The organism is Streptomyces sp. NPDC088733, assembly GCF_044751185.1.
In the GTDB taxonomy this organism is placed as follows: Bacteria; Actinomycetota; Actinomycetes; order Streptomycetales; family Streptomycetaceae; genus Actinacidiphila.
Map to the genome: position 1 here is coordinate 57,672 of NZ_JBIVLH010000004.1, position 113,888 is coordinate 171,559.

General features: G+C 72.7%; 93 protein-coding genes and 1 pseudogene (1 of these 94 only partly in view). 38 read left to right on the top strand and 56 right to left on the bottom strand.

The genetic code is table 11. From position 1 onward, the window contains the following. Window positions 1-181 precede the first annotated feature (181 nt). Both ACIP64_RS09175 and ACIP64_RS09180 read left to right on the top strand, forming a co-directional pair. Window positions 182-1,063 (top strand): hypothetical protein, encoded by an 882-nt coding sequence (locus ACIP64_RS09175; RefSeq protein ID WP_401583300.1) that lies wholly within the window; start codon window positions 182-184, stop codon window positions 1,061-1,063. Between the two features lie 240 nt (window positions 1,064-1,303). Then, complete coding sequence (locus ACIP64_RS09180) at window positions 1,304-1,924, top strand: hypothetical protein (protein WP_401583302.1); 621 nt, start codon at window positions 1,304-1,306, stop codon at window positions 1,922-1,924. A 33-nt stretch (window positions 1,925-1,957) separates the two neighbouring features. Here the strand turns inward: ACIP64_RS09180 and ACIP64_RS09185 are convergent, their stop codons facing one another. Together ACIP64_RS09185 and ACIP64_RS09190 are read right to left on the bottom strand one after the other, a co-directional pair. After that, complete coding sequence (locus ACIP64_RS09185; protein WP_401583303.1) at window positions 1,958-2,395, bottom strand: hypothetical protein; 438 nt, start codon at window positions 2,393-2,395, stop codon at window positions 1,958-1,960. 259 nt (window positions 2,396-2,654) lie between these two features. Next, on the bottom strand, window positions 2,655-3,107 hold the full coding sequence (locus tag ACIP64_RS09190) for a MarR family winged helix-turn-helix transcriptional regulator (RefSeq protein ID WP_401583304.1): 453 nt from the start codon (window positions 3,105-3,107) through the stop codon (window positions 2,655-2,657). Window positions 3,108-3,452: 345 nt separating this feature from the next. Here ACIP64_RS09190 and ACIP64_RS09195 point away from each other — a divergent pair, with 345 nt between their 5' ends. Continuing rightward, window positions 3,453-4,418: a TrmB family transcriptional regulator gene (locus tag ACIP64_RS09195; RefSeq protein WP_401583305.1), complete on the top strand. Its 966-nt coding sequence runs from the start codon at window positions 3,453-3,455 to the stop codon at window positions 4,416-4,418. Window positions 4,419-4,425: 7 nt separating this feature from the next. On the opposite strand, the gene ACIP64_RS09200 is transcribed toward ACIP64_RS09195, so the two are convergent. The 4 genes from ACIP64_RS09200 to ACIP64_RS09215 all read right to left on the bottom strand — a co-directional run bounded on the left by ACIP64_RS09200 (window position 4,426) and on the right by ACIP64_RS09215 (window position 8,731). Then, the gene (locus tag ACIP64_RS09200; protein ID WP_401583307.1) at window positions 4,426-5,415 is read right to left on the bottom strand and encodes an NAD(P)H-dependent flavin oxidoreductase; all 990 of its coding nucleotides are present in this window, start codon (window positions 5,413-5,415) and stop codon (window positions 4,426-4,428) included. A gap of 35 nt (window positions 5,416-5,450) precedes the next feature. Continuing rightward, window positions 5,451-6,362, bottom strand: coding sequence for an RNA polymerase sigma-70 factor (locus tag ACIP64_RS09205; protein WP_401583309.1), 912 nt, complete (start codon window positions 6,360-6,362; stop codon window positions 5,451-5,453). 5 nt (window positions 6,363-6,367) lie between these two features. Further along, window positions 6,368-7,573, bottom strand: coding sequence for an NAD(P)/FAD-dependent oxidoreductase (locus tag ACIP64_RS09210; RefSeq protein WP_401583310.1), 1,206 nt, complete (start codon window positions 7,571-7,573; stop codon window positions 6,368-6,370). 150 nt (window positions 7,574-7,723) lie between these two features. After that, window positions 7,724-8,731, bottom strand: a complete 1,008-nt coding sequence (locus ACIP64_RS09215; RefSeq protein WP_401583312.1) for a TDT family transporter — start codon at window positions 8,729-8,731, stop codon at window positions 7,724-7,726. A gap of 609 nt (window positions 8,732-9,340) precedes the next feature. On the opposite strand from ACIP64_RS09215, the gene ACIP64_RS09220 reads away from it, so the two are divergent. Further along, window positions 9,341-12,073, top strand: coding sequence for a multifunctional oxoglutarate decarboxylase/oxoglutarate dehydrogenase thiamine pyrophosphate-binding subunit/dihydrolipoyllysine-residue succinyltransferase subunit (locus ACIP64_RS09220; protein ID WP_401583314.1), 2,733 nt, complete (start codon window positions 9,341-9,343; stop codon window positions 12,071-12,073). Between the two features lie 730 nt (window positions 12,074-12,803). Here ACIP64_RS09220 and ACIP64_RS09225 read toward each other — a convergent pair. The 5 genes from ACIP64_RS09225 to ACIP64_RS09245 form a co-directional block, all read right to left on the bottom strand. Next, entirely contained in the window at window positions 12,804-13,322 is a 519-nt protein-coding gene (locus ACIP64_RS09225) for a hypothetical protein (protein ID WP_401583316.1), read from the bottom strand. Between the two features lie 41 nt (window positions 13,323-13,363). After that, the gene (locus tag ACIP64_RS09230; RefSeq protein WP_401583318.1) at window positions 13,364-14,827 is read right to left on the bottom strand and encodes an MFS transporter; all 1,464 of its coding nucleotides are present in this window, start codon (window positions 14,825-14,827) and stop codon (window positions 13,364-13,366) included. A gap of 294 nt (window positions 14,828-15,121) precedes the next feature. Beyond that, window positions 15,122-16,126: a GlxA family transcriptional regulator gene (locus ACIP64_RS09235; protein ID WP_401583320.1), complete on the bottom strand. Its 1,005-nt coding sequence runs from the start codon at window positions 16,124-16,126 to the stop codon at window positions 15,122-15,124. Between the two features lie 531 nt (window positions 16,127-16,657). Further along, the gene (locus ACIP64_RS09240) at window positions 16,658-18,628 is read right to left on the bottom strand and encodes a discoidin domain-containing protein (RefSeq protein WP_401583322.1); all 1,971 of its coding nucleotides are present in this window, start codon (window positions 18,626-18,628) and stop codon (window positions 16,658-16,660) included. A gap of 239 nt (window positions 18,629-18,867) precedes the next feature. After that, window positions 18,868-20,139 carry a hypothetical protein gene (locus ACIP64_RS09245; RefSeq protein WP_401583324.1) on the bottom strand — a complete coding sequence of 424 codons (1,272 nt, stop codon included), beginning with the start codon at window positions 20,137-20,139 and terminating at the stop codon, window positions 18,868-18,870. 235 nt (window positions 20,140-20,374) lie between these two features. Between ACIP64_RS09245 and ACIP64_RS09250 the strand changes: the two genes are divergently transcribed. Beyond that, window positions 20,375-20,881, top strand: coding sequence for a hypothetical protein (locus tag ACIP64_RS09250; RefSeq protein WP_401583325.1), 507 nt, complete (start codon window positions 20,375-20,377; stop codon window positions 20,879-20,881). 21 nt (window positions 20,882-20,902) lie between these two features. On the opposite strand, the gene ACIP64_RS09255 is transcribed toward ACIP64_RS09250, so the two are convergent. Then, window positions 20,903-21,076: a hypothetical protein gene (locus ACIP64_RS09255; RefSeq protein ID WP_401583327.1), complete on the bottom strand. Its 174-nt coding sequence runs from the start codon at window positions 21,074-21,076 to the stop codon at window positions 20,903-20,905. 1,020 nt (window positions 21,077-22,096) lie between these two features. Here ACIP64_RS09255 and ACIP64_RS09260 point away from each other — a divergent pair. After that, complete coding sequence (locus ACIP64_RS09260; RefSeq protein ID WP_401583328.1) at window positions 22,097-22,507, top strand: hypothetical protein; 411 nt, start codon at window positions 22,097-22,099, stop codon at window positions 22,505-22,507. A gap of 66 nt (window positions 22,508-22,573) precedes the next feature. On the opposite strand, the gene ACIP64_RS09265 is transcribed toward ACIP64_RS09260, so the two are convergent. Further along, window positions 22,574-24,025: an MFS transporter gene (locus ACIP64_RS09265; RefSeq protein WP_401583330.1), complete on the bottom strand. Its 1,452-nt coding sequence runs from the start codon at window positions 24,023-24,025 to the stop codon at window positions 22,574-22,576. 160 nt (window positions 24,026-24,185) lie between these two features. Here ACIP64_RS09265 and ACIP64_RS09270 point away from each other — a divergent pair, with 160 nt between their 5' ends. Next, window positions 24,186-24,626 (top strand): MarR family winged helix-turn-helix transcriptional regulator, encoded by a 441-nt coding sequence (locus ACIP64_RS09270; protein ID WP_360905533.1) that lies wholly within the window; start codon window positions 24,186-24,188, stop codon window positions 24,624-24,626. Window positions 24,627-24,819: 193 nt separating this feature from the next. On the opposite strand, the gene ACIP64_RS09275 is transcribed toward ACIP64_RS09270, so the two are convergent. Next, window positions 24,820-25,284 carry a nitroreductase family deazaflavin-dependent oxidoreductase gene (locus ACIP64_RS09275; RefSeq protein WP_401583332.1) on the bottom strand — a complete coding sequence of 155 codons (465 nt, stop codon included), beginning with the start codon at window positions 25,282-25,284 and terminating at the stop codon, window positions 24,820-24,822. A gap of 95 nt (window positions 25,285-25,379) precedes the next feature. Then, entirely contained in the window at window positions 25,380-26,318 is a 939-nt protein-coding gene (locus ACIP64_RS09280) for an SDR family NAD(P)-dependent oxidoreductase (protein WP_401583334.1), read from the bottom strand. Window positions 26,319-26,500: 182 nt separating this feature from the next. Between ACIP64_RS09280 and ACIP64_RS09285 the strand changes: the two genes are divergently transcribed. Next, window positions 26,501-27,100, top strand: coding sequence for a TetR/AcrR family transcriptional regulator (locus ACIP64_RS09285; RefSeq protein ID WP_401583335.1), 600 nt, complete (start codon window positions 26,501-26,503; stop codon window positions 27,098-27,100). A gap of 6 nt (window positions 27,101-27,106) precedes the next feature. On the opposite strand, the gene ACIP64_RS09290 is transcribed toward ACIP64_RS09285, so the two are convergent. From ACIP64_RS09290 to ACIP64_RS09320, 7 genes are all read right to left on the bottom strand, one after another. Continuing rightward, window positions 27,107-28,474, bottom strand: a complete 1,368-nt coding sequence (locus ACIP64_RS09290; protein WP_401583336.1) for a cytochrome P450 — start codon at window positions 28,472-28,474, stop codon at window positions 27,107-27,109. Beyond that, window positions 28,471-29,679: a glutamate dehydrogenase gene (locus tag ACIP64_RS09295; protein WP_401583338.1), complete on the bottom strand. Its 1,209-nt coding sequence runs from the start codon at window positions 29,677-29,679 to the stop codon at window positions 28,471-28,473. Before ACIP64_RS09295 ends, ACIP64_RS09290 begins: the two co-directional genes overlap by 4 nt. Next, on the bottom strand, window positions 29,676-30,689 hold the full coding sequence (locus ACIP64_RS09300; RefSeq protein ID WP_401583340.1) for a polyprenyl synthetase family protein: 1,014 nt from the start codon (window positions 30,687-30,689) through the stop codon (window positions 29,676-29,678). Before ACIP64_RS09300 ends, ACIP64_RS09295 begins: the two co-directional genes overlap by 4 nt. A 418-nt stretch (window positions 30,690-31,107) precedes the next feature. After that, window positions 31,108-31,488 carry a hypothetical protein gene (locus tag ACIP64_RS09305; RefSeq protein ID WP_401583342.1) on the bottom strand — a complete coding sequence of 127 codons (381 nt, stop codon included), beginning with the start codon at window positions 31,486-31,488 and terminating at the stop codon, window positions 31,108-31,110. Between the two features lie 594 nt (window positions 31,489-32,082). Then, window positions 32,083-33,321 carry an acyltransferase gene (locus ACIP64_RS09310; RefSeq protein ID WP_401583343.1) on the bottom strand — a complete coding sequence of 413 codons (1,239 nt, stop codon included), beginning with the start codon at window positions 33,319-33,321 and terminating at the stop codon, window positions 32,083-32,085. Further along, window positions 33,318-35,486 (bottom strand): bifunctional polysaccharide deacetylase/glycosyltransferase family 2 protein, encoded by a 2,169-nt coding sequence (locus tag ACIP64_RS09315; protein ID WP_401583344.1) that lies wholly within the window; start codon window positions 35,484-35,486, stop codon window positions 33,318-33,320. Before ACIP64_RS09315 ends, ACIP64_RS09310 begins: the two co-directional genes overlap by 4 nt. A 44-nt stretch (window positions 35,487-35,530) precedes the next feature. Continuing rightward, the gene (locus tag ACIP64_RS09320; RefSeq protein WP_401583345.1) at window positions 35,531-35,857 is read right to left on the bottom strand and encodes a hypothetical protein; all 327 of its coding nucleotides are present in this window, start codon (window positions 35,855-35,857) and stop codon (window positions 35,531-35,533) included. A gap of 220 nt (window positions 35,858-36,077) precedes the next feature. On the opposite strand from ACIP64_RS09320, the gene ACIP64_RS09325 reads away from it, so the two are divergent. Together ACIP64_RS09325 and ACIP64_RS09330 are read left to right on the top strand one after the other, a co-directional pair. Continuing rightward, a complete protein-coding gene (locus ACIP64_RS09325; protein WP_401583347.1) occupies window positions 36,078-37,076 on the top strand; it encodes a glycoside hydrolase family 26 protein in 999 nt (332 codons plus the stop codon). A 134-nt stretch (window positions 37,077-37,210) separates the two neighbouring features. After that, window positions 37,211-38,869, top strand: a complete 1,659-nt coding sequence (locus ACIP64_RS09330) for a PQQ-binding-like beta-propeller repeat protein (RefSeq protein WP_401583348.1) — start codon at window positions 37,211-37,213, stop codon at window positions 38,867-38,869. 66 nt (window positions 38,870-38,935) lie between these two features. On the opposite strand, the gene ACIP64_RS09335 is transcribed toward ACIP64_RS09330, so the two are convergent. Next, window positions 38,936-42,277, bottom strand: coding sequence for a S8 family peptidase (locus tag ACIP64_RS09335; RefSeq protein ID WP_401583349.1), 3,342 nt, complete (start codon window positions 42,275-42,277; stop codon window positions 38,936-38,938). Window positions 42,278-42,512: 235 nt separating this feature from the next. On the opposite strand from ACIP64_RS09335, the gene ACIP64_RS09340 reads away from it, so the two are divergent. Together ACIP64_RS09340 and ACIP64_RS09345 are read left to right on the top strand one after the other, a co-directional pair. Next, a complete protein-coding gene (locus ACIP64_RS09340; protein WP_401583351.1) occupies window positions 42,513-43,358 on the top strand; it encodes a class I SAM-dependent methyltransferase in 846 nt (281 codons plus the stop codon). A gap of 197 nt (window positions 43,359-43,555) precedes the next feature. Next, window positions 43,556-43,963, top strand: a complete 408-nt coding sequence (locus ACIP64_RS09345; protein ID WP_401583353.1) for a DUF5958 family protein — start codon at window positions 43,556-43,558, stop codon at window positions 43,961-43,963. A gap of 149 nt (window positions 43,964-44,112) precedes the next feature. On the opposite strand, the gene ACIP64_RS09350 is transcribed toward ACIP64_RS09345, so the two are convergent. Continuing rightward, on the bottom strand, window positions 44,113-46,122 hold the full coding sequence (locus tag ACIP64_RS09350; protein WP_401583807.1) for a DUF1996 domain-containing protein: 2,010 nt from the start codon (window positions 46,120-46,122) through the stop codon (window positions 44,113-44,115). Window positions 46,123-46,365: 243 nt separating this feature from the next. Between ACIP64_RS09350 and ACIP64_RS09355 the strand changes: the two genes are divergently transcribed. Continuing rightward, window positions 46,366-46,704, top strand: coding sequence for a hypothetical protein (locus tag ACIP64_RS09355; protein ID WP_401583355.1), 339 nt, complete (start codon window positions 46,366-46,368; stop codon window positions 46,702-46,704). A gap of 18 nt (window positions 46,705-46,722) precedes the next feature. On the opposite strand, the gene ACIP64_RS09360 is transcribed toward ACIP64_RS09355, so the two are convergent. Then, entirely contained in the window at window positions 46,723-47,736 is a 1,014-nt protein-coding gene (locus ACIP64_RS09360) for an alcohol dehydrogenase (RefSeq protein WP_401583357.1), read from the bottom strand. A gap of 282 nt (window positions 47,737-48,018) precedes the next feature. Then, entirely contained in the window at window positions 48,019-48,438 is a 420-nt protein-coding gene (locus tag ACIP64_RS09365; protein WP_401583359.1) for a hypothetical protein, read from the bottom strand. 219 nt (window positions 48,439-48,657) lie between these two features. Between ACIP64_RS09365 and ACIP64_RS09370 the strand changes: the two genes are divergently transcribed. Together ACIP64_RS09370 and ACIP64_RS09375 are read left to right on the top strand one after the other, a co-directional pair. Further along, on the top strand, window positions 48,658-49,521 hold the full coding sequence (locus ACIP64_RS09370) for an MBL fold metallo-hydrolase (RefSeq protein WP_401583360.1): 864 nt from the start codon (window positions 48,658-48,660) through the stop codon (window positions 49,519-49,521). 37 nt (window positions 49,522-49,558) lie between these two features. After that, window positions 49,559-50,014 carry a hypothetical protein gene (locus ACIP64_RS09375; RefSeq protein ID WP_401583362.1) on the top strand — a complete coding sequence of 152 codons (456 nt, stop codon included), beginning with the start codon at window positions 49,559-49,561 and terminating at the stop codon, window positions 50,012-50,014. A gap of 14 nt (window positions 50,015-50,028) precedes the next feature. On the opposite strand, the gene ACIP64_RS09380 is transcribed toward ACIP64_RS09375, so the two are convergent. The 11 genes from ACIP64_RS09380 to ACIP64_RS09430 all read right to left on the bottom strand — a co-directional run bounded on the left by ACIP64_RS09380 (window position 50,029) and on the right by ACIP64_RS09430 (window position 64,582). Further along, window positions 50,029-50,652, bottom strand: coding sequence for a CGNR zinc finger domain-containing protein (locus tag ACIP64_RS09380; protein WP_401583363.1), 624 nt, complete (start codon window positions 50,650-50,652; stop codon window positions 50,029-50,031). Between the two features lie 104 nt (window positions 50,653-50,756). Beyond that, window positions 50,757-51,545: an enoyl-CoA hydratase/isomerase family protein gene (locus ACIP64_RS09385; protein WP_401583365.1), complete on the bottom strand. Its 789-nt coding sequence runs from the start codon at window positions 51,543-51,545 to the stop codon at window positions 50,757-50,759. Window positions 51,546-51,575: 30 nt separating this feature from the next. Then, complete coding sequence (locus ACIP64_RS09390; protein WP_401583366.1) at window positions 51,576-52,811, bottom strand: alpha/beta fold hydrolase; 1,236 nt, start codon at window positions 52,809-52,811, stop codon at window positions 51,576-51,578. Window positions 52,812-52,928: 117 nt separating this feature from the next. Then, the gene (locus ACIP64_RS09395) at window positions 52,929-53,780 is read right to left on the bottom strand and encodes an MBL fold metallo-hydrolase (RefSeq protein ID WP_401583368.1); all 852 of its coding nucleotides are present in this window, start codon (window positions 53,778-53,780) and stop codon (window positions 52,929-52,931) included. Window positions 53,781-54,169: 389 nt separating this feature from the next. Beyond that, on the bottom strand, window positions 54,170-54,859 hold the full coding sequence (locus ACIP64_RS09400; RefSeq protein WP_401583370.1) for a hypothetical protein: 690 nt from the start codon (window positions 54,857-54,859) through the stop codon (window positions 54,170-54,172). 338 nt (window positions 54,860-55,197) lie between these two features. Beyond that, complete coding sequence (locus tag ACIP64_RS09405) at window positions 55,198-57,687, bottom strand: glycoside hydrolase domain-containing protein (RefSeq protein ID WP_401583371.1); 2,490 nt, start codon at window positions 57,685-57,687, stop codon at window positions 55,198-55,200. 162 nt (window positions 57,688-57,849) lie between these two features. After that, the gene (argJ, locus tag ACIP64_RS09410; RefSeq protein WP_401583373.1) at window positions 57,850-59,025 is read right to left on the bottom strand and encodes a bifunctional glutamate N-acetyltransferase/amino-acid acetyltransferase ArgJ; all 1,176 of its coding nucleotides are present in this window, start codon (window positions 59,023-59,025) and stop codon (window positions 57,850-57,852) included. Between the two features lie 147 nt (window positions 59,026-59,172). After that, window positions 59,173-60,771 carry an ABC transporter substrate-binding protein gene (locus ACIP64_RS09415; protein WP_401583375.1) on the bottom strand — a complete coding sequence of 533 codons (1,599 nt, stop codon included), beginning with the start codon at window positions 60,769-60,771 and terminating at the stop codon, window positions 59,173-59,175. Between the two features lie 102 nt (window positions 60,772-60,873). After that, window positions 60,874-61,875 carry a GNAT family N-acetyltransferase gene (locus ACIP64_RS09420; protein WP_401583377.1) on the bottom strand — a complete coding sequence of 334 codons (1,002 nt, stop codon included), beginning with the start codon at window positions 61,873-61,875 and terminating at the stop codon, window positions 60,874-60,876. Further along, complete coding sequence (locus ACIP64_RS09425; protein WP_401583378.1) at window positions 61,872-63,500, bottom strand: ABC transporter substrate-binding protein; 1,629 nt, start codon at window positions 63,498-63,500, stop codon at window positions 61,872-61,874. Before ACIP64_RS09425 ends, ACIP64_RS09420 begins: the two co-directional genes overlap by 4 nt. Next, the gene (locus ACIP64_RS09430) at window positions 63,500-64,582 is read right to left on the bottom strand and encodes a GNAT family N-acetyltransferase (protein WP_401583380.1); all 1,083 of its coding nucleotides are present in this window, start codon (window positions 64,580-64,582) and stop codon (window positions 63,500-63,502) included. The genes ACIP64_RS09425 and ACIP64_RS09430 overlap by 1 nt, the downstream gene beginning before the upstream one ends. A 149-nt stretch (window positions 64,583-64,731) precedes the next feature. Here ACIP64_RS09430 and ACIP64_RS09435 point away from each other — a divergent pair, with 149 nt between their 5' ends. The 5 genes from ACIP64_RS09435 to cs1 are packed head-to-tail and all read left to right on the top strand — an operon-like array spanning window position 64,732 to window position 71,212. Continuing rightward, window positions 64,732-66,453, top strand: coding sequence for a thiamine pyrophosphate-binding protein (locus tag ACIP64_RS09435; RefSeq protein WP_401583381.1), 1,722 nt, complete (start codon window positions 64,732-64,734; stop codon window positions 66,451-66,453). Window position 66,454: 1 nt separating this feature from the next. Then, the gene (locus tag ACIP64_RS09440) at window positions 66,455-67,981 is read left to right on the top strand and encodes an asparagine synthase-related protein (protein ID WP_401583383.1); all 1,527 of its coding nucleotides are present in this window, start codon (window positions 66,455-66,457) and stop codon (window positions 67,979-67,981) included. Then, the gene (locus tag ACIP64_RS09445; protein ID WP_401583385.1) at window positions 67,978-69,288 is read left to right on the top strand and encodes an ATP-grasp domain-containing protein; all 1,311 of its coding nucleotides are present in this window, start codon (window positions 67,978-67,980) and stop codon (window positions 69,286-69,288) included. The genes ACIP64_RS09440 and ACIP64_RS09445 overlap by 4 nt, the downstream gene beginning before the upstream one ends. A 53-nt stretch (window positions 69,289-69,341) precedes the next feature. Continuing rightward, window positions 69,342-70,235 carry an agmatinase gene (gene speB, locus ACIP64_RS09450; protein WP_401583810.1) on the top strand — a complete coding sequence of 298 codons (894 nt, stop codon included), beginning with the start codon at window positions 69,342-69,344 and terminating at the stop codon, window positions 70,233-70,235. Beyond that, window positions 70,235-71,212, top strand: coding sequence for a clavaminate synthase Cs1 (cs1, locus tag ACIP64_RS09455; RefSeq protein ID WP_401583387.1), 978 nt, complete (start codon window positions 70,235-70,237; stop codon window positions 71,210-71,212). Before speB ends, cs1 begins: the two co-directional genes overlap by 1 nt. 66 nt (window positions 71,213-71,278) lie before the next feature. Here the strand turns inward: cs1 and ACIP64_RS09460 are convergent, their stop codons facing one another. Both ACIP64_RS09460 and ACIP64_RS09465 read right to left on the bottom strand, forming a co-directional pair. Further along, window positions 71,279-72,559, bottom strand: a complete 1,281-nt coding sequence (locus tag ACIP64_RS09460; protein WP_401583388.1) for an MFS transporter — start codon at window positions 72,557-72,559, stop codon at window positions 71,279-71,281. An 80-nt stretch (window positions 72,560-72,639) separates the two neighbouring features. Then, window positions 72,640-73,434 carry an AfsR/SARP family transcriptional regulator gene (locus ACIP64_RS09465; protein WP_360905492.1) on the bottom strand — a complete coding sequence of 265 codons (795 nt, stop codon included), beginning with the start codon at window positions 73,432-73,434 and terminating at the stop codon, window positions 72,640-72,642. 441 nt (window positions 73,435-73,875) lie between these two features. On the opposite strand from ACIP64_RS09465, the gene ACIP64_RS09470 reads away from it, so the two are divergent. From ACIP64_RS09470 to ACIP64_RS09495, 6 genes are all read left to right on the top strand, one after another. Next, window positions 73,876-74,874 carry an MBL fold metallo-hydrolase gene (locus tag ACIP64_RS09470; RefSeq protein ID WP_401583390.1) on the top strand — a complete coding sequence of 333 codons (999 nt, stop codon included), beginning with the start codon at window positions 73,876-73,878 and terminating at the stop codon, window positions 74,872-74,874. Between the two features lie 237 nt (window positions 74,875-75,111). Then, window positions 75,112-76,404, top strand: coding sequence for an MFS transporter (locus ACIP64_RS09475; protein ID WP_401583392.1), 1,293 nt, complete (start codon window positions 75,112-75,114; stop codon window positions 76,402-76,404). A 49-nt stretch (window positions 76,405-76,453) separates the two neighbouring features. Beyond that, on the top strand, window positions 76,454-77,407 hold the full coding sequence (locus ACIP64_RS09480) for a RimK family alpha-L-glutamate ligase (protein ID WP_401583394.1): 954 nt from the start codon (window positions 76,454-76,456) through the stop codon (window positions 77,405-77,407). A 73-nt stretch (window positions 77,408-77,480) separates the two neighbouring features. Then, entirely contained in the window at window positions 77,481-78,428 is a 948-nt protein-coding gene (locus ACIP64_RS09485; protein WP_401583395.1) for an RNA polymerase sigma factor, read from the top strand. Between the two features lie 66 nt (window positions 78,429-78,494). Beyond that, a complete protein-coding gene (locus tag ACIP64_RS09490) occupies window positions 78,495-79,409 on the top strand; it encodes an alpha/beta fold hydrolase (RefSeq protein ID WP_401583397.1) in 915 nt (304 codons plus the stop codon). Further along, a complete protein-coding gene (locus ACIP64_RS09495; protein WP_401583399.1) occupies window positions 79,406-80,242 on the top strand; it encodes a GNAT family N-acetyltransferase in 837 nt (278 codons plus the stop codon). The genes ACIP64_RS09490 and ACIP64_RS09495 overlap by 4 nt, the downstream gene beginning before the upstream one ends. Before the next feature lie 68 nt (window positions 80,243-80,310). On the opposite strand, the gene dxs is transcribed toward ACIP64_RS09495, so the two are convergent. Both dxs and ACIP64_RS09505 read right to left on the bottom strand, forming a co-directional pair. Next, entirely contained in the window at window positions 80,311-82,239 is a 1,929-nt protein-coding gene (gene dxs / locus ACIP64_RS09500) for a 1-deoxy-D-xylulose-5-phosphate synthase (protein WP_401583400.1), read from the bottom strand. A gap of 307 nt (window positions 82,240-82,546) precedes the next feature. Further along, window positions 82,547-83,137: a flavodoxin family protein gene (locus ACIP64_RS09505; protein ID WP_401583402.1), complete on the bottom strand. Its 591-nt coding sequence runs from the start codon at window positions 83,135-83,137 to the stop codon at window positions 82,547-82,549. Window positions 83,138-83,741: 604 nt separating this feature from the next. Here ACIP64_RS09505 and ACIP64_RS09510 point away from each other — a divergent pair. Continuing rightward, window positions 83,742-84,545 carry a hypothetical protein gene (locus ACIP64_RS09510; protein WP_401583403.1) on the top strand — a complete coding sequence of 268 codons (804 nt, stop codon included), beginning with the start codon at window positions 83,742-83,744 and terminating at the stop codon, window positions 84,543-84,545. Between the two features lie 69 nt (window positions 84,546-84,614). Here ACIP64_RS09510 and ACIP64_RS09515 read toward each other — a convergent pair whose 3' ends face one another. Beyond that, a complete protein-coding gene (locus ACIP64_RS09515; RefSeq protein ID WP_401583404.1) occupies window positions 84,615-85,538 on the bottom strand; it encodes an SDR family oxidoreductase in 924 nt (307 codons plus the stop codon). 85 nt (window positions 85,539-85,623) lie between these two features. On the opposite strand from ACIP64_RS09515, the gene ACIP64_RS09520 reads away from it, so the two are divergent. Both ACIP64_RS09520 and ACIP64_RS09525 read left to right on the top strand, forming a co-directional pair. Beyond that, complete coding sequence (locus ACIP64_RS09520) at window positions 85,624-86,196, top strand: TetR/AcrR family transcriptional regulator (protein ID WP_401583406.1); 573 nt, start codon at window positions 85,624-85,626, stop codon at window positions 86,194-86,196. Window positions 86,197-86,313: 117 nt separating this feature from the next. After that, window positions 86,314-88,350 carry an alpha/beta fold hydrolase gene (locus ACIP64_RS09525; protein WP_401583407.1) on the top strand — a complete coding sequence of 679 codons (2,037 nt, stop codon included), beginning with the start codon at window positions 86,314-86,316 and terminating at the stop codon, window positions 88,348-88,350. 52 nt (window positions 88,351-88,402) lie between these two features. On the opposite strand, the gene ACIP64_RS09530 is transcribed toward ACIP64_RS09525, so the two are convergent. Continuing rightward, window positions 88,403-89,119, bottom strand: coding sequence for a tetratricopeptide repeat protein (locus ACIP64_RS09530; RefSeq protein ID WP_401583408.1), 717 nt, complete (start codon window positions 89,117-89,119; stop codon window positions 88,403-88,405). 82 nt (window positions 89,120-89,201) lie between these two features. Between ACIP64_RS09530 and ACIP64_RS09535 the strand changes: the two genes are divergently transcribed. Together ACIP64_RS09535 and ACIP64_RS09540 are read left to right on the top strand one after the other, a co-directional pair. Further along, window positions 89,202-89,819, top strand: coding sequence for a hypothetical protein (locus ACIP64_RS09535; protein WP_401583409.1), 618 nt, complete (start codon window positions 89,202-89,204; stop codon window positions 89,817-89,819). Window positions 89,820-89,899: 80 nt separating this feature from the next. Beyond that, window positions 89,900-90,763, top strand: coding sequence for a hypothetical protein (locus ACIP64_RS09540; protein ID WP_401583410.1), 864 nt, complete (start codon window positions 89,900-89,902; stop codon window positions 90,761-90,763). Window positions 90,764-90,808: 45 nt separating this feature from the next. Here the strand turns inward: ACIP64_RS09540 and ACIP64_RS09545 are convergent, their stop codons facing one another. The 7 genes from ACIP64_RS09545 to ACIP64_RS09575 form a co-directional block, all read right to left on the bottom strand. Further along, on the bottom strand, window positions 90,809-92,161 hold the full coding sequence (locus ACIP64_RS09545; RefSeq protein ID WP_401583412.1) for an aldehyde dehydrogenase family protein: 1,353 nt from the start codon (window positions 92,159-92,161) through the stop codon (window positions 90,809-90,811). A gap of 28 nt (window positions 92,162-92,189) precedes the next feature. Beyond that, window positions 92,190-93,974: an asparagine synthetase B family protein gene (locus tag ACIP64_RS09550; RefSeq protein ID WP_401583414.1), complete on the bottom strand. Its 1,785-nt coding sequence runs from the start codon at window positions 93,972-93,974 to the stop codon at window positions 92,190-92,192. A 63-nt stretch (window positions 93,975-94,037) separates the two neighbouring features. After that, window positions 94,038-94,550, bottom strand: coding sequence for a hypothetical protein (locus ACIP64_RS09555; RefSeq protein ID WP_401583415.1), 513 nt, complete (start codon window positions 94,548-94,550; stop codon window positions 94,038-94,040). Between the two features lie 79 nt (window positions 94,551-94,629). After that, entirely contained in the window at window positions 94,630-95,469 is an 840-nt protein-coding gene (locus ACIP64_RS09560; protein WP_401583416.1) for a hypothetical protein, read from the bottom strand. Window position 95,470: 1 nt separating this feature from the next. Continuing rightward, window positions 95,471-96,595 (bottom strand): hypothetical protein, encoded by a 1,125-nt coding sequence (locus tag ACIP64_RS09565; RefSeq protein WP_401583418.1) that lies wholly within the window; start codon window positions 96,593-96,595, stop codon window positions 95,471-95,473. Beyond that, window positions 96,592-97,644, bottom strand: coding sequence for a hypothetical protein (locus ACIP64_RS09570; RefSeq protein ID WP_401583420.1), 1,053 nt, complete (start codon window positions 97,642-97,644; stop codon window positions 96,592-96,594). Before ACIP64_RS09570 ends, ACIP64_RS09565 begins: the two co-directional genes overlap by 4 nt. Continuing rightward, the gene (locus tag ACIP64_RS09575; RefSeq protein ID WP_401583422.1) at window positions 97,641-98,378 is read right to left on the bottom strand and encodes a cupin domain-containing protein; all 738 of its coding nucleotides are present in this window, start codon (window positions 98,376-98,378) and stop codon (window positions 97,641-97,643) included. The genes ACIP64_RS09570 and ACIP64_RS09575 overlap by 4 nt, the downstream gene beginning before the upstream one ends. Window positions 98,379-98,762: 384 nt before the next feature. On the opposite strand from ACIP64_RS09575, the gene ACIP64_RS09580 reads away from it, so the two are divergent. Continuing rightward, window positions 98,763-100,379, top strand: a complete 1,617-nt coding sequence (locus ACIP64_RS09580) for a hypothetical protein (protein ID WP_401583424.1) — start codon at window positions 98,763-98,765, stop codon at window positions 100,377-100,379. A gap of 12 nt (window positions 100,380-100,391) precedes the next feature. Here the strand turns inward: ACIP64_RS09580 and ACIP64_RS09585 are convergent, their stop codons facing one another. Further along, window positions 100,392-103,418 (bottom strand): helix-turn-helix transcriptional regulator, encoded by a 3,027-nt coding sequence (locus tag ACIP64_RS09585; RefSeq protein ID WP_401583425.1) that lies wholly within the window; start codon window positions 103,416-103,418, stop codon window positions 100,392-100,394. 463 nt (window positions 103,419-103,881) lie between these two features. Here ACIP64_RS09585 and ACIP64_RS09590 point away from each other — a divergent pair, with 463 nt between their 5' ends. Continuing rightward, window positions 103,882-104,802 carry an endonuclease/exonuclease/phosphatase family protein gene (locus ACIP64_RS09590; RefSeq protein ID WP_401583427.1) on the top strand — a complete coding sequence of 307 codons (921 nt, stop codon included), beginning with the start codon at window positions 103,882-103,884 and terminating at the stop codon, window positions 104,800-104,802. 17 nt (window positions 104,803-104,819) lie between these two features. On the opposite strand, the gene ACIP64_RS09595 is transcribed toward ACIP64_RS09590, so the two are convergent. Together ACIP64_RS09595 and ACIP64_RS09600 are read right to left on the bottom strand one after the other, a co-directional pair. After that, window positions 104,820-105,356 carry a winged helix-turn-helix transcriptional regulator gene (locus ACIP64_RS09595; protein WP_401583428.1) on the bottom strand — a complete coding sequence of 179 codons (537 nt, stop codon included), beginning with the start codon at window positions 105,354-105,356 and terminating at the stop codon, window positions 104,820-104,822. A 78-nt stretch (window positions 105,357-105,434) separates the two neighbouring features. Further along, complete coding sequence (locus tag ACIP64_RS09600; protein ID WP_401583430.1) at window positions 105,435-106,340, bottom strand: alpha/beta hydrolase; 906 nt, start codon at window positions 106,338-106,340, stop codon at window positions 105,435-105,437. Window positions 106,341-106,478: 138 nt separating this feature from the next. Here ACIP64_RS09600 and ACIP64_RS09605 point away from each other — a divergent pair, with 138 nt between their 5' ends. Next, window positions 106,479-107,306: an enoyl-CoA hydratase/isomerase family protein gene (locus ACIP64_RS09605; protein WP_401583431.1), complete on the top strand. Its 828-nt coding sequence runs from the start codon at window positions 106,479-106,481 to the stop codon at window positions 107,304-107,306. Window positions 107,307-107,445: 139 nt separating this feature from the next. Here the strand turns inward: ACIP64_RS09605 and ACIP64_RS09610 are convergent, their stop codons facing one another. Then, window positions 107,446-108,048 (bottom strand): TetR family transcriptional regulator, encoded by a 603-nt coding sequence (locus ACIP64_RS09610; RefSeq protein ID WP_401583432.1) that lies wholly within the window; start codon window positions 108,046-108,048, stop codon window positions 107,446-107,448. A gap of 136 nt (window positions 108,049-108,184) precedes the next feature. On the opposite strand from ACIP64_RS09610, the gene ACIP64_RS09615 reads away from it, so the two are divergent. Then, on the top strand, window positions 108,185-109,192 hold the full coding sequence (locus ACIP64_RS09615) for an aldo/keto reductase (RefSeq protein WP_401583434.1): 1,008 nt from the start codon (window positions 108,185-108,187) through the stop codon (window positions 109,190-109,192). A 61-nt stretch (window positions 109,193-109,253) separates the two neighbouring features. Here the strand turns inward: ACIP64_RS09615 and ACIP64_RS09620 are convergent. Next, window positions 109,254-109,798: pseudogene (locus tag ACIP64_RS09620) on the bottom strand (kinase). A gap of 90 nt (window positions 109,799-109,888) precedes the next feature. On the opposite strand from ACIP64_RS09620, the gene ACIP64_RS09625 reads away from it, so the two are divergent. Then, on the top strand, window positions 109,889-110,338 hold the full coding sequence (locus tag ACIP64_RS09625) for a MarR family winged helix-turn-helix transcriptional regulator (protein ID WP_401583436.1): 450 nt from the start codon (window positions 109,889-109,891) through the stop codon (window positions 110,336-110,338). Between the two features lie 57 nt (window positions 110,339-110,395). On the opposite strand, the gene ACIP64_RS09630 is transcribed toward ACIP64_RS09625, so the two are convergent. Continuing rightward, complete coding sequence (locus ACIP64_RS09630) at window positions 110,396-111,673, bottom strand: MFS transporter (RefSeq protein WP_401583438.1); 1,278 nt, start codon at window positions 111,671-111,673, stop codon at window positions 110,396-110,398. A gap of 283 nt (window positions 111,674-111,956) precedes the next feature. Between ACIP64_RS09630 and ACIP64_RS09635 the strand changes: the two genes are divergently transcribed. Together ACIP64_RS09635 and ACIP64_RS09640 are read left to right on the top strand one after the other, a co-directional pair. Further along, window positions 111,957-112,961, top strand: coding sequence for a LacI family DNA-binding transcriptional regulator (locus ACIP64_RS09635; protein WP_401583440.1), 1,005 nt, complete (start codon window positions 111,957-111,959; stop codon window positions 112,959-112,961). Window positions 112,962-113,236: 275 nt separating this feature from the next. Next, window positions 113,237-113,888, top strand: partial view of an ABC transporter substrate-binding protein gene (locus ACIP64_RS09640; protein ID WP_401583442.1) — the beginning only. It continues 698 nt past the right edge of the window; only the first 652 of its 1,350 coding nucleotides appear in the window; the start codon lies at window positions 113,237-113,239; its stop codon lies beyond the right edge, outside the window.

Sequence of the window (113,888 nt, forward strand, 5' to 3'; positions counted from 1 at the left end):
CCGTATCTCCGGGGCACACTGTGTGCTACATGCCGGTCGCACTGCGATGCGCGTGGGTACACGTGACGACAGCCACATCATGCCGCTTGACCTGGATTTTTCAGGGAATTGGCCAGATCGGGGACCAGCGGAACACACTGTCTCCACTGATCGGTCACCGGCACATGTGATCATAAGTAGCATGAGTTGCCACTCCCTCGAGTCCGCCCCCGCCGAAGTGCACGGGGCGGACAGCCCTTTGGCCGTCCTGCCCGGCCCGCGTCCCGGCGATCGAGAAGAGGGGGCGACTCCTCTTCCGCGGCCCGATGCCGCCCTCCGCGAGGTCTTCGACGCCTACGAGGCACTGGGCAGCACCGGACCGGCCGAGGCATGGGCCGCGTTCACGGAGGGTTTCCAGTGGACGGCGCCGCTGCCTGCCGCCGAGCCGGCCGGGGACGACCCGCAGGGCGCCCCCACGGCCCGTCCGGCCGACGGCGGTCATGTGGTCACGGGAACGTGGCGTCCGGTGGCCGCGGCGCGGGAGGCACGCTGGATCGCGCTGCCGGTCCGGGCGAAAGGCGGCACGCCGGTCTTCGCCGTGCGCCGCTCGCAGGGCACGCACGACGTCGCCGGCGACGCGTTCCGGGTCCGTGATCTGTTCGTACCGACCGGCATGACGAGTTCCGCCGAGGGCACGGCTCTGGGCAGCCGGCACACGGCTTACGCGTGGTCCGCCGCCCTGGGGATGGCATTCGGCTTCGGGCGGCTCCTCCTGACGGAGCCCGACGGCGTGCCCGGTCGTCCGGAGGGAACGGCCGCCTCCCACTTCGGGGCGCTGCTGACCCGCGAGCGCGAGGCGGTACGGAGCCACCTGCGGCGCCTGCCCGTCGCGCCGGGCGGCGACGAGCCCCTGGCGGAGCGGGTGCGAGCGGGCGCCGACCTCGTGCGCGACGTGTACGCGGCGGGCGCGGCCGGGGCGGACGGACTGACCGCGCCGGCACCACTGCTCCTCGCGGGCGCGCCGCTGCTCCAGTTCGCGAGGTTCGCCACGGAACTGCTGCCGCCGGGCGCCGCCGGGGCGTGACCCCGCTCTGTGCGCCCCGCGCACGGGCACGCGCCTGCGTCACAACGTTCTCCAGGACGGTGGCACAAGTTGCACCCGCGCCTCACCATATTACTTGCTTGCGAACGCACACATTGGTAGGTTCATTGGGGACAGGATCGCGCCTGCGGGGTCCGCCTCGCCAATCAACCGGGTGCGGGCGAAAACCCTCCGCCGCGCGACGGTACAGTCTCACCCCGACCTCTTGGGCCCACCGTTCGAATGGAGCCGGAGATTCCGTCACACATCCTGGTACCGGAAGACCCCGTCTTCGCGTCCAAGTTCCGTACCGTCGAAGAACCGCTGCTGTATTCCTTGCATTTCTGGTACCGGGGCGAGATTCCCGCCCACCAGAGCGACGTGGTGGACACCGCGTACTCCAGTTACGGGGAAGTGCTGCGCTCGTTCCCGGCACGGCTTCGCCGGCTCGTCTGGGAATGCACTTCCGGGCAGAGCGACCACGACTCCCCCGGCGAATCCGGCGACCCGCCGTTGCCCCGCCTCCATCCCGTCGTGATCCGGCAGTCGGACCTCGATTCCCTCGACCGCTGCTGCCGGATGCTGCGCACGGCGCACCGGGAGAGCCCCACGAACCCGCTCGGCGAGATCCTCGACGAACTGGGTGAGGGGATCGACCTCGCGGACACCTTCTCCCGCGTGCTCCAGGTCCTGAGACTCCCGGCCCCCCAAGGACTGATCGCGCGCTCGTTAGAGGGCCGGACGTCCTGCGGGGAGCACGTCCATTACTGCACCGAGATGATCCGGGCCCTGAGCGACGGCGACGAGTTCCAGCAGCTCGCCCATCGAGCTCTGTACCGGACTTTCGACTCGGCAACGAACTAAGGTCTGTTTCAACAGCTTGCTTCGAGTGAGCGGTCAGTCGGCGGTGAGGATGCCGGAAAGGCTCACGGCGGGGCGGCCGAGCATCGCTGTCAGCACGCGCTGCTGGCGCTCGGTCAAAGAGGCGACGAAGACCACTGCGTCGGCATTGACCTGATCACAGGCCTGGGCCACCTCGCGGACCTTTCCGCAACTCAGCAAAGTCCGCGACGAGTAGGGCAGACCCATCTTCTGGACCCCGCCGGCCGAGACGCCTCGTCGCTGCACAATCCGCACGACGACCCGAGCGCCCCGCGCTGTCAGTTCTGCCGCTGCCGACGCCATGAGCGCTTCGAAGTCCTTCTGCTTCGCCGAGAAGTAGCCGACCAGGACCACATCAGCCCCCGCGGCCGTGAACTGCGAGGACTGACGCCGGGCCCGCTCCGGCGGCACGCGGCGAGCAATGCGGCGGTCGCGCCTTCTGGGCTGATGCATGGACCACAGGCTAGGAGCCAGGCCCCCTGCAGCGATACCGCGTTCCCCCGGGGGCATGCGGAACTGGGGCCGGGCCCGCAGTGCGCGTGTGCGGGCGTGCGGCTGTGCGTCAACTCCACCGTTGACTACAACCGGGTCCTGGGAAACACCGTGCATGTGCACATGCGCCCCGGTGGGACCGAGCGGGCACACGACCCGGCCCACCACGTGGGACAGGCGGCCCTCGGTCCGGCCGGCGACGGCCGACGGCCCTGCCGGTTCAGTCGAGTCCGGCGGCGATGGTTTCGAGTTGCTCGGCGAAGCCGGCGAGCGTGGCCGCTTCCAGGTGGTCGATGACGCGCTTGCGGGCGCTCGCCAGATTCGTGGGGTACGCGGACTGCAGCCGCCGCAGGCCTTCGGGCGTCAGGCGCGCCACGCTCCCCCGGGCGTCGTTGGCATCGCGCTGCTTCACCACCCAGCCGCGGGTCTGCATCGCGTCGGCCACGCGCGAGATCCGGCTGACGGACAGCGCGGTCGCGGCGGCCAGGTCGGTCATGCGCATCTCGCGCTCCGCGGCCTCGGACAGGTGCACCAGCACCGCGTACTCGGACATCGTCAGCCCGGTGACCTTCAGCAGGTCGTCGTCCAACGCCTTCGGCAGTGCCACCATGACGCGCATCAGCGCACGCCAGAAGCGGTCCTCGTCCGGGTTCAGGGGCGCATCCGATGTCACCGGAGCAGAGTACCCTGCCCTCTCTTCCTCACCCGGCCTTTCACTGTTTTGCGTGCGCACGCAAAGCAGTGGTACGTTCCGGTACGGCCAATGCGGACTCGCCACGCGACTTCGCACGGCGGCCGCGGGTCCCCGACATTCCCGGCTGCGGCACCTCCGCGGCGGGAAGGACCCGTGGCGCCTTGCGCGTCCGCTCCCCGCCACACCCTCCCCACGACCGGAGCCGGCGCCGCCGTCCCCGTCAACGTCAGCCCCCGGATGCGGCGTTGCGTCATGTGGTGAGCGATCGGTCCACCGTGCGCGACGACCGAATCGACTCCGCCGGAAATGGATTCGATGCCTGAGATGAACGACATGCTCGAGGTCGAGGAGAGCGCGTACCGCCTGCTGGTGACGGTCGGCACGGTCTCGGTGGACCAGGTCGCAGCGGAAACGGGCGTCTCCGCCGAAGCGTCGGAGGAGGCACTGACGTCGCTGGTCGCGAAAGGGCTGGCCGACCGCACCTGCCGGCCCGACGCCCGGTTCAGCCCCGCGTCGCAGCCCGTCATGGAGGTCCAGTCGCGGCTGCGGCAGCAGGCAGAGGCCCTGGACCGGGCCCGTGCCACCGTCGACGCACTGTTGACGACCTATCACACCGTCGCCGACCGCACGGCGTGCCTGCCTGTCGAGCGGATCACCGGCGCCGCGGCGATCGGCCACCGCGTCGAACTCCTCCAGGAGGGGGCCCGGCACGAGATGGTCTGGCTGGTCAGGTCCCAGGGCTTCCTGACGGACGGCCACCGCTTCGGCCACCACGTCCGCCACCGCGTGCTGTGCGGCGGCAACGTCGTCCGTGGGGACGCCGAAGGCGATGTCGCACGGCATCTGGCACGCTTCGACGGCCTCGCGCGCGTCGTCCCGCACGTACCCGTGGACCTGGCGATCTCCGACCGCGACGCGGGCCTGTGCCTGCTCGCTCCCGAGCCGCCGGGGGACGAGTCGCTGCCGCCGACGGCTGTCGTCGTCCGCGACAGCGGGATCCTCGACGCGCTGAGACTCCTCTTCGAGACCCAGTGGGAGATGTCGCTGCCCTGGCAGGGCGCCGTCCGCGAGGGCGCCTCGTCCGATGCCGCCCCCGCGGCTCCGGACGAGGCGGATCTGCGGATACTCACCCTGCTCATCGAGGGCGCCACGGAGAAGGCGGCCGCCCGGCACCTGGGGGTGAGCCTGCGCACGCTGCAACGCCGGATCGGGCGGCTGATGACCCTCACGGGTGCGTCGAGCCGCATGCAGTTGGCATGGCAGGCGGCCCGCCGGGGGTGGCTCCGGTGAAGCGGGTTCACACCTGCGGACCGCTGTCGGGCAGCAGCCGTCCGGCCCTGCTCAGTGCGGCCTCGGCCTGCGCGGCCAGCGTGGTGACGAGGTCGGACGCGGACGGCAGGTCGGTGACGAGGTCGACGGCCTCGCCCGCCCAGACCGGCAGGGGCGGGATCGCCCCTCGTGCCACGTCGTCCCGGTACTCCTGACGGGCGCGAGGGTCGCCGGCCAGTTCGGCCTCCCGGCCGCGCCAGCGGTCGAGATAGGGGTGGCCGAGGGTCCGGGCGGTGTACTTCGCCGTCGGCCAGCTCGCGCCGCGGGCGAGGTCCAGCACGCTGCTGCGCTCGGTGTCCTGTCCGCGTCCCTCGACGACGGCCTTGTGGACGGAGGGGTCGGCCAGGGCCTCGGTCGTCGCCAGGAAGCGCGTGCCGATGAGGGCCCCCGCCGCACCCAGGGCCAGGGCCGCGGCGACGCCCCGGCCGTCCGCGATCCCGCCGGCCGCCAGGACCGGTACGGGTGCCGCGAGGTCCACCACGAGCGGGACGAACGGCAGGGTGGACCGCCCGCGCCGGGCGCCGTGGCCGCCGCTCTCGGTCCCCTGCGCCACGATGACGTCGGCGCCCACGTCCACCGCCCGCCGGGCCTCGTCCAGATCGGTGACCTGGACCATCAGGACCGCGTCCGAACGGCGGATCCGGTCGGCGAACGGGCCGGGGTCGCCGAACGACAACATCACCGCCGCGGGCCGGAATTCGAGAGCCCGCTCCACCGCTCCCGCGTCCACCGCCCAGGCCAGGAAGCCGACGCCCCACGGCTGGTCGGTGCCCGCCGCGACGATCGGCAGCTCCCGCTCCAGCCATTCCCGGTCCCCGAACGCGCCGCCCAGCAACCCCAGTCCGCCCGCCCGGGAGACGGCCGCGGCCAGCGCGCCCCCCGCCGAACCGCCCATCGGTGCCTGCACAATGGGGTGCCGCAGGCCCAGCAACTCCGTCAGCTCCGTCGACAGCGCCATGCGCACATCATCGTCCTCTCATCGGTGCGCCGGCCTCATCGCGTCCCGATCCCGTGAGCGGTGCCGCCCGCGACGGCGCGGAGCTTGTCCGGGTTGGCCACGTTGTGGATGGCGGTGACGCGGCCTTCGGTGTCGAAGTCGAAGGTGACGGTGGCGATCACGCGGTCCGGTCCGCTGAACAGCATGCCCGGTCCGCCGTTGATCTCGGCGAGCTCGGCCCTCATGTCGGCGGGGTCGATTCCCTGGTAGCTGACGGTGCCCATGGCCGCGAACCACGAGGCGACCGTCCACGCGCCCACGACCGGTTTCAGGGCCTGGCGCACCTTGCCGCCTCCGTCGGTCCACAAGGTGACGTCCGGGGACAGCAGTTCCATCAGCGCGTTGACGTCACCACCGGTCGCGGCGGCGAAGAACCGCTCGGTCACCTCGCGTTGCCGGGACCGGTCGGCGGTGAAGCGCGGCCGCCGGGCCCGCACATGTCCACGAGCGCGGTGCGCGGCCTGCCGCACGGCCGTCTCGGAGCGCTCCAGGGCCTCCGCGATGTCGGCGTGGCTGAAGTCGAAGACCTCCTTCAGCACGAACACCGCGCGTTCGAGCGGGCTCAGGGTCTCCAGTACCACCAGCATCGCCATCGACACCGACTCGGCGTCCACGACGACTTCGGCGGTGTCACGGCTGGTGAGGATGGGCTCCGGAAGCCACGGGCCGACATACGTCTCCCGCTTGTGCCGCGAGGAGCGCAGCCTTTCCAGCGCCAGGTTCGACACGATCCGGGTCAGGTACGCCTTGGGGTCGGCCACTTGCGAGCGGTCGGCGGCCGACCACTTGATCCAGGCGTCCTGGACGGCGTCCTCGGCGTCGGCCGCGGTACCGAGGAAGCGGTAGGCCACGGAGAAGAGCAGGCTGCGATGGCGGTGGAACACCTGCTGATCGAGGTCCGCGGGCATGCGGCTCACCGTACCTTCGGTATGCGGGAGAACCGTCCGCCGCGGGGCCAGAACGCTCCCGAGGCCGGCATCTTCTTCATACGGCCGAAGGTCGGCCAGGGCGAGGCGGTCACCGTCTCCTTGTACCAGGTGGCTGCACGGCCGGTCAGATGAACACGTCGCGGGCTGTCGTCGGGCCGGGTGAACTGCACGACCGCGTCGTGCCGTCCCAGGCTCACCGGTGTGTGGTAGTAGCCGAAGCGGAACGGCCTCGGCCGCTTGCCCCGCAGGGCGCGGACGATCGAGACCGCGGCGTGCACCCCGGTCGGCATGCCGCCCTGGCAGGTGCCGTGCATGACGCCGTAGCCCTGGCGGATCGCGGCCGCGTCGCCCACCGCGTAGACGGTCGGGTGCGACAGCGAGCGCAGCGCGGCGTCGGTGACGACACGGCCGCGTTCGTCGACGGTCAGTCCGGCGGCGGCCGCCAGCGGTGACACGCGGGTACCACTGGCCCAGACGACCGCGTCGGCGGCGACGGACTCACCGCCCGTCAGCCCGACGGCGCCGGGCAGCACTTCCGCCACCTGGACCCCGCTGCGCACTTCGACGCCCAGCCGGTCGAGCGCGGCCCGCAGATACGCCCCGGCCTTCGGGCCCAGGGAGGCACCGGGCTCGGTCCGGCCCAGGAGGACGACCTTGAGCCCGGGGTGCCGCTCGGCGATCTCCGCGGCCGATTCGACGCCGGTCAGCCCGGTCCCGGCGACCACCACCGTGCCGTGGCCGAGCCGCGACAGCCGGCCGGCCAGCGCCTCGGCGTCCATCGAGCTGTTCAGGGTGTACGCGTGGTCCGCGACCCCCGGCACCGACGCCGTGTCGGCCACGCTGCCCAGCGCGTAGACGAGCGTGTCGTAGTGCAGGACCGACGCGTCGTCGACCCGTACCGTCCGCGCGTCCGCGTCCACCGCCGTCACCCAGCCGCGCACGAACCTCGCACCCGTGCCGGCCAGCAGCTCCGGGACGCTCCGCTCGGCGACCGGCTGCCCGGTGGCCGTCATGTGCAGCCGCATGCGCTCGGTGAACCGCTCCTGCGCGTTGACCAGGGTCACCTGCACGTCCGCGTGCCGGCCGGTCCTGGCCGCGAGCTGGACGGCCGCGGCCATGCCCGCGTAACCCGCTCCCAGGACCACAACACGGTGGACGCCCGCCCTTCCGGCTTCCTGCTGTGCGCTCATCGCTTCGCCTGCCTCTTCCTCGGCTTACTCGGCTTACTCGGCTTACTCGGCCCGCTGCCGACCACCACCAGATGGAGGCAGCCGCCCGCTCCGTGACACGAGGGCGATGTGACGCGCGCCACAGCCTGTGCCGCCCGCCGGCACGAGGGCCTACCGCCGGCCTCCCGGCCGGAAGGCATGTCCCGCGGCGTGGTGCAGGGAGCGCCACGCCACCACGGCCCAGGCGGCGACGAGCAGCACATAGAAGCCGACGGCGCTCCACACGAACACCTGGGAGCCGGTGCGGACGGCGAGGGCGCCGGTACCGGTGACGCACGCGCCCAGGGGGAAGATGAAGGACCACCAGGTGGGTGCGAAGGGCAGGCCCGCCCGGACCTCCCGTACGGTCAGCGCCGACGCGAGCACCAGCCACAGCATGGCGAAGCCCCACACGCCGAGGCCGCCGAACAGCGCGAGGACGGCAGCGCCCCGCGCGGAGGGCGCCGGGAGTGCGCTCGGTGCCGCCGTCGCCAGGGCGCCCAGCGCGGTCACCGACTGCCCCAGCGCCCCCACGCCGATCCACACCGTGGGCACCACCGCCCCGGTGGGGGCCTCGTGGTGCACCAGGCGGCTGTACACCATGGCGAGCACGAGCAGTATCGCCACCAGGCTCAGCCCGACCATCGCGTAGCAGGCCAGCAGCAGGGTCAGTCGCGGCTGGCCCGCCGGGGCGTGCGGGACGAGCAGCGCCCCTGTCGCGGCCGACACCATCGGCGGCACGATGGGCATGAGCCAGCCCCCGAACGCGGCGTCCGGGGCGTAGCGGTGCCGCGTGACCATCAGGTACGGCACGGTGCAGGCCGTCACGAGGCCGAGCGCGGTGCCGGCCGACCACAGCACCCAGTCCGCGTCCAGCGCCGCCCGCGGCCCGATGATCCGCCGGCCGAGCAGCAGCGTTCCCGCGCCCACGATCAGCAGGGCCATGGGCGGCGCACCGAAGAACTGCGACAGCGCCGGGTCGGCGGCATGGTGCCGCAGGGCCCGCTGCCGGACGTATCCGGCGGCGAGTACGACGAGCAGCAGCGCGGCCCCCACCCAGACCACCGTCGCGGCGTCCCGCAGCCCGGGGAAGCCGCGCGGCAGGGTGGCCGCCGCGTTGGCGACGATCCCGGTGCCCATGACGGCCGCGAACCAGCCGGGGACGAGCGGTGAGGGCCCGCCTCTGCCCGTTCTGGGCCGGCGGGCACGGGCGTGGACGGGGCGTCTCGGGCCGGCTCCGTCCGTGGTCGGGACGGCTCGGTCGCTGCTCGAATGGGGCGGCACAGCGCAGTACGCCTCTTTCCTCGTCGTGGGGCACCGTCGGTGGTCGGCCGGCGGCGCGGGCCCACGCGGTAGCGGCGCACGGGGCGGAGCCGAGTCGTCGGCCCGTCGGCTCGCCGGCCTTAGGAGGTTATGGCGGTGTCCCGTGCACGGTGCACAACAGCGTGTGCCACGACAGCCTCAGTTCAGGACACGGCGGCGGGTGCCGTACGGCGGGCCGTCGTGGACACCGGCGGTTTCCTTCCCGGCGGGGGCCCGGGCGATGTCCTGATGTGCCGCCGTTGTGGCACGTCCGGCTCTCTCTTCCCGCGCCGTGTCGCCGTACGGTCGATTGCGCGACACGGCGGATGGGTTCGCCTCAACGACGAGCAGCGGAACCGAGGACCTCGGACGCCATGGGGAACGGCCGAGGAGACCGGCCGCGTCCACCATCGCACGCTCCGAGTGAGGAAAGAAGGCGACCACCCAATGGTGTCGCAGTCACACGCCGGGGAGCCGGCGCTCCGCGGGCTGGAATTCGGGCTCAACGAATGGCTCGTGGACGAGCAGTACAAGCGCTACCTGGAGGACCCGGCCTCGGTCGACCGGACGTGGCGGGACTTCTTCTCCGTTCCGGCCGCCGCGATCGGCCGGCAGGAGCGCCACGCGGCGACGACCACCGTGCCGGACAGCGCGGGCGACGCGGCGCTCAAGGCGGTTCGCGTCGCCGCGCTGATCGACGCGTACCGGGTGCGCGGTCACCTGGTGGCCGACACCGACCCGCTCTCGGCCGAGCCCGCGGACGTCCGTCCCGAGCTGGACATCACGGCGTTCGGGCTCGGGAACGAGGACCTGGACAGGGAGTTCGTCGTCGACGGCTTCGCCGGCCGTGACTCGATGACCCTTCGTCATGTGCTGGACGCCCTGCGGGAGTCGTACTGCCGCTCCGTCGGCGCCGAGTACATGCACATCGAGGCCGCGGAGGAGCGCCGCTGGATCCAGCGGCGGGCCGAGTCGCCGCAGCCGGTGCCGGACCGCGCCGAACAGCTCCAGATCCTCTACCGGTTGGGGGCCGCGGAGGCCTTCGAGACGTTCCTGCAGACCAAGTACGTGGGCCAGAAGCGGTACTCGCTGGAGGGCGGCGAGTCGGCGATCGTGCTCCTCGACGCCCTGCTGCACCGCTCGATCGAGCACGGCGTGGGAGAAGCCGTCATCGGCATGGCGCACCGGGGCCGGCTCAACGTCCTCGCCAACATCGTCGGCAAGTCCTACGGGGAGATCTTCCACGAGTTCGAGGACGCGGGGGACATCCGGTCGGTCCAGGGCTCCGGCGACGTGAAGTACCACCTCGGCGCGGAAGGCACCTACCGTGCCTTGGACGGCGGCGCGATCGCCGTGTCCGTCGTGGCCAACCCCTCGCACCTGGAGATCGTGACGCCGGTCGCGCAGGGCGTCGTGCGCGCCAGGCAGGAGCTGGCCGCGGACGCGGGCGAGGGCCTGTCGGTGCTGCCGGTCGTCATCCACGGCGACGCCGCGTTCGCCGGGCAGGGCGTGGTCTCCGAGACGCTCAACATGTCGCAGCTGCCGGGGTACCGCACCGGCGGGACCGTTCACGTCGTCATCAACAACCAGGTCGGCTTCACGACCTCGCCCGCCGGCGGCCGCTCCGGCACCTACGCGACCGATGTCGCCAGGTCGGTCGAGGCCCCGGTCCTGCACGTGAACGGGGACGACCCCGAGGCCGTCGTCCGGGTCGCGCGCCTGGCCTTCGACTACCGCCGGACCTTCCACAAGGACGTCGTCGTCGACCTGGTCTGCTACCGGCGCAACGGGCACAGCGAGGTCGACGACCCCTCCATCACCCTGCCGGGGATGTACGACCGCATCGACGCCAGGCCCTCGGTGCGCCGGCTCTACGCCGAGGCGCTGGTCCGCCGCGGGGACATCGGGGAACGGCAGGCGGAGGGCGCGCTGCGGGACTACCGGGCGCGTCTGGAGCAGGCGTTCACCGAGACCCACGCGGCGGTGCGGCCCGCCGGCCCCCCGGCTGTCACGGAGGCGACCGCCCCAAGGCCGGTCACGGCCATCGCGGAGGCCACGGCCCGCCGGGTCATCGCGTCCCAGACCGGCCTGCCGCAGGGCTTCACCGTGCACCCGCGCGTCCTGCCGCAGCTCCGGCGGCGCGCCGCGACGCTGGACGCGGGAACGGTCGACTGGGCCACGGCCGAGACGCTGGCCCTCGGCTCCCTGCTGCTGGACGGGATTCCGGTGCGGCTGTCGGGACAGGATTCCCGGCGCGGGACCTTCGGCCAGCGCCACGCGGTCCTCACCGACCGGCGCACCGGCGCGGAGCACACCCCGTTGAGCTCGCTCGGCGCGCCGGCGTCCTTCACGCCCTACGACTCCATGCTGTCCGAACTGGCGGCGCTGGCCTTCGAGTACGGCTACTCGGTGGCCCGGCCCGGGACCCTGGTGCTGTGGGAGGCCCAGTTCGGCGACTTCGCCAACGGCGCCCAGACCGTCGTCGACGAGTACATCGCCTCGTCCGAGGAGAAGTGGGGGCAGCGCTCAGGAGTGACGCTGCTGCTGCCGCACGGCCTGGAAGGACAGGGGCCGGACCACTCCTCGGCCAGGATCGAGCGGTTCCTCCAGCTGTGCGCGCGGGGGAACATGACCGTCGCCATGCCCTCACTGCCGGGCAACTACTTCCATCTGCTGCGGCAGCAGGCGCTCGACGGGCGCAAGAGGCCGCTGGTGGTCTTCACCCCCAAGTCGATGCTGCGGCTGAAGGCGGCCACCTCGCCGCTGTCGGAGTTCACGACGGGCGGGTTCCGCGCGGTCGTACCGGACGGAACGGCGGACCCCGCCGGGATCAGGCGCGTGCTGGTGTGCTCGGGCAAGGTCTTCTACGACCTGGACGCCCACCGGCAGGACGCCGGCGTGTCGGACACCGCGATCGTGCGCCTGGAACAGCTCTACCCCTTCCCGGAGGAGGAGCTCGGGGCCGAACTCGCGCGCTTCCCGGCCGGTGCGGAGGTGCGGTGGGTGCAGGAGGAACCGGAGAACCAGGGGGCGTGGTCCTTCGTCGCGCCGCGCCTGGAGCGTGTGACGGGCCGTCAGGCCCGTTGCGTCAGCAGGCCGGAGGCCCCGGCCCCCGCCGTGGGCTCCGCCCGACGCCATGCCGCCGAGCAGAAGGCCCTGATCGAAGCTGCCTTCGCCTGACCGACCCCCTGAAACGGGCACCCCCCGGACCCCCGTCCGGGAGGTGCCCGTCCGCCGTGCCGCGCGACCAGCGCACACGGCACCGGCCAGAGGCGGTGGACACCCGCGCGCATGGCGACCGCCTGCGCGAACAGCCCCGGCCGCGCCTCGGAGTGGATGACGGACCGTCAAGTGCGCTGTGGCAGCAGGCCGGACGCCGGCCGTCCCGGACGACCAGGGGCACACGACATCAGGGGCGGCACGGCGACCTGCGCGAACAGCCTCCGGCCGCGCCCGGAGTGGGAGTGGGTGACGCGCCATCAGGCCCCTGGTGCGTCAGCAGGCCGGACGCCGTGGGCTCCGCCCGACGTCATACCGCCGAGCCGAAGGCCCTGATCGAAGCGGCTCGGCTGGCCGACCCCCTGGCCACGGGCACCCCGGACCCGCGTCCCGGAGGTGCCCGTCCACCGTGCCGGGGCGACCGGCACGCACGGCATCAGGGACCACTTCCACGAGGAGGTGGCGGACGGCCGCAGTGGGGTGACGGCCTGAGCGGACAGCCTCCAGCCGCGCCTGCCACAGCGGATGACGGTGCGTCAGGTGCTCCGCCTCGGCAGTCCGGAGGGCACTGGCCCCCGCCGTGGGCTCCGCCCGACGCCATGCCGCCGAGCCGAAGGCCCTGGTGGAATGGGCCTTCGGCTGGCCGGCCCCCAGCGGCGGGCCCCCCGGAACCGCCCGGGGGGCCCGCCGGTCAGAGGTGGTGGACCGTCGCGCGAGAGACGACGGCCTGGGCGAACAGCCTCCGGTAGAAGGGGCCCAGACCGTCGGGGACCGCGAGGGAGCGGAAGGCCTCCCCGATGGACAGCAGCCTGCGGTGGGCCGTCCCGCAGCACGGGTTCCACGGGGCGAGTCGCACCTCCGCCCGCCACATCGACCGGATCAGCACCAGCCCCTCCTGCGGCCCCCGGACGCACACGCTCCGGCCGAACCCGAGGAGCCGGCTCTCCATCACCGCGGCGCAGGCCTCCTCACGGACCTTCCGGCGCACCGTGGCTCGGCACTTTTCGTGCGGTGCGGCACAGCCGCTGGGCAGGCGCCACCGCTGCCCGTCCTCACTGACCAGCAGGACCCGGTCGCCGACGACGCACACCACTTCCGCGCCGTACGGCGTGCCCGGCGGGGGTTCGGGCGGCGGGCAGTACGCGACGTCCCATTCCTCGCAGTCGACGGGGGTGGTGAAGTCGGCGCCGTTGTCGGGGATGTGGTCCATGATTCCCTTCCAGCAGTCAGGTGGGCGGTGCCGGGGGCCGCTCAGGCCACGCGTTGCCGGGGCTCGCGGGGCACCGCCGGCGCCTCGGCCGCCGTGCGGCGGATGCCGAGGAAGCCCAGTACCGCGCCGAAGGCCGTCAGGCAGGCGGCGACGGCGAAACTGAGGGCGTAGCCGCGTACTGTGGCGGTCGCCGGGTCGAGGCCCGCGTGCCGCAGCGCGGTGGCGTGGCTGGTGCCCACCGAGACCAGGGCGGCCAGCCCGAGGGCGCTGCCGATCTGCATGGACGCGTTGTTCATGCTGGTGGCGATGCCCGCGTCCTCACCCGTGGCGCCGTCCACCCCGGCGACGGTGGACCCGACGAGGACCAGGCCGCCGCCGAGGGGTACGAGGACCATTCCCGGCAGCACATCGGCCACGTAGCTGCCGTGCGCGCCCAGTCCGGCGAGGAGGAGGTAGCCGGCCGTGGAGATCGCGAGTCCTCCCCCGTTGAGGACCCGCAGCCCGTAACGGCGGAGCAGGCGCGGTGCGAGCACCGTCGCGCTGAACAGGATGACCAGCCCGAAGGGGACGAAGGCGAATCCGGTGGCCAGCGGGGTGAAGCGCAGCGTGTGCTGCACGTACAGGCTCAGCGAGAAGAAGAACGTGGCGAAGCCGACGTAGTAGCAGATGCGCACCACGTTGGCGATGCTCCGGTTGCGCGAGCGCAGGAACGCCAGGGGTACCAGCGGCGCGGCCGCCCGGGCCTCCACCAGGAAGAACCCGATCAGGAGCAGCACTCCGACCCCCACGGAGCCGAGGACGGCGGGCGAGAGCCAGGCGTGGCCGGCCTTCTCCAGCAGCCCGAACACCACCAGGAGCAGGCCGAGGGTGACCAGGACGGCGCCGGGGACGTCGGGTCGGCCGCGCCGCGCCGCGGCCCGGCTCTCGGAGACGAGCCGGGGCGTGACGAGATACGCGAAGGCGGCGACGGGAAGGTTGATGAAGAAGATCCACCGCCACGAGGCGATGTCGGTCAGGATGCCCGACAGCACGACACCCAGCGCCACGCCGACTCCGGCCAGGCCGCTCCAGATGGCCATGGCCCGGGCCCGTTCCTGCCGCTCGCTGAACATCAGCGTCACCAGGGACAGGGCCGCCGGGCTCACGAGCGCCGCGCCGATGCCCTGCACGAAGCGGGCGCCGACCAGCACACCGGCCTGCTGGGCCAGTCCGGCGGCCGCCGACGAGAGCGCGAACACCGCCAGGCCGACGAGGAACAGCCGCCTGCGGCCGAGCAGATCGCCCAGGCGGCCGCCGAGCATCAGCAGTCCGCCGTAGGTGACGGTGTAGCCGTTGACCACCCAGGCCAGGCCGCTGGTCGTGAGGCCGAGGTCCCGCTGGATCGGCGGGAGCGCGACGTTGACCACGGTCACGTCGAGCAGCAGCATCACCTGCACCAGGCAGATGACGGCGAGCGCGCGCCATCTGCGCGGATCGGGTACGGGAGTCGGACTGCTCGCCATCATCGCTGATCGCCTTCTGCTCGGCCGGACCGGCGTCGCGCGCCTCGGACACCGCTGTACGGGGCGACGCTTCGGACCGGTCCCGGTCCTCGGGTGTGTTTCCTCCTTGCTTCAACTCAGCGGGGACCGCGAGTGCTGGCCGCAGATAAGGACAGCAGGGGCGCACATCCGGCTCACAGTGCCGCGCCGCCGTAACGTGCCGTCATGCGGGCATACGGGCATACGGGCATGCGTCAGCGGCCCCGGTCACGCGTCACGGCGTGCGGGGCGGTGTGTGCGGCAGTGCTCTGCCCGGCCTCAGCCGGTCACGGGGCCCGGGCCCTCGCCGGTCGTCCGGAAGCGGGCGCGGTACACGCCGGGCGTCACACCCAGGTGCCGGGCGAACGCTCTGCGGAGCGACTCGGGCGAGCCGAAGCCCGTGCGGCGGGCCACGACCGCCATGGAGTCGTCACTGCGTTCCAGCAGCCCCTGGGCGGCTTCCAGCCTGATCTGCTCCACGTAGCGGGCCGGCGTGGTGCCCACCTCTTCGTAGAAGAGCCGGGTCACGTGGCGGACGCTGACCCCTGCCCTGCGGGCCATGGCGGTCAGTGTGTGGTTGCCCCCGGGCTCCTGGGCGACCGCGTCCAGGACACGGCGGAGCGTGTCCTGTTGGGTGTGCGGGGCCTGGCACCGGGCGCTGAACTGGGACTGGCCGCCCGGTCGCTGCATGAAGACGACCATGTCCTTGGCCGTCGCCCGGGCGACGTCCGCGCCGTGGTACTCCTCGACGACGGCCAGGGCCAGGTCGATCCCGGCCGTGACACCCGCCGAGGTCATCACGTGCCCGTCCCGGACGAAGATGGCGTCGGGGACGACCTCCACGGACGGGAAGCGCAGGGCCAGTTGCTGCGAGTAGCGCCAGTGCGTCGCGGCGCGGCGGCCGTCCAGGAGGCCGGCCGCGGCGAGCAGGAACGCCCCCGTGCACACCGACGCCGTGCACCGGCTGTTCTCGTTCAGACGCCGGACGACGTCCAGGAAACCGTCGTCCTTGACCAGCTTCTCCCACTCCGGACCGCCCGGGATCACCAGGACGTCGCTGGGCTCCCCCAGGTCGTCGACCGACAGGTCGGCACCGACGCGGGTGCCGGAGGCGGTGACCACGTCCGCGCCGTCCTCGGAGACGATCCGCACCTTGTAGCGTCCGCCGAAGTCGTTCGCGGTCGTGAAGACCTCGACGGGGCCGGTCACGTCGAGCAGCCGCACGCCCGGGAAGACGAACACGGTCACGGTGAGCGGACCCGCTCCAGGGCGCTTGTGGTTCATCCGATGCCTCCGGGCCGTGCGCGGTGTGGACACCGGGTCCGGCAGAGCCCGTGCACACCGGGGAAGTGCTGTGGGACCCGCCCGCGGGCCGCCGGTCCGGGCCGGGGGTGCCGGCTCCCTGTCGGGTGCCGGCCGCGCCGGCGGGGAGGCCGTGCCGCGGACGTCACCGGTCCAGGAGCGCTGGTCGGCGAGAGCTCCGGGGCAGGTCAGGAAGCGGATCACGGTCGGTGCCGGACCGCCGTTCCCCGGATTTCCCACCGCGAGTCTACGCCTGTAGGCGCCACCCCGACCCGGGGCCCGGCCGTCCCGGCGGACCCGATGGAAGCGTTCGCTTCACCCCGCACGGCCCGCACGGCCCGCACGACGCAGACCGGCGGCGCAGAACCCGTGGCGTCCGGCTCGACGGCGGCTTTGTGCGTGCCGGACGGCATCGCGACCGGCACGCACACGGTCACGGAGCGCCCGGCGCGGTAGCCCGTCACCCGGAGCCGGTCCGGGGACGATGCGCGTCCCCGGGCCGGCCGCGGGCGGTCAGGCGCCGAAGACCTGGAGCGCCGAGCACTGGCCGGCCGGCCAGCCGGTGTTGGCGGTGAAGTTCAGCCGCACGTAGCGCGTGGTGACGGTGGCGGGCAGGGTGAGGGTCACGGCGTTGCCCGTCGCCGGGTCGAAGGTGCAGTTGGCCGACGCCAGCAGGGTGGTGAAAACGCCCCCGTCGGTGCTGCCCAGCACCGACAGGGTCTGGGTGCGCGTGCCCCAGGCGGTGGAGGGCGGCAGGTGCAGGACCAGCCGGCGGACGGCGGTGGCGGCCTGGAGGTCCACCTGGAGCCACTGCGGGAAGGCGTTGTTCGCGCTCTCCCAGTAGGTGCCGAGGTCGCCGTCGGTGGCGTTGCCCGATCCGTACACCTGGGTGTGGCTGCTCTCCGACGTGGGCTTGCCCAGCGCCAGGTCGGTGGTGCCGGAGCCGGCGTCGGTGGTGACGGAGACCTGGTTCGAGGGCTGGGAGACGTTGCCGGCCGCGTCGGCAGCGACCACGTCGAAGGTGCAGGCGGTGGACGGGCTCAGGCCGGTGACGGTGAAGGAGGTCCCGGTCGCGGTGCCGACCTGGGTGCGTGTGGAGCCGCTGACCTGCATGATCCGGTAGCCGGTGACCCCGACGTTGTCGCCGGCGGCGCTCCAGGCCAGCGCGACGGTGGTGTCGCTGTGGCCGGTGACCCGCAGTGACCCCGGCGCCGAGGGCGGGGTGGTGTCGCCGCCGGCCACCGGCGGGGTGGGCCGGACGGAGGTCAGGGCGATCTGGCCCTTGAGCATCCGGCCGCCGTCGCCGGTCAGCCGGAGGTAGTAGTCGGAGGAGCAGAAGGTGCCGTCCTCGTCGAGGGCGAGGAATCCGGACCCGGTGGGCACCGAGGCCTGGGTCTCGGCGGTCTTGGCGATCTGGTTGCCTTCGTTGTACTCGTCGAACATCGAGATGTAGATGCCCTGCACGCCGGCCCGGCACATGTTGTAGAACTGCCGCCACATGAAGTCGCCGTGCGCCCGCTGCCGCCCCGAGACGTCGCCGGGCAGCACGCACGGCTGGTAGTCGATGCCGTGCGCGACGCAGTCCGCCTCGTCGCCGACGGTGTAGGTGGCGTAGGCGTTGTCGGACTCGGCGGCGTTGCCGATGGCGCCGACCATCCACGGCGAGATCATGTGGAAGGCGTGGTAGACGTCCGAGTAGCCGGTCCTGGTGCCCGCGCCGCCCGTCCGCCACTCGCGCGGCACTCCGCCGATGACGTAACAGCCCTGCGCCTTGAACCAGTTGATCACGTCCAGGCAGGCGGCCGCCGGGAACGGGTGGTTGTCGTCGTTGAAGCCGAAGCCCCAGATGCACACCACCGGCTTGCCGTTCTGGCGCGCGTAGGCCGGTGAGGAGGTGTGCGCCGCCATCTTGGTGGTCCAGTCCGTCTTGATCTCGGACTGCATGTTCCACCAGTTGGAGACGTCGTACATGACGTAGAACTTCACCCCGTGCGACTCGGCGGCGCCGCGGACCTTGGCTGCCATCTGGTCGCGGGTGGCGCCCTCGCCACCGTTGGGGTTGAAGCGCTGGAGCGCCGCGGTGTCGATGGCGTTCTGCTGCATCCAGGAGAAGTGCAAGTCCACGGTCTGCTGGTCGTACGAGGAGAACAGCGTCGCCGGCTGCCCGTTGCCCAGGTTCCCGAACGCCGTCGGGTAGGTGCGGGTGTACTCGCGCATGTCGGGCCAGCAGGTGACGGCCTTGTTGGTCGTGGACGGCGGACGGCCCCAGTCCTGGCTCCAGTGCCACCAGCCGTTGATCGGCGCGCTGTCGCCGCCGCAGGCGAACCAGCCCTGGTAGCCCACCGTGATCTTGCCGACCACGTCGCCCGGCGGACTGCCGGCTGCTCCGGCCGGCAGGGCCAGTGCCGTCTGCGCGGCCCCGATCCCGCCCGCGGCGGTGGCCGCGATCGCGGCCTGCAGGAAGACCCTGCGCGTGACACCCATCTGGACTCCTCCGGTCGGCTGTCAACTCCCGTTGCCCGACAGGGCTGTGAGGCCGCACGCCGGACGGGAGGCCTGGCGCCGGGGAGCGTAACGACGCGATGAGCCGTCGGCAATACATCGCTCCACGAACGAAAAATTCGGCTGGAAACACGCAAGAACGCCACGCCGCCGTTTCGGGGAACCACAGGGGGTCAGCCCCTCGCGCACGTGGACGAAGGCAGAGCCGAACCGCGCCGCCGTCAGGTCGACGGGTCGAGAAGCGGGATCCGCTCGTACGGCTTCTCCAGATGCTTGAGTTCGGCCGTCCCCGCCGCCTGATGCCCGTGCAGCAACCGCGAGATCACCCGCACGCCGCGCGGCAGGTCGTCCCGGATCAGGAGGTCCAATTGGTCGGAGTGCAGCACATAGCCACCGTTCGCGCCCTTTACGGAGGTACTGCCGGTCGCTTCGGCCCATCCCAGGCCGGACGTGCGCAGTTCGGCGGAGAGTTCCCCGGCGATCGCCTGCGCGAACCGCGCCGGACGGCCGGCGGCGGGCAGGGTCAGGGACAACCGCCACGAGCGGCTGCCGGCGAGAGGGCTCGTTCCGCACCACGCCGCGACGACCGTGCCCCGCTCCGTCCCCGCCAAGGTCTCCACGGCCCATGCCGCTTCGGCCACCGCGACGGGCTCTGCCAGCGCACGGAGCAGGACGGGGTGGCCGAAACCCGCCCGGGACAAGGCCGTCGCAAGGGCGCCGACATGCCGGTGTCCGTCCGGCCCGGTGCAGCGGCCGAGGGCGTCCACCACTGCGGGGGTGCGCACGGCGGGGTCCGTCCGTACCGCGTTCAGAATTTCCGTCGCCCGCGCGAGCAGCCCGGACCACGCGGCGAAGGGGAACTCGTCCGACGCGGGCTCCCGCAGGGAGTACAGCGGCGTCCCGTCGCGGCCGTGCTGTGTCACCGTCCGGCAGCCGCCGGGCCCGTCGGTCCACTCGATCCTCGTGCCGCGCAGGTCCCGCAGGTCGAACCAGTCCCGTGTCTCCTCCCGCACGCCCGCCCGGGATGCCGCGCCGCTGCCCTCCGCCGCGGGCCGAGCCGCGTCGAAAGCCGCGTCCACCAGCGGCGTGACGGTGTCGAGGTCCTCTCCCCCGGACAGGAAGGCGAAGCGCAGCAGCAGCGCGAGGATCGGGCCCGGGTACCGCGACGCCGGGTCGTGCAGGGCCACCGCGCGGCACAGCAGGTCGAGTTCGGGCCAGGGCATGACGTGCGGGTGGAAGTGCGCGGTGTCGTCCCAGCCCACGGTCCTGGCCTCCGCGGAGTCCGGGGCTAGGACCGCCAGATCGACGTACTCGATCCCCGGTTCGAACTCGACCCTGAGTCCGAGACCCCGATCCAGCAGGAACTCCGCCCGCAGTGTCTCCTCCTCCGGCTCCTCGTCCTCCCAGGCTTCGGTCGCCTGGCTGTCGAAGAGATACAGCGGCCAGAAGCCGGGCTCCGCCGAACGCGCGGTCAGATCGTCGTCTCGGGACACGCGGACACGCTATCGCCCTGATCCGACACCCCCTTCTCCCAGCTGGGCGTCGACGACCTGCCGGGGCACGTCGGTGGGCCGGTCGCTCCCAGGGCCGGCGAGGTTCGAGGCGAACGTGCTGACCGTCGTCCCGTTCCGGAACCAGCCGCGCGGCACCAGTGATGACCGGCGCATTCTCCCGGACCGGCGACGCGTGGCTTCCGGTGCGATGCGGCCTCACCCTAAAGTCCCCCCCATGGACTGGCTGGCCCCCGTGAACACGCTGCTCGGCGCGGCGATCGGCGTCGGCGCCACGCTTCTCGCCGATCGGCTGCGCTGGCGCCGCGACCGTGCGGCGCTCCACCAGGACACGCGCCGGCAGGCGTACGCCGCCTTCATGGGCGCGTTGGCGGAGGCGTACGCGCAACTGTGGGAGATCGCACACGCCGGACGCCCGGCGGACGAGGCAAGGGCGGCGGCCCATCAGGTGTTCGCGTCCAGCACGTTGTACCCGCTGCGCTACGAACTCGCGCTCATCGCCCCCTGGGAGGTGATGGACCCGGTCAATCAGGCCTTCTGGAAGGTCCGTTCCCTCCGCGACCTCGTGGGGGGCGGCGCCGGTACGGAGGACCCGGGCTTCGGCCGGCACGTCCACGACTACCTGGCGGCGGCCGAGGAGGCGCAGGCGGCCATGCGCCGGGACCTCGGCACCTCTTGGCCCCGGCGTGACCCGGACCCGGACACCCCTGGACACGACGCCTGAACGGCCGGCTGCCGGTCCCTGTCAGTGCCCCAAGGTGTCCTTGGTCTTCTCCTTCGCGCTGCGCATCCTGCCCCGTGCCTCCAGGGCCGCGCCCTTGGACGCGAGGGTGTTCTTGTGCATCGCGTGCGCCCCCTTCCGCACGATCCTTCCGACGACCTGCTCGCACTGGGCCTTGACTTTCTCTCCCGTGCTCATCTCGGCACCTCCGCGGACTCTCACTGGGCCGCTGCCCGTGAGGCGGGCGGCAAAACCCGCCACCGGGCGACGGCCCCGCACGTCCCGGTGCGACACTTCGCGCAGGCCAGGCGGCCCAGGGGGGCGCCGGCAGAAGGAGATCCGTTGAGACTCGTCCCGTTGGCGACTGCCGCGACAGCCGTCACGCTGCTGGCGTCCTGCACCACGCAGACGCAGGTGTCACACCGTTCCACAGCGGCACGCAGCCACTCCCCGGCCGCCGCGAACGCCCCCCGTTGTGCGGCCGACGGGTACACGTGGTCGAAGGTCACGTACCGGAAGGTCCTGGCAGGTGTGTCGGACGCGCAGGAAGCCGAGCTTCCCGCCCACGGATCCGCGACGCTGCGGTTCGACACCCGGCCGGTGGGCGGTCTCGTGGCCAGGATGACTGCGGGGGCACTGGCGGCGGGGGCCGATCCCGGCGACGCGGTCGCCTCACTGGAGGCGAAGACCGGTGAGGATTTCGTCCGCGTCGGGAACCGGCTCATCATCGATGATCGGGAGAGGGACTTCGCCGTGACGCTGCTCAACGACACCGCTGTTCCCGACCGGGGCCGCTACCTGCGTGCGCTCCTGGCCGAGCAGGTGACAGCCCCCTTCTCCGCCGTCTGCACGGGAGGAACGGTGCGGGGCACCCTCACGACATGGTGGCGGGTCCCCATTGGGTGCCGGCCTCGAATGCGGGCTCACCGCACATCTGGAAGCGGCGGCCAAAGAGGCCGAGCAGCGGGCCTGCGCCGCGTAGTCCCGCACGCCGTCGGGGAGTTCGCCGGCCCTTCGCGCACGACCACTCCCCTAGGGTGTCGGCATGTCGCTGAGCCGTGTGGTGGCCTGCATCGAAGTCTTCCACTCGACCCGGTGCTGCACCGCTCCGTGCTCACCGTCGCCGGGTTCCAGCGGCTGTCGGTCGTCCCCGCCTGCGGGAACCGCCGGGAACCGCCGGGCCCTGGTGCACGTCGAAGGGCCATGCGAAGAAGGCACTTGGTGCAGGTCGCGGCCGCGCTGCCGCTCATGGCAGTGGCGGGCTGCGGGCAGTTGGGCGCGGACGAACGTCCCTGCACCGCGATGGGGGCACTGTCCGGAGTCTCGGTCCTGCTCGACACGAACCCCGCCCTGCGGTACCGGCTCTGCGTGGGCGCGTCCTGCGTCACCGGCGAACCGGGGGCCCGCGACCTCATGGTGCGGCTGCCCGACTCCGTGGGCGCCCGGAGCGTGACCGTACGGCTCACCGGGGGGCCCGGCGGCGCGTCCGCTCAGTCGTCGCCCACCGTTGACGAGCGCACCCAGGTCACGTTGAAGAGGTACCAGCCCAACGGGCCGCAGTGCCCGCCCACCGTGTACCACGTGGGCCTTCGGTACGAGCCGGGAGAAGGACTGCTCCCGGTCGGATGAACAGGCGGCGCCGCCCGCCGCGGCGTGGACGCGCGGCGGACGGACGGAACCGTGCCGTACTGCGGTTCAGGACTCGAGGGCGGCCTGCGGAGCCGGGGCCGGCGCGGCGTCCGCCCCGGCGGAGGCGCTGCGGGCGGCCGGGATGGCGACGGCGATGAGGGCGGAGACGAGGGCGATGCCGCAGCCGATCACCAGACCGGTGCGGAAGCCGTTCTCGGAGGTGAAGGTGAAGCCGCCCGCGGTCGTGGTCAGCTGGGAGAGGACCACGCCGATCACGGCGGCACCCACCGAGGTGCCCAGCGAGCGCATCAGGGCGTTGAAGCCGTTGGCGGCCGCGGTCTCGGAGATCGGGACCGAGCTCATGATCAGGGCGGGCATCGAGCCGTAGGCCAGGCCCACACCGCTGTTGATGACCATGATGGCGATCATGAGGCCCCACGCGGTGCCCGTCAGCATCAGGGACAGCCCGTAGCCCGCGGCGAGCACCAACGCGCCGCTGATCAGGGTGAACTTGGGCCCGCGGGCATTGGTCAGCTTCCCGCCGAGCGGCGAGACGATCATCATCATGATGCCGCCGGGCAGCAGCCACATACCGGCCGCGAGCATCGACTGGCCGAGACCGTAGCCGGTCGCCTTGGGGAACTGCAGCAGCTGCGGGATGACGAGCATGCCGGCGTACATGCCGAAGCCGACGAAGACCGACGCGACGTTGGTCAGCAGCACGCGCGGGCGGGCCGTGGTCCGCAGATCGACCAGCGGGTCGCGGGTGCGCAGCTCCCACCAGCCCCAGCCGAGCAGCACGACGACGGCGGCGGCGAGCAGGCCGAGGGTGGTGGCCGAGCCCCAGCCCCAGTCGGCGCCCTTGGACACCGACAGCAGCAGGCAGACCAGGCCCACGCCCAGGCCGATGGCGCCGGGGAGGTCGAAGCGCTGGCCCTTGGCACCGGCGGGGACGTCGGGGATGAAGAAGAAGATCAGCACCGCGACGACGGCGGCCAGGCCCGCGGAGCCCCAGAAGAGCACACGCCAGTCCGCGTACTGGGCGATGGCGGCGGCGATCGGCAGGCCGAGGCCACCGCCGATGCCCATGGAGGCGCTGACCAGGGCGATGGACGAGCTGAGCTTCTCCGCGGGGACGACGTCCCGGAGCAGGGCGATGCCGAGCGGCACCATGCCCATGCCCATGCCCTGCAGGCCGCGCCCGACGATCATCGGGACGACGGACGAGGACAGCGCGCACACCACCGAGCCCGCCACCAGCGGCACCGAGCACACCAGCAGCATGCGCCGCTTGCCGACCAGGTCGCCGAGACGGCCGAAGACCGGGACGCAGACGGCCGCCACGAGCAGGGTGGCGGTGATCACCCAGGCGGCGTTCGAGCCCGAGGTGTGCAGGATCTGCGGCAGCTCGGCAAGGAGTGGGGTGACCAGGGTCTGCATGATCGCGGCCGTGATGCCGGCCAGTGCCAGCGTGGCGACCACGCCGCCCGCGCGGGCTGTGGGTTGTGGGGCATTCATGACGGCACTCCTCGCACGACGTTCGAACCCTCTCAGCATGCATCGTACATAGGAAGTGCATCGCGCACATGATGTGGCTGGTGCATGCACTGTGAGATGATGGAAGCGGGCCCCGAACCAGCACACCGGCGGCCCGGCGAACGGCAGGAGGCTGAAGCACATGGGCAGGCCCACCCACGAGGTCGAGTACGAGCAGATGCTGCTCAGCCGGCACGAACTCCTGCGCCACAGGGACAGCTCCCTGGAGCGCAGCGCCTACATCCTGCTCAGCCGCATCCGGGTCCAGGGGCCCATGTCGATCGGCGAGCTGAGCGACGCCTTCGCGCTCGACGCGTCCACCCTCAACCGGCAGACGGCCGCCGCGATGCGCGCGGGCCTCGTGGAGCGCATCCCCGACCCCGAGGGCGGGATGGCCCGGAAGTTCCGCATCACCGACAAGGGCGCCCGGATGCTGGACGAGGAGCGCGACAGCATCATCGGCGGCCTGGGCAAGGTCATGGCCGACTGGCCGGACGAGGACATCGCCGCCTTCGCCTCCTACTTGAGGCGCTTCAACAGCGACATCGAGCGCCTCGACGGACGGCCCTGGCCGCGCCCGTGAGCCGGGTCGCCGTACCGCGCGCCTGAGGACCACCGGGGCTTCCCGCGCGGCCCGCGGCGGCGGGCGATCCCGCGCACGGGGCGCGGAAAGGTCCACCCCGCCGAGTACACCGATGCACGGGCGTCACGCCTCCTCGACCTCACCGTCGACGCCCTGCGCGTTCCGGCGACCGGCAACAATCACTGACGACCCGTCAGCCGGACCGGGGCGTCAGCCGGATGACCGGCAGCTCACGATCGGTCCTGCTCGCGTAGCGGGCGTACTGCGCCTGCGCGGCGACGATCCGCCGCCACGCCGCCTCGCGTTCCTCGCCATCGAGTTGTTCGGCGGTGACCTCGGTCGTGCGGCCGCCCGACTCAATGGTGGCCTCGTCGGGACGGGCGGCCAGGTTGAGGTACCACGCGGGGTGACGCGCCGCGCCGTTGGCGGACGCCACGATCAGCCAGGCGCCGTCCTCCCCGGGGAACCAGGCGACCGGCGACTTGCGGGGTTCACCGCTCTTGCGGCCGACGGTGGTCAGCACAAGGGCGTCGACTTTCCCCAGTCTGCCGCCGCCGTTGCGGACGATGGTGCGCATCGTGAACTTGTTCACCATGCGCACCATCGCGCCGGGCCGGCGAGCGCCGTAGGTGCCGGCGGCGGTGGGCTTGAAGCTCATGGGATCTCGCATCTCCTGGTGGGCGCAACGCTGTTGCGATCGGACGGTGGGACGAGTGCAGGGGCGACCGGGCCGCCCAGAAGTGCCGGGGCCGTTCAGTCTTTGGTGCTGCCGGCGTGCCGGGCGATGTGGGCGGCGCTCACGTCCCAGATGCGCCGTTGCAGGTCGGTGTCGTAGGACGAGTCCGGGGAGGGGGTGTCTGTTTCCAGAAAGAAGTAGCGGCCCGTCGTCCCGGCCAGTTCCGGTGCGGTGGCCGCCCTCAAGGTGGCGGCGGCGCCCTGCTCGGGCGTGAGGAGACTGCGGCGGGTCAGCGGCAGCAGAGGTTTGAGGACCGGGGGCGCGATGTCGTCGATGATGCCGGTGTCGACCAGGCCGGGGTGGACCGCGTTGACCGTGACACCGGATTCGCGCAGCAGTTCCGCGAGGTGGTAGCCGCTCATCAGGGTGAGCATCTTGGCCCGGGCATAGGCTTCGAGCGGCTTCCAGCCCGCCGCCGGATTGAGCTGCCGCAGGTCGTCCAGGTCCGGGTCGATGCGGGGCGGCCGGGGCCGGCCGCCGAGCCTGACCATCCGGGTGTCCTCCAGGGCCATCGACACGACGTTGACCACCCGGGACGGGGTACCGGCCCGCAGCGGTCCGAGCAGCAGCTGCGTCAGCGTGAAGGCGGCGAGATAGTCGACGGCGATGTGCATCTCGATCCCGTCGGCGTTGACCGTCCGCCGCCGGAAGTGGGAGCCGGCGTTGTTGACCAGCAGGTGCAGGGACCCGTACCGGGCCGTGAACTCCTCGGCCAGGCGGTGCAGATCGTCCTGGGAGACGAGGTCCGCGGTCAGCACCTCGACACGGTCGGCACCGACGTCCGCGGCAACGCGCTTGCGCAGCTGCTCACCCCGCTCGCGGTCGCGTACGACGGCGAGCACGGTGCTGCCCAGCCGGGCGAGCCGGGTGGTGACGACCTGGCCCATCCCACCGGCGGCACCGGTGACCAGGCTGACCTTGCCGGTCAGATCGACAGGGGAAGACGGGGGGATCATGAGGCGTTCCTCGAAGTCCGTTGCGGGGGGCTGCGTTTGAGGGTCTGCAGAGGGCCGGTCCGCCGGACGGCGACATCCGTCGGCATCATATGAGACATGTTGTCTCGCACATCTCACACGGTACTACGGCACTCCGTCTACGAGTCAAGCTGTCTCATACTTTGCACTCATAGAATGGGTGCGTGAGCAACCCGACGGACCCCCGCGCCGCACGCAGCAGAGCCGCGATCCTGATCGCGGCCCGCTCGCTGCTGCTGGACGAGGGCCCCGCCGCGATCACCCACCAACGCGTGGCCCAGAAGGCCGGCGTGGGCCGCGCCACCGTGTACCGGCACTGGTCGCAGCCCGGGCATCTGCTCCACGACGCCATGACCGGCATCGACATGCCGTTCTTCCACAACCCGCGGACACCGGTCCGCCCGTGGCTCCGGACCCACCTCCAACGACTCGCCGACTCACTGACCACGCCCCAGATCGCCGGCGTCCTGCTCACCTTGATGCAGGGCGCGCTGCGCGATCCCGAGATCGCCGCACAGCGCGACGCGTGCCACGAGGACATCAACCAGAAGCTCCGGAACGCGCTGGCGCTGGCCGTGGCCGACCACGAGATCGAGATGTCCGCCGACCCGCACGACCTCTCGTCCATGCTCGTCGGCCCCGTCCTCTACCACACCGCCATGCGGGGCAGCACCGTCCCCCCGCACCTGATCGAGCAGCTCATCGACGGCCTGGGCCAATGGCACGAGCCCCCTGCCGCGCCCGGCGGGCCGGGGCAGGCGTAGAGCGGCTCACCCCGCGGAACGCGCGCCCGGAGCCGGAGGCACGGCACGGGGGTGTGCCCGCATGCGGAGGTCGCGCGGCCTCAAGGTCATGGCGAGGGCGGGGCGGGCGCTGTGGCCGGGGACGTGTTCCAGGCGCCAGCGGGCGGTGATGGTCGCGAGGGCGAGGGTGGCCTCGGTTGTGGCGAAGGTGTCGCCGATGCATTTGCGGGCGCCTGCCGCGAAGGGAATGAGGGCGTGGCGGGGCGGCTGAGGGCGCGTGGGATCCCAGCGGTCGGGATCGAAGGCTTCGGGGTTGTCGTACAGGTCGGGCCTGTGGTGGATGAGGTAGGCGCTGTAGGCGACGGTGGTGCCGGCCGGCAGGAGATGCCCGTCCAGTTCGGTGTCGGCCGACACCACACGGGTGATGAACCAGCCCGGCGGGCGCAGCCGCAGCGTTTCGGTGATGACACGTTCGGCCAGGGGCAGATGGGGCAAGTCCGCGTGAGTGGCCGCGGCACCGCCCAGGACCGTGTCGACCTCGGAGTGGACCCGCCGCTCGATCTCGGGATGCTGCGCCAGCAGGTCCAGCGCCCAGCCCACGGTGGCCGCCGTGGTCTCTGTCCCGGCCAGGAAGAAGGCGGTGGTCTGGTCGCCGATCTCCGCGGTGCTCATGCCGCCGCCCTCTTCGGGATCGCGGGCCGCGATCAGGGCCGAGAGCAGGTCGCCCCGGTCGGTGCCCTCGGCGAGGCGCTGGGCGACGACCTGATCGAGGGTGTCGCGCAGGCGGGCACGGGCACGCAGGTAGGAACGGTTGCTCGGGGTGGGGAGCCGGTCCAGCGGGGGGATCATCAGCATCCGGCGGCCCATGCCGTTGATGAGGGTGGCGACATCGTCGAGGATCCGGCCGAGCTCGGCCGGGGGCAACGCGTGGGAGAAGAAGGCGGCGGCCGCGGCCTGGGAGGCGATCGCCATCATCTCGGTGGGTACCTCAAGGACTTGTCCGGCGTGCCAGGCAGCGGTGCGCTCGTCGATGCAGCCCGTCATGGTTTCCGCGTACCTGTGGAGACGGGCAGGGTGGAACGCCGGCTGGATCAGTCGTCGCTGCCGACGGTGCGCGCTGTACGGACAGGTGGGGAGCCCGTTGCCCGCTACTTCCCGCGCGCGATCGTAGACGGGACCGCCTTTGTCGAAAACGCGGTCACTGGTGAGGACGTGACGGGTCAGTTCCGCGTCGCAGAGCACGACGACGGTGAGCGGCCCCAACCGGATGCGGACCAGGTCCCCGTGTGCGGGCAGGGAGGTCAGGAACGCCAGCGGGTCCCGCAGCAACCGCACCAGGTGACCGGCCAGAGGAAGCGCGTGGGGGGCAGCGGGGATCGCACGCAGGTCCTTCACTTCTGCTCCGACGGCGAGGCGTTGACGGGCAGCGCGTGCCACCACCAGCCGATGCAAGGGATGTCCGGGGGCGCTCCGGTCGCGCTGGGTATGTCCGCGACGGGGCTCGTCGCCACACGTACGGCGCCGGGGTGGCGGCCGTCGGGATCGGTGTAGCGGCCTGCCCGTATGCCCCATTCGTAATTGCCGCGGATGAGGCAGGTCAGGTTGGACAGATAGCGGCGCAGGGGCTCGGAGGCGGTCGGCTGGACGATGTCGCGAACCTCGATGAAGCGGGCCAGGACACGGTCGCGCAAGGCGACGGCCTGGCTCTGGGCGTCCTGTTGGGTGCACCCGGGCCGGGCCTCGTAAAGGCCGACCAGATTCAGGACAGGCCCGGTCTCGGCAGGCCGCCGGGCGGCGTACCACAGTTCCTTGCCATAGGAGAACAGGTCGTCGTCGAGAGCGGCGACCATGCTGGCCATCTCGGTGAGCGCGTGCACGGCCGGGGCGTTGATCTCCTGATCGGAGATGTCGTCCACTTCGCTGACCTGGAACCAGGCGAGGGTCGGGAAGCCCGCGACGTACAGGAGGCGGGTGTAGAGGTAGTCGTTGAGGCTGGGCATCAGATGCTGCTCGCGGGCGGCGCGTTCCCACGCCACACCCAGGTACCAGGAGAGGTGTGCGTCCACCAGGCGGCGACGCTGGGTCGCGGAGGCCAGGTGGTGCAGCCGCTCGGCCAGCTCCACCACCGGCCCGGCAAAGGGATTCTTCGGCGGCAGCAGGCCCGCGGTCGGGCTCTCCAGTGTGCGGATGATGCGCACGGCCAGGTCCAGGAAGGAGAAGGCGTCCTCCGGGGATTCCTCGTCGCAGGCGAAGTCGTCGAACACGAACATCGTGTACGTCCAGTCCACGGCCATCTGGAGCCGCGCCGTGTCACCGTCGGGGCAGTTGCCCGCGAAGAACAGCGCGGACTTGGTGCCCGCGACCCGTTCGCGGCGTCCGGGACCGTGGCACAGGCCGTGCCGCTCCATGAAGGCCAGGCCTTGCTCCTCGAGCAGTTCGACCTCCGGATGGCGGCGCCAGGGCATGGGGAAGTACATCGCCGGCAGTCGCATCACGATGTCCGGGTCGGAGGGGGCGGTGCTGTCGGCCACGGTGCTCTCCTCCGCTGACGCGCGTTCCCGCGCGGCCCTGGACGTGTCCATGAGGTGATGCAGGGTCATGCCGTACGCTCCGCGAGGCTGTGCAGCAGCCTCCGGGCCGCGTCGGCCGCGGGTGCCGGGAAGGGCGCGTCGGCCAGCGCTTGGAGTGCCTGCTGACGACGCAGCCGGATCATGTCTTCGACAGCGTCCAGGGCCCCGGTTTCCCGCAGGACACGCCGGACCTGCTCTGCCCCGTGCTCGTCGAGTTCCGGCCGGCCCAGCAGGGTGTCGAGGACAAGCCGCTGCCGGGTGTCCGCCCGCTGGTAGCCCAGGGCCATCAGGACCGTCGGCTTGGCCTGGCGAAGATCGTCCAGCACCGGCTTCCCGGTCTGCTCGGATGCGCCGAAGACGCCCAGCACGTCGTCACGCAGCTGAAAGGACTCCCCGGCCGGGAGCGCGAAGGCGCTCAGTGGCGCACGCAGTCCCTCCCCGGCACCGGCCAGGGCGGCACCAAGGTGCAAGGGCCGTTCGAAGGTGTATTTCGCCGTCTTGTAGCGCGCAACCCGTAGTGCCGACTCGACCCCGTCGCACGCGTCCACGCGCGCGGTCAGATCGAGGTACTGGCCGTAGACGATCTCCGTGCGCATCACGTCGATCACCGGCATCACCGCGGCCAGCTCGGCCGGGGACAAGCCGGCCGTGTGCAGAAGCTCGTCGGACCACACCAGCGCCAGGTTCCCCGCCAGTATGGCCGCCCCTGTCCCCACGTCTTCGCGAGCCGGGTGATCGGGGTAGCGCGCCGCCACGGCCCGGTGCACGGTCGGTGCCCCGCGGCGCAGGTCGCTGCGGTCCATGACGTCGTCGTGGATCAGTGCGAAGGCGTGAAACAGCTCCAGCGATGCCGCCGTTCGCAGCACGACGTCGGGGATCGCCGTCTTCCCGCCGGCGTGCCAGCCCACCACGCACAGCGTGGGACGAAGCCGCTTCCCGCCCCGGGCGACGAAGTCGCGCACGTCCTCGGCGAGGTCGAACGTCCCCTCGGCTTCCGTGCCGGCACAACGAAGACGGGAGCTGAAGAAGTCGTCCAGCACCGCATCGACTCTCGACCGCACAGCTTGAAGATCCAACGCCGGTGCTCTGGAAGGGCTAGCGGTTTCCACCACACCCCCACGATGCCGCCCGGCCTGCGGCCGGGCCAACGGGACTGCACGGGCGTACGGGGGCATTGGGAGCGCGGCGGATGGCAGGCGGCGCGGCCTGCGGCCGCGAAATCGAGCCGCGCGCCGGCTACATCGACTCACAGCCGATCCGCACCGCCTGCACCGTCCCGGCTGTCACCAAGGGCTACAGCGCAAGCAACACATTCGAGGGCCGCAAGCGGTTCGGCGTCACCGAAACCCCCGGCCGTTCCTGGCCGCCCACGTCGTGGCAGCGAAGGTTCAGGATCGCGAAGGGGCGAGACATCCGCCGCTCTGGACCCGCCTCAGCCACGCCAGAGTGCATGAAGCGTCACTTCGTGAAGGTAATCACAAGAGAGTCCGACTCCGGCGCTACGTACTCGTGTGCCGGAAAGTCGACGTGGCAATGACCGCTCGAGTCCACCCCGGATGCGAAGCCCTCGATGTTGTCGGCAAGGAGGTCGAGAGCTGCTCGCCCTCCCTGGATCCTCATTGCCTGGTCTTCCGTGACAAGCGAAGCAGTGTTGCGCTCCGGCTCCTCACGGAACTCGATCTTCGACAGCGACCTCTCATAGGGAAAGGGTTGCCGGTTCTCCAAGAGATCACAGCTTCCGCTCTTCCCCCGTAGCAGTCGCCCGAGTGCCAGGAGCTCTCGACGCGTCCCAGAGATCTCGAGCTCTCTGGTCTCCCCGCTGTACAGAACCTGCACCACCACGCCCCTCCCGGCCGGCCGTCTCACCGGTCTCCTGAACTGATCGTCCTGCCGCCCCCTCGGGTCCACACCGGACCTACGGCTCGACGACAGCTATCAAACGCCGTCTTGACCCAAGATCCACCCCTGCTCAGGGAACCGACCCAACAGTGCGGTCAATGATTCCGCTTGCAGGGTTCCGTCTGCCCAGGACCCGGCCGAGACGTCCACGAGCAGCAACGGCGGGGGCTGCCGCCGGAAGTCGTACACGAGCAACTCACGGCTCCCGTCACCGCCGATGATCACAGCGCCCGGGAGGCGGGTCGCCAACTCGGCCGCCTCGTTGATTCCGGGCAGTTCGTCCAATGGGGGCCAAGGCGATGTAGTCACCGGTGGACGACCATCGGCCAGTCGCAACTGGCTCTTCAGCGACGAAGTCCCTGTAGTCCTGGGGAAAATGGATGCCGAGCTTCTGCTCCACTCCCCTGATCGCCGCCAACGATGAAGCCATGGCTGTCTGCTCCTGTTCCTGATGGCTCCCGGACAGACGGCTGTCTGCAAGCCGCCCGTGTGGCGGGGCGCATTGCGGACGCCCTGCCCGGGGACCAGGAGTGCCTAGCCCCGGCGGCGGCGGCCCCTGGCCTTGCGGGGGTACGGGAAGAGGCGCGGGCTGCGGCGGGCGGCGACGTCCTCCATCCAGCCGAAGAGCACGATCGCCAGAGCGATCAGCGGGACGGCGACGATCAGCGGGAACCACTGGCTCCGCAGCAGCCACTGCATGTGGGCGTAGAAGAAGCCGTTGCTCCACAGCGGGTCGATCAGCGGCTCGCAGAGCACGAGGGCCACGCAGTGCCACAGGTAGACCGTGACGGCCCGCGAGTTGAGCAGGCTGATGACCCCGTTGAACCGCTCCAGCGGCTTCGGCCACTGCTCCCAGGAAGGGCTGAGGTGGAGGAGCAGCAGCACGCACCCGAAGGACCAGATGGCCTGGGCCAGGGGAACGGCTTCGAGGTCGGCGCCGATCCGGGGGTTGTCCACCGGCTGCTGCTGGAGCCACCAGTACCCGGCGACGAGGACGAACGGTGCAATCGAGGGGACGACGTACTGCGGGATGCGGCGCAGCAGGCCTTCGTGGTGGGCGATGCCGAGCAGCCAGCACGCGCCGAAGGTGGTGAAGTCGGTGGCGGTCTCCATGATGCGGCCGGACTGGTCGACCAGGCCGGAGTTGAGGAGTGCCGACAGTGCCAGCGGGGCGAGCAGGGTGACCCAGGGCAGCCGGCGCATCGCCTTGAGCATGAGCGGGGACAGCAGCACGAACCAGAGGTAGGCGCGCAGGTACCAGAGCGGGACGGTGATCTGCTCGGCCCAGGTCGTGGGCAGGTGGCCGCCGAAGCCGTGCAGGGAGTCCGCGAAGGGCGGTGTGCTCAGCGGCAGGATCCAGAAGGCGAGTTCGCCCCACCACCGGTTGGGGTGGCCGGTCGTGTGCGGGCCCCAGCCGTCGATGATCATGGCGGTCACCACGACGGCGCCGAACAGCCACATCGGGGGCAGCAGGCGCCTGACGCGGCTGCGGATGACGCTGAGCGCCGGGCGGCTGAGCGACCGCGCCATCAGCGATCCCGCCAGCGCGAACATCACGCCCATGGAGGGGAAGACCAGGGGCAGCCAGGTCCAGCTGAAGTTGTGGTAGATCACGACGCGGACCAGGGCCAGCGCGCGCAGCAGGTCGAGGTAGCGGTCCCGGCCACCCGGCTTCGGGGGCGATTCCGCGAGTTCGGGAAGGTGGGGGACGCGGAGCGTCAGCGTCTTCGAGGATTCGTCGACGCCGGGTGCGCCGAAGTTGACCGCGCTCATGCCGGTATCTCCGAGGTGGTGACGTCGAGGCCGACCTCGCCGGTGCGCCGCAGCTTCTGCCAGCGCAGCCGGCCGCCGGTCAGGGCGGTGATCCAGGACTGGAGCAGGACCATGTACATCAGCACGCGGTAGACCACCTGCTGCACGGGCAGCGTGATCAGGTGCCAGGGTTTCTCGCGGTCCAGGTGGAAGGACCACCAGGCGCAGAAGCCCTGGAGGGTCAGGACCGCGAGCCAGGCGCCCAGGCTCTTGGCCGGGTCGACGAAGAACACCCCGTACACCATCGCGATGTCGATGGCGGGCGCGAGCAGGGGGGTGAGCACCATGAACAGGGCGACGAAGGGCAGGCCGACGCGCCCGAAGCGGCCGGCGGCGCCGCGTTCCAGGACCGCGTGGCGGTGCTTCCACATCGCCTGCATCGTGCCGTAGCTCCAGCGGTAGCGCTGGGACCACAGCTGGCTCATACTGCCGGGCGCCTCGGTCCAGGCCCGGGCGTTCTCGACGTAGACGATCTTCCACCCGCCGCGGTGCAGCGCCATGGTCACGTCGGTGTCCTCGGCGAGCGTGTCGTCGCTCATGCCGCCCACCGCGTCCAGGGCGCTGCGGCGGAACGCGCCGACCGCTCCGGGGATGGTCGGCATGCAGTCGAGCACGTCGTACATGCGGCGGTCGAGGTTGAAGCCCATGACGTACTCGATGTGCTGCCAGGCACCGATCAGGGTGTCCCGGTTGCCGACCTTGGCGTTGCCGGCCACCGCGCCGATGCGGGGATCGGCGAAGGGCTGCACCAGTTCACGGACGGTGCCGGGTTCGAAGACGGTGTCGCCGTCCATCATCACGACGAGTTCGCTCGACGCGGCGGCCACGCCGGTGTTGAGGGCCGCGGGCTTGCCGCTGTTGGGCTGGCGGATGAGCCGGACGATCGGCAGGTCCATGCTCTCCACGATGGCCGCCGTGTCGTCGGTCGACCCGTCGTCGACGACGATGACCTCGATGGGGTGGTCGCTCCTGGCCAGTGAGAGCAGCGTGTTGGTGATGCACTCCTGCTCGTTGTACGCGGGCACGATCACGCTGACGCGTTCGGTCACCGCGGGCCCCCAGGAGAAGCCGGGCCTGCGGGTCCGCCGTACGTGGATGAGCGAGAGCACGAGCATCAGCGCGAAGCGGGCGAAGACCAGGACCCCGACGACGGCGAGCAGCACGACCAGGAAGGGCATCACCTTCATCGAGAAGGCGGTGCACCACAGGAACGCCTTGCCGGCCCACAAGTCGTAGCCGGTGACCGGGGTGTTCGCGGGGGCTGTGCCGAGCGCCTCGCTGATGGTCTCGAACTGGTAGCCCTCGGCCTTGAGTTTGTCGATGATGATCGGGAGCGCGGCCAGCGTCTGCGACCGGTCGCCGCCGGCGTCGTGCAGCAGGATCATCTCGCCCTGCCCGGCCAGGTCGGGCAGGGCGGCCTTGACGATGGCGTCGACACCGGGACGCTTCCAGTCGTCGGTGTCCTTGTCGATGAAGGCGGTCAGGTAGCCGTGCGCGCCGACGTCCTTGGTCACCGGCCAGGACCAGTCGTCGAGGGCGTCGGCCGTGGACGAGTAGGGCGGCCGGAAGAGGCTGGAGTGGATGCCCGCGACGCCCGCGAGGGCGAGCTGGGTCTCGCCGAGTTCCCAGGTGAGCCGGGTCCCGGAGTGCAGCGCGAGGTCGGGGTGGGTGAAGGTGTGCAGGCCGATCTCGTGGCCGCCGGCCACGATCTTGCGGATCAGCGCCGGGTTGTGGGTGGTCATGGCGCCGGTGACGAAGAAGTCCGCGCGGACGTCGTGCTGCTCGAGCACCTTGAGGATCTTGGGAGTCCACTGGGTGGACGGGCCGTCGTCGAAGCTGAGCACGACGGTCTTGTCGGGGATCGCGTAGCTGACCGGCTTGTCGTTCCTGGCGCCGCGTGCGTCGACCAGCGGACCGCCGACGAGCACGCTGCGGGGCACCGCGTCCTTGTCGACGGAGACCGCGATGCGCTCGTCGTGGAAGACCTCGTTGCCGGCCATGCCGCGGAGCACGAGCAGCGCCAGCAGGGTCGCCAGGACGGTCACCGGCAGGAAGAAGCGCAGCGGTGGTGCGGCGAGTCGGCGCGGCCGCAGAAGGGACTGCCGTTGGCGCTGGTGGCGTGACATGGATTTCCTGGTGTGTCGCGTGCTGCGGTCGGGACGTCGGGCTGTCACGGGGCCGAGGCGGGGGCCCCGGTGGGGGTGGCCGCCTCGCCGCCGTCGGCGCTCGGGGCGCCGGTCGCGGGACGGGCTCCCAGCGGCGCCGACGGGAGCGGTGCGTTGACGTACTGTCCGGGTTCCGCGGTGTCCGCGGTGGACGGGATCGAGAAGGCCGGCGCGTGCGACTGGGTTCCGACGAGACCCGAGATCATGGCCAGGACGAAACCGACGAGGACGAGGCCCAGCAGCCAGCCGAGGCCGCGCAACCGCCGTCCGCGGCGCCCCGTCCGGTCGACGAAGACGGGCGAGGTCTCGGCCTTGGTGAGCGTGCTGGTCACTGGAGGACCTCGGGCTTTCCGTGAACGCGTCGCCGCGCGAGGGGTCGGATGCAGAACTTAGTCCAACGCGGCGGCGAATAGCGGACTATATGTTCGATTTGCCGGATCCCCTGCCCAACTATGTGATCTTACTGAAATGAAAATGTGTAGATCCCCTCGCGGGTCTCCTACACTCCCGGTGGTCAAGCACTTCTCCGCCTGCCGGATCGGAACGCCTCGTATGCCCAGCACCCACCGCTTCGGCCGTCTGGCGGCCGCCGCGGCACTCGCGGCCGGCGTCGCGGTCCTCGCGTGCGCGTGCGGCGGCGAGGCCGCCGACGGAGCCTCCCCCAGCGCCCCGGCAACGCCCTTCGACGTCTCCTCGTTGCGGCACCCCGCCGGCCGGATGCTGGGCGTCGTCGACGACAAGACCCCCTGGCAGTACGGCATCGTCACCACCTTCACCAAGCAGGCGGGACGCGCCCCCGACATCCGCGAGTACTACGGGTCCTGGGGCGAGGACTTCGACCCGGAGGGCAACGCCTTCCTCTGGAAGCACGGGCAGCTCCCGATGCTGGAGCTGACGCCTTCCGACACGGCGCTGTCCGACATCGCCCAGGGCGCGGACGACGCCTGGATCCGCCGTTTCGCACGCCAGGTCGCGGCCTACGACGGGCCGCTCGCGCTGTCCTTCGCCGGTGAGATGAACAGCCCCTGGAACTCCTGGGGGCCGGGCCACGCCACCGCCGCCGACTTCGTCGCGGCCTGGCGGCACGTCCACGACGTCGTCCGGGGCGCCGGCGCGAAGAACGTGATCTGGGTGTGGAGCCCGCATGTGGTGGACTCCGGCTCCCGGGCCCCGCTGCGTCCCTACTACCCGGGCGACGCCTACGTCGACTGGGCCGGTGTCATCGGCTACTACGGGCCGGTCGACGGTGCCGCCTTCGCCAGCCTGTTCGCGCCGACGCTCCGCGAGATCGCGCGCTTCGCCGACCGCCCGGTGCTGATCACCGAGACCGGTGTGGCGGAGAGCGGCCGCAAGGAGCAGCAGATCCGCGACCTGTTCGTGGGGGCCGCGAAGGCGGACGTCATCGGACTGGTCTGGTACGACCAGCGCAAGAACTGGCCGGGCAGTTCGCTGCCGATGGACTGGCGGATCGACACATCGGTGGGCGCGCAGGCCGCCTTCCGCGTGGAGTCCGAGCGGGCCGGCTTCGGCCATCCGGTCAAGGACGACTGAGCCCGGGAGGCGGACCGGCCGGACGCACGCGCGGCCGGTGCGCCTCCGCGACGACGTGTCGGGGCGGCCGAGGCCACGACACGAGAACCGAGACCCAGACCCAGACCCAGACCGAGCAGAGCGGAAGTACGCGGATGACGACGGAAGGGCCGCCGGAACGGGGTGTTCCGCGGGAGTACCCGGGCCGGGGTTCCTGGCCGCCGCCCGGGCACGGCGAACCTGACCCCGCCCAAGCGGCGAGGGAGCCCTGGGAGGCCTGGCCGGCACGCCCTGGCGAACCGCAGCACCGCAACTCCCGCCGGCTGCCGCAGGACCCCTACGACCAGGACGCCCGCAGCGCCGCCCCGCCCGTACCCGAGCACCCCTGGCCCGACCCGGACCCCGCGCCGGGTGCCGGCGAACCGCACGGTGCCTGGACGGACTCCGGGCAGCAGGCGGGCGGCTGGGCACTGCCCCCCGAGTGGGCGGAGCCCTCGTCCGGCGTCGTCGTTCCGCGGCCCGCGGCCGAAGCGGTCCCGGCGGCCGCGCAGTCCGCGCCGCTGCCCGTACCGGTACGCACCGGGCCTGCGCGCGCCCCCCGCAGGGGCAGGCGCGCGGCCGGCATCGCGCTCACCCTCGCCGTGCTCGTGGCCGGTGGGGCCACCGCCGTCGCCCTGGACCGCAAGGACGCCCCGCCGCTCGCGTCCCGGCAGCTCACCCAGGTGTGGCAGGTGCCCGCGCCGGCCGCCGACGACACCCTCGTCGGAAGCTGGGTCACCCGCGAGCTGCTGATCCGGGCGAGCACCCGCGGCGGCATCAGGGCCTACCGCCTGTCCGACGGCAGCGAGGCGTGGAAGGCCTCCCTTCCCCGGTCGGCGGCAGGGGTCCCCTGCGCCATGTCCCCGACGCTGTCCAAGAACGGGACCGGGACGGTCGCGTTCGGCACGGACGCCAACTCCTGCACGTCGCTGGCGGGCGTCGACGCGGCCACCGGCCGGATCCTGTGGACCAGTCCCCTGGTCGACCGCGGGCACCGCACGGCGACGTCCGCCCGCACCTACCTCCAGGGCGAGGTCGCCACGATCGTGAGCGGCAACTTCCTCGGCGGTCTCGACATCCGCACCGGCCGCACCGTGTGGGGCTACCGCGCCCGGGGCGACTACTGCAACGTCCGGGCGTCGGGCAGCGCGGGCGTCGTGCTCGTGGACGACTACTGCGCCGACCACGCCGACCAGTTCACGCTGCGCGCCTTCGACGGCAGGACCGGAAAACTGCTCTGGGCCCACCGGCAGCGCACGCACACCGATGTGCTGCACGCCTTCTCCGGCTCGCCCCTCATCGCCTCCCTGCACACCCCGGACGAGGACAGCACCCGGGTCTTCACCGCCTCGGGCGGCAGCCGCAAGCTGGCGGTGGGCGACTCCCAGACCATGACCGGGAACGACACGGACGCCGACCACTCCGCCCGGCTCGTCGGGGACGTCCTGGTCACCCCGGCACTGGGCGCGGACCACCTGGAGGTCGACGCGTTCGACGTCACCACCGGCGCAAAGCTCTGGACCCTGCACTCGGCCGCGCTGGCCACCGCGGTGGCGGGGGACGACGCGGTGTACGCGGTGTCCTCCGCCGGATCCCCGCAGCTGGTCCGGCTGGAGCCGCGCACCGGCGAGGTCACGCCTGTCGCGGCCCTGCCGCCCGAGGTCGCCGGCTCCGGCGTCGTCGGCACCGGCACCGTGTACGTGCTGCCGGACGACGGCGGAGTGCTGGAACTCGGCGCGCAGGGCAGGAACGGCGGGGCCCGGATGTTCCGGTGAACCCGGAACGTGCGGGCCCCGGGCCGGCGGCCCGGGGCCCGCACGTGAAGTGGGGCGGCTGCGCGCCTACTTGGTGGTGCGGTAGGCGCGGTAGACCGTCTCCTTGGCCGAGTTGCCGTCGGTGTCCGTGAACGTCACGCGCAGCGAGACGGTTCCGGGACGGGCGGGGTGACGCAGTTCGAGCCGCTTGCCGTCGACGGCCCTGGCCGGCCTCCAGGTCCTGCCGTCGTCGTAGGACACCGCGAACCGCAGGGAGCGCACGGTGCGCGCGGTGGCCGCGCCCTCGATCGTGAACGGGACGGTGAAGACCGCGCCCGCCCTGGCGGTACTGGCCGTTGTCAGCCGGGGCGTGAAGCGCACCGCCGACAGCGGCAGCCATTTCCCGGTGTCCCCGCCCACATGGGTGGAGCGGAAGGTCCACTCGGCGGTCACCCGGGTGCTGACCGCGGAGAGGGCGGCGGGGCGGGAGACATCGGTGGTGAGCCGATAGGTGCGACGCCCGGCGGGGAGAGTGGCCGCCGTACCGTCCAGGGGCGCGTCCGAGGTGAACACCGGCCTGCCGTCGGCGTACAGCGCGCTCCTGGCCCTGCTGTACACCGAGTCGCCGGCGTGGCCCGCGCCGTCGGAGAAGAGCGGCACACGGGCGGTGAAAATGTCACCGCGACGGGTCGCGCCCGCCGGGTGGTCTCCCGAACGGATCAGGTGCGGGCCGAAGACGCCGAAGTTGAAGCGCTGCGTGTACGTCTTGCCCGCGCTGTAGGACCTGGCCGCGGTGTCGGTCTGCCCGCCGTCCCACTGCGGCTCCCCCGACGCGTCCGGGGCGCCCGACTGATAGACGGCGAACTGCCACTTCACGCCCGGCAGGACGTACTCGGTGCCGGCGCGCGGCAGGGAGCCCTCCTCCACGGACGCGGCGTACCAGGAGTCGCCCGGCATCCGGGGCGCGGCAACCAGGCTCATGGACTTGCCCGCGGCGGGCTCGCCGACGGTCAGCGCGATCCTGGCGAAGTCCTGCGGCCGAAGGTTCGCGGTGAACCCGGCCAGGTCGCCGGTACGGTTCCAGGCGGGCCGGTAGTCCACCGCGCCGTGGCTCCACGTGCCGTTGTACTGCGCGAACGCCTCGCCGGCCGGCAGCCGGGCGCCGAGCTGCCCGACCCGCAGCTTGGCGAAGTCGCCGATGTCGTACGTGGACATGTAGCCGGATCCGCCGTTCGCGACGCCGAAGTCGAAGACGGCGCCGGTGTGCACGGCGGCGCGGTCGGGCACCGTGATGCGCACCGGCTCGGCCTTGCGGGCATCCATCACCAGGGTCGTGTCGCGGGTCAGCGCGAACTTCGGCTGGACCAGCAGCGACAGCCGGCCGCCGGCGGGGTCGGACTCGGGGTAGATGCGGCCTTCGAGGGCGTAGCGCCCCGCGGGCAGCCGCACCGTGAACTCGCCGTCCGCGTCGTCGGAGTAGTCCTGCCAGAGGTCGCCGTCGAGGGCGTACACACCCGTCGCGGACAGGCCGGTCGGCCTGCCGTGCAGATCGAGGTGCTTGACCGTGAGGTTGTACGACTCGGGCTCGCGGTCGACACCGATGGCGGTCCGGACGGTGGTCTCCCCGGCGGTCGCGGTGACGGCGCCGCCGAACGCGCCGTCGGCCGTGCCCACGCGGGTGTCGGCGGTCACGGAGGCGGTCGCGGTGCCGCCGGCCGGGACGGTGAGCCGCTGCGGCGTCACGGTGAACATGCCGTCGGGGGCGGGCTTTCCGTCGTCCCCGCGCGCGTCCGCCGCCAGGTCGAGGGTGACCGGCCGGTCGCCGTCGTTGCGGTAGGTGAGCTCCTTGGTGACGGGCCGGTCGTCGGCGTGCGGCCACTGCGCGATGCCGAAGCCCAGCGCGGGACCCGAGGTCACCTGCTGGACCACAGCGCGGCCGAGGTCGGTGCGGCCGGTGCCCTGCACGAAGGCGGAGACGCCCGCGGCCGGTTCGGCGGAACCGGTGAGGACGGCCTTGATCCGCTCGCCGTTCCAGTCCGGGTGCTCTTGGGCGATGATCGCGGCGGCACCCGCCACGTGCGGGGTGGCCATCGACGTACCGCTCATCGAGACGTAGCCGTCGGCCGCCGGGTCGCCCTCGACGCCCTCGGCCGCGTGCGCGGCGACGATGTCCACGCCAGGAGCGGTGAGGTCCGGCTTGAGGGTCCCGTCCGCGGCGGGGCCGCGGCTGGAGAAGTCAGCGATGGTGTCGTCACGGTCCACCGCGCCGACGGTGAGCGCGGCCGCGGCACTGCCCGGGGAGCCGATGGTGGAAGCGCCGGGGCCGCTGTTGCCCGCTGCGATCACGAAGAGGGCGCCCGACGAGGCCGACAGCTCGTCCACGGCCTGCTCGACCGGATCGGTCTCCGGGGTGTCCGGGCCGCCGAGGCTGAGGTTGACCACCTTCGCGCCCTGGGCGACGGCCCACTGCATGCCGGCGATGATGCCGGACTCGTCGCCCTCGCCGGTGTCGTCGAGCACCTTGCCGATGATCAGGCGGGCGCCGGGCGCGACACCCTTGTACTTCCCGCCCGACCGGGCCCCGGACCCCGCCACGATCGAGGCCACATGGGTGCCGTGGCCGACATGGTCCACGGTGTCCGGCGTGCCGGAGAAGTTCTTCTGGGCGTCGATACGGTCCTTCAGGTCCGGGTGGGTGGCGTCCACCCCGGTGTCGAGGACCGCGACGGTGACCCCCTTGCCGTCGTAGCCCGCGGCCCATGCCTCGGGGGCGCCGATCTGCGCCGTGCTGCGGTCCAGGCTCGCCTTCACCTTGCCGTCGAGCCAGATCCTCGCGGCCTTGGCCGGGCCGGCGGCGACCGCGCGGCCGGTCGGCGCGGCGGCACCGGTGAGGGTCCGCCACAGGGTCGCGGCCTCGGACTTGCGGGCCCGCAGGGCGTCGCCGTTGACGCTGGGGAGGTCCCTGCTGACCGTCGCGCCGGAGCCGGACAGCGAACGCGCCGCGAGGGACCGCCCCTTGGGGTAGGTGACGATGAGCGGCAGATCGGACCGCGAGGCGTCGTCGTACCCCAGACCCACCAGGCGTGTCACGTCGAACAGCCGCCGGTCGACGGTGCCGTCGGCGACCAGCCGCTCGGCGTCGCCCGGTATGGCGTAGGTGTCCCCGTCGGCGGCCCGGGATATACGGAACCCGGTGCCTTCGCGGCCCTTTGCGGGCCTCATGCCGACGACCTTTCCATCGGCGTCCAGGACCGCCTTGTCACCGGTGACGAGGGTGACCGTCCTGCCGGTGCCCGGCAGCGGCCCGGGTCCCGCGCCCGGTCCCGCGTCGGCGGGGGCGGCCTCGACGACCGTGGGCGTACCGCTCAGCAGGGCGGTGGCCAGGGCGAGGGCGACCGCGGCTCCTGTCGCTCGTCTCTTGCGTTCCAAGACATGCCTCTCTCTTCGGGTTTCTTCGGGTTTCGCCGGGTTTCTCCGGGCGAGCCGCGTGCGGCCCACCCGCTTCACCATTTAGCTATCTGATTAGTGGAATGATGATGATGCTGGTCCGACGCAGACCTGTCAACGAGGACCCCGTCGGCCGGCGCGATTGCGGAGCCGGGCGCAGCGGTGGAATCATCGGCAGCCGAGTGGCCCCGGATCCCGGTCGAGGCGGTGGACGAACATGCCGGCAACCGACTGGGAATGGGACGACACCCTGTTCTCGGGATCCGCCCCGTACTACCGGCGCGGACGGCTCCCCTACGCCCCCGGGCTGGTGGACGCCCTCGCCGAGGAACTCGCGCTCGACGGCCACGGCCGCCTCATCGACATGGGCTGCGGGCCGGGCACCCTCGCCCTGGACTTGGCGCACCTGTTCGGTGAGACCGTCGGCCTCGACCCGGACGGCGGGATGATCGCCGAGGCCGAGCGCGGCGCCGCCGGACTCGGCCTGCGCGACAGGACCCGCTGGGTCCGCGCCCGCGCCGAGGAACTGCCCGCGGGACTGGGTACGTTCACCGTCGCGGCCTTCGGCCAGTCCTTCCACTGGATGGACCAGGAACTGGTGGCGGCCGCCGTCCGGGACATGCTCGTGCCCGGCGGGGCGCTGGCGCACGTGTCCGACGCGAAGAACGAGTCCTGGCCGCTGGACGGCCTCCCGCATCCGCCCGTGCCCTACGCGGCCATCGGGGAACTGGTCGCGCGCCGGCTCGGTCCGGTCCGGCGCGCCGGCCGGGGGACGCTGCCCCAGGGAACACCCGGCGGCGAGGCCGCGGTTCTGGCCCGCGCGGGGTTCCGCGGCCCGCGGCGCCGGATCGTCCCCGGCGGGCAGGCACTTGAACGCACCTGCGACGACGTCGTCGCCTGGGTGTTCTCGATGTCGTACTCGGCGCCGCACTTGTTCGGTGCGCGCCGGGGCGACTTCGAGAGCGAGCTGCGCGCACTGCTGTGGGAGGCCTCCGCCTCGGGCCGCTTCAGCGAACGCCGGCCGAGCACTGAATGCGTCATCTGGCGGACGCCGACCGCCTGACCCTTCCGCACCGCCGCCCCGCGCGGCACCCGTCATCGCGGGCGAGTTGACCGTGCACGGCGGCAGCCTCCTGGCCGCAGGCCGCACGTAGGGCGCCGCGGAATCCGTGCGCGCGGACCGGGAATTCGGTCATGCCGCGGATCTGCTTCGATAGCCGCAGAGGTGGCGAGTCCGAGTCGAATCAACGGGGTGGGCCGATGGACGAGCGCACAGCCGGGCTGAACGAACTCGCGCAGGGACTGCGTCCACTCGCACGCGGGGTCGAATGGTTCAACGGCTTGCCCGCCGACGAGCAGTTCGAGGTACTGCGGGACCTCAGCGGGTTCTGCCTTCAGGCCCGCGCGACGGTGGAGGACGGCGCGGAAAGTGTGCGTCTGGCCGGCATCCGGCCGACGCACACTCCGGCCGTCCTGATCACACGCGGGCGGCTGCCCGAGCAGCTGACGAAGATCATCAATCTGCCGCAGGACGAGCGCGTGAAGGCATTCCGGCTGCTGGTCGCCCTGTTGGGAGTGGCCGACAAGCGCCGCCGGGAGCGATTCTGCTCCACCGGGTGCTCCCACGCGTGGCACCAGGCCCGTCCGGCGCCGGCGTCCGGGGAATGACGTCGGCATCGCTCAGGTGAACGCGGTGCACCACATCGGCACTGCCACGTGCCGCGACGAGGTCGTCGGACGCGGCGGTCCCCCTGGCGGGCCGGCAGCGATGTGCCGACGCGCCAGGGGGACTTGGGTCGCGGACGTTCAGGACTCCGTCAGCGGGAACCGCGCTTCACGCTGCGGAGCAGGACGAATCCCGCGATCGCGAGGACCGCTCCGAGCGCCGCCGGCCACAGGTTGGCCCCCGTGTTGGCGAGGCCGCCGCTGATCTCCTGCCGGCCGGCCTGTCCCGCAGGGCTCGGGGCCGGCACGGCGGCCTGGGTCTGCCCGGCGGAACCTGCGCCCGCCTGGTCGTCGTGGTGCTCGTGCTCCTCCGGGGCCCCGGCCGCCGGGGCCTCCGTCGCGCCCGCGCCCTGGGACGCCGGGGGCGTCGCGTCGGCCTTGGGCGTCACGGTGGCCGGGACGCCGGGTGCGTCGTCCCCGGGCTGCCCGTCCTGCGGGGCGCCCGTCGAAGGCTGCGTGCCGTAGCCATGGTTGCCGTGACCGCCGTGGTTCTGCCCGTTGTCGCCGCCGTCACCGCCGTCACCGCCGGCCACCGTGCCGGACGGCGGCTCGTCCGACGCGGGCGGTTCCTGCGTCGGCTCCTCGGACGCCGGGGGCTCGTCCGTCGGCTGCTCCGACGCCGTCGGCTGGTCCGAGGGCTCCTCGGTCGGCTGCCCGCCGACGCCGCAGGTGCGGCCCTCGTTGATGCAGTCGGCCGCCTCCTGCATCAGCTTCTCGTCGAAGATGTTGATGAAGTCGCCGTGGTCGGTGATCGGCTTGTGCAGGTTCTCCGGGAAGGAGTCGACCGCGAACAGCGGGACGCTGCGCCCGCCGTCCGCCAGGCTCGGCGCGTCGACGTCGTAGACGATGCGCTGGACCAGCTGCGGGATGGCCTCGAACCCCTGCGGGCAGTTGCCCGCGGGGTCGGCGAACGCCACGTGCGTGCGGTGGTTGGCGCTGTCGACGTTCCGTCCGTCCCAGCAGCTCTGGAACCGGAAGGTCCGCACCACGTCACTGCCGCTGGGGCACAGCGGGTACTTGTCCTTCAGCTGCCGGTCCTCATGACCCGTGCAACTCCACGACGCGTTCGCGTTCGCGGGGCCGTTGACGAACGCCTTGGCATCGCCGGTGATGATGCGCAGCAGGCGCGGCATGGGCGTGACCTTGGTCAGCGGGTTGCCGACGAAGGTGAGGGTGACCTCCTTGGGGGTGACGATCTGACCCGCGTTGCCCTCGGTGCCGCCGCCCGGTGCGTCGGCATCCCGCTCCTTGGTGCCGTTCTGCAGCCGCAGCACGGGCCAGTAGTACGACGACCTGTCGCCCTGGTCCTGGCAGCTCGTGTCGGCCTTCGCCAGGTCGTCGATGGTGGCCAGGCCGTTGTTGGCCTGGTTGCCCACGTAGTCGTGGAAGTGGTGGGCGCCGTTGGTCACGCCGGGCGCCACGATGATGTTGTCCGAGTTGAACAGGCCGCCCGCGTTCACTCCGCAGGCGGTGGTGAACGTGCCGGGCGAGGCGTCCGACGGCCGCGGGGTGCGCGGCGCGTCCGAGGGGACGCTCATGATGTCGGCGTAGTCCGCCGCGACCGGGCCGTTCCCGCCCTGGCCCCCCTGGTCGGCCTGGCCCTGGTCTCCCCCGCCCTGGTCGCCCGGAGCCCCCTGGCTGTTCTGGTCCCCGGCCGGTGCGGTCGGCTGCCCGTCGGCGGGCGGGCTCTGGGTCTCGGGCGCGCGCAGACCGCAGGCCGCGAGGTCCTCGACGCCCTGCGGGCGGTCCCCGACGCGGTCGATGGCCTCCAGGATGCGCGCGATCGTCGCGGCGCGCTTCTCCTTCAGCGGGCCCAGGATCGCGTTGTCGGTGAAGGCGGCGTCCTGCTGCTGGGCGGCCGACGTGTCCTTCAGCCGCTGGTAGGCCTCGGCGATCTGCCCGTCCAGAGCGGCGAGTTCCTTGTCGACGTCCTCCCTCGCGCCGTCCGGCACCGAGGTCAGCGCGTTGCCCACGTCCGGGCAGTCGACAGTGAAGGCCTGCGGCGCCGCGGAGACCGTCTGCGCGTCCGGAGTGCCGCTCGCGTCACCCTCGGTCGCGGAGGCGAAGACATTCGCCGTGACCAGTACCCCGCCTCCCAGCATCAGGGCGACGGCCACAAAAGTGCCGCTCCGCGTGCCGGTTGCGCGTCTGCGCGTGTTGCGTCCCAAGGAAATCCTCCTGCGCCCGATGGGTGACGGCCTGACACAGCAAGCCGCCGCTTCATACGCAGGGGGCGCCTGTGGTGTTCAACCGCCCCGGAAATTCACAGGAGTTGTCCTCGGCCACACCGCAAGGCACCCGGGGGCGCGGTCGCATCGCAGCAGGCCGATGGGAGGATCGGCACCATGGCGACCCCGAGTTGCATCGACTGCTGCGCCGAGCCCGCGCTCGTCTGGGTGCGGACGCTCCATGAATCGGCCCACGACCAGGAATCGCTGCTGCGGTGCTCCGGCTGCCGTGCGTTCTGGTTCCACCGCTTCCACGAGTACACCGACTGGGCGGCCGGCAGCGACGACCTGACGTCCTGGTACAGCCGCCTCACGCCCGCGGAGGGCGAACGGCTCCGGGACAGCGCCGACCCGTCGGGCGAGGACGTGTCGTTCCTGCGCACGCGCGCCGCCTGGATGGACGACTCCCGGGGAATCCACCGGGTGGAGGGCGCCCCGGACCGGCCGTTCGGCTGACCCCGGCACCCGCGTGGCTCAGGGGACGACGACCATGCGGAAGCGCGCCGCCCCCGACATCATGCGGGCGAACGCGTCGTTGATGCCGTCCAGCGGCATCGTCTCCGTCATCGGGCGGATCCCGGCCAGCGCGCTGAAGTTCATGGCGTGCTCGACGTCGCGCGAGGTGCCGGAGGGGTGGCCGACGATCGAACGGGACGTCAGGACGATCTGGCTCGGGGTGATCGGCATCGGCTCGGGGGCGATCCCGATGGCGATCAGCTCCCCGCCGGGCCGCAGTCCGTCGACGCCCGCCGCCATGGCCTGCGAGTTGGCTGCGGTGGCCAGGACCACCGTCGCACCGCCGAGGGCCTGCAGGGCCTCGGCGGTGTCGCCGGCGGAGCTGTCGACGTAGTGGTGCGCGCCCAGCTCCACGGCCAGGGCCCGCTTGTCCTCGCCCCGTGCGACGGCCACCGTCTCGTATCCCGACTTCGCCGCGTACTGGACCGCCAGATGGCCGAGGCCGCCGATGCCGATGACGGCGACGAGGTCGCCGGGCCGGGCGATGCTCTTCCTGAAGGCGTTGTACGTCGTGACGCCCGCGCAGCCGAGCGGCGCGGCGTCGACGGCCGACAGTCCGTCGGGGATCCGGGCCAGCGCGTTGACCGGTGCGACCATATGGGTGGCGTACCCGCCCTCGTACGCCCAGCCGGGCACCTGCAGGTTCCGGCAGTCGATGAAGGCGCCCTCGCGGCAGGGCACGCAGTGGCCGCAGTGACCGCCGAACCAGCCGACCTCCACGCGGTCGCCGACCGACCAGTACCGCACGCCCTCACCGAGGGCGTCGATACGGCCGGCGACCTCGTGGCCCGCGACCAGAGGGAAGCTGACGTTCGGGTAGGCGTTGTGGACGAATCCGGCGTCCGAGTGGCACACACCCGAGGCCTCGACGGCGATCCGGACGTGGCCGGGGCCGGGCTCGGGGAGTTCCCGCTCGACGATTTCGAATGGTCCGCCCGGTTCGGAGACCTGGGCCACCCGCATGGAGTTCATCGCCCGTCCGGTGTGTGAGGGGTACGGCACGCAAGGCGTCGGTCCCGCTCATCGTGGCACGGGGCACACACCCTCGCGCGTCGGGCGGCGGTCACCAGGGGGCCCCGCCGAGGGTGTTGGGCGCCGCACGGCGAGCGGGCACGACCGTCGCTACCAGGTGTGCTGTGCGGCCGGGGCCGCCGGGCGCGCGCAGGGTGCCGGCCATCCGGTCGAGCAGGGGACAGGGCGGCTGCGCGCACCGCCCGCGGCGCGGAGGGGGCAGCGCCGCGGGCGGGGCGGGGGTCACCTCGCCTTGAGCGGCTGCCGGTAGGACTTGCGCAGGGACGAGGCGGCCACGGGGAGCAGCCCGGCGAGCACCTTGCCCTTGAGGGTGCTGGGTTCCCGGGTGAGTTCGACGTCGATCCGGGTGCCGTCACCCTCGGGGGTGAGCTGGAAGACCCAGCCGCCGCCGGGCCCGAAGACCTTCGACTCGTGCGTGGTGATGGTGACCCGCCCTCGCTCGGCGTCCCACTCGTAGCGCGCGCGTTCCCAGGCGGACGCGGTCCCCTCGGTCACTTCGGCCCAGGTGTCGCCGATCGCGTGGACGGTGACGGCGTCGATGGTGGGCCAGTTCTCGGCGCGCGAGGGGCCGAAGTCGGTCAGCACCGCCAGCGCGTCCGAGGGGCCGAGCGAGGAGTTCAGGTGGAAACGCACGACTGACATTGCGGATTCTGCCTTTCTTGGCAAACGACTGCGCCGACTCTCCGATGCGGGCGCCCCTGACGCCCGCGGATCGTCACCCTTTCAGGTGGTGACAAGATCATTGCAGTCGTGCGCAACACCTGTCAAACAGGTGACGGCAACGAAGGGAGCGGCAATCCCCCGCGCGCGACATAATCAAAGTACGATTGCTTCTGACATCGCCTGGAGAGGAGCGCACGCATGAAGAGGGCCCTGTCCTACGCGGTGTCGGTGGCACCGCAGATCCCCCAGTCGGGGCGCGGGCCGCTGCCCGACGGCAGCCCGCGCATGTGGTCCCCGATCTCCTCCACGCTGATCAGCGGCGAGCGTGACGCGGTGCTCGTGGACCCGCCCATGACGGCCGATCAGGCCGCGGCGGTCGGGGACTGGATCGCGGCGTCGGGCAGACGGCTGGTCGCGGTCTACGTGACCCACGGGCACGGGGACCACTGGTTCGGCGCCGTACCGCTCCTGGAGCGCTTCCCGGACGCCGAGGTCCGGGCGACGCCCGGCACCATCGGCGTCATGGCCGCGCAGGCGGCCCCGTCCTTCCGTGAGTCGTTCTGGGAGACGGTGTTCCCCGGGCAGATCCCGCAGGGGACGGTGGAGGCGGTGCCGGTCGGCCCGGACGGCTTCGAGATCGAGGGCCACCGCCTGGTGCCGGTCGAGGCCGGCCGCACCGACACGGAAGCGACGACCATGCTGCACGTCCCGGACCTGGGTCTGCTTGTGGCCGGCGACGTCGTCTACAACGGCGTCCACCCGTACCTGACGGAGTCCGGCGGGATCTCCGGCATCGACAGCTGGCTCGCCGCCCTGGACCTCGCGGAACGGCTCGACCCCCGTGCCGTGGTGGCCGGCCACAAGGACCCGAGGTCGCCGGACGCGCCGCGGCAGATCGCGGAGACCCGCTCCTACCTGCGCGATGCCCGCCGGCTGCTCCCGGAGGCCGACGGCGCGCAGCAGTTCTTCGACGCCATGCTGGCGCTGCACCCCGACCGCATCAACCCCGGCGCGCTGTGGGGCGCGGCCGTCACGCTCTTCCCGGCAGGCGCGTCGTCATAGGGTGGCGGCGACTCGGATCGGGACGGACGGGGGACCCATGGCCGCGGTGCACGCGTTGATCCATCTTCACGACTTCGACGACGGGAGCTCCGACTTCAAGCTGATCGGGATCTACTCGTCGCGGGAGAAGGCCGCGCGGGCGCGGGCCACCGCCGGGCGACTCCCAGGCTTCACGGACTTTCCCGAGGGCTTCGGCATCGAGCCGGTGGAAGTCGACCCGGACGGACCGGCAGGACCGGACGGACCCGCCGGACCGGGAGCGGAGCACCGCCTCCCCGCGGAGGTGTTCCTGCTCTTCCTCACGCTGCCCGACTCCGGCCGGGGCGAGGAGGTGCGGATCCTCGGGGCCTTCCGCACGGAGGAAGGGGCCGACGCGGCCGCGGCGACGGCCCTGCCCCGACCGCGCCTCGGCGAGCTGGAGGTCTGCCCGGTCGACGTGGACACGACGACGTGGACCGATGGCTTCGTCACCGTCGGGCCCGAGGAGGACTGAGGCCTTCCCGGCCGTCACGGCGCCGAGGACAGCCCGCGCTCCTTCAGCCGGGCCCGGTAGGCCCGTACGTTCTGGGTGTTGCCGCAGGTGGTGACGGAGTGCCAGACGCGTGAGCAGTTCTTGGAGCGGTCGTAGAACGCACCGCAGCAGCGCGGGTTCGCGCACACCTTCAGCCGGCGCAGCGTCCCCCCGTACGAGGCCGCCACCAACTGGACCAGGGCGTACGAGCGCAGCGCCTCGACGTCGTCCCCCTGGGCGCTCAGCCGCGCGCCTCCCGGGCCGAGAGTGACGGCGGCCGTCGTCCCGATCGAGGGGACGGCAACGGTCTCCGGGGTTCCCTCGGCGGGCCCCGGGGACAGCAGGGCGCGCAGGTCGTCGCGGAACGACACGACGTCCCGGAGGCGGTCGGGGTCCAGGCCGTCCGGCATCGCCGGGGCGCCGGGGTCGACCTGGTGGAGGACGGCGGCGGACGTGCGGAGCCACTGCCGCGCCGCATCGGCCGACTCCAGCAGGTCCGGCTGGCGCGGCTTGCCGAGGCTGGCCGTGTTCAGCAGGTCCTGGACGAAGCCCAGGCCGCCCGGCGCGCTGCTCTCGGGTTCCTCGTAGCGGGCGGAGGCGGGCCATCGGACCGCTGTCATCTCGTCCTCCTCCTCGCTTCCACCGGACAGATGTAAGAGCCTATCGCCTTCACCTCTGGCAACCGCCGCAGGGGCTCCCGAGGAGCCGTCCTCGCCGGGGACGGCTACTCGCCCCGGAAGTCGACGGCCGGACGGGGCCGGCCGGCCTTGAAGGCGGCGACCGCCGACGCGAGTCCGGCCGTCGCGTCCCCCGTCTCGAACAGCGGCATCGCGATGTCGAACATCGCGTCGTCCGCGGCCTTCACGCCCCCGGCGTCCCAGAGGCGCAGCAGCGCCTTGTGCGCGGCGTGCGCGCGTGTCGGTCCCGCGGCCACCTTGCGGGCGAACGCCCGTGCGGTCTCCAGGACTTCGCCGTCGGGCACCACGTGGTTGACCACGCCGGCCTCGGCCATGGTGGCGGCGGGAACCCGTTCCGAGGTCAGCGCCCATTCATAGGCACGGGCACGGCCCGCGCGCGCCGCCACACGGTGAATCCCGCCGAGGAGCGTGACGATGCCGAGGGTCTGCTCCGGGTGCCCGAACCGGGCTCCCTCCCCGGCGAAGATCACGTCGGCGCGCAGGGCGAGTTCGAAGCCGCCCCCGAAGCACAGGCCGCCCACCGCCGCGACGACCGGTACGGGAAGCTGCTCGAAGCGGTTGAAGGCGAACATGTACCGCTCGAACAGCGTCCGCAACTGCCGGGTGTCGAGGTCGGGCCAGGTCACGATGTCGCCACCGAAACTGAAGTCGGCCCCCTCCGCGCGCACGACGACCGCCCGCGCGCCCGCCGACTCCGCCTTCTCGACCGCGGCGAGCAGTTCGTCGGCCATCCGCTCGTCGATGCGGTTCTGCGGCGGGTGGTCCAGGACGATCTCGGCGACGTGTTCCTCGATGACGACGTGCAGACGGCTCATGGGTGCTCCCGGTCCTCGAACATGGTGCGATCACTTCCCCCGGTGCGGATCCGGCTCCGCGCTCTCCGCGCTCTCCGCGGTCCCCGCGAAGAAGTGGGCGGACGGGACGGTGTCGGCCAGCCGGTCGCGGAGCGCGGCGGAGAACCGCAGCGCCGCCCCGAGGGGCCGGTGGTGGATCGCCGCACGGGTGACCTTGCCGTCGGCGTTCTTCTCCAGGACGGTGACACCGGAGATCGGCAGGCCACCGAACGCGGTCGCCCGCCACTGCAGGTAGGTCGTGGTGCCCTGGGTCGCCTCGGCGATGAACTCCAGCGACTCGTAGATCGCGCTGGCGGTGGCGAGGACCGTGGCGACGAGCTCGCGGCCGGCGATCGGGCGCACCAGGGCACTCGCCTCCAGGACGACGTCCTCGGCGAACCGCGCGGCAAAGATGCTCGCGGACTGCGAGGCGAAGCCGCCGCGCCAGCCGGAGGCCGCATCACTGGCGTCCAGGGTCCGCAGGAAGGCGAGGATCTCGGCGGCCAGGACGGCCGGGAACTCCACGTGCAGCCAGTGGCCGCCGCCGGGGACGGTCGCGACGTGCGCGCCGGGGAAGCGGGGCGCGATCGTGCCGGTGACCACCTCGTGCGTGACGAAACCGTCCTCGCCGCCGCGGACGATGAGGACGGGGCCGCCGTACGCGCTCGTCCCCGGTGGTTTCGCGACCCCGTTGTTCCAGATGTCGACATATCGGGCCACCACCGCGGCGGGCACCAGCCTGCCGGCGCGGCCCAGCCTGTCCAGCGCGTCGCCGTCCAGGGCGGGAGACAGCCGCGTACGGACGGCGCGCTCCGCCTCCGGGTTCCCGCCGAGGGCCCGGAACGGCGCGACGGCCTTGTCCGGCAGATGCGTCCCACCCAGGGGGACCGGGGTGAGCAGGACGAGCCCGGCGACCCGGTCGGGCCGTGCGGCCGCCGCGAGTTCGACGACCTGGCTGCCCATGCTCTGGCCCATCACGACCACGGGCCCCTCGATCGCGTCGATGACGGAGGCGACCTCGCCGGCGAACAGGGTCAGGCTCAATTCGTCCATGTCCTGCGGCTCGGACGCCCGGCCACCCGATCCCGGGAGGTCGTACCGCACGGTGGGCACCGCGCCCGCCACAGCCTTGACGAGGCCGTCCCAGACGGTGGCGTCGTCCAGGAACCCGTGGACGAGCAGCAGCGTCGGCGTCGCCTCGCCGTCGCGGCGGACGGGGGTGCCTGCGGGAGGGCTCTCATCGCTCATGTCTGTCCCGTCGTCGTTGGTGGGGGCGACGGCCGTCGGGCCGCCTCGATGAGCGGGTACTCGTACATGAGCATAATCCGAATACTTATTACCGGCCAGAAACGTCTCTCACGGTGATCACTCACCGAGGAGGGCGAGGGCTCCGTACCAGACCGGGCCGGGGTTGATCCGGTCCGGGTGGCGCCGCAGCATCTCGTCGTAGAAGTCGCGCGCGCCGGAGGCCGTCCCCAGCAGCTCCGCGACGTCCCGCAGGTACTGCCGGGTCGTGCCGACGGCAGCCGCGGAATCGGGCAGGTCCTTGTTCTTGTGGCCGGCCACGACGGCGCTCGGATGCAGGGCCTCCACTTTGTCGAGGGCCTTCTGCCACTCCTCCAGACCACCGTCCAGGCCTTCGCTGAAGTACTGGTGGACGCCGTTGTAGACGACGTCGCCGGCCACCACCAGGCCGGTGGACGGCACGTGCAGGACGGTGGTCCCGTCGGTGTCGGTGTGCCCGACCTCCACCGCTCGCAGTGCGCTGCCCTCCAGTGCGAACCCGTCCGCCGGAACCGGCTGCGCGAGGACGGGGCTCTCGGGGATCTGGCCGGGCCACAACACGTCCCACATCTGCGCGCGGCCTTCGGTGGCCTGCCGGTGCATGAGCTCGATCGTGCCCTCGGTGGCGTACACCGTGGCGCCGGGGAAGCGTTTGAGCAGTTCCGCGGTGCCCAGCCAGTGGTCACCGTGTCCGTGGGTGATGTAGACGTGGCGCAGGCGTCTGCCGGACGCCTCGATCCAGTCGCCGGTCTCCTTGATCTGGTCGCGGGTGAACGGGACGTCGACGAGGACGGCGTCCCGCTCCCCCTGGATCAGCGTGGTGGTGACCGGCGAGGAGACGATCGGCCGCCCGTCCGGCAGCCGCTGGCCGCCGGCGCGCGGGGCGCCGGCCACGACGAGGGTCTCGTAGCCCAGGGGCTCGGGGGTGGTCATGGGTTCTCCTCCCGTGGGGAGATGTCCTTGTCCGCGGCGCCGGCGAGGTCGCGCGCCCTCGCATGCCGAGGGACACCCGCCGAAGGGTCCGCCCCGATGAGGGGTCGCCGGGGCCCGGCGACCCACTCCGGGGAGGACGCGGTCGCGCCTTGGCGCCACGCGCCCCCGCCGAGGCCTCCACACGCACCTGCTACCAGCACTTTCCCACCAAAACGGCGCTGGTGCAGGAGTACCCGCGGGACCCCGGGACCGGGCCGGCACACCGGATCGCACAGCACCTGAGCCGGGCCCGGTTCACGCCCGGGGGGGCACGGCCGTACGGACCGAGGCACCCCGGGCACGTGGGCCGGGGTGCCTCGGTCCGTACGTGGCTCGCCGCGGCGGGCCCGTCAGGCCGCCGGACGCCGGGCGAAGGAGCGGGCGCGGGCCAGGCGGGCGGGGTCGAAGGCGTCGGTGGCTCCGGCGCCCACGGTGCCGCCGAGCCCGGCGTTCCACGCCTCGATCTTCCGGGCGACGCCCTTCACCTTGGGGTGGCCCGGCGCGAGGGCGACCTCGAAGTGGGACTCCTTGGACACCGCGAAGTCGCCGCCCCAGGCGACCACGCCGTCCAGTTCGGCGAGGATGTCGCGGACCACGGTCAGCTCGCGCGGGTAGAAGCCGCCCCGCGCGTCGAGCGGGTAGGCCAGGGGCCTGATCTCGAGCGCTGTGCCGGACAGGTAGTTCGACTCGAACGCCTCCCGCACCCGGAACGACGGCGTCCGGTACCCGAGGACGTCGCCGGGGCGGAGCTGGTCGATCTCGTAGTGGAAGCGCCGCGCGACGTGGAGCAGGACGGTCGCCGCGGCACCGCCGGCCAGGCGCACCGGCAGACCGCTTCCCTCGATCACATGGGACTGCGCCCCGTCCGCGGTGAGGACCTGCCAGCCGTTCGCCGAACGGCTGCCGGACCACGCGGCGGGCGTGTCCAGCGCGTTCACCGGTACGGCGGCGGCGGGCGCCGCACCCAGCGTGCCGAGGGCGGCGGCCCCGGCCAGTGCGGTGGTGGTGCCGAGCAGATGACGCCTGGTCAGCTCGTTCACGGTGTGCCTTTCTTGGTGTGTCGGTGGAGAACGGCGAGCCGTGCGGAACCCGGCCGGACCACGGCCGGATCGGGGTTCGCCCGGCCCGGCACCGGGTCGTGGCCGGCGTGGCACCTGTTGTGGAGCGGGAACCACCGCGTGTGCTCGTCGACGTGCGCCAGGCCCGGCCGGGCCGGTGACACGCGGAACCGGGCGAGTAGGCGGGGCCCGTTGCCGGCGGGAGCAGCAGCGCCGAGCCGAGGAACCGGCGGGCACCGCGCCGCCACCGTCCGGGCCGATCGCCCGGCCCCGGCACCCACGGGCCGGGACCGGCCGACAGCACGCGGACCGGCTGTGAGCTAGCTCGGCGTGCCGGTCCTCGTGGCCCGTGCCGCGGCCCGCTTCGCGGCCTGCGCCTGGTAGGTCGTGAGGTTCCGGCGGTACTGGGCGGCCCGGCTGTTCTCCAGGCCGATCAGGGCGAGCTGACGGTCCGTGAAGCCCTGGCAGAACTCGTCGAACTTGGCCTGCCCGCCCGGCAGCAGGATGTAGTCGCCCGGCAGGACGGCGCCGGACGCCGTGATCAGCGCGAAGCGGGCCGGGCTGATCTTCGAGTCGGCCGTGCCGTAGAGCAGGCGGCTGCAGGACGACGTGGTGTTCCCGGCCGTCTGCCAGCGACGGTCGAAGTGGGCGCGGAAGCGGTTCAGCCCGCCGCCGTTGTTGTACTGGGAGGTCACCCAGTCGACGATGCTGCCGCCCCCCGCCACGTACTTGGCCAGCAGGTAGCCGTCGACGTCCTCGATCATGTCGGTGAAGGAGAAGCTGGAGACCGTGCCCGGGATGGCCAGCTTGGCCGTGCAGAAGGCGCCCGGGGAGGCGTACTGCTCCTCGGAGTTCCGCCAGTCCGCCCAGAAGGTCATGATGTCGCCGCCCCAGCCGGCGACGTCGCCGCCGGTCGCGTCGCCCTTGTTGTCCGGGTCGGGGGCGACCAGGAACCCGTTGGCGGTGGCCATCAGGTGGGCGGCGTCCAGGGTGTAGCCGGTGACGGGATCCGTGAACGAGTAGGCGTCCGGCACGCCCGCGCCGCGGCTGTCGCAGTAGGCGACGAAGTCGTCGTCGTAGCTCCCGGCCAGCCACCACCAGGTCAGGCCCTGGTACTTGCGGTGGCGCAGGTGCTCCATCACCAGCTGGCTCGCGTTGGTGCCGACGTTGTTCGCGGCCTTGTAGGCGAGGGCGAGGTCGTAGATGTGCTGCACGTAGGCGATGAAGGAGTCGGCGGGGCCGGCCGAGCTGTTCACCGAGCCCACGCCCGGCTCGGCGTACGCGCCGCGCCGCCAGACGTCCCGGTCCAGGTCGAAGGTGTCGGAGCCGTTGACGACCTGGAACTCCTTGATCTGGTTCATCGCCCAGTTCGACGGCAGGGGGTAGCCGAGGTTGCCGGAGAAGCCCCAGGACATGCCGGAGACGAAGGAGAAGCGTGCCCCGGTCCGCTCGGTGACGTTGGTGCAGACGTTGCGGGAGCCGTAGACGCCGTGGAAGTACCTCTTGCCGCGACTGGCCAGGCCGGCCACCACGCCGTTGAAGTAGGCGACGACACCCTGGGGCTGGCCGTCGATCTCCCACTGCTGGGCGTCGTAGTCCACGGCGAAGTAGATCGTGGTGCCCCGGTCGAAGCCGTAGCCGGACGCCAGGTCGTGGGCGTTGAGGGCGTGCTGGAATCCCTGGGTGTAGGTGAAGTCGGACAACTGGCGCGCGTTGTCCTGGTAGATGGGGAAGACCCGCAGGCCCGCGTCGAAGATGGTCTGGAGCTCGCCCGGCTTGATCTCCTTGTCGAGGGTGGAGCCCGGCGGGTCGTACAGGTAGCGGCCGACGAGGCGGTAGCCGTTGTCGTACATCCAGCGGGCCCGGGAGGCGGTGATCTGGAAGCGGGTGTCGGAACCGGAGGCCGCCCGGTCGGCGTTGCCCATCGACACCAGCAACTGGGCCCAGGTGTCGTACTCGCCCACCCCGTAGGACGAGTCGCCCTGGCTGTACAGCTGCGAGAACCCCTGGAAGATCTCCACGAATTCACGGGTCTTGTCGTCGAAGGTGCTCTTGAAGGTGGTCCGGACCTCGGAGTCGTCGGGGCCGCGCAGGATCACCGGCTCGTTGAACACGCAGGCCGCGGTGAAGAGCTGGACGAAGATGCCGGCGTCGCCCTGGCGCACGGTGTGCTGCCGCAGACCGGCCTGGGTGCCGGGCCCGAAATTCCCGTTGGGCTCCAGTCCGAGCTCGTACTGCAGGCCGATCATCAGGGACTTCTGCACGTCCCGGGAGTAGATGCCGTCGGCCGGGCCGATGCTGTACGCGCTGCGCTGCCAGTAACGGCCGTTGAGCCACTGCTGGATGGCGCGGATCTTGTCGGTGCCCCCGGCCACGACGACGTACGCGTCCATGTTGAGGATGCACTTGGCGATGGTGGCGTTGATCGTGCCGTCGCCCTCGGGTATCCCCATGTTGGCGCGCAGGTCCTTGACCGCTTCCCGGGTCACGCCGGTGAACCAGCCGTAGCTGTCGGGCTCGACGCCCCAGTAGCCCTTGCAGAACAGGCCGTGCTCGAGGATGGCGACGATGTTGCGGTTCGCGTCCCAGCCGAAGCCGATCTCACCGAGGGCCGCGAACCGGGACATGGTGGTCGGCCCGAAGCTGGCGACCACGGGAGAGATGCCGAGTTCGTACTGAAGGCCCATGATCAGGGAGTACATGGTGGACCAGCCGGTACGGCCGTCCTCGGGGCAGCGCTGATAGCCGCTGACACTTCCATAGGTGGCGTTGACCCACTGCTGGGCTTCCAGAACCTTCGCGTCCGCCATCGTCCAGCCTTCACGTCGTGGGGGGACAGGCCGGATCGGAGCCCGGCCTCTGGCCTTGGGCCACCCTAGGAGCGCGTTCTCTCCTCTCTCTCTTCATGTCTCACTTCACACGGGAGACCCCGGCCGCCCGCACCGGGCGGGAGCGGCCGGGGCGGTGGGTGCTCAGGTGGTGTACTCGGAGTTCAGCCGCACGTAGCCCTCGGTGAGATCGCAGCCGTAGACGGTGAACTCCCCGTCCGCGATGCCCAGGTCGATGCCGATGACCACCTCGTCGTTCGCCTTGAGGTAGGCGGCGACGGACGCGCGGCGGTCGTCCTCGTCGGCCCCGGGCGGGTAGACGCCGATGTCCCCGAAGCGGACGGTGACGTCCTCCTGGCGGATGTCCAGGTCGTCCTGGCACTTGCCGACGGCCATCACGACCCGGCCCCAGTTCGGGTCGGCGCCGTGCACGGCGGTCTTGACCAGGGGCGAGTTGACCACGGTCTTGCCCACCCGCTTGGCCTGGGCAGCGTCGCGCGCACCGGTCACCTCGACCTGGATCAGCTTCGAGGCGCCCTCACCGTCGGAGGCGATCATCTTCACCAGGCCCAGGGCGACCTCGTACAGCGCCTGTTCGAACTCCTCGGCCGCGACGGGTCCGGCGAGGCCGTTCGCGAAGACGGCGGCGGTGTCGGAGGTCGAGGTGTCGGTGTCGATGGAGACGGCGTTGAAGGTGGTGTCCATGACCCGCCGGAACACCGTGTCGAGCGTGTCCCCGTCCAGTTCGGCGTCGGTGGCGAAGAACGTCAGCAGCGTCGCCATGTCGGGTTCGAGCATGCCGACGCCCTTGGCGATCCCGGTGAGGGTGGCGTCGCCGATCCGGACGGTGAGGCACTTGGGGCGGGTGTCCGTGGTCATGATCGCCCGTGCGGCGGCCGCCAGGTCGGCCTCCTCCGCCGGGGGCCAGGCGAGCTCGTCGAGGTGGGCGGTGATCTGCTTCATGGGGTACTGGCGGCCGATGACCCCGGTCGAGGCGATCAGCAGTTCCCCGGGCTCGATGCCCAGGGCGCGGGCCGTGCGGTCCCTGACCTCGACGGCGTTGCGCTCCCCCTCGGGGCCCGTGGCGACGTTCGCGTTGCGCGCGACGACGACCACGCCGCGTGCCGTGCCGTCCGCCGCGGCGGCCCGCGAGAGGTGGACGGACGGCCCGGCGAACCGGGAGCGGGTGAACACCGCCGCCGTCCGGGCGGGCACCTGCGAGGCGATGACGCACAGGTCGTCGCGACCGTCGTCCAGGATGCCGACGGGCGCGACGTGCACGGCGAATCCCCGGGGGACCTGCCCCTGCAGCTCTTGCATAAGAAACCAACTTTCAGAATAGGTATGCAGTCACGTCCGAACGAGAGGCCGGAGCGACCGCCCCGGCCATCACGTCCTTTCGTACCAGACGGCGGACGCCGCGCGCCGCAGAACACCCGGCACGACCGTCCGCGCCGCGGGGGCGGGTCAGCCGGCCGGCTCCTCCTCCGCGACCGAGAGCACGGCGTAGTCGTACATGCCGTAGACCGGGGACATGGTGACGTTGGCCGCCCTCCTCCCCCGGAACAGCACGGACTTCACGAACATGTAGGGGCACATGACGGCCTCGTCCATGGCGGCGCGGTCCACCGCCGTCCAGATGTCCGCGCGCTCCTTCTCGTCGGACGTCCGCGCCCCGGTGTCGAGGAGCGCGTCGATGGTGCCGCTCGCCAGTTCGCCCAGGTTCTGATTGCCCGTCTCCTTGATCGCCCGGGAGTCCGCGATCTGCTGGAGGAAGCCGTAGCCGTCCGGGAAGTCCGCGGCCCACCCGAACATCACGATCCCGATGCCGTGCTCGCGGACGTACGCCGGTACCCCGGCCGCCTTGGTGAAGTAGTCGCCGCTGCCGAACGGCACCAGGTCGGCGCGGATGCCCACCCGGGCGAGGCCCTCGGCCAGGGCCACCGCGGCGTTCCACTCCTTGCGGCGGTCCGTACGGGCGGCGATCCGGGTGCTGAACCCCTCCGGGAGGCCCGCGAGTTCCAGCTCCCGGCGGGCCGCCGCCAGGTCCCCGGTGCCGTCCGCGCCGACCGGGTAGCGGTCGAAGGGCACGTGCCCCGCCAAGGACGGCGGCAGCAGCGAGGTGGCGATCTCGCCGGCCGGCCCGCCCCCGTAGGCGGCGAGCATCGCGGCCTTGTCGGTCGCCAACTGCACGGCGCGGCGGGCGTGGACATCGGCCAGCGGCCCGATGTTCTGGTTGATGCAGTACAGCCAGACGAATCCGGTGCGGGGGTTGTCGACCCCGTTCCTCAGCTCCGGATCGGCCAGCAGCCGCGCCTGCGCCTCGGGTTGCACGCCCACTCCGGCCAGGTCGATGTCGGCCCGGCCGTCGAGCAGCAGGCGGTCCACCTCCGGTCCGCTCACCCCGAGCCGCACCGTGATCCGGTCCGGAAGCGCGGTGCGGACGGGGTCGGTGCCGGCCCGCCAGTGCTCGTTGCGCTCCAGCTCCAGGGCCTCGCCCGGTGCGTAGTGCGCGATGCGGTACGGGCCGGAGGAGACGGGGCCCAGCCGGTAGTCGGGGAAGGTGTCGCGGGCCTGCGGCACCGCGATCGTCGTGGGGAGCGCCGCAAGGCGGTCGAAGGCGGCGAAGGGCTCGCGCAGCCGGAAGACGACCGTACGGTCGTCCGGCGCCTGCACGCCCGCCGGGCCGGCCAGGTACTGCCGGAAGTAGGCGGGCCCGCCCCGGGTGACCGGTTCCCCGTAGACGTGCTCGGGGAAGGCGGCGCGCAGGACGGCGTACCGCACGTCGTGGGCGGTGACGGGGGTCCCGTCCTCGAACCGCACGCCCTCGCGGACGTGGTAGGTCCAGGTGCGGCCGCCGTCGCGGACCTCGCCGAGCGCCTCCGCGAGGTCGGGGACGAGCCGGGGCGCGCCGTCGTCGCCGCCGGTGTAGCCGACCAGCGGGCGCCCGATGAGGCGGATGAAGTTCCAGGTGTAGGCGTAGTAGGTGTCGGCGGGGTCGAGGGAGTCGAAGTCGTCCGTGCGGACGAACCTGAGTGTCCCGCCCCTGCGGGCGGAGGGGTTCACGATTGCGCGTGATGCTGCGTCGAAGGCCACGGGGTGCCGGCGCCTCTCTCCTCGGACGGGTCTCGGTACGGGTCTCGGCCGGGCCGGCGCGGGGTGCGCGGGTCAGCCGCGCCCGGCGGGCACAGGCGCGCTCATCAGCCACATCTGACGTGCTCCGACACGCCGGTAGCCGAACTCGGTGTTGATGCGCAGCATGTGCGCGTTCTCCTGCGCGTTCCAGGTGTCCACATGGGTCAGCCGCGGCTCTGCGGCCCGGCACGCGGCGAGGTTGTGCGCCTTCACCAGGCGCCCGAGTCCGGCTCCGCGGTAGGCGGGGTCCACGACGGTGACGGCCTGCAGCGCGTTGTCGGGATTGGTCCGGGTCATGGACAGTCCCGTCCACGCCGCCATGCGCCCGGTGCCGCCGTCGACGACGCCGCACTGGTACGCGCGGCGCCCGCGGGCCGCGCGCATGCGCTCGAAGTCGCGGATGCGGGAGACCGCCGCGGCCTGCGGTTCCCGGTCGAGGCCGCCGGTGGGGGCGTCCGCGGAGAGCACGGCCTCCAGCCGCGCGGCCTCGGCCACCAGGTCGCCGGGGACCGCCGACCCCCAGAAGCGCAGCCGCAGCGGACCGCGGAGCGGCTCGGGGCGGGGCGCCTGAGCGACGTCCAGCCGCAGGTGGTGCAGGACCGCCACCATCCGGGCGCCGATCCGGTCCCCGAAGTGGTGGGTGGGGGCGGCGGGATCGGCGGTGTCGGCGGCCAGCAGTACCCGGGAGCAGTGCCGGGCCGCGGCGTGGCGGCGTACGAACGCGGCGAGCCGGCCGCCCCATCCGCGCCCGCGCCAGGCCGGGTGGACCACGAAGACCGCGGCGGTGGCGGTGGCGGTGTTCTCCTCCTGGGGGAACTCCAGGCGCGCGCAGGCCACGCACTCCCCTCCGTCGTAGACCGCCCACTCCTCCACCTCGGTGGCCGGCGGGCCGACCGCGAGCGAGCCCTCGAAGTCCGTGAGGCAGGGGCGCGGCAGGTGGGGCGTGTCGGCCGCGTGCGCCGCGACGCGCAGCGCGTGGACGTCCTCGACCACGCGTCCCGCCCCGCCGTCGACACGGGTGAAGGCGGGGGTCATCGCGCCAGTCCCATCGCCTGGATGTCGTACAGCCCGAAGGCCGGATGCACGTACACATTGGTGAGGTCGGGATGGCGGTGGTGCAGGGTCCGGTCGTGCGCCATGGGGAGGATGACGGCCCGGTCCATCACCGTCGCCTCCACCTGCCGCCAGATCCGCCGCCGTTGGGCGGCGTCCTCGCAGGACTGCGCCGCGTCGATGAGCCGTTCGACCGCCGGGTCGTCGAGCTCGGCGAAGTTGAAGTTGCCGCCGCCCTGCCTGATCTGCCGCCCGTCGACGAGCGGGGCGAGGAAGCCGTACTCCGTGGGGTAGTCGGCGCCCCAGTCGGTGACGCCGAGGCCGAGGCCGAGGCGGCGCACGGTGCCGGGGTGGCCCAGGCCGCTGCGGTAGTACGAGGCGGTGTCCAGCACCTCCACCCGGGCGCGGATGCCGACCCGGGACAGTCCTGCGGCAAGGGTGCGGGCGACGAGCTCGAACTTGCCCGGTTGCGTGGCGATGGCGGTCTCGAAGCCGTCCGGGAGCCCCGCGGCGGCCAGTTCGGCGCGGGCGGCGGCCAGGTCGCCCGTCAGGTCCGGTCCGGACGGGTACGGGTCGGCGCCGCTGTGGGAGGGCAGGTGGGGCGGGATCAGGGCGGTGGCGAGCGAACCGCCGACGCCGTCCCCGCCGCGGGCCTCCAGCAGCGCCGCCTTGTCCGCGGCGTAGAACACCGCGCGCCGGGCGTGCACGTCGTGCAGCGGCGGGACGCGGGTCTGCACGGTGACGTACTGCAGGAAGCCGGTGGCGGGGTTGTCGGACCGCGCGCGCAGGGCGGGGTCGGCGAGGATCACGTCGCGCGCCTTGTGCTGGATGCCCCTGCCCTCGACGTCCACGTGGAACTCCCCTGCCAGCAGGCGCCGGTCCAGTTCGTCGACGTCGACGCCGAAGGCGGCGGTGAGGGCGTCCGGCAGGGCGCGGCGCACCGGGTCCGTCGACCCGTCCCACTCCGTGTTGCGGACGAGGTGGAGGGAGCGTCCGGGCTCGTAGCGGTGGATGCGGTAGGGGCCGGAGCAGACCGGCGCGCCGCCGTAGGCCGCTCCGGAGTCGCGGTGGGCGGGCACGGGCGCGGTGTTGGGCTGCGCCATCAGGTAGTCGAAGTCGGCGAACGGCCGCTTCAGCCGGAAGCGGAGGGTGCGCGCGTCAGGGCACTCGACGGCCCTGCACCGGCCGCCCCGGTAGGGGCCGGGGTAGCCGCCGTGGTCGAGCAGGTCGACCAGGTAGGTGGGTCCGCCGGGCAGCAAGTCCTGGGCGAAGACCCGCTCGACGGCGTGGGCGATGTCGCGGGCGCCGATCTCCTCCCCGGTCTCGAACCTGGCACCGCCGCGGATCCGGTACGTCCAGGTGAGCCCGCCGTCCGAGACCTCGCCCGGCTCGCACGCCAGGTCGGGTACAACGGCGGGGGTGCGGGGGTCGGTGCCGAAGGCCATGAGCGTGCGGTGCATGGTCCGCTGGAGCAGCCAGGACCACACGTAGTAGGTGCGGGCGGGGTCGAGCGAGTCGACGTCCGCCGAGGCCACCATGGCCAGCGTTCCGCCGCGCCGGTCGGAGGGTTCTGCGACGGCGCCGACGGCGGCGTTCCAGCCGGTCATCAGCCGAGCTCCTTCACATACAGGGACTGCGTCGACAGGGTGCATCCGCGGGAGACCTTGGCGTCCGTCGAGCCGATGCCGTAGTGGACGGTCTTGACCCCGTGCCGGGGGGCGTGGTCGGCGAGCGTGTAGTACAGCAGCTCGTAGTAGAGCGGGAGTCCGCCCTGCGCCGCGTAGTCGAAGCCGGCGCGGTGCGCGAACCAGTCGCCGCCGTGGGAGAGGACCAGCCCGAAGCCGGCGATCCGTCCGTCCAGGACGGCCTTGGTCACCAGCGCCCGGTCCCCCAGCCGCTCGGCGGCGGCGTACAGCACCGCCTCGGAGCGCCGCGGATCCCAGCCGGCCATCCCGTACTTGGCGAACAGCTCCGTCTCCAGGGCGGCCAGGCGCGGGACTTCGGCGGGGTCCAGGGGCTCCAGTGAGATCACGGCGTCCGACGCCTCGATGCGCCGGCGTTCCGCGCGGACCCGCCGGGAGCGCCGGGAGGGCAGCGCCATCGCGTAGTCCATGAACCCCTCGCCGGGCAGCGTGAGGGCGGCGAACTCGCCGGACACGTGGGAGATGTAGCCGCGTTCGGCCAGGACCTGGCGCTGGACCCGGTCGGAGGCGTCGACGTACGGGAAGCAGATCGAGCGGCATCCGTGGAGCGCGGCGGTCCGCTCGGCCCGCTCCACCACGTCGTGCGCGCTCCGCGGCGTCGCGTCCGGGTGCAGCAGCAGCCGGGTCCGGCCGAGGTGGCGGCCGCCGCACATCATCGAGGGCATGAGGCGGTCCGGGTCGCCGAAGCCCGCGAGGACGTCGGCGGCGCCGGCCATGCCCTCGGCCGCGCAGTGCCGGATCAGCAGGTCGGTGCGGCCCAGCGCCCAGGGCGACCCGTGGTCGGCCAGCACCATCGGCAGGGCCGCCACGAGGCCCGCCTCCTCCGTCGCGGTCAGGTAGGCCATCCACGCTCCCGCGGAATCCTGCAGGACGCGCATCCAGTCGGGGGTGAGGAAGAAGTCCTCGCCCCCGACGAGCGCGGCCCAGCCGGCCTCGCGCGCCTCCTCGGGCGTCCGCCACTGGTCGATCACCATTCCACCGGTCACGCCGGGAGTGTGGCCCGCCGCGATCTCCGGCCGCTCTCGAAGTGCTCCCCGCCGACGGCGATACCGGCCCGAGAGATCCACGAGAGAACCCCGCCCCAGGGTGTGCACAGCTTTCCCCGTCGCCGTGCGAACAGGAGACCCCCGCAGCCATGTCCCGTGTATCCACCGGTCCGAGCGCGCAGCCCACCACCGCACATGCCCTGCTCAAGCGCCTGAGAGAACACGGCGTCGAGAAGGTGTTCGGCGTCGTCGGCCGCGAGGCCGCCTCGATCCTGTTCGACGAGCAGGACGGCATCGAGTTCCTGCTGACCCGGCACGAGTTCACCGCCGGTGTCGCGGCCGACGTGCTGGCCCGCATCAGCGGCCGGCCGCAGGCGTGCTGGGCGACGCTGGGCCCCGGCATGACCAACCTGACCACGGGCATGGCGACCAGTGCCCTGGACCGCTCCCCCGTCATCGCGATGGCGGCGCAGTCCGAGTCGCACGACATCTTCCCCAACGACACGCACCAGTGCCTCGACCTGGTCAAGATCGCCGAGCCGATCTCGAAGTACGCGGCGGAGCTGCAGCGCCCCCGGGAGATCACCGACCTCGTCGACTCGGCGGTGACCTCGGCGATGACGGAACCGGTGGGCCCGTCCTTCCTCAGCCTCCCGGTGGACCTGCTCGGCTCCTCCGAGGGGATCGACCTCGCGGCCGACCACGGCCCGGCCCGCACGCCGGCCAAGCCGATCACGGCGTTCCAGCCGGGCTGGGAGGGCAGCGCGGACGAGGCGGTGGCCCTGGTGCGCGAGGCCGCCCACCCGGTGTTCGTCGTCGGCGCGGCCGCCATCCGCTCGGGTGCCGTCCCCGCCCTCCGCGCCCTGGCGGAGCGGCTGAACATCCCCGTGATCACGACCTACATCGCCAAGGGCGTCCTGCCGCAGGGCCACGAACTCAACTACGGCGCCGTCACGGGCTACATGGACGGCATCCTGTCGTTCCCCGCGCTGGAGACGCTGTTCGGGCCGGCCGACCTCGTGCTGACCGTGGGCTACGACTACGCCGAGGACCTGCGGCCGTCGATGTGGGAGCGCGGCCCGGCGAAGAAGACCGTCCGCGTCGCCCCGACCGCCAACCCCGTGCCGCGGATCTACCGGCCGACGGTGGACGTGGTCACGGACGTCCTGGCGTTCGTCGAGCACCTGGACGCCGGCACCCGCGGCGTCGCGGCGAAGAGCCGTCACGACATCGCGCCGCTGCGGGAGCGGATCGCCGAGTTCCTGGCCGACCCGGAGCAGTACACCGACGGCATGCGCGTGCACCAGGTCATCGACTCGATGAACACCGTCATGGCCGACGCCGCCGCCCCGGGCGAGGGCACGATCGTCTCGGACATCGGCTTCTTCCGCCACTACGGCGTGCTGTTCGCCCGCGCCGACCAGCCGTACGGGTTCCTCACCTCCGCGGGGTGCTCCAGCTTCGGTTACGGTATCGCCGCGGCGATCGGCGCCCAGCTGGCCAGGCCCGGCCAGCCCACCTTCCTGATCGCCGGCGACGGCGGCTTCCACTCCAACAGCGCCGACCTGGAGACCGCGGCCCGTCTCGGCCTGCCGATCGTCGCCGTCGTGGTGAACAACGACACCAACGGCCTGATCGAGCTCTACCAGAACATCGGGCACCAGCGCAGCCACGCCCCCGCAATCAAGTTCACCGGTGTCGACTTCGTCCAGCTCGCGCAGGCCAACGGCGTCGAGGGGACCAAGGCGACGACCCGCGAGGAACTGGTCGCCGCGCTGCGCAAGGGCGTCGAACTGGGCCGCCCCTACCTGATCGAGGTCCCCGTCGCCTACGACTTCACCGCCGGCGGCTTCGGGGCGCTGAAGATCTGACATGACGGACACGGGCCTTCCCGCCGTCTTCGGCTTCCTCGCCTCTGCCGGCACCGGCAGAGGCGGGGCCGCCCCCTCGGCGGACTTCGCGACGCGCGGCCGGCACACCCCGATCGGGGAACGGCTGCGCCTTCAGAGCGTGGACGCCACGCTCGTCCACCCCGGTCCCGACCCCTCCCCGGCGTACGCCCGCGGCGCGGACACGTTCGCACTGATCGCCGGGGAGATCTACAACCGCGACGAGATCCACGCCACCCTCGGCACGCACGCCGGGGTGCCGGACGCCGAGTTGCTGCTCGGCCTGTTCGAGAAGTACGGGGTGCACGCCTTCCGGCTGCTCAACGGCCGGTACGCGGCGCTGCTCGCGGCGGGCGACCGGCTGCTGGCCGCCACCGACCATGCCGGGTCCGTGCCGCTGTACGTGCGGGCGGTGCCGGGGCACGTGCTGGCCGCGACCGAGGCCAAGGCGCTCGCCGGGCGGACCGCGACGGGGAGCGGCGCCCCGCTCCCCGGGGTGCGCAGGGTCCGCCGCCTGCCGGGGCTGCACCAGGTGCCGGCCGGTGCCGTGCTGGACATCCGCACCAGTACCGGGGCGGTGTCCCTGCACCGCACCTGGGTGCCGCCCGTCCACCGGCTCCTCGTCGGCGAGGACGAGGCCGTCAACCTGGTGCGTACGGCACTGGAGCGGGCCGTGGTCCGCCGGCTCGGCGCCGGCGGGCGGCCGCTGGTGGTGCTCTCAGGGGGCATCGACTCCTCCGGCGTCGCGGCCCTGTCCAGCAGCGCGGCCCCGCAAGGGATCGACACGCTGTCGATGGGGACCGACACCGCGGACGAGTTCCCGCAGGCCCGGCTGGTCGCCGGGCACCTGCGCTCCGCGCACCGGGAGATCACCGTCCCCACGGCCGAGTTGCTGGCCCAGCTGCCGCACACCGTCCACGCGGCGGAGACCACCGACCCGGAGGTCATCGAGTACCTGCTGCCGCTGACCGCGCTGTACCGGCGGCTGGACGGGCCGGCGCGCAGGGTGCTGACCGGTTACGGGGCGGACATCCCGCTGGGCGGCATGCACCGGGAGGACCGGCTGCCCGAGCTGGACACCGCGGTGGCACGGGACATGGACACCTTCGACGGGCTCAACGAGATGAGCCCGGTCCTGTCGGCGCTGAACGGCCACTGGTCCACGCACCCCTACTGGGACCGGGAGGTGCTGGACCTGCTGACCTCGCTGGAGGCAGGGCTCAAGCGCCGCCACGGGCGCGACAAGTGGGTGCTGCGCACCGCGATGGCCGACCTGCTGCCCGCCGAGACCGTGAACCGGCCCAAGCTCGGCGTCCACGAGGGCTCGGGAACCTCGTCCGCCTTCTCCGCGCTGCTCCTCGGCGCCGGGGTCGCGGAGCCGGACGTGCCCGACGCCAAGGCCCGGGTGGTGCGGGAGCTGTTCGACCGGACGGTGGCCGGCGGTGCCGACCCGGACGGCATCGCGGTGGCCGAGGTCGTCGAGGCCGTCGCGGCGGGGGTGGCGGTGTGAGCGGCTACGAGCAGTTCCGGGGCAAGCGGCTCGCCCTGGTGGAGTCCATGCTGCACGACGCCTTCTACAACGGCATCCACCGCGCCCGGGACTTCGGCTGCGAGGTGTGGCTGCTGGTGCGGGGGGAGGAGTGGTACACCGGCGGGCGGCCGCTGTCCGAGCACCCGCTGGGCAGGGTCGACCGGGTCGTCCAGGTGGACACCCACGACTGGCGCGCGGTGGCCGGTGTGCTCACCGACGCGGACGGCAAGCCGCTGGTGGACGGCGTCCTGTCGTTCTCCGACTACCACACGGAGGTCACCGCCCGGGTCGCCGAGAGTCTCGGCCTGCCGTCGCAGGGGCTGGAGGCGGTGCGTGCCGCCAACCACAAGCACCTGCTGCGCGAGGCCCTCGGCGACGATCCGGCGAACGTGCGCTGGCGGCTGGTGACCCGCCGGGAGGAACTGGAGGCCGCCGTCGGCCACGTGGGGCTGCCGCTGATCGCCAAACCGCCCTCGGAGGCGATCTCGTTCGGCGTCCGCAAATGCCTGACGTGGGACCAGGTTCTCGACGCGTGGCGGGAGTTGTCCGCCGTCCGGGCCTCGCTGCGCGGCCAGCCGCGCCCCGGCCACGTGCTCCTGGAGGAGTACGTGCGGGGCACCGAGGTCAGCGTGGAGTCGATGACCGCGGACGGGGTGACGCACTTCTTCGGCGCCACGTCCAAGGAGCTGCACAAGGACACGCTGCTGGAGGAGGCCCACTCCTTCCCGGTCGCCCTGGACGCCGGTGTCTGGGACGAGGTCCGCGCGTGCGTGGACCGCGCGCTGCGGGCGATCTCGTACCGCCAGGGCCCGGCGCACACCGAGGTGATGATCACCGAGGACGGTCCGCGCATCGTCGAGGTCAACCCGCGGCTGCCGGCCCACATGATCTCGACCATGGTGACCGACGTGTGCGGCACCGATCCGCACCTGGACGCCAAGCTGCTCGCCCTCGGCGCCGAGCACGTGCCGCACCGCGGTCCGGGCGACGGAGCCGTGGGCGGCGCCGCGGTGGTCGTGCTCTTCCCCGACGAGCCGGGCGAGTTCACGGGGATCGACGGCACCGGGGACACGGCTGCCACCGACTCCGCCGGCGGGGAGGGCCCGTCGACCGGGGTGTCGGTGCACCTGCACCACGAACCGGGGGACCTGGTCGCCACCCGGCTGGACAACTCCGCGTCCGTCGGCTTCGTGTACGCACGGGCGCACTCCGCGAAGGAGGCCCTCGACGAGGCCCGCAGGGCGGCGGGCCGCATCCGCATCCACACCCGGAAGGAGGCTCCGTGAACGGCCAGGCCGACTCGCACATCTCCCCGCGCTACGCGCAGATCCCCACGTTCATGCGGCTCACGCACGACCCGGCACCGGTCGGGCAGGACGTCGTGGTCATCGGCGCCCCCTACGACGGCGGCACCAGCTACCGCCCCGGGGCCCGGTTCGGCCCCCGGCAGATCCGCTGCGAGTCCGGCCTGATCCACGGGGTCGGCATCGATCGCGGCCCCGGGGTCTTCGACCTGCTCTCCGTCGTCGACGGCGGGGACATCGACCTGACGCCCTTCAACCAGCACATCGCCATCGCCACCGCGCAGGACCACCTGTCCCGCCTGCTGGCCGGCAACGCCGCCTTCCTCATGCTCGGCGGCGACCACTCGCTGACGCTCTCCGCGCTGCGGGCCGTCCACGCCAAGCACGGCCCGGTGGCAGTGCTGCACCTCGACGCCCACTCGGACACCAACCCCGCCATGATCGGCGGCGAGTTCCACCACGGGACGCCGTTCCGGCACGCCATCGAGGAGGGCCTGGTCCAGGCGGACGCCATGGTCCAGCTCGGCATCCGCGGCCACAACCCGCGGCCCGACAGCCTGGACTACGCGCGCGGCCACGGGGTGCGCGTCGTCACCGCGGACGAGTTCGCCGACCTGGGCACGGCACGGACGGCGGACCTGATCCGGGCGACGATCGGGGACCGCCCGGTCTACGTCTCCGTGGACATCGACGTCGTCGACCCCGCGTTCGCCCCCGGCACCGGGACGCCCGCCCCGGGCGGGCTCACCAGCCGGGAGGTGCTCGCGCTGCTGCGCACGGTCGGCGACCTCGCCCCCGTCGGGTTCGACGTCATGGAGGTCTCCCCGCTGTACGACCATGCCGGGATCACCTGCGTCCTGGCCACCGAGATCGGCGCGGAGCTGCTCTACCAGTACGCCCGCGCACACCGGAAGAAGGAGGAGAAGTAGTGGCGACTCTGGACGTCACCCGGTACCGGGAGGACCTGCTCGCGCTCGCGACGCAGCTGCCCGCCGTGCCCCGCCTGGACCTCTACGGGTTCCTGGAGGCGGCGCACAAGCTCTCGCAGCAACTCCCCTACGAGATCAGCGACACGCTGGACGCCTTCAACCAGGGCGGCAACGAGGACGGTTACCTGCTCCTGCGCGGGCTCCCGGTCGAGGCGGAGGAGGATCTGCCCGTCACGCCGTCGGCCACGCCGGCGCCCGTCGACCGCGAGCGGCTGAACATGGAGGCCTTCCTGGCGCTCGTCGGCCGCCGGCTCGGCCTGCACACCGGCTACGCGGAGCTGCGGTCGGGCTCCGTCTACCACGACGTGTACCCGTCGCCGGGCGCGCACCACCTGTCCTCGGAGACCAGCGAGACCCTGCTGGAGTTCCACACCGAGATGGCGTACCACACGCTCCAGCCCAACTACGTCCTGCTGGCCTGCTCCAGGGCCGACCACGAGCGCCGGGCGAGGACCCTCGTCGCCTCGGTGCGCAAGGCGGTCCGCCTGCTGGACGAGGAGACGATCGACGCGCTCCACGGCACCAAGCAGCCCTGCGAGGTGGACGTGGCGTTCCGCGGCGGTGTCGAGGACCCCGGCGCGATCGCCAACGTCACGCCGCTCTACGGGCCCAAGGACGACCCCCTGCTCGGCTACGACCGCGAACTGCTCAAGCCGCGCGAGGGCGCCGGCGCCGAGGCCGTGGCGAAGCTGTCCGCGTCCCTGGACGAGGTGACCGAGGGCGTCTCCCTGGAGCCCGGCGATCTGCTGATCGTCGACAACTTCCGCACCACGCACGCCCGTACGCCCTTCTCGCCCCGCTGGGACGGCAAGGACCGCTGGCTGCACCGCGTGTACATCCGCACCAACTCGGGCGGGCAGCTCCCGACGGGTGGTGAACGCGCCGGCGACGTGGTCACCTTCACCCCGCGCCGGTGACCGCCCCCTGACGCGCCCCGCGGTTCCCGCGCCGATGAGCGCGGGAACCGCGGGGCGCCGGCGTCCCTAGCCCGCCTCCGCCCCCCGTGCCGCCGCGGCGGCCGGTCCGCGGTGCAGGCTGAGCATCCCGAGGCAGAGGGCCGCGGTCGCCGCGGCGAGCACCCACCACAGGCCGGCCGGCGCGTGCGCCAGGAAGAAGGCCACCAGCAGGGGGACCACGGCGAGCGCCAGTCCCACCATGACCTGGTTGAACGCCTGGTAGGACCCCAGTTGCCGTTTCGGCGACAGGGTGACCAGCAGCACGGACAGGGTCTGGGTGGAGACGATCTCACCGAGCGTGTAGACGGCCATGCCGAGCACCAGCAGGGGCAGCAGGGCGCGGAGCGGCAGCGCGTCCGCGCACCCGAGGACCACCAGCAGGCCGGCGTGCAGGGCCGTACCGGCCGCGACGACCCGCAACGGGGACCGGTTCCCCAGGCGGCTGCTGACCGGGAGCTGCAGCACCACCATCGTCACGGTGTTGACCGCGAACAGGAGCCCCACGATCCAGGCCGGTGTCCGCAACTGGTCGACGAGGTACACCGGCAGGCCGGCCTCGGTGGCGACGATCACCGTGATCAGGAGGAAGTTGGCGACGGCGATCCGCACGAACAGCGGATCGCGCCACGGACGGCCTCCGGCCGGGACGGCTTCCTTGCGGGCGGGGCGCACGGTCGGCAGCGGCAGGTAGAGCAGGGCCGCCACGGCGAAGCTGGCGGCGTTGAGCAGGCCGACCAGGACGAAGCCGGCACGGTCCCCGGAGGCGACCAGCGCCAGTCCGGCGAGCAGGCCGCCGAAGCCCATCCCCGCGTTGAGGGCCACCCTCGACAGCGCCAGCCACCGCCCGACCTCGCCCTCGGGCGCGATCCCGGCGGCGAGCACCGGTACGGACACCTGCTCCGCCCGCTGCGCGACCGCGGCGACGACGGCGAGCGCGACGAAGCTGACGATGTTGTGGACGAACGGGTAGGCGACGAAGGCCGCCGTCCGCACCAGTGCGGCGGTGACCAGCACGGGTCTGGTGCCCCAGGTGTCGACGCACCGCCCCACCAATTGGACGGCCGGCAGGGCCAGTAGGGTGGCCACCGTGAGGGCCGTGCCGATCGTGGTGAGCGAGAAGCCGGTCACCGCGAGGAAGAACAGCAACTGGTAGGGGTAGAAGAAGCCGGTACCCACGGCGTTCACCAGGGCCGCGAGCCCGAACCAGCCGACCCCCGCGCCCCGGGGCAGCATGGCCGCCCGGGGTGGCTTCGTCTCCTGCGGCGCACTCCCACGCGTCGTACTGCCGGACTCCTCCGGAGCGTTCACAGCGGGCCTCTCCTCGTCGTTTTCCGTATTTTCTGTTGAGTGCATGACAAAATTGGCCGAAAACCGCAGGCCTGCCGGGCTCATGTGGGCATCAGCGCGCTGTCCTGTCGCAGGATCGCCTGGGCCAGCGTGCGCAGGCTGGGACCGGGGTCGATGCCGAGTTCCTCGGCGAGGGTCCGCCGCACGCGGCGGAAGACGCCGAGCGCGTCGGCCTGACGGCCCGACCGGTACAGGGCCAGCATCAGGTCCCGGTGCAGACTCTCCCGCAGCGGGAACCGCTCGACGAGTTCGTACAGTTCGGGGATGACCTCGTCGTGCCGACCGAGCCGCAGCTCCAGGGTGACTCGGTAGTGCACCGTGGCGATGTGCTCCTCCTCGAGCCGTATCAGGGCGTTGCGCAGGCCCTGATACGTGATGTCGAGCAGGGCCGGACCGCGCCACAGCTCGTGCGCCGACCTCAGCAGCCGGACCGCCTCCTCGGGCCGGTGCCACCGGTCCATGTCCCTCGCGGCGGCCACCCTCGCGCGGTAGGTCGCGATGTCGACCGCGCATAACTCCCCGCTCAGCCGGTATCCGGTGCTGCACGACTGCAGCGCCTCGGAAGGGCCGCCCGCGCCGGTCAGGGCACTGCGCAGCATCCAGATGCCCGTCTGCACCTGCCCCGTCGCGGTGCGTGGCGGCCGCTCGTCCCACACGGCCCTGATCAGATGGTCCGTGGCGACGATCCGCCCCGGTTGCAGCGCCAGCGCGGCCAGGAGCCCGCGCTGCCTGCGGCCCGGAACCGTCACCGACGCCCTGCCGACCCGTAGTTCCAGCGGGCCCAGTACCGCGATCTGCACCGGTCTGGACGCACCGTCGCCCACCTGCACTCCCATGAGGATCCCCCCTCTGTACCTGACACGCGTAGATTCACGGAGCCATGAACCACTGCATAGGCAGTACACGGATACCCGGAAGGCATATCAAATGATGCGGTGAAGGGCACAGGAGTTCGCTCGCTCCATACCCGCGCACCTGTCCAGACCGGCCGCTTCGCCGCCCGGCACGCGAGAAGCGCCACGGCCGGGGCGATTTCCGGAAAACGCCTCCGCGGGCGGCCGAAATTCGCCGCCCATGACCGATCGGGGTATACGGCGGCGTTGCCGCGCAGCATTCCGGACAAACATCGGCCGGCGCCGGGCGCCGCCCCCGCCTCACTGCCAGGCCGGGCACCCGCCCCGCACCCGGAGGGCCGCCACGTCCACTGTCCGAAAACCTCCCGGCCCTCCTATCGCTCTGCGTACTGTTGATCTCACTCTGTGTTTCAGGAGGGGTGAATGAGGCAGCAGCGCCGCATGGTTCTCAAGACCGCCGTGGCCATGGGTTCGTCGGTCCTGCTGGGAGCCGCACGACCGGAGCCGCACGCCGCCGGCGGCCGGCGCGCGAGCACCGCCGGGCTGACCATGCGCTGGCTGGGAGTGGCGGGCTGGGAACTCCGCTTCGGGGAGACCCGCCTGCTCTTCGACCCCTATCTGAGCAGGATGCCCTTCGAGTCGCCCGACGGGGAGCTCGACCCGTCGCTCCCGCTGCGGACGGCTCCCGACAGCGTCGAGCGGATCGCGCGGGAGAGCCTGTCCGGCGCTCCCGACCTCGTCCTGGTCAGCCACGGGCACTTCGACCACCTCGCCGACGTACCGCAGTTGCTGGCCCGCGACGCCTGGGCGGGGCACCGCATCCGGACCCTGTGCGACGAGACCTCGCACCATCTGCTCGGCGCGATGGACGCCCCCGCCCGGCGGCTGGCCGACGTCGTCCGGGTGCAGGGCGGGGAGTACCTCCAGTTCCCCGGCTACACCGTGGAGGTCGTGCGCAGCCTGCACAGCCAGTTCGGCGACCACGGCTACTTCGCGCCGGGAACGCGCACCGCCGCTCCCACCGCGCCCCGGACCCTCGGCGACCTGGTGGAGGGCCGGACGCTGGCCTACATGGTCCGCTTCGACGGCGGCCCGTCGGTCTACCTGTCCGGCACCAGCAACCTGGCCGAGCGCGAACTCACCGGCCTGCGGCCGGACGTGGCCGTCGTCGGCATGACCTCGTACTCCGCTGTGCACCGCTACCTGGAACGGCTGCTGGAAGTGCTCGGCGACCCGCCCGTCGTGCTGCCCAGCCACCACGACGACATGGTCACCCCGCTCGCCCGGCTCGCGGCGGCGGACCCGGGGACGGTGCCGGCCCGGTCGCCGGCCGCCGCGGCCCTGGACGAGGCGGCCGCCGCCCGCGGCGCGGGAACGCGGGTCGTCGACCCGGTCGCCCTGCGGAGCTTCACGCCGGCCTGACCCCCGGGGCCTTTCCTCCACCACGAGCTCTCCTCTCACCGGTCTCTCCGCCCGCTCTCCGCCCGGCACGCCGCGCGACGCGCCACACCACCGGTGAGCCGCCAACGTACGGGGTGCAGGTGGGAGTTGCGGGGAGCGGCCCGTTGCGGGCACGGCGCGAAGCTGCGAAGGTTCCCCGCGTTCTGACGTGTCCACGTCCCGGTGTCCACGGCACCGGGCGGTTCCCGCGGCGGTCGTATGCAGATCAGCACGGTCCCGAACGGCACCGCCCGCGGCGTGGGCCGAGGCCGGCTGCCCACCGCACTGCGCCGGCTGCTGCTCGCGCAGTCCCTGAGTCAGGCCGGGTTCGTCGTGATGAACCTCGCCATGCCGCTCATCGCGGCGACCTCCCTGCACGCCTCGCCACTCGGCGTGGGGCTGGTCTCCGCGTGCCAGACCGTCGCGTTCCTGCTGATCGGGCTGCCCGTCGGGGTCTGGGTCGACCGGATGCGCAAGCGGCGGATCATGATCACCGCCGACCTCGTGCGAGCCGCGGCCCTCGCCCTCGTCCCGGCCCTGTGGGCGCTCGACGCCCTCACCGTCGCCGCCCTCTGCGCGGTCGCGCTCGTGGTGGGCACCGCCACGGCCTTCTTCGATGTCGCGGAACAGAGCTACCTCCCGCACCTGGTGGCGGCCGACCGGCTCGTCGCCGCCAACGCGCGCCTGGTCACCGTGGAGCAGACCGCGGCCGTCGCCGGCCCCGGGACCGCGGGACTCGTCGTGCAGGCGGTCACCGCGCCCCTGGCCGTCGCGGTCACCGCCGTGTCGTACCTGGGCTCGGCGGTCTTCCTCGGCCGCATTCCGGACCGCGGCGAGCGGATCGCGGCGAAGACCGGCGAGCCCCTGCACCGCGCGGTGGCCGAGGGCGTCCGCCATGTGTGGCGGCATCCGCTGATCCGCCCCCTCGTGGCCTGCTCGACCACGATGACCTTCTGCTGGAGCATGGGGTACGCGATGCTCCTGGTGCTGCTCGCCCAGGACCTGGCGGTGCCCGCCGCCACCATCGGGCTGCTGTTCACCGCCGGCGGGGCGGGCGGGCTGCTGGCCACCGCCGTCGTACGCCGCCTGATCGAACGACTCGGCGACGGACGCGCCGTCGTGCTGAGCGTGACCCTGGCCGGCCCCTGCACGCTGCTGTCCGCGCTCGCCGCCCCCGGACCGCGGCTGGCGCTGGTGGCCTGCGGCCAGTTCGCCTTCGCGGCGGGCGTGGTCGTCTACAACGTCGCCCAGGTCAGCTACCGCCAGCGTTCCGTGCCGCCCGACCTGCTGGGCCGCGTCAACGCGACGGTGCGCTTCTTCGCCTGGGGCGCGCGACCGCTCGGCGTCATCGCCGGGGGCCTCCTCGCCGAGTCCTTCGGGACCCGGACGGCCGTCTGGGCCGGGGCGGCCGGCACCGCCCTGGCGGGCCTGTGGCTGCTCTGCTCCCCGCTGCGGTCGCTGCGCGTACTGCCGGGTCCGGACCCCGCACCGCGACCGGACCTCCTCCACTGACCCCGCCCGCCGCACCACTCACCCGTCGCAGCCCACCGAAGGAGACCCCGTGCACGGCGCCGGCCCGGCCCCCCTGGTGTGGATCACCACACCCGACAACTACGACCCGCGTGTCCAGGAGCGACTGAAACGCGAGGGCTCGGGGCGCGTGGACATGCTGCGCGCGGCCGGCTTCGACGTGCGGGTCGTCCACTCCTGCGACATCGTCCCCGCCTGGAACGGCCGCCCGCGCCTCCTGCACGACGGGGACGACCTGCTCGCGGAGCGGGCGGGCTTCCTCGTCACGTCCTGGACCTGGGACCCGGGCATCGCCCGCCACCTGGAGGCCGTCGTCCGGACGATCCGCGCCTCGGACAGCGTGCTCCTGACGGACGGGACCCTCGATCCCGACGGCCTCGGCACCGACAAACTGGCGATGTACCACCACGCGGCATCGCTGGGCGCGCCGGTCCTGCCCACGGTCAGTGTGCCCTTCGGCCGCTACGCGCGCCGCGCCCTCGACGCCGTCCGCTCCGAACTGCCCGAGGGCCCCTATGTGGTGAAACCGCGTTCGATGGCCATGGGATTCGGTGTGCTGAAGGCCGACACACCCCAGCACCTCGCCGCCACGGTCGACCTGCTGGCACCCTCGGGCCTGGGCTGCCTGGTCCAGCCCCACCTGCCCAACACCGGCGACCTGCGGGTCTACGTGTCCGAGGGCAAGACCGTCGCCGCGCTGCTGCGACGCCCCGGCGACGAGGCGTACCTGGCCAACGTGAGTCAGGGCGGCAGCGGCTCCGTGCACGAACCTCCCGGTGACACCGCCGCGTCGAGCGAGCGGCTGGCCCGCAGTCTCGAGGCGGACTATCTGTGCGTGGACTGGCTGCTGACCGGGGACCGCCCCGTGTTCAACGAGTGGATGACCGTGCTGGCCGGCTACGAGGACCTCACCGGCGCCCCGCGCCGGCGCGTCGAAACAGCACTGGTCGACCACATCCGGCACCGCCTCTCCGCGGCCGCGTGACCCCGCCCCGGTCCGGGCACCGGCGTGAGCGCCCGGACCGGGGTGCGGGCCGTTCTGATTGAATGGTCCGCATATGACTGATCCGCTGTCGAACGGGACACCGCTGGACGTCGACCTGGTGCGGGCCGCCCAGGCAGGCGACGCGGGCTCCCTCGGCCTGCTGCTCGCCAGGCACCAGGCGGCCATGCACGGGGTCGCCCTGGCCGTGCTGGGCCACGGACCGGACGCCCAGGACGCCGTGCAGGAAGCCGCGCTCATCGCGCTGCGGCGCATCGGGGACCTGCGCGACCCGGAGGCCGCCGGCCCGTGGCTGCGCATGGTGGTCCGCAATGTGTGCCGTGCGCAGCTGCGGAAGAAGTCGGCGGTGCCGGTGGCCGAGCTCGAGGGGTTCGCCGCCATGGACCGCTCGGGCGGCCCGCCCGACCCGGCGGACGTGCTGGACGGGCACGTCCTGCGGGACTGGATCTGGAGTGCGCTGGACAGGCTGTCGCCCGGGCTGCGGCTGGTGACCATGCTGCGCTACTTCACCGACGTCACGTCCTACGAGGAGATCGCGCTGCTGTGCGGCACCCCCGTCGGCACCGTGCGCAGCAGGCTCAACCAGGCCCGGGCGCAGCTCGCCGGCGGACTGGCGCGCACGGGCGACCAGGTCCACGACGACGTCGCCACCCGTACCGCCCGCCACCGCCGCCTCGCCGAGGAGACGATGACGGCGGCCCATCGCGGCGAACTCGCCTCGGCGTGGGCGGACTGGCGGTCGCCCCGGCTGGAGGTGACCTGGCCGACCGGCAAGCACTCGGACCTGGACTACCTGGGGTTCTCCTTCACGCGTGACGTCTCCGAGGGCGTCCGCCAGAGGCTGCTGAACGTGGTGGCGGGCCGCGAGGTGGTCATCTGGGAGGCCGCCATCATCAGCCCGCCGGAGGACCCGTTCCACTGCCCGCCCAGCGTGGTCTGGGTGCACTTCCTGGACGCGAACGGTGACGGCAGACTGCGTCTGTACCACCCGCGCCACCGCTGAGCCCGCCCCGCGAAAAAATCTTGGCGGCGGATCGAACCTCTTCGCTCCTCACCGCATCGTGGGGGTATGAACGCAACCTTTCCGGAGACGGAGTACGGCGGCCCTGCGCCCGCGGTGCGCAGCGTCCTGGTCGACGGGGTGCGCCAGGTCTACCGGGTCACGGGGCACGGGCCGGTGTGCCTCGTCCACTCGGGGGGCCCCGGTGTGCACCCCGAGTACCTGCGCATCCCCGCGCTGGAACAGCATCTGACCATGGTCTACGTGGACCCGGTCGGGTCCGGCGACAGTGACCTGCTGCCGGACGGGGACTACTCCATGTCCCGCTACGCGCGCTTCGCCGAAGCCGTGCTCGACGACCTCGGGGCGCCGACCGCCTGGTTCCTCGGCCACTCGCACGGCGGTTTCGTCGCGCTGCAGTTCGGCCTCGACCACCCCGAGCGCCTGGACGGGCTGATCCTCTACGACACCGCGCCCGTGTACGGGCCGGAGATGAGCGGGACGGCCACCCGGGAGATGGACCGGTTCGTCCGGCGCTGGCCGGACCGGCCGGAGGCCGCCGAGGCGGGGCGGGTGTGGGGCGCCCGCATGTCGGGGACACTGGAGATCACCGACAGCGGGTCGCGGGAGCGCTACCTCGCCGCCGTCCTGCCCGCCTACTTCGCCGACCACCGCGCGACGATCGGGCGCATCGGCAGCGCGCCCGCCCTCCGGGCCACCCATGACCCGAACCGGCTTCCCGCCGACTGGGACGTACGCGACCGGCTCGGCACCATCCGGGCACGGGCCCTGGTGATCGTCGGCAGCTACGACTTCATCTGCCCGCCCCGCTACGCCTACGAGATCCGCACCCGCATGCCGGACGCGCGGCTCTGCGAGCTGACCGCGAGCGGCCACTTCGGGCACATCGAGGAGACGGAGAGGTTCGTCGCCGCCGTGCTCGATTTCGTCACCACCAACCATCACAAGGGGAACCACGCATGAGCACCACAGTGCCGACCGGCCTGGCCGAAGAGACCGAGATCAGGGCCTACAGCGACTTCGTGACCGGCGCGCCGGCGGACGTGCACGAGGCCCTGGGCATCGGCGCGCGGCAGTTCGGCGCGGCGCGGGCACTGGCCATCCGCGAGGACCCGAGCCGTTTCTTCAACCGGGTCGGGGGATTCGGGCCCGATGAGCCGGTCACGGCGGACGTCGTGGAGGAGGTGTGCGGCTTCTTCCGCGACCAGGGCGTGCCGCGCGGCTCGTTCATGATCGCGCCGTCGGTGCTGCCGTCGGACTGGGACGCGACCGCGGCCAAGTGGGGCCTCACCCAGGGCGCCCGTTTCGCCAAGCTCGGGTACGACGTCGCGACCGCGGTCGACACCGGTGACAGCGCGGCCGCGCTCGACCCGGACCTGCGCGTCGGCCCGGTCGAACCCCACGAGGCCCGCGAGTGGGCCACCGTGATGATGACGACGTTCGGCTTCACCACGCCAGCCATGATCGACATGGCCTCCGCATGCGTGGGCCGGCCGAACTGGCGGCAGTACGCCGTCCGGGACGGGGAACGGATCGTCGCGGTCGGCAGCGTCTTCGTGAACGGCGACTGCGCCGACATGTTCGGCGGAGCGACGCTTCCGGAGGCGCGGGGCCGCGGTGCCCAGTCGGCACTCCTCGCGGCCCGCGTCCAGGCAGCCCGTGACGCGGGCTGCCGCTGGCTCGTCGCCGAGACCGGGGCCGAGGGCCCCGGCGACCACAACTCGTCCCTCCACAACATGCTGCGCTCCGGCTTCGCGCCGCTGTACGAGCGGGTCGCCTGGGTGTGGGGCGAGTAGCCGGACCGGGCACCGGGGCGCCCGCGCCCGGTCCCGGTCGCGGGCGCCGCGCGGGCCGCCGCCCCAGGTCACCGTCCTGACACGGGCGCGGCGGCCCGCGCCAGGGCCTGGGTGACGGTGTCCGCGACGGCCGCCGCGGTCAGGCCCGCTTCCGCGAGGATCTCGGCGCGGCCGGCCTGCCGGGGAAAACCGTCCGCCACCCCCAGGACATGTACGGGGGTGCGGACACCGGCCTCCTGCAGTGCCTGGACCACCGCCGTTCCCACGCCCCCGGTCCGCAGGCCGTCCTCGACCGTGACGACCAGCGCGTGGTCGGCGGCGAGGGCGGGCAGTTCGTCGGGGAGCGGCTTGACCCACAGCGGGTCCACCACGGTGACCTCCACACCCTGCTCCGCGCAGAGCCCGGCCGCTTCGAGGGCGACCCGGGCCGTCGTCCCGACGGCGATCAGCAGGACGCCACCGGTGCCGGATGCCGCACGCAGGACGTCGACCGCGCCCACGCGGGCGGCCGCCGGGATGTCCGGGCCGACCGCGCCCCGCGGGTAGCGCAGGACCGTCGGGGCGTCGGTGACCGCGACCGCCTGCCGCAACTGCTGCCGGAGCGTGCGCGCGTCGCGGGGAGCGGCGATGCGCAGGCCCGGGACGGCCTGGAGCATCGCCAGGTCCCACAGCCCGTTGTGGCTCGGCCCGTCGTCGCCGGTGACCCCGGACCGGTCGAGCACGAGGGTCGTGCCGAGGCGGTGCAGCGCGAGGTCCATCAGCACCTGGTCAAGTGCCCGGTTCAGGAAGGTGCCGTAGAGGGCGACCACCGGGTGCAGCCCCGCCATGGCCATTCCGGCGGCCGAGGCGACCGCGTGCTGCTCGGCGATCCCGACGTCGAAGAACCGTGCCGGGTACCGTGCGGCGAAGTCGTTCAGGCCCACCGAGCCGGGCATGGCCGCGGTGATCGCCACCACGCCGGGGTGCGTTTCCGCCAGCTCCACCAGTTCGCGGCCGAACGCCGCCGACCACGACGGGGCGGAGGGCCGCAGAGGGCGTCCCGTCCGCGGGTCGATGGTGCCGATGCCGTGCAGGTGGTCCTCCTCGTCCTGCTCGGCGGGGGCATAACCGAGCCCCTTGCGTGTGATGCAGTGGACGACGACGGGCGCCCCGTGGTCCTTGGCGCGCTCCAGGGCGGTCTCCACGGCGGTGATGTCGTGGCCGTCGACGGGCCCGAGGTAGTGCAGTCCCAGCGCGGTGAAGAGGGAGTACGGCGTCACGGCCTCGGCCGGGCCCTCCAAGCCCGCCCGCAGGCCCTCCTTGATGCCTTCCTTGGCCGCGTGCAGGGTGCGGTGCAGCGCCCGGCCCGTCGTCCCGGCGCCGCCGAGGGCCTGTTTGCCCCAGCCCGCCAGGCGCTCGTAGCCGGCGTGGGCCCGCAGGGCCGCCAGGTGCCGGGCGAGCCCGCCCACGGTCGGTGCGTACGACCGGCCGTTGTCGTTCACGACGATCACCACCGGCCGGTCGGGGGCCTCGGCGATGTTGTTCAGCGCCTCCCAGGCCAGCCCGCCGGTGAGGGCTCCGTCGCCGACGACGGCGACGATGTGCCGGTCCGACTCGCCCGCCAGCTTGCGGGCCTTGGCCATTCCGTCGGCGTACGACAGGGCCGCCGACGCGTGGGAGTGCTCGATGTGGTCGTGCGCGGACTCCTCCCGGCTCGGGTACCCGGAGAGCCCGCCGCGCTGCCGCAGGCCCGTGAACTCCGCGGCACGCCCCGTCACGATCTTGTGGACGTACGCCTGGTGCCCGACGTCCCACAGCAGCAGGTCGCACGGCGAGTCGAAGACCCGGTGCAGGGCCAGGGTCAGTTCCACGACACCGAGGTTGGGGCCCAGGTGGCCGCCCGTGGCCGCCACGTGCCGGACCAGGAACTCGCGGATCTCCCCGGCGAGCCCGGCCAGTTCCGTACGGCTCAGACCTCGCAGGTCCGAGGGCTGGTTCACCCGTGCCAGCAGACTCATGCCGCCGCTCCTCCTGTGTGCCGATGTACCGTCGGCGGATGCGCGGCGGGCGGGCCACCACCGCCCGGCGCGCCCGCGTGCCAACTCCGCGGGGCGGGCCGCCGTTTCACGGTCCGGCCTGCGCAACCGCGTTGACGACACTAGATCCGGGAGCGGACGGGGGCGGACGGCCTTTCGTGCCACATCGGCCTCACATCAGGACATCGGCGCCGCCGGCCGGAGTTCGGCGGTCGCGCATGCCGGCAGCCGGTGCGCCCGAGGGCGCACCGGCCGGGTGTCCGCGGAGCGGGCGTGGGCCGCCGTTCGCTCAGGCGCCGACCGCCGCGCGTCCGGCGACGTGGATGCGCGTCTGCTGGGTGACGCGGCGGCCGAGGTGCCCGGCGGTGGCGATGTCCGCCTTGTGGACCTCATCGGGGCCGTGGTCGGTGTGGGTCTGGGCGCCCGCACCGAGGTAGAAGCCGAGCCGGTTCAGGTCGTCCTCGGAGGCGGTGGAGCTGTTCCAGCCCGGGTGCAGGCCGAGGTTGACCCAGGTCATGCCGTGCTGGGCGGCGAGGACGGTGAAGTACTGGAGCGTGTGGAGCTTGTCACCGCTCTTCGCGCCGGAGTTGCTGAATCCGGCGGCGAGCTTGTCCTTCCAGGAGTGGACGAACCAGCGCTTGGACGTGGCCTCGGCGAACTGGTGGAAGGCGCCGGAGGCCGTGCCCATGTAGGTCGGTGAGCCGAAGACGATGGCGTCGGAGGCGTCGAGCAGTGCCCACTGCTCGTCGGTGATCTCGTCGACCTTGATCAGGTGGGCGACGCCTCCCGCCTCGACCACACCGTCGCGTACGGCCTCGGCCAGGACGGTGGTGTGGCCGTAGCCGGAGTGGTAGGCGATCGCTACGACGGGGCTGGTCATGGACTTCTCCTCCAGGCAGTGGGTCCGGCCGGCCCCCTGCGGGAGCCGGGAGGCCGACGACCGTCCGGCGTGGGGCCCGGGCAGTCGGCCTTGCACTTCCTCGACCAGGGAGCCTCCGATGTTGTGACACCGAGGGGGTGTCTATGACATAGGGCACCTCCGTTGCCACCGCCGCCGGCCGCCCCGACACCGTGGGTGTCATTGCTCCCCGCGCGCCCCAGGAGCGGCGTCCGCGACGGTGCGGGGTGCGCGCTCCCGTTGTCGCTGCCGGAGGCGGGGTCGCGCCGGCCCGTCGGCCCGACGTCAACCGGAGGACGCGCCTGGCCGGCCGCGAACGGATGGTTCACCGGGCCCGCGTACGCCCACGGGTGCCTCGCACAACTCGGCCCGCAATCCCGGGAATCCCGTGCACCGCGATGAACCGGCGGGGTGGCGCCACCGTAGAAACCGTCGTGTGCGGCAGGCACACGCAATGTGCCGACGGCGGGCACACCAAGGGCCCCATCCGCACACGTTCGGGGTCGCTGCGGTACAACACCCGCCATTTCGGCAAACGAATGGGTACCATCCGGCAACAACACCGGAATGAGGAGAGCGGGCTGACATGTCCAAAGAATCCAATGAGCCGGGCATCACCACGATCCAGGACCGGGCGGCGGCGCGCGCCGCGCGCATCGCGGCCGACCTGGACAGCAACGCCCGCGAACAGGAGAGCGTTCGCGCTCAGATCAGCGAGTTGCAGGAGCACCTGACCAAACTGGGCCGTGAGCACGAGCTGCTGACGCAGTTGCGGGGCACCGAGCCCACCGGGGGCGGCGCGGCATCCCGGCGGCAGGAGGTGGCCGCGCCGGTGGAGGAGGCACCCGCGTCACCCGCGGACGCCGTGACACCGAAGCCGGCGAAGGCCGCGAAATCGGCGAGGACCTCGAAGGCACCGAAGGCGCCGGCCACGGCGAAGGCGGCCGAAGCGACAGCGACCGCCGCCACGGGCGAGCCCGTCGCCGCGGTGGAACCGGTCGCCGCGCCCGCGGTCCCCGGCCCCCGCGGAGGCCGCAAGAAGGCACCCGTCCGGACCGCCACGCGTCAGCGCAGGAAGAACGCGGCCGGAACGCGCAAGCCGGAATCCGGGCCGACTTTGGTCAGCCTCCTCGAGGAGATCCTGTCCGCGAGCCAGGAGCCCCGCATGGTCAGCGAGATCGTCAATGTCCTGGCCGACCGGCACCCCGATCGCGCGGCCAAGACCCAGGTGGTCAGGAACACGCTGGAGGCGCTCGTGGCGAAGGGCGTCGCCGAACGCACCCGGCAGCAGGGCTCGGTGTTCTACACCCCCGTGCCCACGGCCGGGAGCGACGGCACGGCGGCGGCGAAGGCGGACCAGGCGGCCGAGCCCGCCACGGCGACCGCCTGAGAACGGCGTGGGGGCGGGGCAGGACCCCGGAGCGGCGACTCCGGGGTCCTCGGCCCGGCTGCCAGGCGATCAGGCGGTGGCGACGGGGGCACTGAAGTAGTGCCCCTTGTCGAGGTCTTCGAGGAGACCGGGGTGGACCGGCTGCCAGCCCACCAGTTCACGGGTCAGGGCGCTGGAGACCACGATGTCGTGGCCGAGGAACCCGCTCAGCCACGCGAAGTGCTCGGCAGCGTCCTCCGGGGCCACGGAGGCCACCGGGACGTCGAGGTGACGGCCGATCACCTCGGCGACGTCACGGATCGCGACGCCCTCCTCCGCGACACCGTGCAGTACCGAGCCGGCGGGGGCCTTCTCGACCGCCAGGCGGAACAGCCGGGCGGCGTCCAGGCGGTGGACGGCCGGCCACCGGCCGACACCGTCGCCGAGGTAGCCGGAGACGCCCTTGGCGCGGGCGATGGCGACCAGGGTCGCCATGAAGCCGTTGTCGCCGTCGCCGTGGCAGGTCGGGGACAGCCGCACCACGGACGAGCGCACCCCGCGCGAGGCGAGGGCGAGAGCGGCCCGGGCGGTGGTCCCCCGGATCGACACCGCTGAACCGTCGGTCACGGGCATGTCCCGCTCGGTCGCCGGCTGCCCGGGCTTGAGGCCGACCACGCCGGAGGCGAGGACGAACGGGCGGTCGGTGCCGGCCAGCGTGTCGCCGAAGGTGTCGACGGCGCGGCGATCGGCCTCGCCGGCGTCCTGGAAGCCGCCGCTGAAGGCGATGTCGTGCTTGAAGGCGAGGTGGATCACCCCGTCCGACGCGGCGGCCGCCGCGCGCAGGACGTCGAGGTCGTCGATGGTGCCGCGGACGACCTCCGCCCCGGCGGCGGTGAGGGCGGCGGCGGAGGAGTCGGAGCGGGCGAGCCCGACGACCTGGTGCCCCGCGCCGATGAGTTCGGGAACGACCGCGGAACCGATCCAGCCGGACGCGCCGGTCACGAAGATGCGCATGGGAGAACCCCAGACTGTTGATGTCAGTTTCTGTCATCAACGCTAGCATCTGATGTCAGGCACTGTCATCACGTAGAATCCCGGCATGGGCAGATGGGAGCCGGACGGACGCGGGCGCCTGGCGAGAGCGGCGCTGGAGCTCTACAGCGAGCGCGGCTACGAGCAGACCACCGTGGCGGAGATCGCCAAGCGGGCCGGGCTCACGGAGCGGACCTTCTTCCGGCACTACGCCGACAAGCGCGAGGTGCTGTTCGACGGCTCCGGCATGCTGCAGGAACTGTTCGTGAACGCGGTCGTCGACGCCCCGGAGCCGGCGGCGCCCATCGACGCGGTGGCGGCCGGCCTCGACGCGGTCTCCGAGATGTTCGACGGCCGCCGGGAGCACTCCCGGCTGCGGCAGGCCGTCATCGTCGCGAACCCCGAGCTCCAGGAGCGCGAGCTGATCAAGCTCGCCTCGCTGGCGGCCGCCCTGGCCGAGGCCCTGCACCGGCGCGGTGTCGCGCCCTCGACCGCGAGCCTGGCCGCCGAGGCGGGGATCGCGGTCTTCAAGGTCGGCTTCGAGCGCTGGATCGCGGCCTCCGAGGAGCACGGGATGCCGCAGCTGATGCGGGAGTCGCTGGACGACCTCAAGGCCGTGACCGAGGGCCGCCGGGACTGACCGTCCCCCCACCGGCGCACCGGACCCCGGCCGCCGTACGCCTGTGATCAGCCAAGCTTCGCTCCGCGCATGACAAAGGGCTGGTGCGGGTCCGCCGCGGGACGGAGGATGATCCCCATGCCTGATTCCACTCCCTTCCACGACCTGGCGGCGTTCATCGCGCTGCCCCGGGTCTCCTCGCTGGCCCTGTCACCGGACGGAACCCGTCTGGTGACGGCGGTTCAGGAACTGTCCACCGACCGCACCCGGTTCATCAACGCGCTCTGGGAGGTCGACCCGGCGGGCGAACGTCCGGCCCGGCGGCTCACCCGGTCCGGACGCGGCGAGTCCGCCCCCGCGTTCCTGCCCGACGGCACCCTGCTCTTCCTCTCCTCCCGTCCGGCCGCCGACCCCGGCGAGGGCGCGGACGACACGCAGGAGGCGGCGCTGTGGAGCCTGCCGGCCGGCGGCGGGGAGGCATCACAGCTGCTCACCAGGCCCGGCGGGATCGACGGGTACGCGACCGCCACCGCGGCGTCCCGGATCGCCCTGGCGGCCGGGCTGCTCCCCGGCGCGGCGGATGCCGAGCAGGACGAGCGCCTGCGCGAGGCCCGCCGGAAGGCCAAGGTCTCGGCGATCCTGCACGAGTCGGTGCCGGTCCGGTACTGGGACCACGACCTGGGCCCCGCCGTCCCGCACGTGTTCACCGTCCCGGACGCCGGAACCGCGCACCCCGTCGCGGTCGACTGCGGCGCCCGCCGGGTCACCGGCTCCGGGGACGTCGTGGTCTCCCCCGACGGCTCGCTCGTCGCCTACACCGCGGCCGTCGGCACGCTCCCCGACGAGGTCCGCGACGTCGTCGTGGTCGTGGACGCCGCCACCGGCAAGCAGCTGCGGGTGCTGGAGTCCCCCGACGCGGAGTTCAGCGCCCCGGCCTTCACGCCGGACAGCCGCCGTCTGGTCTGCGTCCGCGAGCGCCGGATCACCTGGGACAGCCCCGGTGACGCCACGCTGTGGCTCACCGACGCGACCGACGACCAGGACCCGGGCCGCGATCTGCTGCCCGATTTCGAGCAGTGGCCCGGTGCCCCGGTCGTCTCCCCCGTGCCCGGCGAGGACGGTTCCCCGGTGGTGTGGTTCACCGCCGACGAGGCCGGGCACGCACCCGTCTTCCGGCTCTCCACCGGCAGCGGCGACCTGGTCGCGCTGACCGCGTCCGGCGCCTACACCGACGTGGTGGCGAGCCCGGACGGCGGCACCCTCTACGCGCTGCGCTCGGCCGTGGACAGCCCGCCCGTGCCCGTACGCCTCGACGCCGCGACGCCCGGGCAGCAGCCGGTGACGCTGCCGTCCCCCGGGCAGGTGGCGGCACTGCCCGGCACCCTCACCGAGGTGCACACCACCGCAGAGGACGGGACGGCGCTGCGCGCCTGGCTGGTGCTGCCGCACGAGGCCCGCCCCGGCACCCCGGCGCCGCTGCTGCTGTGGGTGCACGGCGGCCCGCAGACCAGCTGGAACGCCTGGCACTGGCGCTGGAGCCCCTGGGTGGCGGCGGCCGCCGGCTACGCGGTGCTGCTGCCCGACCCGGCGCTGTCCACCGGCTACGGGCAGCACATGCACGAGCGCGGCTGGGCGCACTGGGGCGGTGCCTCGTACACCGACGTGCTGGCGCTCACCGACGCCGCGTTGCAGCGGGACGACCTGGACGCGGAGCGCACCGCGATGATGGGCGGCTCCTACGGCGGGTACATGGCCAACTGGATCGCCACGCAGACCGACCGCTTCAAGGCGATCGTCACCCACGCGAGCCTGTGGAACATGTACAGCTTCGCGCAGGTCACCGACTTCCCGGCGTACTGGATGCGCCGCCAGGGCGACCCGCTGGAGACCACGGAGCGGTACGAGCGGGAGTCCCCGCACCTGCGGGCCGCGCACATCACCACGCCGATGCTGGTGATCCACGGCGACAAGGACTACCGGGTGCCGATCGGCGAGGGCCTCGCCCTGTGGAACGACCTCTCGCGGTTCGACGTCCCGGCGAAGTTCCTGTACTTCCCCGACGAGGGGCACTGGATCACCAAGCCCAACAACATCCGGCTCTGGTACGCCACCGTGCTGGGCTTCCTGGCGCACCACGTGCTGGGCGAGGAGTGGCAGCGCCCCGACCTGGTCTGACACCCCGCACCGCAGGGGCCCGGTGTCACCGGACCCCTGCGGGCCGGCCGTGTCAGTACGAAGGGTCTCGGGGCGGCCGGGGGTTGACCGCGTCGCGCCGCTCCTCCAGCCGCCGCGTCCGTTCGGTGAACCGGATGTCACGCAGGAACGCCTCGCTCTGAAGGGTCATCAGCGAGTTGAGCGCGTGCCCCTCCCGCGCGGGGTTGGCCAGGCACCGTTCGTAGAAGTGGGCGGCGCGGCCGGGATCCGCGTACGCGGTGCGGTACAGGTCGGCCACGCGGTACTGCGCGTACGGGTGGCCTGCCTGCGCGGCCGGCAGGAAGCACTCCAGCGCGTGGTCCACCGGGGCGCGGTCGAGGCGCACCAGCCGCTCCAGGTACATCTCGCCGAGTGCGAGCATCGCCTCGGGTTCGCCGAGGGCGACCGCGCGCCGGTACCACTCGGCGGCCGCGTCGAAGGACTGGGCGATGCCGGCCTCGGGGCACCCGCGGTAGGCCAGCGTCCCCAGGTAGTACGCCGCCCTGGGTGACGCGGGGCTGCGCCGCAGCCAGGGCACGGCCTCGGCCCACTCGCCCTGCACGTAGCGGACATGCCCCAGCAACTCACCGGCGTCCGCGTGGCCTTGGGCGGCCGCGGGTTCCAGGAAGAAGGCAGCGGCGGCGCGGTACTGCCCGCTGTCCCAGCAGTAGCGGCCGATCTGGTGGAACTCCTCGGCCGTGGTCGGCTCACGCCCGTCCGCGGTGAAGTTGACGCCGTTCCAGAGCACCATGCGCCGGACCCCCTCCCTGCCTCAGCACGCTACCCCGCCGGAGCGATTCGGTGACGGGTCGCGCAGACGGGATCATGGACGTATGCCGTACCTGCGAAAGACCCTTCCGCTGCTCCTCCTTCCGGCGGCGGTGGCACTGACCGCCTGCGGGGCGGAGTCCGCGAGCCCGTCCGCACTCGATGCCAGGGCCCGTGCGCTGGGCGTCGAACGGGAGATGGTGTACGTGACCGACGTACCGGGCTACACCCTCGCCACCCAGTCCGTGGGGGTGGTCGGCGACCACGGTTTCGGCGCCTCCTGGTTCTCGCCCGGCGGCAGGAGGATCGAGATGCGGGTCGACGAACGCGAGGGCGGCGGCCCCGTCGCCTGCTCCGACCCGGACAACCGGCGCGCGGCCGAGCGGGGTTCGTGCGAGCGGGACGGCATGCGCTGGTACCGCGCGACGAGGACCGGCCACGAGTACGTCTTCCAGGACGGCGGACGGGTGGTACGGCTGTCCGCGGACCGGACCCTCGTCACCCGCGGCACCCTGCGACGGGCGGCGGAGAACGCCCATCAGGCGGACCCCGGCGAACTCGCCGACGTCCTGCCGCCCACCGGCGGTCCAGGGCCGGGGCCCGTCGAACGCGGCGACCTGCCGGAGGTGGGCGACGGCGCACCGATGGACCCGTTCGCGATCACCGAGGGAACCAGCGGCTGAGCGAAACGGGCGGAACCCGACGGACGGTAGGTGCGTCCCAGGGACATCGCGGGAATACCCGCACATTCTCTGGGGGCGTCATGAGACGGTTCATATGGCTGGGTGCGGTGTGCCTGCTCACCGTGGGGTCGGTGGGCTGCGGGACGGAACCGGCGGCCGACATCGTCGGAGCGGACAGGTCCACCCCGCGCATGCGTCACGTGGCCGAGGCATGGAAGGGCTCGGAGGCGGCCCGTGTGTGGCGCACCGGTTTCTACCTCCTGGACGACACCGAGCGGCTGCCGGAGGACGCCTTCCACAACGGGGCGGACAAACTGGCTTACTCCAACGGCAACTTCCGCGTGCGCGCCGGCGCGCTGCCCGGCGCCGCCGCCCGGCACGGACGGATCCGCTGGACGAACGGCGACTCCCTTCCCGCCACGGTCATGACGGCGCGGCAGGCGTACGAGACGCTGGACCACGGCGACCGGGGCGACGGCGCGGACCCGTTGACCGTGACAAAGGCCGCCCTCGGCGAGATGACGGTGAACACCAGCCGGGGCCCGGCCAGGGTGCCCGCCTGGCTGCTCACCCTCGACGGCTACGACACCCCGGTCCGGCTGATGGCGGTCGGCTCCCCGAAGCCCCCGCGCCCCCCGGTCCCGTCCCTGTCACCGAGGACGGTCCATGACGTGCAGCCGCTGGACGAGGTCCGGAAGGTGTCCGGCGACGGCCGGACCGTCACCGTGCGGGCGAGCCACGGCGCCTGCGACGACGGTCCGACCGTCGAGGTCCTGGAGACCGGCGACAGCGTGGTGCTCGCGGGCGGCATCCGCGGTGCCGAGGACGGTCCGTGCACGATGCAACTCCTGCACGCCTCGGTCACCGTGCATCTGGACCGCCCGCTCGGCGACCGGCTGGTCCTCGACGCGTTCACCGGCAAGCCGGTCACGATGCCGGCCTGACGCTCCGAGGGCGCGCCGCGGGGCTCCGGCGCCGCGGTGCCGCCGTCAGTTCCCGCCGGACAGCCGCGCGGTGACCGTCTTGGGGCGCTGGTACTCGTGCAGGGCGAGGGTGCTCAGGTCCGTGCCGTGGCCCGAGGCGCCGCGGCCGCCGTGCGGGAGCTCGGCGGTCTGCACGAGATGGCAGTTGAGCCAGACCTCGCCCGCGTTCAGCCGGCCGGCGAGGTCGAGGCCCGTCGCCAGGTCGCGGGTCCACACACTGGCCGCCAGTGCCTGGGGCACTCCGTGCGCGAGGGCCATGGCAGCGTCCAGGTCCTCGGCCCGCTGCACGGTGAGCAGCGGGCCGAAGACCTCCTCCACCACCGCCGGATCGTCGTCGGGGAGGTCGGCGAGGATCCGGGCGGGACGCCAGAAGCCGCTCTCCTCGCCGGGCCGCGGCGCGATGCCGGCCACGCATGTCCGCCCGGCGGCGGACGCCTTGACGATGCCGTCGTAACGGGCCAGCTGATCGGGGTTGTTGAGCGGCCCGAAGTCCCGTCCCGCCAGGCAGTCCCGTGCCGCGGCGGCCAGTTGGCCCACGGCCTCCTCGTAGTTCTCGCGCAGGGTGATGACACGGGCGGGGGCGGCGCAGCTCTGCCCGGCGTTGTAGGTGCAGGCACGTACGAGCTCGGCCCAGGTGTCGGCGGGCGCGTCGGGCAGGACGAGCGCCGGGGCGTTGCCGCCGAGTTCCAGGCTGACGCGGCGTCCCGCGGCGCGCGATGCCACATCGGCCCCGGCCGCCGCGCTGCCGGTGAAGGCGACCATGTCGACATCGGCCCCGACCAGCAGCCGCCCGGTCCGCCGGTCACCCGGGACGGCGGTGAGGACGCCGGGGCCCAGTGCCTCGGCGGCGTGCTCGGCGAGGAGTTCCAGGGTGTCGGGGGTGGTCTCGGCGGGTTTGGCGACCACGGTGTTGCCGGCGGCCAGGGCGGGCGCGCACCGCCAGGCGGCCATCATCAGCGGGTAGTTCCAGGGCACGACGACGCCCACGACGCCCAGCGGTTCCCAGCGCACCCAGCTCTCGTGGCCGTCGACGAGCCGTCCGGCGGCCGGCGCGGACCGGGCGCGGACGGCGGAGGCGTAGAACCGGAAGAGGTCCGCGACCTGTTCCACCTCCCCGGCGGTCTCGGAGTCCGGTTTGCCGGTGCCGGCGGCCTCGCGGACGACGTAGGAGTCCGCGTCCGCCTCCACCAGCGCGGCCAGCCGTTCCAGCCGGCGGGAGCGTTCCCTGGGGGTGAGGCCGCGCCAGCCGGGCAGGGCGGCGCGGGCGGTGTCGACCGCGGCCCCCACCTCGCGTTCGCGGGCCAGCGGGAAGGTACCCCGGGTCCGGCCGGTACGGGGGTCGACGAGAGTGGTGTTCACCGTGCGCGTGCCTCCATCGTTGATCCGTTCACAGCCCGTACGCCCGCAGCCACAGCTCCAGGGTGAGGACCAGCCACAACTTGCCGCCCTGCCGCGGCAGCAGCGTGCCCTCGCCGCGCATCCAGGTCCGCACGGTGTCGGGCCGGAACAGGCCGCGCTGCCGGGCGGCGCGGCCGAGCAGCAGGTCACCGCCCAGCTCGCGCAGCGGCCCGCTGAGCCACTGCTGCACCGGCACCCGCATCCCGCTCTTGGGCCGGTCGACGACGGTGGCGGGCAGCAGGTCCCGTACGGCTTCCTTCAGCACCCACTTCTCCGCCGTGCCGCGGAGTTTGAGCGCGGGCGGGGTGGCGAAGGCGTGGTCCACCACCCGGCGGTCGAAGAGCGGGGCACGGCCCTGGATCCCCTGCGAGGCGGTCAGCCGCTCGACCTTGGTGAGGATGTGGTGGGCGCCCTTGGTGCGCAGGTTGCAGTGGAGCAGCTGGTTGAGCAGGTGGGTCATCCGGTCCGGGCCCGTCAGATAGGGCGCGACGAAGCGTTGCGGGGCCGGTGCGGACCCCAGGGCGGACAGGGCGTCCGCGGTCAGCAGGTCGGGGAGGTCGGTCCAGCATTTGCGGTACGAGCGCAGATAGGCCGTCGCCCGGTCCTCGTACCACGGCGACTCGTGTGCGCCCGGGGCCCCGGCGTGCATCTCCTGGACGAGCATCGGGAGGTTCTTCGGCCCGCCGAACACCGGGTCCCCGCCCTCCCCGTTGAGCACGGTCCGCAGCCCGTCCCCCGCGACGGCCTCGGCGAGCATCAGGTTCGGCACCGTCAGGGGGTCGCCGACCGGGCTGTCGAGCAGGGCGGCCGTGTCGGCGAGCCGCGCGGCGACGGCCGTGCCGGAGACCGTCAGGACCCGGTGCCGGGTCTGGCAGTGGACGGCGACCAGGCCCGAGTAGCCGAGTTCGTTGGGGAGTGCGTCGCCGAAGCTGATGGAGTAGGTGTGGACGGGCCGGCCGTGCAGCTTGGCGGCGAGCGCGGTGACGAGCGAGCTGTCGATCCCGCCGGAGAGCAGCACGCCGACGGCCTCGTCCTCAGGCAGCCGCCGTGCGGTGGCGTCTTCGAGGAGGGTGCGCAGGGTGAGTACGTGGTCGTCGGCGTGCCGCTCTCCCGGGGGCTCGTCGAGCCGCTCCTCGGGCTCCCAGTGGACGGTCTCGGTCATCGTCCCGTCGGCGCTCAGCCGCAGCACCCGGCCGGGAAGGACCTCGTGCACGCCCTCCAGCAGCGTTTCGTCGCCGGGGAGATAGGCGAAGGTGAGGAAGGAGCGTACGGCGGACAGGTTCATCCGGGTGCCGAGTGCGGGCCAGCGGCGCAGGGACCGCAGGGACGTGGAGGCCGCCCAGGCGCCCGCGGCGCGGGCGTAGAACAGGGTGCGGGCGCCGACGTGGTCGCGGATCAGCACGAGCTCCGCGCCGTCGAGGACGGCGAGCGCGAACATGCCCTCGGCCAGGGCGACGCCCCGTTCGCCGAGCCGGGCCCAGCAGCGCAGCAGCAGCTCGCCGTCACCGGTGCCGGGCGGGGCGGGCGCGCCGTCGGCGGCGAGGGCGGCGAAGAGTTCGGCGCGGTTGTGCAGGGTGACCTCGCCGGCGGCCCGCATGCCGTACGCCTCGAACGGCCCCTCGGCATGGCCGGGTTCGTCCCGTACCAGGGCCAGCCCCGGCGCGATCGCCGGGGTGCCCATCGCCGCCAGGTGCGCGTCGGCCGCGCCGGGCCGGCCGGCCGGGCCGTTGGCGTGTTCGGCTCCCGACGCGAGACAGACGCTGAAGCGCGCCATCAGTGGGTCCTTTCCTGTTGCCGCGTACCCGTGCGGGCCGAAGGGGCGGGATCGGCCGCGGGCTCAGCCGAAGTCGTCGTCGCTCCAGCCGCCGCCGTCGTCACCGCAGTTCCCGTCGCCCCAGTCGCCGCCGTCCCCTCCGCCGTCGCCCCCGCCGCTGGAGGACGAGCTCTGCGCCTGGCGGCGCAACTCCTCTTCCTCCTCCAGTGAGAGGTGCAGCGGCGGGAGCTGGGAGGCCGTGACGGCGAGTCCGGTGACACCGAGGCCCACGAGGATCGCCCCCGTCCGGCCGCCGAAGGAGGTCCGGTTGATGGTGAGGGTGTCGCCGGTTCCCCACAAGGTGCGGCCGAAGCCGATGTCCCGTCCGTAGGTCACCCTGCCGCCGGGGAGGACACGCTTGACGATCTTGTGGCCCAGCAGCTCGTCGGTCCCCTGGTTCCCGTGCTCGTCGTGCCAGTGCACCACGCCGCCCGCGCCGCGGCGACGCCATTCGTGCCGGCCGTCCTCGTAGGTGCGGTGGACGCTTCGGTCGGCCAGCAGATCGTCCGTGTAGCCGATTTCGCGTGGGCGGATCATGCGCTGCGGTCCTTCGGTCTGCGGTGTCCGGGCATGCGGTCGTCCTCGGGGCGGGTGCGGGGTCGGGGTCGGGGTCGGTTCATGCGTCGGGCCAGGTCAGGAATCCGGCGGTGCGCAGCTCGCGCAGGTCGCCCCAGACGGAGTGACGGGGCGGACGGGGGCCGCGGGTGAGCCGGAGCACGGCGCGCAGGAGCCGGGCGGGCGGGACCGCGGCGACTTCGGCGAACCGGCCCGCGGCGAGCCACTCCGCCTCCCCGGGCCGCAGTCCCGGCGGCAGCGGTCCGAGCGGCGGCACCGGGCCGGGCCTGCGCCCGGACACCAGGTGCAGCGCCTGGGCGTGCCGGGGCACCAGCCCGAGCGAGGCGACCCGTACGGGCACCGCACCCAGCCCCTCACGCACCCGGGCGGGCAGCGCGATCCCGGCGGGGCTCGCGTCGTGCAGGACGTGCACGGTGGCGCCCTCGGCGCGCTCCAGCGCCTCCACCAGCAGGGAGTCGAGCGGCAGGTCGTCCTCGGCGGTCAGGACGGGGCAACCTGCCTCCAGGTGCACATGGTTGGCCAGCAGCATCGCGGCGATGGAGCGGTCCTGGCAGACCAGCAGCCGGGGCAGTCCGTAGGCGTACAGGTCGGGCTCGCGTCCCGGTCCGCCGGTCGACCTGCCGGCGGTCGGCGCGGGCAGCAGTCCGGCCGGCTCCGTACCGCGCAGGGCCTGGGTGAACCGGGGCAGCCGCAGCGGCGGTGCCGGGCTGTGCGGGATGCGTCGCACGGGCCCGGGTGCCGGGCGCAGGACGCGGCAGGTCTCGTAGTACAGCTGCCGCTCGGTGAAGCGCAGGTTCCCGGGGGCGGCCGCGCGCCGTGCGGCGACGGTGATCGCCCGCTCCAGCAAGGGGCGGCCGAACCGGCTCGTGGACCCCGGCACGTCAGTCTCCGTCCTTCATCGGCGGCACAGAGGGGCGCGGCCAGCTGAGGAAGCCGAAGGCCGCGGCCGCGCGCGCCTCGTCGTCGGGGATGGCGCGGGCCTCGCCCACGGCCCGCACGACGGCTGATTCGAGCACCGCGGGCGGCACCGCGGCGACGGGGCTGTACCAGCCCTGGAGCAGCCAGTCGGCTTCCTCGGGGACGCGCTCCGCCAGCTGCCGCAGCCATCCCGGCCGGTCCAGCAGCACCCTCGCGGGCGGCACCTCGTGGAGGGTGACGGCCTTCTCGTTGCCCATCACCGCCCGGACCGGCAGCCCCGCGTCCACGACCACCCGCCGGGGGGTGGTCGCCCGGGCGTCGGCGAGCAGTTGGAGGCCGCGCACGCTCGCGTCGTGGAGCACCACCACCGGCCCGGTGGCGGAGACCTCGCCGAGTTCGGCGGCGAGGTGGAGATTCAGGCGCCGCGGAATCGCGTTGGCCGTCAGGAAGCAGCGGACGGCGGGGTCGGGGCAGAGCAGTTCCACCGGCTCCGGGGCCGGGTCGGGTTCCCCACCGGCGGCCGGGTCCCCGTTCGTGGCCGGGTCGCCGGGCCCCTTCAGGAGTTCCCGGTCGTCCACGATCCCGGGCGGCAGGTTTCCGTACACGGCGGACCATCGCAGTCGCAGCAGCGACCGGAAGTCGCCCTCCGCGGGGACCACGGACGCGCCGGCGCCGCGCGGCGGACGGCGCGGTTCGCCCTTCGCGAGCACGTACAGGAGTCCGGACACGCACAGGCCCGCGAACCACAGGAGGCCGCCGAGGGGCACTCCGCGTACGGCCACGCCGAGTGCGATGAGCCCGCCGAGGAGGACGACCGCCGCCGCGCCGCCCACCCACGGCGAGCGTCCGCTCGCCGGTGCCGCCGGCCAGAAGCGGTTGGACGTGCGGGCGAGGTACCACAGCTGCGTGACGGTGACGTTGAGGCGCCCCCCGTCGGTGGCCTTCTCGACGACCCGCCGGATGCGGCTGTCGTGCATGCCGCGGCCGTGCACCTTGGGGTCGAGGGCGAACGCGCGGCCGCAGCGCGAGCACACGCCGCCCGTGCGTTCCTTGCCGAGCAGTGGGCTCCGGCAGTGGGGGCAGATCATCCGCCCTCCTCGGGCCAGGTCATGAAGCCGGCGGCGGACGCGCGCTCCCACTGCGGATCGGCTGTCGCGCCGGCCCGTTCGACGGCCCGGGAGACGGCGGCCAGCAGTTTGGCGGGCGGCACTCCGACGAGCGGGAACCCCCAGCCCCGACGCAGCCACTTCAGCTGGCGGGGGCTGAACCTCCCGCTCTTCTCGAGCGCCCGCACGATGTGCGGCGCGGGCGCTTTGCCCCGCACCGGCACCGCGCGCTTGACACCGTGCACGGCGTCGAGCGGCAGGCCGATGTCGATCACCAGGCGGTCCGGCAGCACGGTGCGGACGAGGTCGGGGAGCACGAGCCCGTGCGCGTCGGCGTCGTGGAGCACCAGCACAGGACGAGGGCCGGGTGAGCGCGGCAGTGTCTCCGGGTCGATGGCGAGGGTGAGCCCGTAACGGGAGGTCAGCCCCGTCGCGTCGAGGAAGACGGCGATGGCGCGGTCGGGGCAGACCAGAACGAGCCCGCGCGTCGGCGGATGGCTGGACGCGGGCGCGTGCGGCTCACGAGGGCCCGGGGCGAACGGATAGGCGGTGTCGTCGATCACACCGCGGGGCAGTGCTCCGTAGACGAACTCCCATTCCCGCAGCGGGCCGCCGCGGAAGTCCGCGCGGGCCAGCCGTGGGCGGCCCCGGCCGAAACCTCTGACGCGCAGGACCACGAAACCGGACGCCGCGAGCAGCGCCAGCACGCTGATGACGCGGTAGGAGGTCATGTTCGCCGCCGCCCCCAGGAGTCCGGCGCCGATGCCGCCGAGCGTGAGCACCACGGCGCAGCCCGTCCCGCTCTTGGTGCCCCGCAAGGCCTTGCGGGACGCGGCGTACCACAACTGCCCGGGCACGCACGGCACTGCGCCGTCCTCGGTGACCCGCTGGACGACCCGGACCACCCGGAGGTCGCTGAGCCGCATCTTGTTGGTCTTTGGGTCCAGGGCGAACCGCCGCCCGCACTTGCTGCAGATGTTGTCCGGCCGCTCCTTGCGCAGCAGCGACACGTTGCAGTGCGGGCAGATCACCGGCGGCCCTCCAGTCCCCGCGCGAGCCCGCGCAGGCGGGCGGCCAGCCGTTCTCTCCTGGTGGTGGCGCCCGGGCCGTGCGACCGCTGGGCCCGTTCGATGTCGCGCAGGGCACCGGCCAGGCCCCGGTAGTCCGTGCGGGCGAGGGTGCCCGTGCGGGTGCCCGGTGGTAGCGTCGCGGTGCCGTGCGACGGGTCGGCCGCCCTGCGCTCCGCCTCGGCGGCGGTGATCGCGTAGTCCTCGTGGTCGATGCCGTAGCCGGTGTTGGCGGCGAGGATGGTCAGCGGGGTGGTGTCCCGGTTGCCGAAGGAGTGCGGCATCATCTCCGGGATCCGGATCAGCTCGCCGGGGGTGAGCAGGACTTCGCAGGTCGCGGCGCGTTCGCTGTCGTACAGGCCGCAGGCCGCGTACCCGAGGCTGAGGACGAAGTGCTCCCCGCCGTGGGCGTGCGGGGTGAAGGCGCTCCGCGGGCCGACGATGCCGAGTTTGACGGTGGCGTTGGAGGGGCGCTCGGGGGACGTGGCGGCGTCCCCGACGAGGTAGTGGGCGAACTGGCCGTCGTCGATGAACGGCAGGAGGTCCCGCCCCGGCCCGAGTTCCCGGGAGCCGTCCCGGTCGGTGAGGACGACGGCGCCGTCGGACCGCGGCCGGTACAGTCGTACCCCGCGCGGCAGTTCCCCCGATCGCCGCCGGTCGTTCGCCGTGTCCCGAATGTCTGACGTGTCGTCACGCATGCTGCCGAACAAGTGCCCCTCCCCCAGGTGCCACTCACGTCCGCATGCGCATGGTAAGCCGCCGATCCCGAAGTGACGAGGTTGCGCACGAAGCCATCGGCGGACGCAGGGGCGAACGGTGGGTGAATCGGGCCCCGTTGACAGGGGTACGGTTCACCAGGTCCCGGTAAAGGAGCCCTGCCTTCGGGAAGAGTCCTTTCCGCCGGCGGGCCCGCAAGCCCGCGACGCCGCCGGACATCGTCCGACGCACATGCCCAACGGCGGTGCTGTGCACACCTGATGACGATCCCTCAGCGCCCGCGGGAATCCCCCTGTCGAGGCGGCACTGTCGTCCGTACACTGACAAGTTAAAGCGTTCGGGCATTGCCGACGGGGGGAGCCGCCATGTCCGAGGGACCACAGGGCAATCCGTACGGCAATCCCTGGAACGACCCGCGCAACACGCCGCACAGCAATCCGTACGGGTTCGTGATCCCGCCCATGCCGTCGGCCCCGCCGCCCGCACCGCCCGTACCGCCGGACGGCCTCCGTGCCGTGGCGGTGGCCCTGCTCAACCTCAGCGGCCTCGGTCTCGGTTACGCCCTGATGCGGCGCTGGGGCCTGATGGTCGCGTGCTGGCTCGTCACCGGCGTCCTGCTCCTCGTGGCACTCCCGGCCGACCCCGACGGCGTGTCCTCGGGGGTGGTCGTCGGCTACCTGGTCGTCCTCGCGCTGGCCGCGGTCCACGGCGCCGTCGCCGGACTGCGGACCCGGCTGGCGTGGCCCACGGGGGCTCCCCTGGCCATCGCGCTCGGTCTGGTGCTGCTGGCCGTGCCCGCCGGAGGCGTCGTGCTGTACGACATGGCGCGCGACGAGGCCACCGAGCAGATGCTCCTGGACCGGCTCGACCAGGCCGACCGGCTCGTCCGCGCCGGAGAGGGCCGGCCGTTCACGGCCGCGGAGAACGGCTACCGGCAGGCCCTGCGCGCCTACCGCGACCTGCGGGCCGACCACCCGGACTCCCGGGCCGCCGGCAAGGTGCCCGACCGGCTGAAGACGTACTACGGCACGGTCGGCGCCGCCTACGCGCAGAAGGACTACTGCGGCGCGATCCCGGAGCTGACCTATCTGCGGACGGTCCCGGCCACCATCGGCAAGAAGGAACTGGGCAGCCTGGCCGAGTGGCCCGACGACCGGCTGGCCACCTCGCTCTACGAGTGCGCGTCGCAGGGTCTGGCCACGAACGCCACTGGCTGGCCCGGGCTCTTCGGCGACCTCCTCAACGACTTCCCCGACTCGGCGCAGGCGGCGAAGGTCGCGCCGGCGATCGGCTCGGCCGTCGACAAGGCCGCCAACGCCGTGCGGGGCTCCGACCCCTGCGCGGCCGTCGAGCGGTTGCGCACCCTCGGCACCCAGGTGGGGGGCGTGCGGAGCGGGCGGGCGGACACGTCGGAAGCCATCGCCCAGCAGGCCGGCCGGGCCGACAACAGCGCCGACGCCGGCGTCTACGCCTGCGGCGTCGACCAGTACAAGGACGGCGACTTCGACGAGGCGGCGCAGACGATGAACAAGTTCGTCGCCGACAACAGGTCGGACAAGCGCCGGGCGCTGGCCGGCAAGTACGCCATAGCCGCCGAGGTCGCGAGCGAAGTGCCCGCGGCCGGCAAGCACCTGCCGACGCTGGCTTCCGGCGGAAGCATCTCCGTCACGATCAAGAACGACAGCCCGCACGCCGTGACGGTCTACTACACCGGGCCGGTGACCGGGAGCCTCACCCTGGGCGCCTGCGGCAGCTGCACCACGTACTCCCTCCTGGAGCCCAGTCTCATCGGGTTCAAGCCCTGCCAGAACAGCGCCCGGCACTACCCGCAGCGGACCGTCCGGCTCCCCGTCGGCACCACGTACTTCCTGCACAAGTCCAACGCGGGCGCCGGCACGACCCCCGCGTCCGACACCGTCAAGCTCAGGTCCGGCTACATCTACACGGAGTGCGCCTACACGACCAAGGCCTTCGGCTTCTGACGGAGCCTCACCTCACGGAGAGGCGGGGAAGCCGTGCCGGTAGGCGATGGCCGCGGCTTCGGTGCGGCCGGAGGCACCGAGCTTGGCGAGGATGCTGGAGACGTGGGTGCTCGTGGTCTTCTGCGAGATGAACAGCTCCTCCGCGATGCGGCGGTTGCTGTATCCGCGGGCCACCAGCCCCAGGACCTCGGACTCCCGCGGGGTGAGTCCGAAGGCGGACAGTCCGCCGCCCGCGTCGGCAGCCTCCTCCCGCTCCGGCGCGCCGGCCGGGGGCGTCCCGCCGTCCTCGCCGGTCAACTGCCCGATGTCGGACAGGAGCAGGCCCGCGCCGAGCCGGGTGGCGATCGCGTGCGCGCGGGCCAGCCGGTCGCGCGCCTCGGCGTCCCGCCGCCGGTCGGCGAGCAGGGCGCGCCCCTCCCCGAGAAGTGCCCAGGCCGACTCGTGGACGCGCTCGGTGCGCGCGAAGGCGGCGACCGCGGCGGACCAGGGAGCCGGATCGTCGTCCCCCTCCGCATGGCACAACTCGGCCCGCAGCAACCGCGCGTAGGCGGCCGAGACCGGCAGGACGGCCTCCTGGCGGGCGGCGGCGCGGTGCAGGACGTCGAGCACTTCACGGGACGCACCACCGGGCGCGGACCGGCGCGCCGCGCCCTCGACGGCCGCCGCGGTGCAGAGCAGAGGCAGCGACCACCGGACCGGGCCGACGGTCAGTCCGGCGTCGTCGGCGCGCAGCAACTCCGCGCGGGCCTCCGCGAGACGGCCCTGCCGCGCCGCGATCTCCATCGTGCAATGGCTGAGCGCGACCAGCAGCTGCGCCTGGAGCTTCTCCGTGCCGCGCAGTTCCTCGGCGAGTGCCAGTTGCGCCGCGGCGGCGTCCACCTCCCCGCGGAGCAGCAGGTGGACCGCGCGGCGGGCCTCGAACGTCCAGCGCGGCAGACGGGCGCGGGCCAGGGCCGCCGCCTCGTCGAGTGCCGCCCCGGCCTCGTCCCAGCGGCCCAGGGAGAAGAGGCTGAACGACCGGTTGGAGTGGACCCAGGCCTCGCGGTCGGTCAGACCGAGCGACCGGCACAGGGCGATGCCGTGGTCGGCCGCCTCAAGTGCCTCCTTCGACCGGCCGACCCCCTCCAGGATCGACGGCAGGTTCTGGTTGACCCGGCCGGCGAGGGTGAGTTCGCCGAGTTCCTCGGCCCGCCGCCGGACCGCGTACAGCTCGTCGACGACGCTGCCGTCGGTGTCGGTGTCGGCGTCCAGCAGGCAGCGGGTGAGGCGGGCGTGCAGGGCCAGTTCCTCGGCGCCCGCGCGGGTCGCGTACTCCACGGCCTGCTCGGCGTCGGCCCGGCTGGCGGGCCCGGGGCGGTGCATCGCCCCCCAGTTGGCGAGGCGCACCAGCACCTCGGCCCCGACGACCGACGGCGGCAGCGCCGCGACCGCCTTCCGCGCGGTCTGCACCTCGTGCCAGCCGTCCCCGCGGCTGAGCCCTTCCACCAGACGCGAACGCTGCGTCCAGAACCACGCGAGGTACAGGGGGTGGTCCGCCTCCACCTCCGCGAGGTCGGCCAGCGCGGTGTCGACCAGGTGCAGCGCCTTCTCGAAGTCGCCGCTGTGCATGGCCGCGACGGTCGCGGTGGCGAGCAGGTGCTGATGGCACGGCCCCGGCTCCTCGCCCGGCGCCCCGTTCGGGTACGTCTCCGGGAACCGCAGCGCGGGCAGGTGCACGCGGTCCTCGTCCGGCACCCGGTCCCACAGGTGCAGGGCGCGCTCGAGCAGCAGCAACTGGTCCGCGTAGGCGCACCGGTTCCGTGCCTCCTCGGCCGCCGCGACACTCATGTGCAGCGCCTTCACCGTGTCCTCGGCCGCGTACCAGTGCTGGGCGAGGCGCCCGGTCAGTTCCTCGGCCCGCACCAGTGACGGGTCCGCCTCCAGCACCTCCCCGTACCGGCGGTTGATCAGGGCCTGCTCGCCGGGCAGCAGTGCCGCGCCGACGGCCTCGCGCACCAGCGAGTGCCGGAACCGGTAGTCCGTGCCGTTCGGTTCCGGAACGAGGATCTGCGCCAGCACCGCCGCGCGCAGCGCGTCGATCAGCGCGTCCTCGGGCAGCCCCGCCACGGCCTTCAGCAGCGGGTACCCGATCACGGCGCCGCCCTGGGCGGCCGTGCGCACGATCCGCTGGCTCTCCTCCGGCAGCGCTTCCAGCCGGGTCAGCAGGACGTCCCGCAGGTCGTCCAGACCCGTGCCGACGCGGTCGCGGTGAGCACGGGCGAGTTCCTCGACGAAGAAAGCGTTGCCGTCGGAACGGGCGAAGATGTCGTCCACGACACCGGGGTCCGGCGGCGCACCGAGGATGCCGGTGAGCTGCCCGGTGACCTCACTCCGGGTGAACCGGGACAGGCCGACGCGGCGCACCGACCGGAGCCGGTCCAGCTCCCCCAGGAGCGGGCGCAGCGGGTGCCCGCTGCACACGTCGTCGGACCGGTAGGTCCCCACGATCAGGAGCCTGCCGGTGCGCCGGGTGCGGAGGAGGAAGCCCAGCAGATCGCGGGTGGACGCGTCGGCCCAGTGCAGGTCCTCGATGACCAGCACCACCGGCCGGTCCGACGCCAGGCCCTCCAGGATGCGGGTGATCAGGGCGAACAGCCGTGTCACGTCGCCGTCCCGGTGCACGGCGGGCACCGGCACCGGATGGCCGAGGTCCGGCAGGACCCGCGCCAGCAGGGCTTCGTGGCCCGCGCTCGCCCTGCGCACCTCGTCGGGGAACCGCTGCCACAGGGTCCGCAGAATCTCCGAGAACGGCGCGAAGGGGAAGCCGTCGCCGCCGACCTCGATGCATCCGCCGACCGCCACGGCGGCCGCGCCGGGCCCGAGGGCCCGCAGCAGCTCCTCGACGAGCCGCGTCTTGCCCACCCCTGCCTCTCCGCGGACGAGCACGGCCTGGGCGTCACCGCTCTCCGCCGCACGGGCGGCCTCCACCAGTCCGGCCAGCTCGGCCTCCCGGCCCACGAAGAGGGGGCTGACGGGGGTACGTGCTGTGGTGGGGTTCATCCGGTCCATGCGGGGGTGGTGGTCGTGCCGTGCGCGCGGCAGCCGCGCGGGGCGGGAGGGGTGCTCGTGCTGCCGCTCTCACGATACCAATGGCCCGGCGGGGCTCCGGTCGCCTCCGCGCGCGGCAACGGGGCAGCCGCCGCCCCCGCCGTACGGGCGTGAGCAGCAGGGACGCCGGCTCCGCGGCGACATCCGCACGCCGGAGTGGCGCACCGTGGACATGGCGGGATCCGGACCGCGAAACTGACACGCCGTCGTCTCGCGTGCCAGGCGCGTGGCAACCGCTTCACCCGGCGACTCGTCCTGAGGGACGGGGCCGCCGCTGCCGAACGCGGCACGGGCGGAGGAAGGTACGACGGCGAAGGTGAAGGCTGTGACGCTCCAGCGGGCGGGACGACGGACTCCAGGACAACAGACTCCGGGACAACGGGGCCCGGGACAACGGGGCCCGGGACGGGGGCGCGTGGTCGCCGCGCTCGCGGTGCCGGCGGCCGGCCTGCTGCTCTTCCCCCGGGCCGTGCCCAACTCCGTGGGGCACCTGGGCAGTCTGCTGGAGACCTTCCTGCCGTGGCTCGGGCTGGGCATCGTGGTGCTGCTCGGCATGGCCCTGCTGCGCCGTTCGGCCCTCGCGCTGGTGGCCCTGCTGCTGCCGGTGGCCTCCTGGACGTACCTGTTCGGCGGGCTGCTCCTGCCCGGGGCGGAGCCCGGCGCCGACGACCTGCTCGTGGTGCAGCACAACGTCAGCGACGAGAACGCCGACCCGGCGGGCACGGCCAGGGCCCTGGCCGCCGCCGGGCCCGATCTCGTGGCGCTGGAGGAGCTGACGCCCCCGGCGCTCCCGGCGTACGAGAGCGCGCTCGCCGCCGGGTACCCGCACCACGCCGTCGTGGGCACTGTCGGGCTCTGGTCGAAGCATCCGCTCACCGGGACCCGGGCGCTCGACATAAGGCCCCGGGGGATCCCGGAGGACTGGAACCGGGGCCTGCGGACGGTGGTGGCCACCCCGCACGGCCGGGTCGCGGTGTTCGTGGCCCACCTGCCCTCGGTCCGTGTCGGCGCGGGCGGCCTCGCGTCCTCGTGGCGCGACGAGAGCGCGCGCCTGCTGGGCCGGGCCGTCGCCGCCGAGGACGTGCTGCCGCTCGTCCTGCTCGGCGACCTCAACGGCACCGTGGACGACCGCGGGCTGGCCCCGCTGACGACGCGGCTGAACGTCGCGGAACGGGGCTTCGCCTTCAGCTATCCCGCCGCGTTCCCGGTCGCCCGGATCGACCAGGTCATGGCCCGCTCCGGAACCGTCGGCCGGATCCGCACCCTGCCCGCCACCGGCAGCGACCACCTCCCGGTCGTCGCCCGCGTCGCACTGGCTCCGCCCGGCAGGGGCTGAGCGAGCGGCGGACGGTGTCAGCGCTCCGGGCCGGCCGTCCCGCGGGGGCGGGCGGCGCGCGCCTGACGGCGGCGGGGCGTGTCGAGGGGCACGGCCTTCTCGATGGGGTCCGCCGCGCGCGACCGGACGAGGAGCATGTCGTCCGAGGTCAGCTCCCTGCCGTCGGGCGCGGTGAGCGTCAGGGGCTGCGGCGGCTGACCGGTGCGGGCGTCGACGACGCGGTTCATCGGCTCGTCGTCGTCGAACAGGTGCTTCTGCCCCCACTGCCGCAGGGCCGCCAGAACGGTGTGGAAGTCCTTGCCCTTCTCGGTGAGCACGTACTCGTGGGAGTTGCCGGGCCCCGTCTCGCGGATCTCGAAGATGCCCACCGACACCAGCTTCTGCAGCCTGGCGGTCAGCACATTGGTGGCCAGCCCGATGTTCCTGCTGAAGTCCGTGAACCGTGTGACACCGTGCATGGCGTCCCGGAGGATCTGCAGCGTCCAGGTGTCACCGACCTCGAACAGCGACCGGTCGATGGGACAGGCCGAATCCCCCAGCTCTCGACGCTTCACCGGTGACTCCCCTCACGACGTGCTTGCGATTGTAGAGCAGGGGGTGTCCCGCCCGTCCCGGCAGGACACCCCGCCGCCTCACTCCGCCCGCAGGTGCGTGCGGAAGAACCGCGCCGCCGCGGCGGTGCTCGCCTCGAAGCCGCTGCCGGTGTAGGGGGCGAAGTGGCCGCCGGGCAGGAGGACCAGCTCCTTGGGCTCCAGCGCGCGCTCGTAGGCGCTCAGCGCCAGATCGGTGGGGGCGACGGCGTCGTGGGTGGCGACCACCATCATCAGCGGGGTCGGCGAGATCTGGTCGATCCAGTGACCGGGGTCGTAGGACCTGGAGCGCCGGTTGGACTGGAGCGTGACCTTGTTCTCCCAGACGCCCTCCGGCATGCCGTGCTCCAGATAGAAGCGGATGGCGTCCGCGTTGCGGTAGGACGCGGTCACCGCCGGGTCGTCGCTCACGAAGGGCCTGGTGGCCGGTGCCTCGCCGCGGGCCTGCGCCAGCTCGTCCGCGGCGAACTCCGCCTCCAGCGGGCCGACCATGTGCGGGGGCACGCGCCGCCGGCTGCTCTGCGACCCGCTGACGGTGGGCACCTGCGCGTAGACGGCCTTGAGGCGCCGGTCGGTGGCTCCGAGCACCAGGGCGTGTCCGCCCGCGTAGCTGGTGCCCCACACTCCTATGCGGTCGGCGTCGACCACGTCGAGGGTCTGCAGATGCGCGACGACCCGCCGCCAGTCCTCGATCTGCCGGTACGGATCGATGTCCTGGCGCGGCTCGCCACCGCTCTCACCGAAGCCGCGGTGGTCGTGGAGCGAGACGACGAACCCCGCTTCCGCGAGCGCGCGGGCGATCGGCTCGATCCCGTGGTACTTCGTACCCCCGAAGCCGTGCGCCATCGTGACGGCCGGATGCGGCCCGGGTTCCTCCGGCACGAACAGCCAGGCGCCGAGCACCGTCCCGTCGGGGAGGTGGATGAGCTCTTCCGTGCGCTCGACCATGCCGAGCCTCCTTTGCGCGTAACGCGATCGCCATGCGGCAGATGCCGGATTTCTCACTTGCAAAGAGCAAGTGGCGATGTCAAGGTAGACATGCCACTTGCGAAAAGCAAGCACATGGAACAGAGGAGATGTGGACCGATGAGCTGGACCTACTCGACGATCACCGCGGAACCGCGCAACGGCGTCCTCTGGGCGACGATCGGCAATCCCCCGATCAACCTGATCGACGAACGGTTCGTCGCGGACCTGATCTCGCTGCTCGACGACACCGACAAGGACGGCGACGTACGGGTCGTCGTCTTCCGGAGCGGTGACCCCGACTTCTTCATCCCGCACGTCGACCTCAAGCGCATCGCCGAGTACACGGCGGCGACGGCGACCTCCGGCGGCCCCGACGACATCAGCCTCGGAGCGCTGTACCGGCGGCTCAGCGAGGCGCGGCCCGTCACGATCGGAGTCCTCGAAGGCCGGGCACGGGGGGCCGGCGCCGAATTCCTCTACGCGTGCGACATGCGCTTCGCCTCACTGGAGCGTGCGGTGATCGGACAGCCCGAGGTCGGCGTGGGCACCTTCCCCGGCGCGGGCGCCGTCCAGCACCTCGTGCGGCTCGCGGGCCGGGGCCATGCCATGCAGATCATCCTCGGGTCCGAGGACATCGACGGGCGCGAGGCCGAACGCATCGGCGTGGTCAACAAGGCTTTGACGGACGCCGACTTGGTCCCCTACGTCGAGCGCCTCGCCGAGCGCGTCGCGTCGTTCCCCGCACCGGCCGTGCGGATCGCCAAGCGCCGGATCAACGCGGCGGGGCTCGCGCCGAAGGAGGACGTCCACGTCGACGCCGGCTTCTTCCAGACCCTGGCCCGCGACCCGGCGAGCGGGGCCCGCGTCGCGGCTCTCTTCGAGCGCGGACTGCAGGAGCGGTCCCGCACCGAACTCGAACTCGGCACGGCCCTCGGGGAACTCTGACCCCGGGGGAAGCCGGCCCAAGGCGTCCGTCGACCGCTACGACCGCCGCCCCTCGACGCACCGCGCGACATCCGCCCGATCCAGGGCAGTCCGGCTGCGCACGCGCTTCACCGACGGCAACGGGGCGCCGCCGGACCGGCTACTTCCGCGGTTCCTCCGCGCTCGGGCCCGGCGCGTTCGCCACCGCGTCGAGGGCTGCGTGCAGATACGGGACCAGCCGTTCCACGTCCGGGCTGTTGAGCGCGGTGTGGCCCAGGACAAGCCGGCTGAGCAGCACGCCCGAGCAGATGGCGATCAGCACGGCGGCGCGCCCGGTGGCGTCGTCGTCGCCGGGCAGTGCCGCGGCCAGTCGGCGCTGGTAGTTGCGTTCGATGCTCTCCCGCATGATGGCCGACGCCCGGGTGTTGGAGGCGGACCGCAGGGTGAGCAGCAGGCCGTCGGACGCGGCCTTGTCCATGCCGCTCAGCAGCGCCCGGGCCGCCTCCGCGTTGTGCTCCGGCGTCATCATCAGGGACTTCTCGTAAGCCAGGTCCACGACCTCGGCGAACAGGCCCTCCTTCGAGCCGAAGTAGCGGCTGATCAACCGCGTGTCCACGTCGGCCGCGCGGGCGATCTCGCGCACGCCCGCGCCGTCGTAGCCGCGCTCGGTGAACACCTCGCGGGCGGCGCTGAGGATCGCCGCCCGGGTCGCCGCGGCGTCCCTGCGGCGGGCGGCGGCGGGGGGCTGGTCGTCCAAGGTCATGGTGACCAGATTACGAGGTCGCCGGCCTCCTCGCGGGACCCGCGCTTCACATGTCCACGACTGTGGACTTATGATGTCCACAGTCGTGGACATACCTGTCCGCGGCACGTCCCGACACGAACGACGAAGGTTGCGCATGTCCATTCCCCAGCGCCCCCTCGGCTCCGGCGGCCTGACCGTCGGCGCCGTCGGATACGGAGCCATGAGCTTCGGCCGCCCCTACGGGCAGAGCGAGGAGCACACCACCGGCGGCACCGCGGACGCCCTGATCGGCCGCGCCGCCGAACTCGGCGTCACCCTCATCGACACCGCCGACGTCTACGCCGGCAGCGAGGAGATCATCGGCAAGGCCGTCGCCGGCCGCCGCGACCAGGTGACCCTGGCCACCAAGTTCGGCATCGTCCGCCCGCTGACCTCCGACGGACCGCCCGTCATCAACGGCCGCCCCGAGTACGTGCGCGAGCGGCTCGAACGGTCCCTGAGCAGGCTCGGCACCGACCACGTGGACCTGTACTACCAGCACCGCGTCGACCCCTCCGTCCCCATCGAGGAGACCGTCGGCGCCATGGCCGAGCTGGTGGCGGAGGGCAAGGTCCGCCACCTCGGGCTGAGCGAGGCCGCCCCCGACACGATCCGCCGCGCCCACGCCGTGCACCCGATCAGCGCGGTCCAGACCGAGTGGTCCCTGTGGTCGCGCGACATCGAGCACGAGGTCTTCCCGCTCTGCCGCGAGCTGGGCATCGGCGTCGTCCCCTACAGCCCGCTGGGCCGCGGCATGCTCACCGGCCGGATCACCTCACGCGAGGACCTGCCCGCCGACGACTACCGGCGCCGGATGCCCCGCTTCTCCCAGGACGCCTTCGACGCGAACCTCGCGGCCGTCGGGACGGTACGGGAGATCGCCGCGGCGCACGACGCCGCACCCGGCCAGGTCGCCCTCGCGTGGCTGCTCGCCAAGGCACCCGGAGTCGTCCCGATCCCCGGCACCCTGCACGTCTCCCGGCTGGAGGAGAACACCGGCGCGGCCGGGCTCGCGCTCACCGAGGAGGAGATCGCCCGCCTCGACGCGCTCCCGGTCGCCGGTGAACGCGAGAGCGAGCTGGGCCACAACTGGTCCTACGGCGTCACCCCGCCCCTGGGCTGACACGGCCGCACCGCTCGACGGTCCCGGCCGCCGCCCGGCGGCCGGGACCCGGGGCCCGGGGTCAGTGCTCCAGCGCGGGAAGGCCGGCCAGGCCGCTGTCCCCATGATGCGGTCGACGGTGGCGTCCAGGGCGCTGCCGGCGTCGATCACGGCCTCGGCGCCGCCCGGCAGCAGATCGAGCGGCCGGTACCAGGACCGCAGCACCTCCGGCGGGACATCGGCGGCGATCGGCTTGCCGGCGTGCCGGGCGAGCGTCTCCTCGAAGGGAACGTCCAGGTAGAAGCCGTGTGCCGGGCCGCGATGGTCCTCGCGCAGCCGGGCGAGCATCGGGCCGTAGTGGTCGGCGCGGAGGATGCCCTCGACGACGACGTGGTACCCGGCGTCCAGCGCGTAACGGGCCGTCAGGTCGATCAGCCCGATGTTCGCACCGCCGGGCACGTCCCGTTCCCGCAGCACGACCCGGCGGAGGTTGTCCTGCCCGACCAGGGCCAGGCCCCGGCCGAACCGTTCGCGGATGCCGGCCGCCACGCTCGACTTCCCGGAGGCGCTGTTGCCGCGCAGGATCACGAGCCGTGTCTCCTCGGTGCCCACCCTCACGGCGGTCACGCTACCGGCCGGGAAGTCCGGCCTGTCCCTCTTCCCGCGCACCGGCCCGGCGCGCCGACGCGTCCTTCACCGGGCAACTAAAGTGGGCGGATGCCACAGTCCCCACCGCAGCCGCTGACCCCGGACGAGGAGGCGCTCGTCCGGTCCCTCGCGCGGGTCATCTACGCCCTGCCGCGCGCCCTGGACACGGACCTGGTCCGTGAGCAGCGGATGCCCCTCATCGAGTACCTGACCCTGATGCATTTGTCGGAGGCCCCCGGCCGGCAGCTGCGGATGAGCGATCTCGCCGCGATCTGCGAGTTGTCGCTGAGCGGGATGACCCGCGTGGTGCAGCGGCTGGAGAAGCAGGGCATCGTGCAGCGGGTCAGGTCCGAGGAGGACGCCCGCGGCTGGAACGCCGTCCTCACCGACAGCGGTTTCGCCCGCCTGCAGGAGGCCTGGCCGACCAACCTGGCCTCCGTGCGCCGGCACTTCCTCGACCACATGGGCGGCCTGGACATCAGGACGCTCGCCGCCGCTCTGGAGAAGGTCGCCACCTGAGCGGGAGGGAGGCGCCGGCGTTGCCCGCGCCTCTCCCCCGTCGACCCGGGGCCGTCCTCAGCCGGGCGCGTCCGCGACCGCGGCGGCGCCGAGGGGTTCGTGCCACGTGGCCGCGCCGGCCCGCGGCGCCTCCCGCACGGCCCGGTTGGCCGTGGTGAGGACGGCCAGGGCGAGCAGCCACGCACCGCAGCACCAGACCAGTGGCCGGGCGCCCAGCACGGTGATCAGCACACCGCCCGCGAGTGTGCCGAGCGACAGGGCCCCCGTGGTCAGCGTCGCGGTCGCGCTGCTCGTCCGTCCCCGCAACTCGTCCGGGGTGACGATCAGTTGATGGGTCGTCATGGCCACCGTGTACACGGGGGCCACCAGCGACTCGGCGGCCGCGACGACGGCCAGCAGCGCCGGGTGGGGGGCCAGCGCGTACAGCGGGAACATCAGCGCCTCCAGCCACAGCATCACGATGGCGATCCGCCCGAGCGGGAAGCGCCGCGTGACCCGGTCCGCCACCAGTGCCCCCGCCATCGCGCCGACGGCGGCGCCGCCGAAGACGACGCCGATCCACAGTGCCGAGGCGCCCAGTTGCCGGGCAAGGGTGATGATCAGCAGGTACCCGGCGCCGTAACGCACCTTGTCGGCGGCCGACACCAGGGTGAGGAACCGGATGACGGGCCGGTGCCAGAGCCAGCCGATCCCCTCCCGGATCTCGGTGGTGAGCCGGGCCGCGGGCCGCACGTCCTGCCGGTCCTTCTGGAACCGGGCACGCATCAGGCGCAGCGAGGCCGCGGACACCGCGAAGGACACCGCGTTGACGGCGAACGGCACGGTCCGCCCGACGGCGTACAGCGCACCGGCGAGCGGGGCCCCCAGGACGCCGACCGCGCCGGCGGCGGACTGCTGGAGGCCGAGAGCGGCGGTCAGCTGCCGGGGAGCGACGACGTTGGGCAGCGCCGCGGTGCTCGCGACCTGGAAGAGCGTGCTCAGGACCCCGGTGAGCAGGGCCGTCGCGTACAGCTGGGGCATGGTCAGCCGGTCCAGCCACAGCGCGACGGCGACACCGGCCGTGAGCGCGGTCCGGCCGACTTCGCACCCGATCATGGTGGCCCTGCGGTCCCACCGGTCGGCGAGGGCGCCGGCGACCAGTCCGAACGCCAGGAAGGACAGGGTGCCGAGGCCGAGGACGAACCCGGCCTGGGAGGGCGACCCCGTGAGGGTCAGCACGATCAGGGGCAGGGCCATGAAGTGGGCCTGGTCGCCGACGGCGGAGACCAGCTGGCCGCCGAGCAGCAGTGAGAAGTCCCGGTTCCGGAGCAGGCCGGAACCACGAGGGGTTTTCATGATGGTTGCACTCCGTGACAGCTCTAGGACACAAGGGTGGCGTCGAAGCGGGTGTCCGAGCTAGGAGACACGGGGCGTGCTGGCCATGCGCGGACCGTACCGAGGACGCCGACCGGGCCGCAACCGGTTATCCCGCGAAGGCCGGACAGGGGCACGGGCGCGCCCGCCACGTGCACGGAGTCCAAGATCACACCCGCGGGCGCGGATCGCCGCACCGCGCGCGGGGCAGGCATACTCGGGCCCTGCGGGAGCATCGGCATCCGCAGTCAGCGGGAGGTGCGCGATGGTGTCGTCGTCGGGGACGGAGCCACGAAGGGTCACGATCCATGACGTCGCCCGGTCCGCCGGGGTGTCGCGGCAGACCGTGTCGCGGGCGCTGAACGACAAGGACGAGATCGACGGGCTGACCAAGCAGCGCGTGCTCGACGCCGCCCGGGAGCTCGGCTACCGGCCCAGCCGGTTCGCCCGCGGTCTGGTCCGGCAGGACACCACCACCATCGGGCTGGTGATCCCCGACCTGCTCAACCCGTTCTTCACCGAGGTCGCCGCCGCCGCGCTGGAGGCCGCACGCGCCCGCGGCTGGCACGTCGTGGTCTACGACACGGCCGACCGGCCCGAGGAGGAACTCGGCACGCTCCAGGTGATCGGTTCGCAGGTGGACGCCGTCGTCGGCTACTTCAGCGCTTCCGAGGACACCCTGGAGCGGTTCACCCGGGGCGTCCCCGTGGTGCTGATCGGCCGGCCCCACCACTCGGCGCGGTTCACCTCGATCCGGATCGACGGCGAGCAGGGCGTCCACGCGGCGGTCGCGCACCTGGTCGCCAAGGGCCACACGCGGATCGGGATGCTCGACCACGGCGGCCGCGCCGAGCCGAGCATCCGCCGCGACTGGTTCACGGCCGCCGCGCGGGCGTACGGGGTCGACGCCGGCCGGGTGGTGGGGGCCGACCAGTCGGCCGACGGCGGCGGGGCGGCGCTCAGGGCGCTGCTCGCCGCGCATCCGGACGTCACCGCGGTGTTCACCTTCAACGACATCATCGCGATCGGCGCGCTGCGCGAGGCCCGCCGGCTCGGCAGGAGCGTCCCGCGGGATTTCGCCGTGATCGGCTTCGACGGCCTTCAGCTCGGCGCGCTCGTCGAGCCCCCGCTCTCCAGTGTCGCCCTCGACACACGCCGGCTCGGCGCCCTCGCCATCGACCAGGTCGCACGGCTGCTGACCGGCGCCGAACCGCTGGGCGAGGAGGCCCTGGTCGTCCGGGCCGAGCTGCGGCTGGGCGGGTCCGCGTAACCTCCAGGACACATCTGTGACCGAATGTCTTGACACTCGCCCGCGCCGGAGCGCACACTCTCGAACAATTCAGAACGTCCCCGTGAGCGTTCACGTGAACGTTCACGGGAGCGCTCACGAGAACAGAATGCTTGGCTTGCTGATTTCCGCCACGGCGCACGGCAGTTGAACCGGCACCGTTGCGACCTGTCCCTTCCGGCCAGAAGGCATCCCGCCTGAGGTGTCAACGTCGACCCGTCTAGCGTCGTCGCTAGTCGTTCTCTGGTAAGGAAATAATGAGCAACACAGTCACGCGCATCCGCCTCGCGGCCGTCGCCGCCGTCGCCGCCACGGCCAGTGTCGCCGTACTCGCCGGGTGTTCCTCGTCGCCCGACCCCAAGGCCGATGCCGCCGCCGCCGGCTCCTGCGAGCCGGCGAAGGGCAAGGTGACCCTCCAGTACTGGAACACCGTTCCGGGCATGGACCAGGTCGTCGCCCTGTGGAACAAGAAGAACCCGGACATCCAGGTGGAGATGAAGAACATCTCCAACGACCAGTACGGCACCATCGGCAACGCCCTCAAGGCGGGCAAGGCGCCGGAGCTGGCCCAGGTCGGCTACGACGAACTGCCCTTCCTGCGCACCCAGAACGCCTTCGTCGACGTCTCCGCCTGCAAGGACGCCACGGCGGCCAAGTCGAAGTTCGTCCCGTGGACCTGGTCGCAGACCAGCTTCGGCGACACCGGTGTGTTCGCCTTCCCGCAGGACACCGGCCCGATGGCCCTCTACGTGCGCAGCGACATCTTCAAGCAGCACAACATCGCGATACCGAAGACCTGGGACGAGTACGCCGCGGACGCCGAGAAGCTGCACAAGGCGGACCCCAACCTCAGCATGACGTTCTTCGACCCGAACAACGCCGAGTGGTTCAACGGGCTCCTCTGGCAGA

What these genes read in the sequence shown, in the direction of transcription:
- ACIP64_RS09175 (WP_401583300.1), top strand. Translation starts at nt 182, where the DNA reads ATGAGTTGCCACTCCCTCGAGTCCGCCCCCGCCGAAGTGCACGGGGCG.
- ACIP64_RS09180 (WP_401583302.1), top strand. Translation starts at nt 1,304, where the DNA reads ATGGAGCCGGAGATTCCGTCACACATCCTGGTACCGGAAGACCCCGTC.
- ACIP64_RS09185 (WP_401583303.1), bottom strand. Translation starts at nt 2,395, where the DNA reads ATGCATCAGCCCAGAAGGCGCGACCGCCGCATTGCTCGCCGCGTGCCG.
- ACIP64_RS09195 (WP_401583305.1), top strand. Translation starts at nt 3,453, where the DNA reads ATGAACGACATGCTCGAGGTCGAGGAGAGCGCGTACCGCCTGCTGGTG.
- ACIP64_RS09200 (WP_401583307.1), bottom strand. Translation starts at nt 5,415, where the DNA reads ATGGCGCTGTCGACGGAGCTGACGGAGTTGCTGGGCCTGCGGCACCCC.
- ACIP64_RS09205 (WP_401583309.1), bottom strand. Translation starts at nt 6,362, where the DNA reads ATGCCCGCGGACCTCGATCAGCAGGTGTTCCACCGCCATCGCAGCCTG.
- ACIP64_RS09210 (WP_401583310.1), bottom strand. Translation starts at nt 7,573, where the DNA reads ATGAGCGCACAGCAGGAAGCCGGAAGGGCGGGCGTCCACCGTGTTGTG.
- ACIP64_RS09215 (WP_401583312.1), bottom strand. Translation starts at nt 8,731, where the DNA reads ATGGGCACCGGGATCGTCGCCAACGCGGCGGCCACCCTGCCGCGCGGC.
- ACIP64_RS09220 (WP_401583314.1), top strand. Translation starts at nt 9,341, where the DNA reads ATGGTGTCGCAGTCACACGCCGGGGAGCCGGCGCTCCGCGGGCTGGAA.
- ACIP64_RS09225 (WP_401583316.1), bottom strand. Translation starts at nt 13,322, where the DNA reads ATGGACCACATCCCCGACAACGGCGCCGACTTCACCACCCCCGTCGAC.
- ACIP64_RS09230 (WP_401583318.1), bottom strand. Translation starts at nt 14,827, where the DNA reads ATGATGGCGAGCAGTCCGACTCCCGTACCCGATCCGCGCAGATGGCGC.
- ACIP64_RS09235 (WP_401583320.1), bottom strand. Translation starts at nt 16,126, where the DNA reads ATGAACCACAAGCGCCCTGGAGCGGGTCCGCTCACCGTGACCGTGTTC.
- ACIP64_RS09240 (WP_401583322.1), bottom strand. Translation starts at nt 18,628, where the DNA reads ATGGGTGTCACGCGCAGGGTCTTCCTGCAGGCCGCGATCGCGGCCACC.
- ACIP64_RS09250 (WP_401583325.1), top strand. Translation starts at nt 20,375, where the DNA reads ATGGACTGGCTGGCCCCCGTGAACACGCTGCTCGGCGCGGCGATCGGC.
- ACIP64_RS09255 (WP_401583327.1), bottom strand. Translation starts at nt 21,076, where the DNA reads ATGAGCACGGGAGAGAAAGTCAAGGCCCAGTGCGAGCAGGTCGTCGGA.
- ACIP64_RS09265 (WP_401583330.1), bottom strand. Translation starts at nt 24,025, where the DNA reads ATGAATGCCCCACAACCCACAGCCCGCGCGGGCGGCGTGGTCGCCACG.
- ACIP64_RS09270 (WP_360905533.1), top strand. Translation starts at nt 24,186, where the DNA reads ATGGGCAGGCCCACCCACGAGGTCGAGTACGAGCAGATGCTGCTCAGC.
- ACIP64_RS09275 (WP_401583332.1), bottom strand. Translation starts at nt 25,284, where the DNA reads ATGAGCTTCAAGCCCACCGCCGCCGGCACCTACGGCGCTCGCCGGCCC.
- ACIP64_RS09280 (WP_401583334.1), bottom strand. Translation starts at nt 26,318, where the DNA reads ATGATCCCCCCGTCTTCCCCTGTCGATCTGACCGGCAAGGTCAGCCTG.
- ACIP64_RS09295 (WP_401583338.1), bottom strand. Translation starts at nt 29,679, where the DNA reads ATGACCCTGCATCACCTCATGGACACGTCCAGGGCCGCGCGGGAACGC.
- ACIP64_RS09310 (WP_401583343.1), bottom strand. Translation starts at nt 33,321, where the DNA reads ATGAGCGCGGTCAACTTCGGCGCACCCGGCGTCGACGAATCCTCGAAG.
- ACIP64_RS09315 (WP_401583344.1), bottom strand. Translation starts at nt 35,486, where the DNA reads ATGTCACGCCACCAGCGCCAACGGCAGTCCCTTCTGCGGCCGCGCCGA.
- ACIP64_RS09325 (WP_401583347.1), top strand. Translation starts at nt 36,078, where the DNA reads ATGCCCAGCACCCACCGCTTCGGCCGTCTGGCGGCCGCCGCGGCACTC.
- ACIP64_RS09330 (WP_401583348.1), top strand. Translation starts at nt 37,211, where the DNA reads ATGACGACGGAAGGGCCGCCGGAACGGGGTGTTCCGCGGGAGTACCCG.
- ACIP64_RS09340 (WP_401583351.1), top strand. Translation starts at nt 42,513, where the DNA reads ATGCCGGCAACCGACTGGGAATGGGACGACACCCTGTTCTCGGGATCC.
- ACIP64_RS09345 (WP_401583353.1), top strand. Translation starts at nt 43,556, where the DNA reads ATGGACGAGCGCACAGCCGGGCTGAACGAACTCGCGCAGGGACTGCGT.
- ACIP64_RS09350 (WP_401583807.1), bottom strand. Translation starts at nt 46,122, where the DNA reads ATGCTGGGAGGCGGGGTACTGGTCACGGCGAATGTCTTCGCCTCCGCG.
- ACIP64_RS09355 (WP_401583355.1), top strand. Translation starts at nt 46,366, where the DNA reads ATGGCGACCCCGAGTTGCATCGACTGCTGCGCCGAGCCCGCGCTCGTC.
- ACIP64_RS09360 (WP_401583357.1), bottom strand. Translation starts at nt 47,736, where the DNA reads ATGAACTCCATGCGGGTGGCCCAGGTCTCCGAACCGGGCGGACCATTC.
- ACIP64_RS09365 (WP_401583359.1), bottom strand. Translation starts at nt 48,438, where the DNA reads ATGTCAGTCGTGCGTTTCCACCTGAACTCCTCGCTCGGCCCCTCGGAC.
- ACIP64_RS09370 (WP_401583360.1), top strand. Translation starts at nt 48,658, where the DNA reads ATGAAGAGGGCCCTGTCCTACGCGGTGTCGGTGGCACCGCAGATCCCC.
- ACIP64_RS09375 (WP_401583362.1), top strand. Translation starts at nt 49,559, where the DNA reads ATGGCCGCGGTGCACGCGTTGATCCATCTTCACGACTTCGACGACGGG.
- ACIP64_RS09380 (WP_401583363.1), bottom strand. Translation starts at nt 50,652, where the DNA reads ATGACAGCGGTCCGATGGCCCGCCTCCGCCCGCTACGAGGAACCCGAG.
- ACIP64_RS09385 (WP_401583365.1), bottom strand. Translation starts at nt 51,545, where the DNA reads ATGAGCCGTCTGCACGTCGTCATCGAGGAACACGTCGCCGAGATCGTC.
- ACIP64_RS09390 (WP_401583366.1), bottom strand. Translation starts at nt 52,811, where the DNA reads ATGAGCGATGAGAGCCCTCCCGCAGGCACCCCCGTCCGCCGCGACGGC.
- ACIP64_RS09395 (WP_401583368.1), bottom strand. Translation starts at nt 53,780, where the DNA reads ATGACCACCCCCGAGCCCCTGGGCTACGAGACCCTCGTCGTGGCCGGC.
- ACIP64_RS09405 (WP_401583371.1), bottom strand. Translation starts at nt 57,687, where the DNA reads ATGGCGGACGCGAAGGTTCTGGAAGCCCAGCAGTGGGTCAACGCCACC.
- argJ (WP_401583373.1), bottom strand. Translation starts at nt 59,025, where the DNA reads ATGCAAGAGCTGCAGGGGCAGGTCCCCCGGGGATTCGCCGTGCACGTC.
- ACIP64_RS09420 (WP_401583377.1), bottom strand. Translation starts at nt 61,875, where the DNA reads ATGACCCCCGCCTTCACCCGTGTCGACGGCGGGGCGGGACGCGTGGTC.
- ACIP64_RS09425 (WP_401583378.1), bottom strand. Translation starts at nt 63,500, where the DNA reads ATGACCGGCTGGAACGCCGCCGTCGGCGCCGTCGCAGAACCCTCCGAC.
- ACIP64_RS09435 (WP_401583381.1), top strand. Translation starts at nt 64,732, where the DNA reads ATGTCCCGTGTATCCACCGGTCCGAGCGCGCAGCCCACCACCGCACAT.
- ACIP64_RS09440 (WP_401583383.1), top strand. Translation starts at nt 66,455, where the DNA reads ATGACGGACACGGGCCTTCCCGCCGTCTTCGGCTTCCTCGCCTCTGCC.
- speB (WP_401583810.1), top strand. Translation starts at nt 69,342, where the DNA reads ATGCGGCTCACGCACGACCCGGCACCGGTCGGGCAGGACGTCGTGGTC.
- ACIP64_RS09465 (WP_360905492.1), bottom strand. Translation starts at nt 73,434, where the DNA reads ATGGGAGTGCAGGTGGGCGACGGTGCGTCCAGACCGGTGCAGATCGCG.
- ACIP64_RS09470 (WP_401583390.1), top strand. Translation starts at nt 73,876, where the DNA reads ATGAGGCAGCAGCGCCGCATGGTTCTCAAGACCGCCGTGGCCATGGGT.
- ACIP64_RS09475 (WP_401583392.1), top strand. Translation starts at nt 75,112, where the DNA reads ATGCAGATCAGCACGGTCCCGAACGGCACCGCCCGCGGCGTGGGCCGA.
- ACIP64_RS09485 (WP_401583395.1), top strand. Translation starts at nt 77,481, where the DNA reads ATGACTGATCCGCTGTCGAACGGGACACCGCTGGACGTCGACCTGGTG.
- ACIP64_RS09490 (WP_401583397.1), top strand. Translation starts at nt 78,495, where the DNA reads ATGAACGCAACCTTTCCGGAGACGGAGTACGGCGGCCCTGCGCCCGCG.
- ACIP64_RS09495 (WP_401583399.1), top strand. Translation starts at nt 79,406, where the DNA reads ATGAGCACCACAGTGCCGACCGGCCTGGCCGAAGAGACCGAGATCAGG.
- dxs (WP_401583400.1), bottom strand. Translation starts at nt 82,239, where the DNA reads ATGAGTCTGCTGGCACGGGTGAACCAGCCCTCGGACCTGCGAGGTCTG.
- ACIP64_RS09505 (WP_401583402.1), bottom strand. Translation starts at nt 83,137, where the DNA reads ATGACCAGCCCCGTCGTAGCGATCGCCTACCACTCCGGCTACGGCCAC.
- ACIP64_RS09510 (WP_401583403.1), top strand. Translation starts at nt 83,742, where the DNA reads ATGTCCAAAGAATCCAATGAGCCGGGCATCACCACGATCCAGGACCGG.
- ACIP64_RS09515 (WP_401583404.1), bottom strand. Translation starts at nt 85,538, where the DNA reads ATGCGCATCTTCGTGACCGGCGCGTCCGGCTGGATCGGTTCCGCGGTC.
- ACIP64_RS09520 (WP_401583406.1), top strand. Translation starts at nt 85,624, where the DNA reads ATGGGCAGATGGGAGCCGGACGGACGCGGGCGCCTGGCGAGAGCGGCG.
- ACIP64_RS09525 (WP_401583407.1), top strand. Translation starts at nt 86,314, where the DNA reads ATGCCTGATTCCACTCCCTTCCACGACCTGGCGGCGTTCATCGCGCTG.
- ACIP64_RS09530 (WP_401583408.1), bottom strand. Translation starts at nt 89,119, where the DNA reads ATGGTGCTCTGGAACGGCGTCAACTTCACCGCGGACGGGCGTGAGCCG.
- ACIP64_RS09535 (WP_401583409.1), top strand. Translation starts at nt 89,202, where the DNA reads ATGCCGTACCTGCGAAAGACCCTTCCGCTGCTCCTCCTTCCGGCGGCG.
- ACIP64_RS09540 (WP_401583410.1), top strand. Translation starts at nt 89,900, where the DNA reads ATGAGACGGTTCATATGGCTGGGTGCGGTGTGCCTGCTCACCGTGGGG.
- ACIP64_RS09550 (WP_401583414.1), bottom strand. Translation starts at nt 93,974, where the DNA reads ATGGCGCGCTTCAGCGTCTGTCTCGCGTCGGGAGCCGAACACGCCAAC.
- ACIP64_RS09555 (WP_401583415.1), bottom strand. Translation starts at nt 94,550, where the DNA reads ATGATCCGCCCACGCGAAATCGGCTACACGGACGATCTGCTGGCCGAC.
- ACIP64_RS09565 (WP_401583418.1), bottom strand. Translation starts at nt 96,595, where the DNA reads ATGATCTGCCCCCACTGCCGGAGCCCACTGCTCGGCAAGGAACGCACG.
- ACIP64_RS09575 (WP_401583422.1), bottom strand. Translation starts at nt 98,378, where the DNA reads ATGCGTGACGACACGTCAGACATTCGGGACACGGCGAACGACCGGCGG.
- ACIP64_RS09580 (WP_401583424.1), top strand. Translation starts at nt 98,763, where the DNA reads ATGTCCGAGGGACCACAGGGCAATCCGTACGGCAATCCCTGGAACGAC.
- ACIP64_RS09585 (WP_401583425.1), bottom strand. Translation starts at nt 103,418, where the DNA reads ATGAACCCCACCACAGCACGTACCCCCGTCAGCCCCCTCTTCGTGGGC.
- ACIP64_RS09600 (WP_401583430.1), bottom strand. Translation starts at nt 106,340, where the DNA reads ATGGTCGAGCGCACGGAAGAGCTCATCCACCTCCCCGACGGGACGGTG.
- ACIP64_RS09605 (WP_401583431.1), top strand. Translation starts at nt 106,479, where the DNA reads ATGAGCTGGACCTACTCGACGATCACCGCGGAACCGCGCAACGGCGTC.
- ACIP64_RS09610 (WP_401583432.1), bottom strand. Translation starts at nt 108,048, where the DNA reads ATGACCTTGGACGACCAGCCCCCCGCCGCCGCCCGCCGCAGGGACGCC.
- ACIP64_RS09615 (WP_401583434.1), top strand. Translation starts at nt 108,185, where the DNA reads ATGTCCATTCCCCAGCGCCCCCTCGGCTCCGGCGGCCTGACCGTCGGC.
- ACIP64_RS09625 (WP_401583436.1), top strand. Translation starts at nt 109,889, where the DNA reads ATGCCACAGTCCCCACCGCAGCCGCTGACCCCGGACGAGGAGGCGCTC.
- ACIP64_RS09630 (WP_401583438.1), bottom strand. Translation starts at nt 111,673, where the DNA reads ATGAAAACCCCTCGTGGTTCCGGCCTGCTCCGGAACCGGGACTTCTCA.
- ACIP64_RS09635 (WP_401583440.1), top strand. Translation starts at nt 111,957, where the DNA reads ATGGTGTCGTCGTCGGGGACGGAGCCACGAAGGGTCACGATCCATGAC.